The organism is Pseudolactococcus piscium (assembly GCF_002441695.1).
GTDB classification, from domain to species: domain Bacteria; phylum Bacillota; class Bacilli; order Lactobacillales; family Streptococcaceae; genus Pseudolactococcus; species Pseudolactococcus piscium.
The window spans coordinates 1-94,429 of sequence record NZ_JXJW01000009.1; the positions used below are offsets into that span (position 1 = coordinate 1).

Annotated in this window: 102 protein-coding genes and 2 pseudogenes; 17 read left to right on the forward strand and 87 right to left on the reverse strand. The window is 36.0% G+C overall.

The annotated features are described in order from the left end of the window. Positions 1-446 precede the first annotated feature (446 nt). The 18 genes from alaS to RU86_RS05325 form a co-directional block, all read right to left on the reverse strand. Positions 447-3,062 carry an alanine--tRNA ligase gene (gene alaS / locus RU86_RS05240; protein ID WP_096814381.1) on the reverse strand — a complete coding sequence of 872 codons (2,616 nt, stop codon included), beginning with the start codon at positions 3,060-3,062 and terminating at the stop codon, positions 447-449. A gap of 29 nt (positions 3,063-3,091) precedes the next feature. Further along, positions 3,092-3,589 (reverse strand): LURP-one-related/scramblase family protein, encoded by a 498-nt coding sequence (locus RU86_RS05245; protein WP_096814382.1) that lies wholly within the window; start codon positions 3,587-3,589, stop codon positions 3,092-3,094. Positions 3,590-3,800: 211 nt separating this feature from the next. Next, on the reverse strand, positions 3,801-4,709 hold the full coding sequence (locus tag RU86_RS05250) for a peptidylprolyl isomerase PrsA (RefSeq protein ID WP_096814383.1): 909 nt from the start codon (positions 4,707-4,709) through the stop codon (positions 3,801-3,803). 101 nt (positions 4,710-4,810) lie between these two features. Beyond that, the gene (locus RU86_RS05255; protein WP_096814384.1) at positions 4,811-5,551 is read right to left on the reverse strand and encodes an O-methyltransferase; all 741 of its coding nucleotides are present in this window, start codon (positions 5,549-5,551) and stop codon (positions 4,811-4,813) included. Next, on the reverse strand, positions 5,552-7,354 hold the full coding sequence (gene pepF, locus RU86_RS05260) for an oligoendopeptidase F (protein WP_096814385.1): 1,803 nt from the start codon (positions 7,352-7,354) through the stop codon (positions 5,552-5,554). A gap of 102 nt (positions 7,355-7,456) precedes the next feature. Then, a complete protein-coding gene (locus RU86_RS05265; protein ID WP_096814386.1) occupies positions 7,457-8,440 on the reverse strand; it encodes a competence protein CoiA in 984 nt (327 codons plus the stop codon). Between the two features lie 90 nt (positions 8,441-8,530). Beyond that, a complete protein-coding gene (locus RU86_RS05270; protein WP_096814387.1) occupies positions 8,531-9,511 on the reverse strand; it encodes a Gfo/Idh/MocA family protein in 981 nt (326 codons plus the stop codon). A 108-nt stretch (positions 9,512-9,619) separates the two neighbouring features. Then, positions 9,620-11,290 (reverse strand): formate--tetrahydrofolate ligase, encoded by a 1,671-nt coding sequence (locus RU86_RS05275; protein ID WP_096814388.1) that lies wholly within the window; start codon positions 11,288-11,290, stop codon positions 9,620-9,622. A gap of 257 nt (positions 11,291-11,547) precedes the next feature. Next, positions 11,548-11,808: a SemiSWEET family transporter gene (locus RU86_RS05280; protein ID WP_096814389.1), complete on the reverse strand. Its 261-nt coding sequence runs from the start codon at positions 11,806-11,808 to the stop codon at positions 11,548-11,550. Positions 11,809-11,956: 148 nt separating this feature from the next. Then, positions 11,957-12,283 carry a glutaredoxin domain-containing protein gene (locus RU86_RS05285; RefSeq protein WP_047915200.1) on the reverse strand — a complete coding sequence of 109 codons (327 nt, stop codon included), beginning with the start codon at positions 12,281-12,283 and terminating at the stop codon, positions 11,957-11,959. Continuing rightward, complete coding sequence (locus RU86_RS05290; protein WP_096814390.1) at positions 12,280-12,399, reverse strand: LPXTG cell wall anchor domain-containing protein; 120 nt, start codon at positions 12,397-12,399, stop codon at positions 12,280-12,282. Before RU86_RS05290 ends, RU86_RS05285 begins: the two co-directional genes overlap by 4 nt. A gap of 133 nt (positions 12,400-12,532) precedes the next feature. Further along, entirely contained in the window at positions 12,533-13,021 is a 489-nt protein-coding gene (locus RU86_RS05295) for a MepB family protein (RefSeq protein WP_096814391.1), read from the reverse strand. A gap of 156 nt (positions 13,022-13,177) precedes the next feature. Continuing rightward, entirely contained in the window at positions 13,178-13,822 is a 645-nt protein-coding gene (locus tag RU86_RS05300) for a hypothetical protein (protein ID WP_096814392.1), read from the reverse strand. Between the two features lie 557 nt (positions 13,823-14,379). Further along, the gene (locus RU86_RS05305; RefSeq protein WP_096814393.1) at positions 14,380-15,111 is read right to left on the reverse strand and encodes a lysozyme; all 732 of its coding nucleotides are present in this window, start codon (positions 15,109-15,111) and stop codon (positions 14,380-14,382) included. A gap of 332 nt (positions 15,112-15,443) precedes the next feature. Next, on the reverse strand, positions 15,444-15,719 hold the full coding sequence (locus RU86_RS05310; RefSeq protein WP_047915197.1) for an HU family DNA-binding protein: 276 nt from the start codon (positions 15,717-15,719) through the stop codon (positions 15,444-15,446). A 132-nt stretch (positions 15,720-15,851) separates the two neighbouring features. Beyond that, positions 15,852-16,424, reverse strand: coding sequence for a YpmS family protein (locus tag RU86_RS05315; RefSeq protein ID WP_096814394.1), 573 nt, complete (start codon positions 16,422-16,424; stop codon positions 15,852-15,854). Next, positions 16,414-17,286, reverse strand: coding sequence for an SGNH/GDSL hydrolase family protein (locus tag RU86_RS05320; RefSeq protein WP_096814395.1), 873 nt, complete (start codon positions 17,284-17,286; stop codon positions 16,414-16,416). The genes RU86_RS05315 and RU86_RS05320 overlap by 11 nt, the downstream gene beginning before the upstream one ends. A gap of 123 nt (positions 17,287-17,409) precedes the next feature. After that, entirely contained in the window at positions 17,410-18,240 is an 831-nt protein-coding gene (locus RU86_RS05325; RefSeq protein ID WP_096814396.1) for a DegV family protein, read from the reverse strand. A 232-nt stretch (positions 18,241-18,472) separates the two neighbouring features. Here RU86_RS05325 and trhA point away from each other — a divergent pair, with 232 nt between their 5' ends. The 7 genes from trhA to celB all read left to right on the forward strand — a co-directional run bounded on the left by trhA (position 18,473) and on the right by celB (position 25,686). Next, entirely contained in the window at positions 18,473-19,114 is a 642-nt protein-coding gene (gene trhA, locus RU86_RS05330) for a PAQR family membrane homeostasis protein TrhA (RefSeq protein ID WP_096814397.1), read from the forward strand. Positions 19,115-19,500: 386 nt separating this feature from the next. Next, positions 19,501-20,946: a 6-phospho-beta-glucosidase gene (locus RU86_RS05335; RefSeq protein ID WP_096814398.1), complete on the forward strand. Its 1,446-nt coding sequence runs from the start codon at positions 19,501-19,503 to the stop codon at positions 20,944-20,946. A gap of 42 nt (positions 20,947-20,988) precedes the next feature. Then, positions 20,989-21,309 (forward strand): PTS cellobiose transporter subunit IIB, encoded by a 321-nt coding sequence (locus RU86_RS05340; RefSeq protein WP_096814399.1) that lies wholly within the window; start codon positions 20,989-20,991, stop codon positions 21,307-21,309. A 39-nt stretch (positions 21,310-21,348) separates the two neighbouring features. After that, on the forward strand, positions 21,349-23,337 hold the full coding sequence (locus RU86_RS05345; protein ID WP_096814400.1) for a BglG family transcription antiterminator: 1,989 nt from the start codon (positions 21,349-21,351) through the stop codon (positions 23,335-23,337). Between the two features lie 22 nt (positions 23,338-23,359). Beyond that, positions 23,360-23,680, forward strand: coding sequence for a PTS cellobiose transporter subunit IIA (locus RU86_RS05350; protein WP_096814401.1), 321 nt, complete (start codon positions 23,360-23,362; stop codon positions 23,678-23,680). A 25-nt stretch (positions 23,681-23,705) separates the two neighbouring features. Beyond that, a complete protein-coding gene (locus RU86_RS05355; RefSeq protein ID WP_096814402.1) occupies positions 23,706-24,209 on the forward strand; it encodes a hypothetical protein in 504 nt (167 codons plus the stop codon). A gap of 121 nt (positions 24,210-24,330) precedes the next feature. Continuing rightward, positions 24,331-25,686 (forward strand): PTS cellobiose transporter subunit IIC, encoded by a 1,356-nt coding sequence (celB, locus tag RU86_RS05360; RefSeq protein ID WP_096814403.1) that lies wholly within the window; start codon positions 24,331-24,333, stop codon positions 25,684-25,686. A gap of 188 nt (positions 25,687-25,874) precedes the next feature. Here the strand turns inward: celB and RU86_RS05365 are convergent, their stop codons facing one another. Further along, the gene (locus RU86_RS05365) at positions 25,875-28,997 is read right to left on the reverse strand and encodes a DNA polymerase III subunit alpha (protein WP_096814404.1); all 3,123 of its coding nucleotides are present in this window, start codon (positions 28,995-28,997) and stop codon (positions 25,875-25,877) included. 225 nt (positions 28,998-29,222) lie between these two features. Here RU86_RS05365 and RU86_RS05370 point away from each other — a divergent pair, with 225 nt between their 5' ends. Further along, positions 29,223-29,414: a DUF2929 family protein gene (locus RU86_RS05370; RefSeq protein WP_096814405.1), complete on the forward strand. Its 192-nt coding sequence runs from the start codon at positions 29,223-29,225 to the stop codon at positions 29,412-29,414. 155 nt (positions 29,415-29,569) lie between these two features. On the opposite strand, the gene pyrG is transcribed toward RU86_RS05370, so the two are convergent. After that, complete coding sequence (gene pyrG / locus RU86_RS05375; protein ID WP_281252128.1) at positions 29,570-31,180, reverse strand: CTP synthase; 1,611 nt, start codon at positions 31,178-31,180, stop codon at positions 29,570-29,572. Between the two features lie 569 nt (positions 31,181-31,749). Here pyrG and RU86_RS05380 point away from each other — a divergent pair. Continuing rightward, positions 31,750-32,190, forward strand: coding sequence for a hypothetical protein (locus RU86_RS05380; protein WP_245810479.1), 441 nt, complete (start codon positions 31,750-31,752; stop codon positions 32,188-32,190). A 111-nt stretch (positions 32,191-32,301) separates the two neighbouring features. On the opposite strand, the gene RU86_RS05385 is transcribed toward RU86_RS05380, so the two are convergent. The 16 genes from RU86_RS05385 to RU86_RS05460 all read right to left on the reverse strand — a co-directional run bounded on the left by RU86_RS05385 (position 32,302) and on the right by RU86_RS05460 (position 45,871). Next, the gene (locus RU86_RS05385) at positions 32,302-33,288 is read right to left on the reverse strand and encodes a GNAT family N-acetyltransferase (protein WP_096814407.1); all 987 of its coding nucleotides are present in this window, start codon (positions 33,286-33,288) and stop codon (positions 32,302-32,304) included. Then, entirely contained in the window at positions 33,285-33,857 is a 573-nt protein-coding gene (locus tag RU86_RS05390) for a TIGR01440 family protein (RefSeq protein WP_096814408.1), read from the reverse strand. The genes RU86_RS05385 and RU86_RS05390 overlap by 4 nt, the downstream gene beginning before the upstream one ends. Before the next feature lie 53 nt (positions 33,858-33,910). Continuing rightward, positions 33,911-34,372 carry an ECF transporter S component gene (locus RU86_RS05395; RefSeq protein ID WP_047915181.1) on the reverse strand — a complete coding sequence of 154 codons (462 nt, stop codon included), beginning with the start codon at positions 34,370-34,372 and terminating at the stop codon, positions 33,911-33,913. Then, positions 34,356-35,135 (reverse strand): bifunctional hydroxymethylpyrimidine kinase/phosphomethylpyrimidine kinase, encoded by a 780-nt coding sequence (locus RU86_RS05400; protein ID WP_096814409.1) that lies wholly within the window; start codon positions 35,133-35,135, stop codon positions 34,356-34,358. Before RU86_RS05400 ends, RU86_RS05395 begins: the two co-directional genes overlap by 17 nt. Continuing rightward, the gene (truA, locus tag RU86_RS05405) at positions 35,116-35,877 is read right to left on the reverse strand and encodes a tRNA pseudouridine(38-40) synthase TruA (protein ID WP_096814410.1); all 762 of its coding nucleotides are present in this window, start codon (positions 35,875-35,877) and stop codon (positions 35,116-35,118) included. Before truA ends, RU86_RS05400 begins: the two co-directional genes overlap by 20 nt. A 110-nt stretch (positions 35,878-35,987) precedes the next feature. Beyond that, positions 35,988-37,982 carry an ABC transporter ATP-binding protein/permease gene (locus RU86_RS05410; RefSeq protein ID WP_096814411.1) on the reverse strand — a complete coding sequence of 665 codons (1,995 nt, stop codon included), beginning with the start codon at positions 37,980-37,982 and terminating at the stop codon, positions 35,988-35,990. A 124-nt stretch (positions 37,983-38,106) separates the two neighbouring features. Beyond that, the gene (locus tag RU86_RS05415) at positions 38,107-38,424 is read right to left on the reverse strand and encodes an AzlD domain-containing protein (protein WP_096814412.1); all 318 of its coding nucleotides are present in this window, start codon (positions 38,422-38,424) and stop codon (positions 38,107-38,109) included. Next, the gene (locus RU86_RS05420; RefSeq protein ID WP_096814413.1) at positions 38,421-39,149 is read right to left on the reverse strand and encodes an AzlC family ABC transporter permease; all 729 of its coding nucleotides are present in this window, start codon (positions 39,147-39,149) and stop codon (positions 38,421-38,423) included. The genes RU86_RS05415 and RU86_RS05420 overlap by 4 nt, the downstream gene beginning before the upstream one ends. 429 nt (positions 39,150-39,578) lie before the next feature. Next, complete coding sequence (locus tag RU86_RS05425) at positions 39,579-39,842, reverse strand: hypothetical protein (RefSeq protein WP_096814414.1); 264 nt, start codon at positions 39,840-39,842, stop codon at positions 39,579-39,581. A gap of 18 nt (positions 39,843-39,860) precedes the next feature. Beyond that, entirely contained in the window at positions 39,861-40,166 is a 306-nt protein-coding gene (locus RU86_RS05430; RefSeq protein WP_096814415.1) for a hypothetical protein, read from the reverse strand. Beyond that, positions 40,163-41,503: a hypothetical protein gene (locus tag RU86_RS05435; RefSeq protein ID WP_245810480.1), complete on the reverse strand. Its 1,341-nt coding sequence runs from the start codon at positions 41,501-41,503 to the stop codon at positions 40,163-40,165. The genes RU86_RS05430 and RU86_RS05435 overlap by 4 nt, the downstream gene beginning before the upstream one ends. Before the next feature lie 13 nt (positions 41,504-41,516). Next, positions 41,517-42,059: a hypothetical protein gene (locus RU86_RS05440; RefSeq protein WP_096814416.1), complete on the reverse strand. Its 543-nt coding sequence runs from the start codon at positions 42,057-42,059 to the stop codon at positions 41,517-41,519. A 480-nt stretch (positions 42,060-42,539) separates the two neighbouring features. After that, positions 42,540-43,151, reverse strand: a complete 612-nt coding sequence (rpsD, locus tag RU86_RS05445) for a 30S ribosomal protein S4 (protein WP_047915155.1) — start codon at positions 43,149-43,151, stop codon at positions 42,540-42,542. 169 nt (positions 43,152-43,320) lie between these two features. Beyond that, complete coding sequence (locus tag RU86_RS05450) at positions 43,321-44,049, reverse strand: TrmH family RNA methyltransferase (protein ID WP_096814471.1); 729 nt, start codon at positions 44,047-44,049, stop codon at positions 43,321-43,323. A 145-nt stretch (positions 44,050-44,194) separates the two neighbouring features. Beyond that, positions 44,195-44,971, reverse strand: a complete 777-nt coding sequence (pnuC, locus tag RU86_RS05455) for a nicotinamide riboside transporter PnuC (protein WP_096814417.1) — start codon at positions 44,969-44,971, stop codon at positions 44,195-44,197. Between the two features lie 114 nt (positions 44,972-45,085). Further along, a complete protein-coding gene (locus RU86_RS05460) occupies positions 45,086-45,871 on the reverse strand; it encodes an NUDIX domain-containing protein (protein WP_096814418.1) in 786 nt (261 codons plus the stop codon). A 168-nt stretch (positions 45,872-46,039) separates the two neighbouring features. Between RU86_RS05460 and RU86_RS05465 the strand changes: the two genes are divergently transcribed. Next, a complete protein-coding gene (locus tag RU86_RS05465; RefSeq protein WP_096814419.1) occupies positions 46,040-46,315 on the forward strand; it encodes an acylphosphatase in 276 nt (91 codons plus the stop codon). Between the two features lie 85 nt (positions 46,316-46,400). Here the strand turns inward: RU86_RS05465 and RU86_RS05470 are convergent, their stop codons facing one another. From RU86_RS05470 to RU86_RS05625, 34 genes and pseudogenes are all read right to left on the reverse strand, one after another. Then, entirely contained in the window at positions 46,401-47,270 is an 870-nt protein-coding gene (locus RU86_RS05470) for a methylenetetrahydrofolate reductase (protein WP_096814420.1), read from the reverse strand. 69 nt (positions 47,271-47,339) lie between these two features. Beyond that, a complete protein-coding gene (locus tag RU86_RS05475) occupies positions 47,340-48,950 on the reverse strand; it encodes a chorismate-binding protein (protein ID WP_096814421.1) in 1,611 nt (536 codons plus the stop codon). A 96-nt stretch (positions 48,951-49,046) separates the two neighbouring features. Next, positions 49,047-49,640 (reverse strand): lysozyme family protein, encoded by a 594-nt coding sequence (locus tag RU86_RS05480; protein ID WP_179296212.1) that lies wholly within the window; start codon positions 49,638-49,640, stop codon positions 49,047-49,049. Positions 49,641-49,690: 50 nt separating this feature from the next. Next, positions 49,691-50,674, reverse strand: a complete 984-nt coding sequence (locus tag RU86_RS05485; protein WP_096814422.1) for a nucleoid-associated protein — start codon at positions 50,672-50,674, stop codon at positions 49,691-49,693. A gap of 2 nt (positions 50,675-50,676) precedes the next feature. Beyond that, a complete protein-coding gene (gene glyA, locus RU86_RS05490) occupies positions 50,677-51,930 on the reverse strand; it encodes a serine hydroxymethyltransferase (protein ID WP_096814423.1) in 1,254 nt (417 codons plus the stop codon). Beyond that, complete coding sequence (locus RU86_RS05495; RefSeq protein ID WP_096814424.1) at positions 51,920-52,537, reverse strand: L-threonylcarbamoyladenylate synthase; 618 nt, start codon at positions 52,535-52,537, stop codon at positions 51,920-51,922. Before RU86_RS05495 ends, glyA begins: the two co-directional genes overlap by 11 nt. After that, complete coding sequence (gene prmC, locus RU86_RS05500) at positions 52,530-53,348, reverse strand: peptide chain release factor N(5)-glutamine methyltransferase (RefSeq protein WP_096814425.1); 819 nt, start codon at positions 53,346-53,348, stop codon at positions 52,530-52,532. Before prmC ends, RU86_RS05495 begins: the two co-directional genes overlap by 8 nt. After that, positions 53,345-54,412, reverse strand: a complete 1,068-nt coding sequence (gene mutY / locus RU86_RS05505; RefSeq protein ID WP_143468092.1) for an A/G-specific adenine glycosylase — start codon at positions 54,410-54,412, stop codon at positions 53,345-53,347. The genes prmC and mutY overlap by 4 nt, the downstream gene beginning before the upstream one ends. Next, a complete protein-coding gene (prfA, locus tag RU86_RS05510; protein ID WP_096814426.1) occupies positions 54,409-55,482 on the reverse strand; it encodes a peptide chain release factor 1 in 1,074 nt (357 codons plus the stop codon). The genes mutY and prfA overlap by 4 nt, the downstream gene beginning before the upstream one ends. Before the next feature lies 1 nt (position 55,483). Beyond that, positions 55,484-56,074, reverse strand: a complete 591-nt coding sequence (locus RU86_RS05515) for a thymidine kinase (protein ID WP_096814427.1) — start codon at positions 56,072-56,074, stop codon at positions 55,484-55,486. Between the two features lie 141 nt (positions 56,075-56,215). Next, positions 56,216-57,397 carry a tyrosine-type recombinase/integrase gene (locus RU86_RS05520; RefSeq protein WP_047915143.1) on the reverse strand — a complete coding sequence of 394 codons (1,182 nt, stop codon included), beginning with the start codon at positions 57,395-57,397 and terminating at the stop codon, positions 56,216-56,218. 99 nt (positions 57,398-57,496) lie between these two features. Next, on the reverse strand, positions 57,497-57,718 hold the full coding sequence (locus tag RU86_RS05525) for a hypothetical protein (RefSeq protein ID WP_047915142.1): 222 nt from the start codon (positions 57,716-57,718) through the stop codon (positions 57,497-57,499). 27 nt (positions 57,719-57,745) lie between these two features. After that, a pseudogene (locus RU86_RS12035) lies at positions 57,746-57,815 on the reverse strand. 12 nt (positions 57,816-57,827) lie between these two features. Then, positions 57,828-58,058, reverse strand: a complete 231-nt coding sequence (locus RU86_RS05530) for a hypothetical protein (RefSeq protein ID WP_047915141.1) — start codon at positions 58,056-58,058, stop codon at positions 57,828-57,830. An 11-nt stretch (positions 58,059-58,069) separates the two neighbouring features. Then, a complete protein-coding gene (locus RU86_RS05535; protein WP_047915140.1) occupies positions 58,070-58,417 on the reverse strand; it encodes a hypothetical protein in 348 nt (115 codons plus the stop codon). 2 nt (positions 58,418-58,419) lie between these two features. After that, positions 58,420-58,947, reverse strand: a complete 528-nt coding sequence (locus RU86_RS05540; RefSeq protein ID WP_096814428.1) for a hypothetical protein — start codon at positions 58,945-58,947, stop codon at positions 58,420-58,422. Positions 58,948-58,967: 20 nt separating this feature from the next. Further along, positions 58,968-59,696, reverse strand: coding sequence for a hypothetical protein (locus RU86_RS05545; protein WP_096814429.1), 729 nt, complete (start codon positions 59,694-59,696; stop codon positions 58,968-58,970). Positions 59,697-59,699: 3 nt separating this feature from the next. Continuing rightward, positions 59,700-60,764, reverse strand: a complete 1,065-nt coding sequence (locus tag RU86_RS05550) for a phage tail tip lysozyme (protein ID WP_096814430.1) — start codon at positions 60,762-60,764, stop codon at positions 59,700-59,702. 112 nt (positions 60,765-60,876) lie between these two features. Further along, complete coding sequence (locus RU86_RS05555; protein ID WP_096814431.1) at positions 60,877-63,312, reverse strand: hypothetical protein; 2,436 nt, start codon at positions 63,310-63,312, stop codon at positions 60,877-60,879. Then, a complete protein-coding gene (locus tag RU86_RS12040) occupies positions 63,309-63,482 on the reverse strand; it encodes a hypothetical protein (protein ID WP_162542394.1) in 174 nt (57 codons plus the stop codon). Before RU86_RS12040 ends, RU86_RS05555 begins: the two co-directional genes overlap by 4 nt. A 22-nt stretch (positions 63,483-63,504) precedes the next feature. Continuing rightward, positions 63,505-65,988, reverse strand: coding sequence for an ATP-binding protein (locus RU86_RS05560; RefSeq protein ID WP_096814432.1), 2,484 nt, complete (start codon positions 65,986-65,988; stop codon positions 63,505-63,507). 4 nt (positions 65,989-65,992) lie between these two features. Next, positions 65,993-66,367: a hypothetical protein gene (locus tag RU86_RS05565; RefSeq protein WP_096814433.1), complete on the reverse strand. Its 375-nt coding sequence runs from the start codon at positions 66,365-66,367 to the stop codon at positions 65,993-65,995. A gap of 1 nt (position 66,368) precedes the next feature. Beyond that, the gene (locus RU86_RS05570) at positions 66,369-66,599 is read right to left on the reverse strand and encodes a hypothetical protein (RefSeq protein ID WP_096814434.1); all 231 of its coding nucleotides are present in this window, start codon (positions 66,597-66,599) and stop codon (positions 66,369-66,371) included. A 1-nt stretch (position 66,600) separates the two neighbouring features. Further along, positions 66,601-67,818, reverse strand: coding sequence for a conjugal transfer protein (locus RU86_RS05575; protein WP_179296213.1), 1,218 nt, complete (start codon positions 67,816-67,818; stop codon positions 66,601-66,603). 194 nt (positions 67,819-68,012) lie between these two features. Continuing rightward, positions 68,013-68,363: a hypothetical protein gene (locus tag RU86_RS05580; protein WP_096814436.1), complete on the reverse strand. Its 351-nt coding sequence runs from the start codon at positions 68,361-68,363 to the stop codon at positions 68,013-68,015. 5 nt (positions 68,364-68,368) lie between these two features. Next, a complete protein-coding gene (locus RU86_RS05585; protein WP_096814437.1) occupies positions 68,369-68,707 on the reverse strand; it encodes a helix-turn-helix domain-containing protein in 339 nt (112 codons plus the stop codon). 70 nt (positions 68,708-68,777) lie between these two features. Beyond that, on the reverse strand, positions 68,778-71,852 hold the full coding sequence (locus tag RU86_RS05590) for a SpaA isopeptide-forming pilin-related protein (protein ID WP_096814438.1): 3,075 nt from the start codon (positions 71,850-71,852) through the stop codon (positions 68,778-68,780). Between the two features lie 92 nt (positions 71,853-71,944). Next, positions 71,945-72,547 carry a hypothetical protein gene (locus RU86_RS05595; RefSeq protein ID WP_096814439.1) on the reverse strand — a complete coding sequence of 201 codons (603 nt, stop codon included), beginning with the start codon at positions 72,545-72,547 and terminating at the stop codon, positions 71,945-71,947. 157 nt (positions 72,548-72,704) lie between these two features. Beyond that, complete coding sequence (locus RU86_RS05600; RefSeq protein WP_096814440.1) at positions 72,705-72,974, reverse strand: hypothetical protein; 270 nt, start codon at positions 72,972-72,974, stop codon at positions 72,705-72,707. Between the two features lie 83 nt (positions 72,975-73,057). Further along, a complete protein-coding gene (locus RU86_RS05605) occupies positions 73,058-73,282 on the reverse strand; it encodes a hypothetical protein (protein ID WP_096814441.1) in 225 nt (74 codons plus the stop codon). Positions 73,283-73,330: 48 nt separating this feature from the next. Then, positions 73,331-73,615 (reverse strand): hypothetical protein, encoded by a 285-nt coding sequence (locus RU86_RS05610; protein WP_096814442.1) that lies wholly within the window; start codon positions 73,613-73,615, stop codon positions 73,331-73,333. Positions 73,616-73,692: 77 nt separating this feature from the next. Further along, positions 73,693-74,013: a hypothetical protein gene (locus tag RU86_RS05615; protein WP_245810481.1), complete on the reverse strand. Its 321-nt coding sequence runs from the start codon at positions 74,011-74,013 to the stop codon at positions 73,693-73,695. Beyond that, positions 74,006-75,268 carry a replication initiation factor domain-containing protein gene (locus RU86_RS05620; RefSeq protein WP_096814444.1) on the reverse strand — a complete coding sequence of 421 codons (1,263 nt, stop codon included), beginning with the start codon at positions 75,266-75,268 and terminating at the stop codon, positions 74,006-74,008. The genes RU86_RS05615 and RU86_RS05620 overlap by 8 nt, the downstream gene beginning before the upstream one ends. Beyond that, positions 75,246-75,446, reverse strand: coding sequence for a hypothetical protein (locus RU86_RS05625; protein ID WP_096814445.1), 201 nt, complete (start codon positions 75,444-75,446; stop codon positions 75,246-75,248). Before RU86_RS05625 ends, RU86_RS05620 begins: the two co-directional genes overlap by 23 nt. 272 nt (positions 75,447-75,718) lie before the next feature. Here RU86_RS05625 and RU86_RS05630 point away from each other — a divergent pair, with 272 nt between their 5' ends. Next, positions 75,719-77,608 carry an AbiA family abortive infection protein gene (locus RU86_RS05630; RefSeq protein WP_096814446.1) on the forward strand — a complete coding sequence of 630 codons (1,890 nt, stop codon included), beginning with the start codon at positions 75,719-75,721 and terminating at the stop codon, positions 77,606-77,608. Here RU86_RS05630 and RU86_RS05635 read toward each other — a convergent pair. The 7 genes from RU86_RS05635 to RU86_RS05665 all read right to left on the reverse strand — a co-directional run bounded on the left by RU86_RS05635 (position 77,605) and on the right by RU86_RS05665 (position 82,031). Beyond that, a complete protein-coding gene (locus tag RU86_RS05635) occupies positions 77,605-78,768 on the reverse strand; it encodes a site-specific integrase (RefSeq protein WP_096814447.1) in 1,164 nt (387 codons plus the stop codon). The two genes, RU86_RS05630 and RU86_RS05635, sit on opposite strands and share 4 nt — an antisense overlap. Continuing rightward, positions 78,755-78,964, reverse strand: coding sequence for a DUF3173 domain-containing protein (locus tag RU86_RS05640; protein ID WP_096814448.1), 210 nt, complete (start codon positions 78,962-78,964; stop codon positions 78,755-78,757). Before RU86_RS05640 ends, RU86_RS05635 begins: the two co-directional genes overlap by 14 nt. Positions 78,965-78,977: 13 nt before the next feature. Continuing rightward, positions 78,978-79,181: a hypothetical protein gene (locus RU86_RS05645; RefSeq protein WP_096814449.1), complete on the reverse strand. Its 204-nt coding sequence runs from the start codon at positions 79,179-79,181 to the stop codon at positions 78,978-78,980. Positions 79,182-79,221: 40 nt separating this feature from the next. Further along, positions 79,222-80,565 (reverse strand): Rep family protein, encoded by a 1,344-nt coding sequence (locus tag RU86_RS05650; RefSeq protein ID WP_096814450.1) that lies wholly within the window; start codon positions 80,563-80,565, stop codon positions 79,222-79,224. A gap of 345 nt (positions 80,566-80,910) precedes the next feature. Then, positions 80,911-81,333: a hypothetical protein gene (locus RU86_RS05655; RefSeq protein WP_096814451.1), complete on the reverse strand. Its 423-nt coding sequence runs from the start codon at positions 81,331-81,333 to the stop codon at positions 80,911-80,913. After that, positions 81,320-81,793 (reverse strand): hypothetical protein, encoded by a 474-nt coding sequence (locus tag RU86_RS05660; RefSeq protein WP_096814452.1) that lies wholly within the window; start codon positions 81,791-81,793, stop codon positions 81,320-81,322. Before RU86_RS05660 ends, RU86_RS05655 begins: the two co-directional genes overlap by 14 nt. Further along, positions 81,783-82,031, reverse strand: coding sequence for a hypothetical protein (locus RU86_RS05665; RefSeq protein ID WP_096814453.1), 249 nt, complete (start codon positions 82,029-82,031; stop codon positions 81,783-81,785). The genes RU86_RS05660 and RU86_RS05665 overlap by 11 nt, the downstream gene beginning before the upstream one ends. A gap of 151 nt (positions 82,032-82,182) precedes the next feature. Here RU86_RS05665 and RU86_RS05670 point away from each other — a divergent pair, with 151 nt between their 5' ends. Further along, positions 82,183-82,482 (forward strand): helix-turn-helix domain-containing protein, encoded by a 300-nt coding sequence (locus RU86_RS05670; RefSeq protein WP_245810482.1) that lies wholly within the window; start codon positions 82,183-82,185, stop codon positions 82,480-82,482. A gap of 49 nt (positions 82,483-82,531) precedes the next feature. Here the strand turns inward: RU86_RS05670 and RU86_RS05675 are convergent, their stop codons facing one another. From RU86_RS05675 to RU86_RS05710, 8 genes are all read right to left on the reverse strand, one after another. Next, entirely contained in the window at positions 82,532-84,253 is a 1,722-nt protein-coding gene (locus RU86_RS05675; RefSeq protein WP_096814454.1) for a hypothetical protein, read from the reverse strand. Positions 84,254-84,632: 379 nt separating this feature from the next. Next, on the reverse strand, positions 84,633-86,222 hold the full coding sequence (locus RU86_RS05680; protein WP_096814455.1) for an FtsK/SpoIIIE domain-containing protein: 1,590 nt from the start codon (positions 86,220-86,222) through the stop codon (positions 84,633-84,635). A gap of 28 nt (positions 86,223-86,250) precedes the next feature. Next, the gene (locus RU86_RS05685) at positions 86,251-86,784 is read right to left on the reverse strand and encodes a hypothetical protein (RefSeq protein WP_096814456.1); all 534 of its coding nucleotides are present in this window, start codon (positions 86,782-86,784) and stop codon (positions 86,251-86,253) included. After that, entirely contained in the window at positions 86,784-87,095 is a 312-nt protein-coding gene (locus RU86_RS05690; RefSeq protein WP_096814457.1) for a hypothetical protein, read from the reverse strand. Before RU86_RS05690 ends, RU86_RS05685 begins: the two co-directional genes overlap by 1 nt. Before the next feature lie 127 nt (positions 87,096-87,222). Further along, positions 87,223-87,447: a hypothetical protein gene (locus RU86_RS05695; RefSeq protein WP_179296214.1), complete on the reverse strand. Its 225-nt coding sequence runs from the start codon at positions 87,445-87,447 to the stop codon at positions 87,223-87,225. Positions 87,448-87,573: 126 nt separating this feature from the next. Continuing rightward, the gene (locus RU86_RS05700) at positions 87,574-87,897 is read right to left on the reverse strand and encodes a hypothetical protein (protein ID WP_096814459.1); all 324 of its coding nucleotides are present in this window, start codon (positions 87,895-87,897) and stop codon (positions 87,574-87,576) included. A 55-nt stretch (positions 87,898-87,952) separates the two neighbouring features. After that, positions 87,953-88,291: a hypothetical protein gene (locus RU86_RS05705; protein WP_096814460.1), complete on the reverse strand. Its 339-nt coding sequence runs from the start codon at positions 88,289-88,291 to the stop codon at positions 87,953-87,955. Further along, on the reverse strand, positions 88,292-88,582 hold the full coding sequence (locus RU86_RS05710; protein WP_143468094.1) for a type II toxin-antitoxin system RelB/DinJ family antitoxin: 291 nt from the start codon (positions 88,580-88,582) through the stop codon (positions 88,292-88,294). Positions 88,583-89,631: 1,049 nt separating this feature from the next. On the opposite strand from RU86_RS05710, the gene RU86_RS05715 reads away from it, so the two are divergent. From RU86_RS05715 to RU86_RS05735, 5 genes are all read left to right on the forward strand, one after another. After that, positions 89,632-89,970: a helix-turn-helix domain-containing protein gene (locus RU86_RS05715; protein ID WP_096814462.1), complete on the forward strand. Its 339-nt coding sequence runs from the start codon at positions 89,632-89,634 to the stop codon at positions 89,968-89,970. Positions 89,971-89,973: 3 nt separating this feature from the next. After that, entirely contained in the window at positions 89,974-90,414 is a 441-nt protein-coding gene (locus tag RU86_RS05720) for an ImmA/IrrE family metallo-endopeptidase (RefSeq protein WP_096814463.1), read from the forward strand. A 16-nt stretch (positions 90,415-90,430) separates the two neighbouring features. Beyond that, positions 90,431-90,775, forward strand: a complete 345-nt coding sequence (locus RU86_RS05725; protein WP_096814464.1) for a hypothetical protein — start codon at positions 90,431-90,433, stop codon at positions 90,773-90,775. 53 nt (positions 90,776-90,828) lie between these two features. Next, a complete protein-coding gene (locus RU86_RS05730) occupies positions 90,829-91,104 on the forward strand; it encodes a hypothetical protein (protein ID WP_179296216.1) in 276 nt (91 codons plus the stop codon). 61 nt (positions 91,105-91,165) lie between these two features. Then, positions 91,166-91,846 (forward strand): DUF262 domain-containing protein, encoded by a 681-nt coding sequence (locus RU86_RS05735; protein ID WP_096814466.1) that lies wholly within the window; start codon positions 91,166-91,168, stop codon positions 91,844-91,846. Between the two features lie 120 nt (positions 91,847-91,966). Here the strand turns inward: RU86_RS05735 and RU86_RS05740 are convergent. Both RU86_RS05740 and RU86_RS05750 read right to left on the reverse strand, forming a co-directional pair. Continuing rightward, positions 91,967-92,170, reverse strand: a pseudogene (locus tag RU86_RS05740) (transposase); the annotation flags it as partial. A gap of 1,258 nt (positions 92,171-93,428) precedes the next feature. Beyond that, a complete protein-coding gene (locus RU86_RS05750; protein ID WP_096814468.1) occupies positions 93,429-94,031 on the reverse strand; it encodes a phosphatase PAP2 family protein in 603 nt (200 codons plus the stop codon). Positions 94,032-94,429 lie beyond the last annotated feature (398 nt).

A 94,429-nucleotide genomic window follows, 5' to 3' on the forward strand; every position in this document is an offset into this window, starting at 1 on the left:
AAATTTTAAAATATGTCGACATCAATGCTGCCTAAAAACTAATCAGTTGATCATTATGGTATGGACACAATGACTATTCTGAAATTAGAAAAGACCTTCCTATTTGGAAAGTCTTTTTGATGCGGTCTACTTCAAAGTGCACACTACCCCTTTATTTTAGGTCTTGATGATTTGTGCAGACTGTGACAAACGAATGGAAGATATCCTAGCACATGCCCATTTCTCAAATCAAGAAAATGATTGCCGTTTCCTTATCAGAGTATGACCATAGATTATACGGCATCATAAAAAGGAAAGTGGCCAATACCAGCTTTCCTTTCATCATTTCTTATCGTTCTTTATAAATCCCTAGGCTAGTCGTCAGTTGTTTTTTTGCGTGAACCTTCTATATCTGTCATCTTGAGACACCGATAGGATTCATTCTATACCACATCACTAATCCCTACTTAAAGATTAGCACCGACTTGTTCCAGAAGTTCAGAAATACCTGCAGGGTTTGTTCCGCCAGCCATGGCCATATCAGGTTTACCGCCACCACGACCATCAATAAATGGTGCCAGCGCTTTGACCAGATTTCCTGCCTTAATATCGCTATTTTGACTAGCTACTAACAGATTCGCTTTTTCATCAATCTGTGCAACAAGTACTAAGACATCTGAACTATTCTTTTGTTTCCAAATATCCGCTAAACTGCGAAGTGCTCCAGCATCTTTGGCTGTTACTTTTTCAGCAATATAAGACACACCATTTGCTGTTTTCACGTTTTGGAAGACTTCATCTGATTGGGCTGAAGCCATTTTAGCAGACAGGCTCTCAAGATTTTTTTGTGCCTCTTTAAGGTCTGCTTGCAAGTTTTCTACTTTGGCAACCGTTTGTGACGCTTGCGGAGATTTGACTAAACCTTGAATATCTTTTAAAATCGCTTCCTGATCTTTAAAGGCTTCAAATGCTTTTTGACCTGTTAAGGCGATAATACGACGTGTACCAGATCCGATGCCTTCTTCTTTAATAATCTTGAATAGGCCAATTTCACTGGTATTGCCGACGTGTGTCCCTCCACATAGCTCGACTGAGTAGTCGCCAATCGTTACCACACGAACAGTCTTACCATATTTCTCACCAAAGAGAGCTAGCGCACCCATTTCTTTCGCAGTCGCAACATCTGTTTCAACTGTTAAGACGTCAATAGCGTTCCAGATTTCTTCATTCACTTGACGCTCTATTTCAGTCAGTTCATCAGCAGTAACAGCTGAGAAATGCGTAAAGTCAAATCGTAAGAAGTCAACTTCATTTAGAGAGCCAGCTTGGGTCGCATGATTACCTAAAATAGTGTGCAGCGCTGCGTGAAGTAAATGCGTTGCTGTATGGTTTTTAATCACGCTATTACGACGCTTGAGATCAATCGCAAGTGTATACGTTTCATTTTCAAACAGTTCAGTCACTATCTCAACGGTATGTAAAGCTTGACCATTTGGTGCTTTTTGAACATCCGTTACAGTCGCCACAACAACACCTGCTTGGTCCATGATCACACCATGGTCAGCTACTTGTCCACCCATTTCAGCATAAAATGGTGTTTCAGAAAAGACAACTTGTGCTAGGCCCTTAGCCGTTTTAACACGCTTATCATCTTGCACGATAGCCACTAAAGGTGATGACAATTTTTGCACTGTATATGAAAATTCAGATGTGACAGTCAAGGCTGTCAATACTTCCGACTGCTTGTTCATAGAGCCACCTTTTACAACTGCAGCTCTTGCACGTTCTTGTTGGGCTTTCATCGCCGCTTCGAAACCAGCGTGGTCAATTTTGAACCCAGCATCTTCTGCTAGTTCCTCAGTCAATTCAACTGGGAAACCATAGGTATCATAAAGCTTAAAGATATCTGCACCATCAAGTGTTGCTTGATTTTCAGACTTAAGTTTGGTAATGACTTCATCAAATAATTTACTACCAGCATCGATAGTTCGAGCAAACGTTTCCTCTTCACGGGTTACGATTTTCTCGATAAACTCACGTTTTTCCAAAACCTCTGGATAATAAGATTGCATGATATCACCAACAACCTTAACTAATTTATACAAGAAAGTATCGTTAATTCCCAGTTTACGACCATGCATCACGGCACGACGTAAAAGACGGCGTAAGACATATCCGCGTCCTTCATTACCTGGTAAAGCACCATCACCAATAGCAAATGAGAGCGAGCGAATATGGTCCGCAATCACTTTGAAGCTCATGCTATCACCATAGGGATCATACGTTTTACCAGAGAGTTGCTCGATTTGGCGGATAATTGGCATAAATAAGTCTGTTTCAAAGTTAGTATGTGCGCCTTGAATGACCGCAACCATACGCTCTAGCCCCATGCCCGTATCAATATTTTTATGCGGTAGTTCTTCATACTCACTACGTGGCACACTTGGATTGGCATTAAATTGGCTTAACACGATATTCCAAATTTCGATATAGCGGTCATTTTCAATATCCTCAGCCAGTAACTTAAGACCGATATTTTCTGGATCAAATGCCTCACCCCGGTCAAAGAAAATCTCTGTGTCGGGACCACTTGGGCCTGCACCGATTTCCCAGAAGTTATCTTCGATCGGAATCAAGTGATCCGGAGATACCCCAACTTCAATCCAACGATTATAAGAATCCATGTCAGCTGGATAATACGTCATGTAGAGTTTTTCTACTGGAAACTCAAACCACTCAGAACTTGTTAATAATTCAAAGCCCCATTCGATCGCTTCCTTACGGAAATAATCACCAATAGAGAAATTGCCTAGCATTTCAAACATAGTATGGTGACGTGCAGTTTTCCCAACATTTTCGATATCATTTGTTCTAATCGCTTTTTGCGCATTAGTAATGCGTGGATTTTCAGGGATAACAGAGCCATCAAAATATTTTTTAAGCGTTGCCACACCTGAGTTAATCCAAAGCAAAGTTGGATCATTCACTGGCACTAAACTAACAGACGGTTCAATTACATGTCCTTTTGACTTGAAAAAATCAAGGAACATTTGGCGTACTTCTTGTGAGGTCATTTTTTTCATACTAATTTCTTTCTAACTGCTTTTTATTTTTAAGTTGCTGAGGAACCAGACGCATGCGACTCTTGTTCCTTGACATAATCGATGGCAATGACTAAAGAGATGACAATATCGGCATATCTGTCATCATATATATCGATGTTATAAGTTGAAGTAAGCTTAAACCATTCTTGGGAGATTTGGGCCACAACGACATCATTTTTTATCAGGTCAAAATTCATATCCCAAAAATTACCTTGAACATCAAGTCCTAAATCTTCGATATGGTATCTAGGTTTAAACAAAGTGAATGCTTTAGCAATTCTAAATCCACTACCATCCGAAAGCGCGACATCAAATTTTGGTAAAAACTGAAACATGACTTTTGTAATTTTCGACACTTGTGTGCCATCTGGTTTATTGACTGTAAAGTACTTAGGAATCTTAAAAAAGCTGCCTGCTACAGAATAGGCTGGATTCCCAAAACCATCTTTAATCTCAAATTCACCACCAAGTGACCATAATTTTTGTTTGATGTGATAACTCGTCATAGCATCTCCCTGATTTTTAATATGTGAATGTTTTTACAATGTAAAAAGAAAAACTCTATCGCAAGCAAGGGGCGCAAAAACGCGGTACCACCCTCATTCACGATAAAGTATCGTCTCTCTTTGTTTGATAACGCAGGTATCATCTGCTTATAAGCACTAATCAAGTCTGACAGCTTTCACCACCGCTATCTCTCTGTTTAACCTGACTATTTTATTTTTTTGCTTTTGAACTATCTGTTGTTGACTCAAAAGCTGCAAATGTATTAGCAAATTCTTTAGGTTTCACTTTTACATTGTAATCTTTTAAGTATTTTGTAATGATACTATTTACAAACTGCGTATCATTTTGTTTAGTCGTTGTAATCACTGCTTTAAGTTCTTTTTTATATTTCTTCCAGTCAGTCCCTTTATCAGCATTTTTCACCATCTTCACAACATAGAAAGAAGAGGCACCTGTTTGGGGATCCATAACCGTGATTGGTTCAGCAGAAACTTCACCGTCTTTTAGTTTAAATGCAGCAGCCATCACTTCTTTTGGTACTGATGTGCTAGCTGAATCAAATTTCAAATCACCTTTTTGTGCTTTAGCTGCTTTATCAAAATCATCTGGTGATTTTTGTGCATCAGCAATTTTTGCTTTTGCGTCATCTGCTGATTTCTCAGGTAAGATTAAGGCTGAAACTTCTGGATGATACGTTTCAAATGCTGATTTATAGGCAGCATCAGTAAACTCGATCTTATCGACAACTGCTGCTTTTAACAAGAGTTGTGAGCGAATTGAATCTTTATAAGAGCTTTCTGTATAGCCAGCTTGTTGTAAAGCAGATGCAAAGTTTGTACCAAGTGATGCTTTTTGCGTATCGAACTCTTTAGCAACCTCTTTATCTGACACTTTTTTACCAAATTCTTTTTCAAAAATTTTGTTAAATGTCATATTTTGCAACAATGTTGATGCCCCAGTTGTCGGATATTCTTTTGTCTGTGCATAAAGATCGGTAACACGAATCGTATCACCTTTCATCGTTACAATATCGCTATTCGCATCATTTTTCCCACAAGAAGCAAGTGTGATGACTGTAAGTCCTGTTGCAACAACAACACCAATTTTTTTAAAATTCAATTTTTATCTTACCTTTCAAGTTTGTTCTTGTTACCTATCACTCATGGACACATAACAACAACCAACTCTATTATATCATAATTTCTTGCACAAACCTTAACTCAACCTAAGTCAACGTCATCAGCATCTTTACGGATCATCAGCATACCATCTCCAAGTGGGACTAGTGTTGCTGTCAAGTTTGGATTGTTCAGTGTAGCAGCAAATAACTTATGTAAGCCACGATAGATACCACGTTGGTTACGCTTGACATCTGCTATCGGTTTTGCCACATCTCCACCCTGGAAAACGTCATCAATCACAACACTCCCACCTACTGATAAGCGATTCAGTATCTCAGGTAGAAAGACGATATATTTAGATTTAGCAGAATCCATAAATGCGAAATCATAGGTGTCTGGCAAGCCTGATAGGACATCGATCGCATCACCTTCGATTAAGGTAATCTGTTCAGCCAAATCATACTGTTTGAAGTTCTCCCTGGCTAGCTCGGCCATCTCAGGATTCCGCTCGATCGTGGTCACCGTTGCCTTCGGCGCTGATTGTGCCATCAAAAGGGCAGAAAAACCGATTGCAGTCCCAACTTCCAAGATATTTTTAGGCTGTAAAGCGCTTAGTAAAAACTGAAAATAGACGACTGTTTCGTGTGGAATGATGGGCACATTTTCATCGTGAGCAAACTGTTCCATTTCCCCTAAGAAGCCTGTCAGTTGCTTTTGTTCATGTCTCATAAAGTCAACAATTTCTTGTTTTACGACTGGGCGACGCATATTATGATTAGAATACTGATTATAGGATTTGACACTTGTTGCGTCATGTTCTGAGTTACTTATTGTTTCCATCTAAATTTGTTCACCTTTTTTGACAATCGTCTCTAGTTCAATCAAGCGTTTTTCAAACACCTTAAAGGCATCAGTCAAATAGTCTGATGATGTCATATCAACGCCTGCTTTAGCCATAACTGCTAAGGGATAGTCTGAAGCACCGGCACGCAGGTAAGCCAAATAATCGGCCTTGTCCTGCTCACTACCAGTTACTATTTTATCCGCTAGTGCAGATGCTGCCGCAAATCCTGTGGCATATTGGAAGACATAGTAATTATAGTAAAAATGAGGTATTCGCGCCCATTCATACTGGATTTCCGGATTTTCTTGCGCCGAAAGACCATAATACTTTTCATTTAGCTCAGCATATAAGCTATTTAAATAAGCACTTGTGAGTACTGTACCTGCTGCATCGGCCTCATGGATTGCATGTTCAAACTCTGCAAACTGCGTTTGTCTAAAGACGGTTCCTCTGAAACCATCCAAAAAATGGTTGAGAATTGCAAATCTGGTTTGCACATCCGTCACCTCATTTAATAGGGTTTCAGTCAAGATATTTTCGTTTGTCGTCGACGCAATTTCTGCAAGAAAAATACTGTAGTCGCCATACACATAAGGCTGGCTTTCACGTGTGAAACTACTGTGCATACTATGGCCCATCTCATGGACGAGTGTAAATAGATTATCTAATGTATCCTGCCAGTTAAGCAACATAAAGGCATTTGTATCATAAGATCCACCTGAGTAAGCACCCGATCGTTTGCCCTTGTTTTCTTGTACATCAATCCAGTTTTCTTTGAAACTACGTTTGACCTTATCCAGATAGTCTTGTCCCAAAATAGCTAGTGTGTCCTGTGTCTTAATCACCGCTGCTTCATAGGTAAACTTATAATCCGTTTTTGATAATGGGGCATACACATCATACATTTTAAGCTCTTCAATGCCCAGCAACTCCTGACGCAATTTGATATAGCGATGTAATAAAGGCAGGTGGGCATTAACGGTATCCACCAAGGTATCGTAGACAGCTTCTGGAATATGATGACTAGACATGGCGGCTTGACGAGCAGAAGCATAGTGACGCGTCTTAGCAGTGAAATTCTGTGCTTTTACATTCGTTTGTAGCGTCTTTGCATAAGTATGCTGATATTGGGCGTAAACACTGTATAGTGCTTCATAAGCCGCCTGTCTAACCTCACGATTAGGGGATTCCATTAGCGATATATAGTTACCATGTGACAGCTGTATTTCCTGTCCTGTGTCATCTTTGACCATCGGAAATACAATATCTGTGTTATCCAAGACTTCAAAAGTCTCAGCACCTGCACCAAATACTTCTGAAATCCCTGCTAAAATCACTTCTTCTGCACTGGATAAGACATGCTGTTTTTTTTCAAATAACTGGGCAAAAAAATGACCATAGGCTTGCAGTTTTGGTTTATCAATATTAAACTGGGCAAACTGTTCTTGAGATAGACTCATAAATTCTGGTTCGTAAAATGCAAATGCTTCACTGAATTTTGCGTATAATCCTGTTACCTTGGCTTGGTATTCCTGATAAAGACTAACGGTCGTATCTTGATCATTTTTCATAGATGCATACACATAAAGTTTTTCAACACGTTGCATCAAAGCTAACTCTAACTCAGTAATCGTAAGCAAAGTCTCAGCAGAATCGATCAATGTCCCAGATAATTTAGGGATGTCATCTATTGCACTTAACACAGTCGTAAGTTCTGCTTCAAATAAGCTATCTGTCTCAAAAATTGTCGTTAAATCCCATTTATATGTATCTGATATCTCATCACGTTTTTTTACCATTTGTTACTCCTTTTGCTAATCTTTTCCTACTATTTTAACACAAAAGTAGACCAGATACACCGTTTCTTGATGACACCGATCCCTTTTATGTTGTGTAATCGATTAAGACAGTTGATACCTCGCACTATAGACGCGTGGCGGGTAGACGATGCCACATGGCCTGGTCTGATGATAGCTTATAAAATGACGGTAATAAGGCCTAACATCTTGGGTAAGTTGGCAATAGTCTGGTAAGACTACACCTTCAAACTGATAAGTTAACCTATTTAGCCCTACAGGAAATATGACGTTAGGTAAATTACCCACGGTTAATAGATTTTGCTTATTTTTATAGTATATCTCTTGCACTTTCAGCCACTTGGAATGCTTATAATAGAGTTGTCGGGCAATATAGCGACTGATATCTTGTGATAACTGAACTTTTAAACTTTTTGCGCCACCTTTAAAAGGGGTTCTTAGTATATCAAGCAGCTTATCAGACCCAAAAGCAAACGTCTTGACCAGATAATGGAGTTGTCCTGTCAAATCTTGGTGAATCAAGTAATTCAGACGGATTTGTTTAGCTTTTATATCCAGTTCCCAATAATAAAAACCAGCTGATTCTGAAAAGTATAGAAAATGCTGTTTCAGCTCTGATAAATAATCTCCCAGCCATAGTGCTTCTCCCATCAGCCATAAAACAGTATAGCCATTCCGATGGTAACTGTTGGTCCTTTCTCGTAAGCGTTTAACAGATAGGGGACTACACTGAATTTCAACTGCTATGCTAGCGTTGATTAACAAATCAGGTCTTTGCTGTATCTTTTTTAAAAACTGTTCGACTTGCACTGTTTCTGTCTCTGAAAACCAGTGATATAAGACGCTTTTTAAGGATAGATGCTGGTAGCTCTCATGTTCTGAGGCATACTGACATGAGGCGGTGCTAACATGTGCAAAGTGGGGTGCTCTAACTGACCCATATTTCAAATAAACTTGCCCCTTACATGCTGGACACCTGAACTTTTTCGATTTCAAATCCTTCATTTTCAATCGATCAATGTCTAATAAATTCAGTATCTGTCTATCTTCATTTATAGCTACTAGCATATTACCTCCACATATCTATACGAAAAAGAACGACGAGTTGCGCGTCGTTCTTTTCAATATAGATGCATCATTTGACTAACTGTTAATTTATTAAACAGACTGGATCTTATCTATCATCCATGATTGATACAAAGCATCCATAACGCCAACACCAGATAGCGTCATCTCATCAGTCATGATCGGACTTGCCAGCTCTCCAGCTAAAATCAGCTGATTCACATGTTGCACTTCATAAACAAAATCACTTTCAAAAGGGGCATCGAGATGGCGGATAACTTGCCCTTCCAAATCGTAAATTGTCGCTGATTTGGCACGCCAAAACTCAGGGATAACCACTTTTCCTTTCGTCCCTTGAATCGTCATGACTTTATCAAGACCTACTTTTGTCGTTAAGAAAATATCAGCAAGGACGCCATTATCCAATTTCAGTAGCACTTTAGCCTGACTATCAGACTCACCTGAGACCATATCTGAAATCCCCGAGTATTCCCTTACCTTAGCACCAAAAATATACTGTAAATAACTCAAGGCATAGGGCAGCATAAAATGAACCGTGCCACCACCTGCATCAAGGTCTTTAAACCAGCTAATATGATCAATACTTGCATAGGCTGTGACACTATTTACAGATAATATGTCTCCAATTTCATCTGACTGCACAACTGATTTAATCATGTCCGTAAGCGGTAAAAAGACTGATTTTTGGGCTTCCATCAAGAAAAGCTGCTGGCGTTTTGCAATAGCAAATAAGGTTTTAGCCTCTGCTAATGTCAGCGTAAACGGTTTTTCGAGCAAAACATGTTTACCCGCTAACAAGGCTTTCTTTGCCTCAGGAAAATGCCCTTTATTGTAAGTTGCGATATAAATCACATCCACTTGCGCATCCCCATAGAGTGCATCATGACTGCCATAAGCTTTGGCAATCCCATAGTCAGCCGCAAATTTTTGCGCAGCTTCAAGTGTCCGACTTGATATCGCAACCACTTCGCCAGTACCGCTCAAGCGAACGCCTTCAATAAATCTTGGGACGACTTGAGCAGTTGAGACGATGCCATATTTTATTTTTTTCATAGTTCATTATACCAAATTAAGCTAGTTAACCTGATAAAATAGGATTCATTGGCACTAGTCATCTAAAGAGATAAGCCAATTATTTTAAAATTGACACCAGCTAATTGCTTAGAATAGTCCTGAAATATTTCCTAAATTATCAACATCCATATTCAAGGCAGCAGGTTTTTTAGGCAAACCAGGCATGGTCATGATATCCCCTGTCAAGGCGACGATAAAGCCTGCACCGAGCTTAGGAACAAGCTCACGAATCGTGATGTCAAATCCTTCTGGTGCACCTAACAGCGTTTGATCATCTGAAAAACTATATTGTGTTTTTGCCATACAGATGGGTAAGTTCGACCACCCCTGTTTTTCAAATACTGTCATTTGCGTTTGTGCCTTTTTACTGAATGAAATAGACGCGCCCCCATAGATTTTGGTCACAATGGCTTTTATCTTTTCTGGAATTGAATCAGTTAGCGCATATAGATAGTTAAAGTCGCTTGCTTGACGAGTTGCAGCAACAACCTTCTCAGCTAAATCAAGGCCACCAGCACCCCCCTTAGCCCAGACTTGGGTTAAAGAAAAGGTAACTTGTTTGGTCACTAAAAGATCAGTCAAAGCTTGAATTTCAGCTGCTGTATCTGTCACAAACTCATTGATGGCCACAACAACTGGTAAGCCATACTGCTTTATATTATCAATATGGCGATTGAGATTGGCAAAGCCAGCTTGTAAGGCTGTGATATTTTCTGCTTCAAGATCTGTTTTGGCAAGGCCACCATGCATTTTCAAGGCACGAACTGTAGCCACAATCACGACTGCATCAGGGTGCTTAGCCAATTCACGTGTCTTAATATCTAAAAATTTTTCACCACCTAAATCCGCACCAAAACCAGCCTCAGTCACTGTAAAATCAGCTGCTTTTAAAGCTGCCTTTGTCGCTAAGACACTATTACAACCATGGGCAATATTAGCAAATGGGCCACCATGAATAAAGGCAGGTGTCCCTTCTATTGTTTGTACAAGATTTGGCTTCAAGGCATCTTTTAACAAGGCAGTAATCGCCCCTGCTATCTCCAGGTCCCCAACTGTTACCGGCTCACGGATATACGTGTAGGCAACGACAATCTTCGCCAAGCGTGCTTTCAGGTTATCAAGTGACGTTGCTAAACAGAAAACCGCCATGATCTCACTAGCGACTGTGATATCAAATCCATCTTCCCGTGGGACACCATTAACTGGCGACCCTAATCCACCAATAATTTGACGAAGTTGGCGATCATTTAAATCAACGACACGTTTCCAAATAATACGTCGCGGATCAATATTTAAGTCATTTCCTTGGTGAATGTGATTGTCTAATAGCGCGGCAATCGCATTATTAGCAGTCGTAATCGCATGCAAGTCACCAGTAAAATGGAGATTGATGTCTTCCATCGGTAAAACCTGCGCATAACCACCACCAGCAGCACCACCCTTGACACCCATGACTGGTCCTAGAGACGGTTCACGTAAGGCAATCATCGCTTGATGACCAAGCTGGTTCAAGGCATCTCCCAAGCCAATCGTTACAGTCGATTTGCCTTCTCCAGCAGGTGTTGGAGTAATGGCTGTCACTAAGATTAATTTACCGTCATCACGCTTTTCCAACTCATTAAGACCAGCAAAGGTAATTTTTGCCTTATAGTTACCATACTGCTCTATCGCATCACTAGCTATGCCAGCTTTAGCTGCAATCTCAGTGATAACCCGCATAGGTGATGCTTGTGCGATTTCAATATCAGATTTTACCACAATAACTCCCCAATTCTTTATAATTACTTCATATTATATCAAAAATATACACTGTTTTTTTGCTATTGTTTATATTTAAGCCTTATTAAGCGTTAAAAGTTCGGTTTATATCGCTTATTGCCTAAATACTTCTCTCTTTTAAGGCTAACTAAAACCAGTAACCCTAAGACTAGCGTTACTGGTTTTAACTGATAGAGTTGACTGTGATAACACCCTTGATATATTGCTAATCAATCGTATCTTATACTAACTCTCTTTTATAAAGCTGTCACAAATGCAACCAGACCAAAAATAATTCCTGGAAAATTAGCCGTTGCTAAGGCTAAATCTCTTGGTTTTTTACCCAGACCGTAGATAACCCATAGCAGGCAGTTAACAGCAGCGACAAAGGGTTGTATCGGATTGCCTTTCGCCCCAGCTAAGTTATCGGCAATCTGTGGAATATATGAGACATACATCATGATTGACATCCCTGTCGCGACCCAACTCAAATACTTAATCATTTTTTCTTGTTTCATACTTCTCCCCTTTTTAATCTATCCCTACTTAGTTTAACAAATATATGACGATTATTCAGATATAAAATCCATCATCCTATACAGTGGTTAATAAAAAAAAGTTGGCAATCTTGCCAACTATCAATGCTATCCCTACTTTCTTGAGAGCTTAGCTATTCATTTTTTCATTCCAGAATTTTATTTTATCCGGTCTAAATCCTGACCAAAATTCAATTTCTGCTTCAGTCTCATCATCAATAATCTTGATCAAGGGTAGCGACGTAATTTTATATTTTTCCTTAAGTTTTTCAACTTTTTTCTCACTCCAAGTTCGCTTGACCTCATTATGGCTATCAAGTTCAATCGAGTTTGTTTCCTCTGAATTACCATAATAGGTATTTTCATAAGGCATACCAAGACTATCCATCAATTTAGTCGTCATTTTACATGGTGCACAATGAGGTTTTGTGTATAAGACTGCGTGTACTGCGCTCATTTATTTTTACTTCCTTTTCTTTTAATGTATACAAATAAAATAATTGCGATGATAATGATGACAGCGCCAATGATTGGCAAAAATTTCAAAGCTTGCTCTCCCGTATTTGGTAGCATAATTCCCCTTTTATCTGCTCATTTTTCGTTCAGCTAAACCACATTTAGGTGGCGACAGAATAAAGATATTCTTACATACTAGTATATCATATCTCCTATTATTATTGTGCTTGGCTATTAAGATGGGTGACGATCAAGCAAAATATAGCTGGGCAACCCTGTTATGGTCAACTTCTGATGATAAATCAACAAAGTAAGCACCTTGCCATTTTTGTGTTTGACTAGCTGTCGCATTTAAGTGATCAAGCCAAGTTGGATAGACCCGCATGGCCATCTTGCCTTTAGCATGCTCACTTCGTAGGATACCTTGCTTTATCAGGATTGATTTAGGGAAAATAAACTGTCCCTTCAGATCACCATCTATAATAGAAATAATTAATTTATCCGGCGTATTTGCCATGTCAAAAGCCTGATTTTGATGATTAGTATCTTTTTCCCAAAAGGCAACAAAATAGCCCACTTTCTTTGGTGTCAATTTAGCTAACCTACTCCGATAAGATTGACCATTTATTGTAAGGATGAGCCCCTCATACTCGCTATTTTGAGTTTCTTCATGTCCTTTTTTGATGCTTACCTTATCAACGCCTGATAAAGTATCCGCTATTAAAGTCAATGTTTTCATCTTTCACCTCCTTATCATTGTAGCAAAATTAAGGCAAGACGCTGTCAACTTACAAGTAAATAAAGGCTAACACTTGGTCATCGTTAATTAACTACCTAAATTAAAATATCCCTGAACATAGAAAAAAACACCCATTAGGTATTTTTTATCTATTTGTTATTGATTTTCGCTAACAACTTTATCAGCTTTTTGTTTCAAATTATTTACTTCATTTTTTGCTTTTTCTAATTTAGCTGCATAGTCAGCAATTGTTGAGTTAGCTTTTTCTAAATCAGAAGCTTTTTGACTGTAGCTATTTTGTAAGTCACCTAGTTTTCTGTTTGACTCTGATAACTGTTGGCTGATCGTATTAACTTCATTTTGTTTAGCATTTAGCTCAGCTTGTTTTGCCGCAACTTTTTGGTTACCTTCAGTAATCTTTTGTTGAATTTCAGTAATTTTTTGTTGAATTTCGTTTTGCTTGCCTGCAATTTCGTTATCTTTTGATACTAACTGACCCTTAAGACTTGAAATTTGGCTCTCATAACCAGACACAGAATTTTTGTAAGCCTCAATGCTACCTTTTGATGTCTCTAGATCTCTTTTGACAGTTTCCAATGATGAATTCAATGATGAAATTGAATCTTTCTTCTGCTTAATATTTAAAGATAGCTTATCTAGAGAATCTGAAATTGATTGCGTATTGCTTTCTCCACCCCAGATGACATCTCCATTAGCGAAAACAGCCCTAGCACCAACTGTTCCAGCAGACAACAACATCACAACTAAAGCGACAAGATACTTCTTTTTATGTTTCTTCATTTTTAATTAACGTCCATTCTTTTCATGTTTTTATTATATTTTTATTAACAAAGATTAATAACCTCTTTGTTACTTTAACTATAATATCAGATTCGTTATTGAATGTCAATCAGTTTAGCTTTATGAATATTAATTCATTTTCCAGTATAAATCAACTCATAAATATTTGTACAGAAGTAGTTACAACGAGAGGTTAGGTCTATATTTATCAAGCATTTTTTATTTTTTAAATTCCAATCTATCTCACTAATATTTTGTATAATATAAGAGGAATTCGTATATCCAGACTTAAAAAATGTTATTTTAATCAATATTATCACCGAAAAAACATTTATTATTTTAATAAAAAATACATTTTATGTCGAAAACAGTGATTTTCTTATTAAAAAGTCATATAAAAAGCATACAAGAATTAAAGTAAAACAAAAAGTCAGAGATCATACCCTGACTTAATCAATTAAACTATTGACCACATGGGAATCGAAACCGCTCAGCACATAACTCTCTAGGCTCACTACTGACCAGTAGTGTCAACTTTGTATTGCTTACTAAAAAATTTAACCGCGATAGTCTAATTTAGACCCGTTAATTAAGTTGGTAATTACGACGTTATTCATAGCACCTTTACTTAGTGATTTACCTGTTGATAGCTGGTGTCCTTCTGTTACCGCATCAACTTGACCCTGGCCATTAAGTACACTATAGATACCACGGCTCAAATTAAACAAAACAAATGTTCCGTTTTTAATATATTGATTGACATCCCCACCACTACATTGTGCAATAAACATTTTTAACTCTCCCTTTTCCTTTTTGTCTTCATTTGAAGCATCATTTGAATTATTATCAACTGAATCTGAATTATACAGAGCCACCTCTGCTTTACGACGTCTAGTTATGCCTGCTTCATATGGCGTACCTTTATTACAATAAAGCATGATATCATATGTAATCGATGCATCATTAGCATTTCTACCCCAACCATCTCTAGAAAACACACCGCCTCCTAAATTATAAGCAAATGATACAAGCGCATCATATTGATTTTGATTGAACGATCGAGTGAAAAAACTATCTACTGCGTTTTCATACTCCACTAGATCAGCAACCAACTGTGAATCAGCTTGTGATTGACTCCATGTTGTAACCCCAGCGATTAGATTAGTTCTCCCTACAGGTTCCGCATGTCCCCAGCCTATGGTTATCATGCCATCACCTATATCGTATGCCGTCAGTCGACATCCTTCAAACTCTTTAATCAAGTTTAAGCCGTTAACTCCAGTCTTCATACATATCCTCCTAGTTTTTATTTAGTTTATTTTAAAACTTGTGTTCGATACTTTTTAATTTATATTCCCTATCTATCCACAAGCCTTATACTCTAATTCTATCAGCTATTTTGGTTTATTTAGGCGATGTTTATACGACGTTTATACGATCATGTAACTCCCATAAGTAGGTAATTGAGCACTAGTTACATCATCTTGATACCTTCTGATAGATCATCCATAAATTTCAGCTAGTTTCCATTGCCGATAAGGCAATTTTTATGCCCCTTTTAAAATTTAAAAACAAAAAAACAACCACACAATCGCATGGTTGTCATCTTTTGACAGTTAAATTATTTAACCGCGTCTTTCAAAGCTTTACCAGCTTTGAATGCAGGTACAGTTGTTGCTGCAATCTTGATAGCAGCACCAGTTTGTGGGTTGCGACCTTCACGAGCTGCACGTTCACGAGTTTCGAAAGTACCAAAACCGATTAATTGAACTTTTTCACCTTTTGCAAGGAATCCAGAAACTGATTCAAAAACAGCGTTTACTGCTTTTTCAGCGTCTTTCTTTGTTAAATCTGCAGATTCTGCAACTTTTGCGATTAATTCTTGTTTGTTAGCCATTTTAAAAATGTCCTCCAATAATATTTTTACCCTTAGGCAAACTTTATTATAGCAACTAACTGCTATTAAAGCAAGTAAAAATGCTATTTCTAGCACTTTTGTGAGTCATTTTACATAAAAATTGGTTTTAAGCTACTTTTGCATCAAATGAAAGACGAATTGACCATTTTTAAGATCTATCTTTCCTGCTTGTAAAAAGGTATCTTTAGCAATCGCAACCTGTGGTAGGTCAATTAATACGTCTTGCTTTTGTGAATTAATCGTGACAAAACTAGGTAATTTATAAGCACCTTTAATATAGCTCAAAGCTGTTTTAGTAGGTATGTTTAAAGTACCGATAGAAATGCTTGTCACTTTTAAGTCAACTGCGCCACTGTTTAAGGCATAAGGTTCAAAATAGATGTATAAGGGGATACTTGTCCCAAATAGCTTGTAAGAACCTTCGAGAACAGCCTTATCTGACAGATAAAACTTATAAGTCATCTTATCATCTTGGAAATCAGCTAAGTATTTATTAATAACTGTGTTAAGTTGCTCCGTATTTGTTGAAATATCAGCAACTTTATTCACGCCCTTAATCACACTAACATTATCTAGTATCTTTTGGTCCCTATGCTTGGTTACTTGTACGCCAATAACAGCGATAATCGCAATATTAAAGGCTAATACAAGTAAACAAATGTATTTCCAGTACTTATTTTTCATTTGCATGCTCCTTATACGCTTTTGCAACTGCATCACTCATCACTTGATAACCAATATTATTGGGATGAAAGTGGTCTTCTTCAAATAAAGCATTATTGGTGATTGTATGAGAGGTCTCCGTTTTTTCTGTCACACCTTCATTACCATCAAGTCCTTGGTACAATAAATCATTAATCGGTACAAAGTACATCTTTTTTTGCTTATCAACAATCGCTTTCGTCGCGATATTCCAATTATCAATTACATCTTGCATTTGCTTAATATCCGGAAAATTTAGGTAAAAAGGATTATAGATACCTACGACATAAACCTGTACATCAGGATTAATCTGTCGGATATAAGCAAAAAGGTCTGAAATCTGTTTTTGGTAAGCTTTAGCAGGCGCTTTAAATGATGTTTCAGATAAATTGGCTAACTGTGTTCTGATAACCTTCATCACATCATTTCCACCAACGGTAATCGTGATCAAATCAGCTTTCTTGATTGCCTTTTGAATTTTATTATCGGTTGTTACCCGTTTATAAATCTGGGTTGAGGTATTACCTGAAACCCCAAAGTTTTGGGACTTGACTTGTACATCATAGGTATCATCTATATTATGGGCTAATAAAGGGACAAAACCGCCTTGGGCTGTCCGATCTCCCACACCTTCTGTTAAAGAATCTCCAATCGCCACATAATTAAACTTTTTTTGCGTCAAAGTGCCTCTAAACTTGCCATTAGACAAATCAGAATTGACTGGCCTCATCCAAAAATTGTTAAGACCCCAAAAAAAGATAACGATTGCCACTAAAAAGAGGGCAACTTCAATTACCCAGCGAATGGACTGACTCAATTTTTTGTGTTTTATCTTATTTCCCATAGTGGATACCTTCATTTATAATCATTAACTTTTTTGAGTAGCCATATGCTTGATGCATTTCTCTATTACCAATTATATATCGTTATCCTATTTAATGACGATGCTACTCTTACTTAGTTAATCTTACTCAAATTCAATCAGAAGTGCCCAAGCCCCTGGTCCTGTATGTGTTGCTACAGTTGAGTTTGTATCTAGAACTGAAATCTTTTCAGACACAAATGGTTGTAGTTGATCTCTCATATGTTGTGCAAATGTGAGATTTTCAGCATGTGAAATACCAATGTGCTTCACTTTACGACCAGAAATTTTCGACATAAAGTCGTCCAACCATTTTTGAAAGGTTTTATTTCCCCGGCCTTTCAACATAGGTTGCAGGTTATTATCAACAAATTCCATAACGATTTTGATATTTAAGAGGCCACTTAATACACCCGTTACACGATTAACTCGACCACCTTTGACCAAGTTATCAAGATTTGCTATGCCAATATAAAGTTCCGTATTATTTTTAGTCTTGATCGTTGCGGCAATAATGTCTTCTTTGGACGCACCTTTCGCAGCTAACTTAGCGGCTTCAACCACTTGAAATCTTAAGCCTTGGTCGATAAAATCACTATCAATGACTGTCACATCAGCATTTGATAACATGGCACCTTGACGGGCTGCTTCTACCGTACCTGATAAGGCTTTAGTCAAATGAATACTGATGATTTGACTGCCATCTTCAGCTAATCTGTCGTAAACTTCTGTAAATACACCAACCGGTGGCTGTGATGTTTTAGGTAGATGTTTACTTGCTTTCATTTTTGCCATGAACGTTTCTGCTGATAAATCGGTATCCTGGTATAGGACACCATCAATCAATATGGCAAGCGGCACAATCGTAATGTTATATTTCTCAATCAGCTCTGGATCAACTGTAATTGTCGAATCCGTCACAATTTTTATCGTCATTCTTAAACTCTTTTCTGTTCAAAATCATATTTTTTTTAAAAAATAGTAGCATTTCCCAAAAATATGGTATACTATAGATGAAGTGGTTTCCAAAACTAGATGTTGCTTTGCAAACCCTCTGTTAATTATTATATCAAATTCTGAGTATAATGCCATCAAATGCACTCTTTCTTAAACGTGACTTTAGACTAGAATGACCCAATAACGACCACAAATAGAAACTAGGTATCTTTTGAAAAATTCTAAAGCTTATATCATTACAAATGAAGTCTTCAATGCTGTTACGCATGGTATTGGCTTTGCCTTTGCTGTTGCAGGACTTATCTTGCTTATTCTAAAGGGATCTGCTAATCATTCGGCCATCCAAATCGTTAGCTATAGTATCTATGGGACAACCTTAGTCTTACTTTTTCTTTTTTCAACCCTCTTTCACAGTCTCATTTTTACCAAGGCAAATCAAGTCTTCCAAGTCTTTGATCACTCATCCATCTACCTGCTTATAGCAGGTACTTATACACCCTACTGCTTAATCACGCTAAATGGTTGGCTAGGTTGGACGCTTTTTGCCATCGTTTGGGCTTGTGCCATAGCTGGTGTCGTACTGAAATCTATTTTTCTCCCCAAATGGGATGATGTGCCCAAAATCTCAACTGTTCTGTATGTCATCATGGGCTGGCTCATCGTATTTGCCTTAAAACCACTTTGGGATGCACTGCCCCATCCTGGTGTGTGGCTCTTATTTGTTGGTGGTGTTCTTTATACGTGTGGTGCTTATTTTTATTCTCTAAAGTTTCCTTATGCACACGTCGTATGGCACTTGTTTGTTATGGCAGCCGCTGTACTCATGTGGGTTTCAGTTTATAAGTTCATCTAATTTAAATACTGTAACAGTCTCTAGTTTGATGCTTTCAAACTAGAGACTGTTTTTTAAATCAACTAAATTTTGTGGATTACCTGTTTACTTAGCGTTAAGAGATGACCATTTATTTGGTTTTTTTATTGTATCCACCTCTAACTATTTGATATTGATGAAAAAAGTATCTGAATTTATATATTTTTCATCAATACCTCACTAATTACTGATAAATAACTCATTTCAGTTATAATTAAATGAGTATTTTGTATATTTGTATAAAAGAGGTTTATGTTTAAAAAACTAAATTTTATCCTATTTTACCGTTATGAAACGGTAAAATAGCCAATGGTAATGAAAGGGCTTTCCTAGTATGATGACACTATAGAGAGAGGAGATCTAAAAACATGTCAAATTCATTACCAGATAATTTTCTATGGGGAGGTGCAGTTGCTGCTCATCAATTAGAGGGTGCTTGGGATATCGATGGTAAGGGTATTAGCGTTGCTGATGTCATGACCGTTGGTGGACCTGATCATTACCGTTCAATTACCAAAGGTATCATAGCTGGTGAATACTACCCCAATCATGAGGGAATTGATTTCTATCATCGTTACAAAACAGATATCGCGCTTTTTGCAGAAATGGGCTTCACTTGTTTTAGAACGTCAATTGCCTGGACACGTATTTTCCCGAAAGGAGATGAGACAGAGCCTAATGAAGCTGGCCTACAGTTTTATGATGATTTATTTGATGAATGTTTGAAATATGGGATTGAACCCATTGTTACCTTATCGCACTTTGAGATGCCCTATGCTTTAGTGGAAAATTATGGTGGCTTTAGAAATCGGCAGACTATCGCCTTTTTTGAAAGGTTTGCAACAGCTTGTTTAACTCGTTTCCATACTAAGGTAAAACACTGGATGACTTTTAATGAGATTAATAATCAAGCTAATTTCAATGAAGACTTTGCTCCATTTACAAACTCAGGGATTTACTATGAACCCGGTGAAAACCGTGAAGAGATCATGTATCAAGCAGCACATTATGAATTAGTTGCTAGTGCTAAAGTTGTCAAAATTGGGCATGAGATCAACCCTGATTTAGAGATTGGCTGTATGATCGCCATGGGCCCTATTTATCCACAGACCTGTCATCCGAAAGATATCATCATGGCACAAAAAGCCATGGAACACCGCTACTATTTTGCTGATGTCCATGTTCATGGTACCTATCCTGAGTGGCTAAAAAAAGAGTGGACAAGAAAAGGGTATCAGCTTGATATCACAGAGGATGACTTAGCCATACTAAAAACCGGTACCGTCGACTACATCGGGCTCAGCTACTATATGTCATTTGCAATCAGGCATACACCTGGTAGTGAAAATTTTGACTATGATGAAAGTACACAACTGGTACGAAATGAGTATGTTAAAGCTTCTGACTGGGGTTGGCAGATTGATCCTGAAGGCTTACGCTATACACTCAATTGGTTAACAGACATGTACCACCTGCCCTTATTTATTGTGGAAAATGGGTTTGGCGCTTATGATCAAGTCGATGCAGATGGACAAGTGCATGATACCTATCGAATTGATTACCTTAAGGCACACATTGTCGAAATGAAAAAGGCTGTCATTGAGGACGGGGTTGACCTGATTGGCTATACCCCATGGGGCTGTATCGATCTAGTTTCTGCTGGAACTGGCGAAATGGAAAAACGCTATGGCTTTATCTATGTCGACAAAGATAACGCTGGTAACGGTTCGCTAGAACGTAGTAAAAAAGACTCTTTCTATTGGTATCAAAACGTCATCTCAAGCAACGGGGCCTCACTAGACTTCAAACAATAAGTTACAACCACACTATCTATCATCCACAGAAAGGCAATACTTATGAAAAAAACACTGATTATCTGTGCAGCAGGGATGTCATCTTCTGTTATGGCACAAAAAACGACTGATTACTTCAAAGCAAAGGACATTGACATCATAGTCGATGCAACAACTGCAACAGAAGGCAACAAAGCAATCGAAACCAGTGACTTCGACTTATTTATCATCAGCCCTCAAACCAAAATGTATTTTAAACAATTTGCAGAAGCTGGCAAGCGTGTTGGAAAACCTGTAGTTGAAATCCCATTTCCAGCATACATCCCCATCCCAATGGGGATTGAAAAAATGGCCAAGCTAATTTTGGACAATATGCCTGACTGATTGATGTAACACTAGAAAATTTTTAGGAGATGCTGGTACATGCTTAAAAAAGAAGACCAACTACTTCAAACGCTTCATCAGAACAAACATAAATTTCTGACTGCAATTGAAATTGGTGAATATATAGGGATGTCCGAGCGTACGGTACGTACTTATATTAGACAGCTAAATCCCTTACTAATCTCAAATGGTGCAGAGATTATTGTCAAACATGGTGCTGGTTTTAAACTAGAAATTTACATACCACAAGCTTTTGACATATTATACAAAAAGCAACAGCATTTGGACACCTTACCTACGACGACAGACAACTCAGATAGATTAGATAACCGAGAAAATTATCTATTAACACGGCTCCTCTTGAATGATACTGCCGTTTTATTTGAAACACTCATGTCCGAGCTGTTCGTAAGCCGCTCAACGCTGTCAAAAGAATTTCGCAATTTAAAACAACTACTTTCTCCATACAGATTGACTGTTACCTCACGCGCAGGTAAGGGCGTTTATATTACTGGCATGGAGCGAGATAAACGGCGTTTCATCATGGATTACTTCTTTGGACAAAACTATGTTCAGTTTGTACAAGAGCACATCGGTGATACACATTTTTTTGCAGGTATTCGCCTGGACGCAATCACATTAATCATTATAGAGGAATGTCGAAAAGCACACCTTAAAGTCCATGATTTTGTCATTCAAAATCTAGTCTTACACTTAGCACTAAGCATTAACCGCTTAAAGCAATCGATTAGTATCTCAACGACAGAAATTGTAGAAGTTTCTGCTACAACTATCGCCTATCAAGTGGCACAAGAGATTATAGCGCGTGTTGAAATACTGCAACAGATTAACTTCCCTAGTCAAGAAATCTCTTTTCTAGCCTTACATTTGGTATCTAAAGCAACTGCAACAAAGCAAACCAAACCGGCTGAACTGTCACTTGAAGTTGCGCTAAAAAGTTGTTTATCATGCTCTGATAAAGAAACAGGTTATACCTTCTCTGAGGATATCGAACTCGTAAGTGCATTAATGGCACATATCACAGCAATGCAATTACGTATCACAAACGGTATGGTACTCGTCAATCCATTACTAGACAAGGTTAAATCAGATTTCACCTTTGAATTTCAATTGACACAAGCTATTTTAGGACAGCTACCGCAACTTTCGGCTAGTCAAATTTCTGATGATGAGTGGGCTTATCTGACACTTCATTTCATGGTGGCACTCGAAAAAGCAAAGGACAAACAAACAATCCGAGTCCTTGTCGTCTGTGCGACAGGCATTGGTAGTGCACAACTCCTTAGGACGCGGATTGAGAAGACGTTTGGTAAAAAAATTACCATAGTTGGCGTTTATGGCTACTTTGATTTGAGTCAAGCAATGCTACATGAAGTAGACGTTATCATCTCTTCGATTGATTTGAGCAAGCTGGTCTTTACTGTCCCGACTGTTCACGTCAGTGTTTTCTTAGACAAAGATGATGTGAGCCAAGTATCAGCAACATTTGATAAGGTCAGACCACGAGGTTCACATAGTGAAATCGACCAGCTATCATCACTGACCTCAACTGAAAAACGAGATCTCTGTCAAAGTTTATTTTCAGCAGACAGTTTCTTAATCACCACGGAATCCAAAAAAACAAGTGTGATTGATACACTGTTAAATCGACTAAAAATAGATGAGAATGATGACTATGCGATTAAAATGCATGAACAAATCCTATCACGTGAACAGCTCAGTTCCGTTGTCTTCAGCGATAGTATCGCAGTGCCACATCCAATCGTGCCACAAGGCATCACAGCAAAAATCGGCGTTGCTATCTCTAAAACAGGCATCAACTGGCAACCTGACTTTCCAATGATTCATATCGTTTTCTTACTATCACCTTCTAAAACCGAGAATCCACACTTAACACTTGCAACAAAAGCAATTGTCGCATTATTGGACTTACCAGATGTCCAAGAAAAATTACTGGTAGCTGAAACGTTTGATGACTTTATCGACCTATTCATACCACTTATATAACCTAAAAAAGAAAGAGGTAAGCATGACACAAACAGCTGAAACCTTACAAGTCATCGCATTTGAACTCATTTTACATAGTGGTAACGCAAGGACACTCATTCACGAGGCTTATGACTTGATGGAAGCCAATGATTTTAAGGGAGCTGACAAGAAATTAGCTGAGGCAAATGATGAACTTGTTCTCTCCCATCATGCGCAAACGTCCTTATTGCAAGATTATGCTAAAGGCGAAGAAATCATCATAGAAATCATCATGGTGCACGCACAAGATCATCTGATGACGACCATGACCTTAAAGGAAGTCGCTGAACGGATGAGAGTGCTTTATGAACGCACCGTATAACGTAGTAATTTAAAAGGAGGCACTAATGACACCAAAAGAAAAGAAACAATTTGAAGCAAATCGTCAAAGTACAGGTATTAAAGTGATGACCTATAATCGGTTTCTACTCATTCGGTATGTCGGTGATTGCCTATTCTTTATTAATTTATACACTGTCCTACTCTACTTATTAAGTCATTCCAACTTGATCATCATCCCTATACTCCTTATTTTGTCACAACTTCCGGCTATCTGGGAACAGATCAAACTATACAGTACACCTATTAGTCTCGTTAAATTTACCAAAGGCTACTTTATCTTACAAACTTTAGTATTTATTGGCTCACTCATTATCGCGACAACACCGCTATTTAATCGTATATTCCCATTTTTAAATGCATCGGTTGAAGTCAGAATTGGTGTTGCCATTTCTTCCGGTCTGTTTGCGCTTATTTGTCTTGCTATGTTAGGTAAAATAAGACGCATCAGCATTAATAAAGACAAACAATATCAACGTATTCAACAATATAAGCAATCACTGCCAAACTAATTATTGATCAGGTAACTTTATTAATCAAAGTTTGTCATCACCTTTAATATCAGGTTAGACCTTACATTTTAATGTAGAACAAACTTAGTCTATCAAGTTACCTTTTAGAAAAGAGGAAAATATGAAAAAAGGATTTGCTTTATTAGAAAAATATCTCATGGGGCCAATGAGTAAATTGGCAACCTATCGTCCGGTTCGTGCAATCATGGCAGCTGGACTGGCCAGTATTCCATTTACCATCGTCGGATCCATGTTCTTGGTATTTAATATCATACCATTAGCATTTTCGGGACTTACTGGGCTTTTCAACGATACCTTCTTTAAATATACTGACTTGTATATGCTCGCAAACAAATGTACAATGGGTATTTTGTCACTCTACTTCGCCATCGTTATTGGGTATGAATATACAAAAATTTACGAAGAAGAGGGTGTTGCCGTTAACCCATTAAATGGTGCACTTCTATCAGTTGCTGCCTTCTTCATGTGTATTCCTGAATTAGTCTACAAAAATGGTGCTTTCACTGTTTTACAAACCGTCACAGATTCAGCAAAAGTTATCAATGGCTGGCGCGTTGGGGGTTCAAGTCTTGATCGTCTTGGTACTGCTGGTATCTTTACTGCCATCATCATGGGGGCACTTGCTGTCAACCTTTATGTCTTCTGTGTTAAAAAGAACCTTGTTATCAAAATGCCTGATGCAGTACCACCTGGTGTCGCTCGCTCATTTACTGCCCTAATCCCTGCCTTCGTAATCACTGTTGTTACCTTAGCCATTAATGGTGTTCTCGTTGCCCTTGGTACAGACATCTTCAATATGATCTCAATTCCATTTGGATTCGTTACAAACTTGACTAATTCATGGCTTGGTATGTGTGTGATCTTATTCTTTATCCATGCGCTTTGGATCGTTGGTATACATGGTGCTAACATCATCGGTGCGTTTATCACACCAATCACACTAGCTAATCTTGAAACTAATATCGCTGGTGGCAGAATTCCATTTGCTGGAGAATTCACCAACTCATTTGTCATCATGGGTGGTTCTGGTGCAACTTTAGGTCTCTGTCTCTACCTTGTATTCTTAGCAAAATCTGAACAACTCAAAATATTAGGTAAAGCCTCTATCGTGCCAAGTATTTTCAATATTAATGAACCCCTTATCTTCGGGATTCCCATTGTTTATAATCCTTATCTTGCCATTCCATTCTTCCTTGCGCCTATCGGAGCCGGTTCTATTGCTTACTGGGCAATTAAACTCCAATTTGTTAAACCAATCATTGCACAAGTGCCATGGCCTAGCCCGATTGGTTTAGGTGCCTTCATAGGCACAGCAGGAGATGTTAGAGCAATCTTTTTAGCCCTAATTACCTTCTTTGTAGCCTTTGCTATCTACTTACCATTTATCAAATTCTACGACATAAAACTTGTCAAAGAAGAACAAGAAACGCTAAAGGCTGCTAAGGAAGCTGCTTAATCGTTAATTAAAATCCTATATTGCTTATAAACATAGACTCGGACAGCTCAGTTAGCGATTACATCACGGCTGTCTAACACGTTGATTAGTAAACACAAATACTTCGGTACTTGTGTTTTTTTGCTAACTGAATTTGAATCAAACATCAAAAAACAAGCACCAAGGCTTGTTCAATTCAACTATTCAATTTATCTAATCACTGCTTTAGTGACATAACCTGTTAGGCGCTTCAACAATAGCTCAGTATCATTGACATAGCTGGTTGTCAGCTGTGTCGTCTTTGTTGTCTCATTATAGAGAACGACCGGTAGATTACCTGGAAACTCACTTAATATTTGGGCAATTCTCTTATTTTTAGACGTATCAGCAATCGCCAACCATACTTTTTTATCTGTTGCTTCGACTTTAACCAGACCATCTGCTACAAGTTGCAACCGCTCATTTCGCTCAGACACTTTTCCCATAATCAGATAAAACGTCCCTTCACTGATATCAGCTAAGTAATGATGGTACACTTCTGGAAACAGGGTCACATCTAAGACATCTTGTGTATCTGTTACGTTCAAAAATGCCATGGTTGCACCCGCTTTGGTTCTGTGCGTTTTAAGATGCGTTAGCTCCACCAAAACGGTCACCTTTTGATTGGCAACCAAGTTTGAGATGGCCGTAAAGTTACCCTGTCTCTGCTTAGCAATCGCCATCAAGGGATGCTCTGTTACGGCGATGCCCATCAGATCAAACTCCATCTGATATTTTTCTGCAGGGCTATAATCTTCATATTCTGTATAAGCAAAGGTTAAATTTGAAGCCGATGTGGCAAATAAATCCGTTTGAAAGACTGCACTAAAGTCAACTAGTTTCGCTAAATTTTCAACTAATTTACGCCGATTAGGCTCAAATTCATCGAAAGCACCGATTGAGATCAAGGGTTGGATGATGGCAACTTTTTGAAAATTATCTGGTAATTTTTGGATAAAGGCTTGTAAGCTAGAAAATGGGCGATGTTCAAGTATCCAAAGTGCTAACTCACGTGATAGGCCTTTTATGGCACGCATGCCGACAACGATTTGACCATCTGATAACTTATCATAATAGGGCATGCGATTAATGTAGGCGGGGGCTAATGTAAATCCAACTGCCCTAGCATCATTTAACAAGGCTAAACGCTTACTATCACGCAACATAATTTCATAGAAGACATCAGGATAATGGGCTTTAAAGAAGGCCATCTGAACTGCTAGCGCCCCATAACCAAAGGCATGTGATCGGTTAAAGCCATAATTAGCGAACCGCTCGATCAACTCATAAATTTCACTTGCCTTATCTTGACTATGCCCATTTTTTAAACTACCCGAAATGAATTCGGCTCTGAGCAGTTCAAACTCGTCCCCTTTTTTCTTAGATATGGCACGTCTAAGCAGGTCAGCACGCCCAAGAGAAAAACCAGCGAAAATCTGTGCCACTTGCATGATCTGTTCTTGAAAAATCATGATCCCATAGGTAGGTTTTAAAATATGTGAGATCGTGCTATCCGGATAAATGACTACTTCATCACCATGCCGTCTTTTTATGAACTCAGGAATGAAGGCTGATGGTCCTGGTCTAAAGATAGATGTTGCTGCAACAACATCTGAAAATTCGGTTGGCTTAAGTTGTCGTAGGAAAGACATCATTTGCGGATTTTCAAATTGGAAAATCCCTAGTGTCTGTCCCTCTCTAAATAGGCTTAATGTTTGCTGATCGTTTAAATCAATCTGATTGATATTAATCAGTTTATCATAACGTGCCTTGACCAAATCACGCATGTCATTAATATAGGTTAAATTTTTGATACTTAAAAAGTCAAATTTAATTAAGCCAATCGCCTCAACATCATGTGCTTCAAACTGCGTGATGGGTAACATCTCACCAGGCGCTATGGGCAAATAGTTAGTTAAGTCCTGTGCTGCTAAAACGACACCTGAGGCATGCACTGACTTTTGACGGGGCATGCCCTCTATTTTTTGCGCATAATTAAAGACCGTTTGTAGCCGCGTGTCATTAATAATCTCTGCTCTCAGTCGATTATTTTTCGCATATTCCTGTGCCAGTGTATCTGATCGACCAATCATACTCGATACATGTGAGATTTCGATTTCTGTCATGCCAAATACTTTGGCAACATCACGAAAACTCTGCTTCATACCAAAAGTTGAAAAAGTCATAATCTGAGCCACATGACTACTGCCATAGCGATTCTTCACATAAGCCAAAATATCTGCGCGTTTATTATCTGGCATATCGATATCGATATCGGGTAGACTAGCGCGTTCAGGATTCAAAAAGCGTTCAAATAGCAGGCTATTAGCCACAGGGTCTACCCCTGTAATCTGAAGCGCATATGCTACCAAAGAACCTAGCGCAGAACCTCGCCCCATGCCTGTATAGATATTTTCAGACCTCGCATAACGTAATACATCTGCTACGATTAGAAAATAATCATCAAATCCCATCTCATGAATGGTCGTTAATTCATGCTCAAGTCTTTCTAGATAGGTTGGGGTTACCTTCTGCTCAGCCTCAAGAAAAGCAGTCGCAATCTGTCGTAGCTCAGTTGCTGCTGCCATATCCTGATTAAAAGTTGGTAGGGCTAAACTGCCATCCATGGCTTGATAGTGAATGCTTGAAACAAGCTCATCCAAGTTTTGTAGACTTTTTTGATCAAACAGCTCTGAGACCGTCGACGCAGCATGTAAGCTCTCAGAATGGGCGACCGTCAGACTTTCATCAACTTTTATCCCATTTTTGATATGCTCTAAAATCGTCAGTGTATTGGCATCTGCAGGATCTAGGTACTTAACAGATAAAAACGGTATTTTAGGACGTGAAAATTCTTGCACCGTCGGTTTTAATAAGCCAACATAGACATCCTCTTTGGGTAATTGTTTCAAGATATTATCAACTGCATAGTCTGACCCAACAACGATTGCGACATCAGAAAAATGGCTTGCAATATCAGATAGCGTATGAAATCCAAAATTTTTCTTGCTTGAAATCCGATAAAGATTACTGAGCCCTTCGGACGTTTTAGCAATAAAGGAGAGTTGAATTGGTAGACTATCGATGACACAAGTCGTTTCAAATGAAACAACAGGTTTGATCCCCATACCTAGTGCCAATGTCATGAACTGATGGGCTGCATGGAGATTATCGATATCCGAAATACCTAGTGTTTGATAGCCAAGTGCTTTGGCAGCTGTCAGATAATCTGCTAATTTCACGGTTGAGCCCATAAAACTGTAAACAGTCTTTGTATTCAATTGTGCGTACATAGCCCACCCTCTCAATTTGTTAATTTTTTTTATTCACTAGATGATCATTATCAAGCTAACAAGTAACTCAAATAAACATGACAAGCTAAACAATCCATTTACATTATTCTTGCAAAATTACTTTATTTCTATTATACTTTATTTTGAGAGAAGAAACATACTAGGAGATACCAAAACTGATAGTCTTTGCAGTTTGTTATCTCATATTAGAAAGAAGATGCATTTATGAAATTCTTAGTTCTCCTATTTTGGTCACTCATTCTAAGTGAAGTTGCTGGTTTTATCATCGCTAAGCTTAACGCTTCAGCACTTAACCCAAGCCTATCTGCTATTATTGCAGTTGCATTTGTCATTTTTATTTTCGTTTTTGACAAGGTTGCTATTTTACCAGATACCAAAGCTTACAGCGCTAAATAAACCGATTGGTTTATTTTTTTTGCTTAAATTAAGGCTAACTCTAACTTATTTCGAACCTGACTGCCTTAGATAATGAGCTGTACTTGCTTGCAAAAGGTATCCTAAAAACGCTTAATAAAAAAACATCAGATCTAGTCTGACATTTTTTTCTTATATTAGGCTTCTGAATTCTCAACAGATGCTTTGATAAATGCTGTATAAAGTCCTTCTGAACGGTTTGGACGGCTTGATAATTCTGGATGATATTGACAAGCGACAAAGAATTTGTGATCTGGAATTTCAACAATTTCAACCAAACGATTATCTGGAGAAACACCTGAGAAAACAAATCCTGCTTTTTCAAATTGTTCACGATAGGTATTATTAAACTCATAGCGATGACGATGACGACGTTGAATCACTTCTTGGTTATCATAGGCTGCTGCTGTCACTGAATGTGCTTTTAGCTTAGCAGGATAAAGACCTAAACGCAGCGTACCACCCATGTCTTCTACGTCGATTTGATCACGCATTAAATCGATGATTGGGAACTTCGTTTCAGGGTCTAGCTCACTAGAATTTGCACCATCAAGACCAAGGACATTACGGCCAAACTCAACACATGTCAACTGCATGCCTAGACAAATACCCAACATAGGTACGTTATTTTCACGCGCGTATTGGATTGCTGCGATCTTACCTTCTGTACCACGTGGTCCAAAACCACCAGGTACAATAATGCCATCAGCATCGCTTAACAAGTCTGCAACATTTTCAGCTGTTACATCATTTGATTGAATCCAGTTAAGGTCAATGTCAGTATCAGCAGGATAGCCCGCATGTTTTAAGGCTTCAACAACAGAAATATAGGCATCTGGTAATTCAACATATTTACCTACCAAAGTAATTTTTGTCTTCTTCTTGAGATTCATAACATGATGCACCATCTCAGTCCACTCTGTCATGTCTGCTTGTGGTAAGTCAAGTTTCAAATGTTCCAAGACGATATCGTCCATACTTTGCGCTTGTAAGTTCAGTGGAATTTGATATAAATGCTCGACATCTAATGACTCGATAACCGCTTCAGGTGCTACATCTGTAAACTGGGCAATTTTATTTTTAATCCCTTGTTCAGCAGGTGTTTCCGTCCGGATGACGATCATATTCGGTTGGATACCTAACCCACGCAACTCTTTAACTGAATGTTGTGTTGGCTTTGTTTTCATTTCAGCTGAAGCCTTTAAGTAAGGTAAGAGTGTCGTGTGGATATAGAACACATTATCTGAGCCAACATCAGATTTCATCTGACGAAGTGCTTCAAGAAATGGTAGTGACTCAATATCACCAACCGTACCACCAACTTCTGTGATGATCACATCAGAATCAGTTGTTGCTGCTGCACGTTTGATTTTCTCTTTAAGGGCATCAGTAATATGTGGAATAACCTGAACTGTCGCACCAAGATATTCGCCACGACGTTCTTTACGCAATACTTCAGAATAGATTTTACCAGTTGTGACATTAGAATATTTATTGAGATTAACATCCATGAAACGTTCATAGTGACCTAGGTCAAGGTCAGTTTCAGCACCATCGTCAGTGACATACACTTCCCCATGTTGATACGGACTCATTGTACCTGGGTCAATATTAATATAAGGATCAAATTTTTGAATCGTCACCTTGAGACCACGATTTTTCAATAGACGACCAAGGCTTGATGCCACGATCCCCTTACCAATACCTGAAACCACACCACCTGTTACGAAAATGTATTTTGTCATTATCTCTCCTTGATAAAATTTTGAAGTAGCTACTTTAAGGATATAATAGTCGCAGCAAACACAAAAGTGACTGTCCACTAGCACTTACACATACCTTAAAAAACTAAACTGCAACTCTATTGTTAACAAACGGGAGTTATCAGTAACCCTATTTAAAACGCAATAACAAATAATCGTTTGCACCTAGACATGGATTGATAGGCGTTACAGCAGTTATCCACTGTTGCCTATCACTTAGTCTGCGTACAAACTGACGATTGGGTTTAAATAAGGTTAAAGATAAATATAAAAAGCTCCCACAAATGGGAGCTCCTGTCTGACCGCCTAAAGCGGTGCCCGATAATTATAATATCGTATTTTCGAAGATTTGTCAACTCAGTTTTTTTAAGAAAGCTCTATCGATTAACTATTTCACTTCATCATGTTATTTTTATGTTATAATAGAATCATTAAAAACCTGACTAAAAATAACGCTTTGTACAGCTATTTTAAAAAATGACAACGCACATAACTTGTTGTTCGTGAATTAAGCAAAATGACTTAAACGCTTCATTTGATAAAGGGAGGCAAAGATGAAACAAAAAAAAGCGATTGCGATGATACTCATTTCACTCATGTGTTTATTCTTTTTAAGTGCCTGTCACCAAAAGGGGACGCCTATTATTTCGGCTGATAAACTTGATAAAGCTGTGATTCTGATTAAAGATGATCAAGGTAAAGAGCGAACTTGGGAGGCATCCGATCCAAGTTTTTTAAAGGCACTATTAGGTAATTTAAACCTTGTATTTGGTAAGGATGATAAAAGCGCGCAACGTTTTGATACGCCGTTGACAGCAAAGGAAAAAGCATTCACCTATCAAATTATCTTTTATCAATCAGATAAGGTCGTACAAACCATCCATATGTCACAAACCAAGGACATCACTGTAGATAAAAAACAGTTTACTGTTAAGGGAACTGATAGACAAGCACTGGATAGTTTAAAACAACATGTATTAGTCGTCGCTAAATAGCTGCGTTACTGACTAAAAATAAGCAGTTTTAACTGGGAAGTGTTAAGCGATAAAAAAGAGAGCATGTGTTAAAACACGCTCTCTTTTTTACTAATATGAGTTAGGTCCAGTTTAAAAATAGTCACGTAGTATGACATCACGCATGACATAGATAGTAAACTCACTGATCGTCATCTCGACTGCTTCCCCTTCACCAAAAACGAGATTATTTTCTGGTAATAGTGCGTCCGTAATCGTAAACTGCTTAGCTTCAGTCATCGGGAAGCGTTCTAAAAACGCGGACAAGTTAACGATACGCGCCATCATATCCGGTAATAGGCTGATTTTGGCACGACTCGGCTCTTGCATATCTTGCTCTAACAAGGTATTATCTGGTGCTGTATACTTAACTTTTTCAAAAGCACCAGCATGACTTGAGACAAAGCGATATACCGTATCTTTGGCTTGCTCATTCAAGTAGATCATCTCATGAATAATAAAATCCATCCCACTAAAGTCATAAATCAGATAGCCTTTTGGAAGCTCTTCTTCATAGAAAACAGCAAAATGGGGTTGTTTTTTAAAAGAAAAATAATAATCCCACTCAAATTCACCACGATAGAGGCTGCCGTTATTATCAGCTAGCTGATGAATGATTGCCAAGTCTGCTTTCGCCTGTGTAAATGATAAGCGTTTAGCAAGCAAGTCTGTCTGTTTACCTTTAGGAAAATCAGTCGCAGCAATCTCATATTGTTTTTGATTGAAGAGATACTGGTAGCCAAATTGACCATAAAAACCATAGGAAAATGGGGCTAAGTAGGAGAAAATCGTCTTATTTTTATAGTTCTCTTGTAAACTCTCAGTTATGAGCTTACTTGCGCCACCATTTCCTCTATATTCAGGGTAACTGGCCACATAGCCGATACCTGACATGGGGACAACTTGTCCCTGAAAATAGACATTGAAATGCGTGTCAACAACCATACTGGTTAGTTGCCCATCTTGTTCATAGGTATGCAATGTTGACTGACTCAGCAACTTATAAAAAGCTTCATCACCACCAGTCGGCTGTTTATGAAAGGCATATTTAGCTAAATCTAGACAGGCTTTTTCTATCATTTTTGCTCCTCACGAAAGACATCCGTTGCTTGATAACTAGCACGAGGCCCACCGATAAGTTTAGGTCGGCTTTTTAGCGCGGTCACGTGGGCACCACCTAGTTCACGCAGGGTTGGTCTAAAGGGAATTTGGACATGCTTAATATGCATGCCGATAGCTGTATCACCTATATCAAGACCAGCCTGTGCTGTGATATGCTCAACTTCAACAGGGTCCTGAAATAAATCATAAGCAGCGACTTGCCCGCTACCACCAGCATGGAGTTGCGGGATAACAGATACAATCTCTAGCCCCCTAACCTCAGCCAGTTCTCGCTCAACGAGTAATGCCCGATTCAGATGTTCACAGCCCTGTACGGCCAAGTATGCGCCGATTTCACTCACTTTATCATAAATGACTTTAACGATGACCTGACCAATTTCAGCCGATGACTTATGGCCAATCACCCCGCCATTGACCTCGCTTGAAGACAAGCCAAGGACAAAAATCTGGCCTTTTTTTACTGCGGCCTGTTGCAAGACATCATCAATCAATTGTGCTGTCTGATACTTAAGTTCTGCTAACTCCATTTTTTATCCTCACTTATCCTAAAATTATCTCATAATATGGGATAATCAGCAACTTATTTTACCCTTGATAGGCTGCGTTCAAGCGTTATGCCAACAACGACACCGAAGATAGCTTGAATGATATTACCTGGCATGTCCGCAAGCGCTGCACCTAAGCCATAAAATAGCCAAGAGATTAAGAAATAGCCTCCTACCATCACGACACAAGATAGTACTAGAAAAAGTGTTTTAGCACCCTTGAGTCCCGCAACATAGCCTTGTCCAGCATGAATCAGTAGACTAAAAAATGCCCACTGCGGATAACCTGACAAGATATCAAATAAAAGGCCTGTAATACCACCAACCACTGCTCCCTCAGCTTTACCAAACCGTAAAGCAGTTAAAATAATCCCTGCATCAAGTACCGTCACAACCCCTTTTGTTAGCGGCATTGGTATTTTAAGAAACAAAGAAATTGCAAGTGTTAAGGCTGAAATAATGGCAAGTGGGGCTATTTTTTTAGTCGTTAATGTCATGTTGAAATACTCCATATTCGTTTGAGCTAAGAATGGCTTGGTAGGTAAAGGCTTTGCTTTGTTCAATCGCCGCTACCATCGGTGTGCTAATAGCAAGGTTACTGGCGATAGCAGAGGCAAAAGTACACCCTGCACCATTATTATTATTTGAGACAAGTGGCTTCACAAATGTCTTAACTACCTGACCATCATAATATAAATCACGTGCAAGACTTTGGTCCATCCGATTACCACCCTTAATAATCGTATGTTTACTGCCTAACTGATATAAATACTTTGCTGCTGTCACCATATCAGCGGGGGTAGTAATAGACATTCCCGTCAATATAGCAGCTTCTTTCAAATTAGGCGTGATCACTGTGACATAGGGTAGAAAGGCAAGTAATGTCGCCTTCATTTTAGTTATTTCATGATCAGCGTTCTCTTTAAAAACTAGAACAGGATCCAAAATAATCGGTATCTCTTGATGCTGTTTGATAAAAGCTAGCGTCAGCTCCGCAATCTCGACAGACGGTAGCAAGCCGATTTTAATGGCATCAAATGTGATATCTACTAAACTGTCAAGCTGTTGTTGAAAGAGCGATAAGGCTGTTGCTGTAATCACAAACCCATCTCCATCTTGTGTCGTTGTGACAATCGACGTAATGGCGACAAACCCATAGATACCATACTGAGAATAAGTCGCTAAGTCTGCTTGAAAGCCACCTCCAGATAGGATATCCGATCCCGAAATGGCTAATACTTTAGGTAGTTTCTCTGTCATCTCTATAGTTGACCTCCATTAAACATAGGCCGTGTGCTGGCGCTGTTGGCCCAGCCAAATCACGATTTTGAGCCGCTATAATCTCAGAAATCCTACTTGCGGGCCACTTGCCCAAACCAACCTTAATCAGCGTGCCAACCATGTTTCTAATCTGCTTATACAGAAAACCGTTTCCAGAAAAAGAGAGACTTAGTTCATCCTCACTAGTCTTTATGATCGTGACAGCCGTAATCGTTCTCACCTTATCTTCGACTGTCGCGCCAGATGCTGTAAACCCTGTAAAATCGTGTGTCCCGACCAGTAAATCAGCAGCTGCTATCATCTCATCTAGAGCAACCAGTTTTGGCACATGAAAACTAGTCCGTCTTGTGAGTGGGTTTGGTGCACGAGAGGTCGTCAACTGATACTGATACCTCTTATTATGTGGATTAAAACGCGAATGAAAGGTATCGTCGACTGCTTCAACTGCTAACACATTGATATCATCTGGTGACTGTGTATCCAAGGCAAACCGTAATTTTTCAGGATCACGCGCTGTTGCTAAGTCAAAATGCACGACTTGACCTAAAGCGTGTACGCCACTATCCGTCCGGCCAGATCCATGTATCTTAATGGCCTGTCCAGATGACAAGCGCGTTAAAACACGTTCAAGCTCTTCTTGAACCGTTCTCCCATTATCCTGTATTTGAAAGCCAGAAAAATCCGTCCCATCATATGCAATAATTGCTTTATATCGTCTCATGTCAATATTATATCATTTTCACCACACAATGAAACAGCCAATTGGATTGCATTGACCTCATCCAATTTGACCATATAAAAAAAGACCTTCTCAAGTCTTTTTTCATACAATTAATCATTTGATAAAGCTTCAATCGGATTGAGGTTGGCTGCTTTTCCAGCAGGCATCAAGCTAGCAAACAAGGCGATAACAATCGCAATGATCACACTACCGATGATGGCACCAGCAGATACTTGAATAATATGGAATTTATCAAGTAAATTGCTGACTGCTGAATTGACAACTGTTTGACCGATTAGTGCGACAATAATACCCAGCACTGCTGATGCAAGACCTAAGATAATCGTCTCAATCACAAACAACCAACGGATGTCACCTTTACGGGCACCTAAAGCACGAAGGATACCGATTTCTTTGGTTCTTTCAGCTACTGACATATAAGTTGTTGCAATGATCATCATCAAACTAACGAGAAGTGAGATACCCGCAATCATAGCAAGGACAATCGTCACAATAGACGTGATGTCATTAATTGGTTTTAGTACTGCACCAAGTGAGAAGGTAACAAAATCTTTCTTACCATCTGTTTTAAGTGCTTGTATTTTCTTCACAACAGCGTCAACATTATGGCTATCATCAACTGTTGGTACGATAAAGTTTGGTTGGCTAACGAGTCCATTTGCTTTAAATAAATCTTGGGTTGTTTTAAAATTCATGTTAAGCGAAACTGTACCAGGATTGCCTTTAACAACACCAGATACTTTGACAGTTTGAGTTAGTACTACCAATTTGCCATCTGAGCTGGTCATCTTATAAGTCAAATCCATGGATTGACCGACAATTTTTTTCCAGTTTGTTTTATCCCACTTCTTAGCGATGGTATCTGGTATGACTACTTCATTGTTACCAGGTTTTTTACCAACTAGAAGTGAGTTATCCGTATTAACATCTGTCCAAGTTTGGAGTTGCGTGAATGGTGTTTTAGTTGTCCCTACACTGGCCATTGCTTCAGTTGGGACAATCGTAAAGCCTTTTTCAACCTTCTTAACATGATCTAACTCTGAAACTTTTTTGGTCAAGCTATCAGAAATAGCTGTTTTTTCAGTATTAGCGACCAAGGATTGTTGACTTTCTGACATAGCTGCTTCATTCGTCTTTTTATTATCATCAGTAATCCGCTTCATGACAATCGGTACATTAGGATTCGCTAAATCTGTCACCATCTTATTCATGTAGCCCTTGGCCCCATTTCCTAAGCCAAGGAAGAACATCACTGAGAATAGGCCGATTGCAACACCAATCATGATCATCAAGTTTTGTTTCCAATTGTTTAGAAAATGTTGTGAGGCAATTCTTGCCTTAGCGCCAAATGACAATGATTTTGTTTTAAACTCACGCGGTTTTTCAGTTGTGGCATATGAAGGCTTAATTCTTTCGTCTGAGGTAACTTGACCATCAGCTAGGTGCACAATCCGTGTCCCATAGTCAGCAACCTCTTGAGAGTGCGTCACCACAATGACTGTCTTACCGCTTTTAGCAATATCTGATAGGATACCAAGTACATCTTGCGTATTTTGTGAGTCAAGCGCACCTGTTGGCTCATCTGCAATAATGATATCTGGATCATTTGCGAGTGCCCGTGCAATCGCAACACGTTGTTTTTGACCACCAGATAATTGATTTGGATTTTTCTTTTTATGCTCGAGTAGACCGACTTGTTTAAGCAGTTCTTCTGCTTTCTTCACTTGGGCCTTATGAGATAAATTCGTCATCTTCAAAGAAATCAGGACGTTATCTAAGACACTGAGGTAACTAACTAGATTAAAGGATTGAAAGATAAACCCAACAGTATCTCGTCGATATTCATCCATTGATTTTTCTTTTTTATCAGCTTGTTTGATGCCATTAACAATGACTTCACCTTCATACTTGCGATCTAGACCACCAATGATATTCATCAAGGTTGATTTCCCGCCACCAGATTCGCCGAGTATAGAGACAAAGTCCCCCTTATCAAAACTGAGTGCTAATCCTTTTAAAACTGGGAATTCTTCTTTTCCTAAAAAGTAAGACTTCTTGATGTTTTTTAATTCTAAAATTGACATGCGTAATCCCTTCTGTTTTCCCTAAAATTTATGTCTTAATTCATTGTAAGTTTTTTTCAGAAAATTTTCATGGGTCTAAAGTCTTATCTTTAACCATTCTTGTAACTAATCACTAACTGCCTCCCTAAACGAGTAAGCGTAGACCTGCCATGATGATGACACCAGTTACGACTGATAGCATTAACGATTTTCGAAAATAGCCAATTAAAAATGACGGAACCATGGCTATAAACCTCATGACATCAAGTGTTGGCAAGCTATTCTGGTGTAAAACGAGCAACTCGGAAATCAGTAAACTTGTCATCATGGACAAAGATAAATAGGTTAAAAATCGGTTGAAAAAAGGGGGGAATTTGATGACCTTAGCTAGAGGAAAGGGCATGATTCTGGTTAACCAAGTGACGATCACGCCTAAACATAATGTGATATAAAAATAGATCATACTCCCTCACCTACTCTCTTATTTTCTGGATTTGTCATGATTGCCCCAATCAGAGCACCTACAATCGTAGCGATTAGCACCGCGACATAACTCGACACGACAATACCTGCAAAAAAGTAAAGTAAGACCGCACTGATCACAACTGTTAGGACAACTGGCAATTTTTCATGCTTGACCATAGAATCTAAGGTCAAGGCAAGTAACCCGATAAACATGGCAACGAGTGCATAGTCTATGCCATATTTTTCTGGATTTGGGATTAAGTTACCTAGTGCAGCAACAATGACTGTCGAGGCAATCCAGGTTAAATAACTCATCACATTAACCCCATGCATCCAAATAGGGGTTATAGTAGCTCTTTTGGCATGCTCAAGTGTTAACAAGCCAAATGACTCATCTGTGATTAAGGTACCCATCATCACACCCGACTTCAAGGATTGGTGAGGGAAAATTTGCGTTGCTGTTAAACTCTGTAAAAACATTCTGAAATTGACCAAAAAAATAGTTAAAACCATAACCGAAATTGGCGTATGGACTGCCATCATGGCAACGATAATAAACTGGGCTGCACCTGCATATAAAAAAGTGGACATAAAAAAAACTTGCCAAATGCTATAGCCTTGTGCACTCGCAACGATACCGAATGCTGCCCCAATGCTAATATACCCTAAACTAACTGGAATGGCTGATTTAATACCATCCATAAATGTGACTGTTTTGTTCACCAAGCTAACTCCCAATCTAATCTATAGTAGTCTTATTATATCAGAAAAAAATGCCTTCAGAAATTAATAGTTTTTTCTGAAAACACCTCACAATTGTCTGCCAAAGCACGACTTATCTTGCTAGTTATGAAAACAAAAAAGCGCCAACGCTTTGATAATAAAAGGGTTATCGCTTTTATGGCATGACATCTTACTTTTATCGACGATTACCTTAAAATTAGCTCGTCTTCTTTCTGGCGTTTGGTAGCTAGATTTATCCCAATAAGCAACCATGGTTTTTGTGTCTGTCAAAATGGTCGTCATCTTTTGGCATGCATCATGATTCACTTCTTCAATAGCTATTCTCTTTTCTAAGGATTTTTGAATAGCTGCTATGCCTAGGACTTCAATTGCCTTTTTTTGTCGTTCTTTTTCAGCTTTATGCGTGATTTAAAGATGATCTATTAGCTTGACCTGTTTCTCTAATACCGCATCTATTTTTTTACCAAATTTTCCTTGAATCGCGTTTCCTAAATTTCTCTTAGCACTGCTTAATGCTGTTTTTGTCGTCTCTTTTTCAGCTGCTACTTGTTGCTTAACAATCTTTTTACTTTCTGTTTTAGCATTATTTGTATCAACTGCAAGCTGCATGACACTTATCTTTTCTAGTTTTTTTTGTAACTCTTTAAGCGCCTTTTCCAGAACGTCTAGCATGGGGGTCCTCCTATCACCTTATCTCATTTGTGTTAATTTCCGTCGGTAATCTTGTTCATTGTCTTCTAACTTTTGTAGGAGCTTTTTTTGTTCATACCCAAGGGTTTCATTGTATGCGTCTTGTGTCTTATAAATCTCTTGTCTCATCCAGGTTGTAATTGCTGGATCAACATCGTTGTTTTGTTCAAAGATATTGAGTTCTCTAAAGGCTTGCTCAATCTCTCTTTCGCCAGTTCTTTTAAATGATTTTACAAGGTCTTCATCATTTTCGAGTTGTTGGCATATCATTTTATAATCCTGAATGATTTGGTCTGCTAATATCATGATGATAGTACTCCTTTGATTTGTCCAGCTAAGTCCCTATCTCTTTGCACGACTTCCGCAATCTTTGTTTTTATCTCAGAAATAAGCAAGCTGAAATCAGTTTCTATCCTCGTTACTTTGCTTATCTTTTTTTCATAATATTGACACGTTTCATCAAGAATTGTTTGTTGATTGCAGTTCACCATTTGTTGGGTGTCTCGTATTTCCCAGTCTGTCAGCATGCTACCTCGTTGTCTTGCTTGATAAACATTGCGCTGCCAGATTTCCTGGATTTCTTGTAAGCCCTGTCGATAAACATTCAGAATATTTTCAGTAGCCTGCTTAAATTCATTTTTTGCCTCCTCAGCGATAATCAAGGCTGCTTCGCTATCCAAGTAAATTTTTTCATTGGTTGATAGGCCGCCCCCACTTGAAAACAGAACACGTTTTAACTGATTCAATTTTATCAGTTGTTTACTAAATTTTTCAGTCGTATAGATCCCGTAAGTCTCTAAGTATATCTCGACTCTGTTTTTTGCTCTCTGCGAAACACTCACAAAAGGATACCAATCTTCATGGGTTTTAGACCAGTTTTTAGCCGCCTTTTCTACTTGTGCTTTGGTCATGTTTGGGGCAAAAATGCCATCATCAGCTAAACGGTTTAGATTCAATAAATCACCATCAAAATATTTTGATAGGGTATTATGGTCGCCGATTCCTGAAATAGCACCAACATGACGATAGCTATGGTCACGACCTGAATTGTCCGCAAAAGAATCATTCTGATATCTAGCGAGCATAGATGGATTTGCCAGCAACCATGCTTGTTGGTTTGGTGTCAATGTGTTAAATTGGTTTCTTCCCCAATCATCAAAGCTGGTCGTTTTAAAGCCGTTTACTTGACCATGTTCTGCAGCCATCTTCATCATATAGCCACCAGCTTGGCTGAAACCCGCGACATCAGTAATCATCCCATTATTTTGCGCTACTCTCGCTTGTGTCTGGGCTAAGAACTTTTCTGCGGCCGCATACTCACCCGATAGACCACCAACATAAGCTTGTCCAGCAGTTAGAAAGCCATCTTTTCCGACTTCACCTTTTAGACTCCCCATATTTGTACCATCGTAGACGACCGCAACATTATCATAATCAGGCTTACCATCGGCTTTAACAGGCGCGATTGCCATGGCGTTAAGCTGGTTGTTATCGTTGCTGGCGGATTTGTGGATGAGTTTATACTCGGATTTACCGTTTTGAAGTTCCAAAAAAACAGGAGAACCAACCGCTATATTTTGTACAGACTTTTTAATTTTATTAATCGCTTTGGCCAGTACTTCTGTGGTGATTTCATTACTCATAGATTTCTTCTTTCTAGTACTTTAATTCGTGAAGTTCTAAATTATACACTACTTTAGCTGTAGGGCTACCATTCTTAGATTTTTTCATTTTCTCAAATTTTAGTTTATCTGTTTTTAATTCTGCTCGTCTAATAGCATCAGTTAATTCCCCATTAATAACAACATCCGTATTCTGCGAATTCAATGAGTCTAATTTCACATATTTTTTCAGGTCACTGTCATAGTCAGTTTCCTCTGTTAAAAGAAAGTTAATAATAAAGTATTTATCCTCTGTGACAAATACTTTAACATCAGTATCAACATAATTGCCAAAAAGAGACCCCCCATGAGTTGGTGAATTTCGGTATTCAACGCCAATGCCTTGCCATTCAATTTTTTCAATTCCTTCGTAATTTTTGACTAAATAGTCAGAGACATAATTTTGAATGATGGCAATGCCATCTTGATAGTCTTTTTCTTGCGTCTTCATATCCATATATCTTTTCCCTCCAATGGCCCCTAGTATAACAAGTATGCCTAGGGTCAGCCAAATCCAAATTTTGTTTTTGTTTTTCATTTTGAAACCTCTTCTAAGCACTCTTGAATAGGTAACCCTTGAACTTGATGCTTATCAATTTCACCTTGGGCGGTCTACTATTTGTACCATCATAGACGACAGAAATCACCACATTAACGGCACCGAAAATTAAAAAAACTTTTAACTTAACTCATCAACTAATTATAACATATGTATTACTTAATTTATCAAAATTGCTAATCAGCAATATTTAATCGAAAAATTGCTGATTAGCAATTAGTTAATAGAAAAAATTTGTGAATTAGCACGATAAAATGACATCTTAGCTCCCCATTCATGTTATTTGCAAGTTATCGTCAACATTTTCTGGACTTTAACAGGTAACCAACTTCGTTAATTCGTAGCTGGGTAAAGTTAAACGACAAATACAATCGTCATTTTCTCGCCACCTGAGCCATGAGTTAAGGGGACAAAAAAAGCGCTAACGCCTTTATATAAAGGGTTAGCGCTTTTATGAGATTACATTTGTTTGTTGTAGTATTCAACGATAAGTGATTCGTTGATTTCTGGGTTGATTTCGTCACGTTCTGGTAAACGTGCAAATGTTCCTTCAAGTTTATCAGCATCAAATGTGATAAAGCTTGGGCGTCCAAGAGTTGCTTCAACAGCTTCAAGGATTGCAGGTACTTTGATTGATTTTTCGCGAACTGAAATCACATCTCCAGCGTCAACGCGGTATGATGGGATATCAACACGTGAACCGTTAACTAAGATATGACCATGGTTAACGAATTGACGTGCTTGACGACGAGTTGTTGCTAAACCAAGACGGTAAACAACGTTATCAAGACGACGTTCAAGCAATACCATAAAGTTGAAACCAAGTGTTCCTTCTTTAGCTTTTGTTGCTTGTACAAACAAGTTACGGAATTGACGTTCAGAAACACCGTAAGTAAAACGAAGTTTTTGTTTTTCAGCCAATTGTAAACCATACTCAGAAAGTTTTGAGCGGTTGTTTGGACCGTGTTGACCTGGTACGTAGTTACGACGTGAAATTTCTTTACCAGTGCCTGTAAGTGATACGCCGAGACGACGTGATTGTTTCCATGATGGACCTGTATAACGTGACATGTAAATGTCTCCTTCAAAAAGTTTATTTGAAGAGCATGTTTTTGCGGGCTTCCGGTTCGTGCATTTTCAGTTCGCCTCACAGCTTTGGTTACTTGGTAACACTGAAAATGTTGACGATGCCTTATCTCGCGGCTGCATAACTCAACCTTAACAGTTTATCATGAAATGCTTAGTCTGTCAAGGAAAACATCAATATCCCCGCGGCAATGGCAACATTTAAGGATTCAGCTTGGCCTGGCATATTGATATGGGCTAAAATATCAGCTGCTTGTGCTGTCTCAGGTAGGATACCAGCACCCTCATTCCCCATGATGAGGGCAAATTTGTCATATTTCGACAGCGTCCTGTAGTCAATTGACTGATCAGATAAGGTGGTCGCAATGACTGTAATGCCAGATGCTTTCAAACGGTTATAAAAAGCTAGTGCATCTGATTCTTGAAAGACAGGTAAATGGAAGTGTGCCCCTTGCATTGTTCTGAGCACTTTCGGTGAGTAGCTATCTGCACTACCATCAGTCAGAACAACAGCTGAAAAGCCAGCTGCATCTGCTGTTCTGATCATCGTCCCAACATTACCAGGATCCTGGACATTTTCTAAAATCAATAATTTAGAGAAATCTTGTGTCGCAACAGTAGGCATGACCACCTCTGCGATGATGCCTTGAGGTGTTTCAGCATCAGACAAAAATTTCATGACATCATCAGAAACAAGTATCGCATCTGCTAAATCAGAAAATTTTTCCGTTACAAAAACTTGCTTAAATGACACACCTGCTTTAAGTGCTTCTTCATATAAGTGTCGGCCCTCAATTAAATAAGAGCTTGTTCGATATTTCTTTTTATACAATTTTTTTGCATTTTTTATACGTGCATTATCTTTAGATTTGATCATTTCCATAGCTCTATTATAAGTTGGATAGTCGATAAATGTCAATAGACCTTCTACAACAGGCAAGAAAAAAACAGGTTTTACTATAATCATATAGTAAAAACTGCTGCTATTCATTCCGTATACGATTGCTTTTTTACCTACTATAGATAGACTATTTAGTGGCAGGTATCGTCTCAGTATCTGATGAGACGTCTTTGGTAAACCAAAGATAAGCCCCATAGAAGGCATTCACTAACATAGCAACCTGCAAGATCAGCATACCAAATACTGAATTACCTGTCGTTTGCCATGCATTAAACCAAATAATGACATTAATGATGTCAATTAGGATCCAGCCTACCCATTGACTCCGGTAGCCGTAAGTCATCAGTAATTGACTCACGATGGCAAGCGGAAGTAGTGTTGCATCTAAGACAATTTGTTGGCCACCTAAGTGATGGCTAGTCAATAAGACAAGGCCGTAAATGATGACAAATCCTAAAATAGCTAAAATAACTTTACTTCGTGTCATATTTTTAGGCGTTACTTCTGTTCCATGTGTTTTTAGCATATCCTTTTGCCAAGCATAAATCCCGATAAACTGCATGACCAAATAATAACTTTGAGAAAACACGTCACCAACCAGATGAGACTTAGCGGCAACAATCAACCAAAATATCGTTGCCACAATTCCAAATGTAAAATTTGTCAATCGGCCTCGATTAACCAAAATCAAGTTAACAATCGTCACGATACCAACAATCAGTGATAAGCTACTCATGCTATCAAAGGTTCCTGACAAAAAGAAGGCAACGACCTGAGAAGCTAATAAAATCGATAATAAAAGATAATCCTTAATGGATAGTGAGCCTAACTCACCTGTTATTGCCTTAGGATTAAAGCACTTCTTTAATCCCATACCTAAAATATTTAGTTGTGTTTGCATCATTTTTCCCTCTATCTTATCTGCTGATTAATCCTAGTATGACAGTCAGAATTGATCTATCGCCAAATCCCTATTTTATTTGTATTAATCCTAGCTAGTTTAACTAGCCGCCAACTGTTATTTTCTAAGCCGTAGCATTTTTTTTGGCCTACCAGGTCTTTGAGGATTTTCTTCAAACCGCCCGGTGTCCATTAGGATTGGATTATTTTTAACATAAGTCTTAAAAAAGTTTCCAGTAGCATAATGTTCAAATTTACTATCGAAACATTTTAAAACTGCCAATGCATCTGTAGACGTAAATTCATCTCCAAGTACATGTAAAATATCTGGCGTAACATCTAAACTTTCCTTGATCCGTTTAAAAGTCGCAAGTATAATGTCTTTATGATCGAAAGCTAGATCATAAAGACCAATCGTCAGGTCTGGACTGATAAAGATGATAGCGCCTGTTTCATCTTTACTAACTGTAAACCACCTTGCATCTTTAGCATCATCTCCTGCATGAGCAGCTACAAATGGCGATAAAAATGTTGCATGTGCAACAGAAATGATCCACTGTCTGGGATCTCGATTTGGATCAGTGAAGGCACCAATTTGCCACATCTGATTGTCTTCAGTGATCTTGACGCCAGTCTCTTCTGCTGTTTCCCGCAAGGCTGCTTGCTTTGCTGACTCGCTAGGGTCAACAAAGCCACCAATAAGGGCAAATTTATCTTTAAAGGGATGGGCCATTCTTTCTACTAATAACAGTTTGAGTTGTCGATCAGACGGATCAAAGGCAAATATGATGTTATCTACCGTCATAGCTGGTTTGTCATAAGTCTGCCAATCTTGTGTTTTGTACCATGCTAGGTAGTCTGCTTCACTTGCTTGCGTTTCGTAATATGTTTTGTCGTTATCCATAATAAGAATATAACATACTTTTATTATTTTTACTACTAATTTAGCGTATTTTTTTCAAATTAATTATTTTATAATATGAACGCTATCTATAACAGGTCTTTTCCCACATTAAAATAATCCTTTTGGTATACTTTAATCAAGAGAACATGATTATAGGAGGAACTTGCCATGAATAAAGTAAGGCTATCAGTAACTGGACGCGTACAAGGCGTCGGTTTTCGGTATGCGACATATCAACTGGCTAAGAGATTAGATATTAGGGGCACTGTCAAAAATGAAGACGATGGTTCCGTTACGATCGAGGCCCAATCAGAGGACAAGCTAAAGCTTCAAACCTTTATCAGTGACGTTCGAAAATCTCCTGCACCATTTGGTCGCGTAGACTATCTGGATGTTAAGCTGGCGAATTTCTCAGATTTTGACGATTTTAATATGCTAAATTGATGACAAAAAGCACCCAATAAAGTAAACCTAAATCACTTTATCAGGTGCTTTTTTGCATTTTCTATTTATGCTTTATATAGATATATTACAGGTATTTAGTCATCATCGTGTTCGCCACAAAGGGTTTATTCATGGTATAGATATGCACACCATCAACACCACGTGCTAATAAATCATCTATTTGCTTACAAGCATATTCCATCCCAGCTTTTTGTAGATCCTCTGGTGAATCCTTGTATTTGTTGATGATTTTAATCAGTCGTGTGGGCAGACTAGCACCAAAGAAGATCATGCGCTCTACTTGTGATTTTTGAAGGACAGGCATGATTCCCGCTGCAATCGGTGCCTCAATCCCTGAATTTTTAATATAGTCATTTAGTCTCAAAAATTTCTCGTTATCAAAGAAGAGCTGGCTGACAAATAAATTAGCGCCTGCATCATACTTACGCTTAACATGCTCGATATTCTCGACTTCTAAAGCACTGTTCACATGGCCTTCTGGATAAATGGCCGCCGCAATATCAAAGTCTCCATTTTTTTTGATATCATTAATCAGCTCGTAAGCAAAATGATAGGCATCAGGAAAATCCGAACAGGCAGCACCAACAGGCATATCACCGCTTAATGCCAAAATATTATTGACATTCTTCGCTTTTATGTCGGAAAGAATGGCCGCAATCTGTTCTGGATTGTTATTAATCGAGGTCAAATGATGCATGGTCTCAATATTGTAATCCTTCTTGATTTTTTCTGCAATACGTAAGGTTTTATTGCCCTGATTAAAACTCCCCATCGCCCCGTAGGTCACACTGATGAAGTCTGGTTTATTGGTCAATTCAGCTACCGTATGATAGATTGTTTCCACGCCAGCATCTGTTTTTGGCGGAAAGATTTCGAGTGAGATGACAGATTTATTTTTTTTATTTTTAGTTTTATAGATATCAGTTATTTTCATAAGACTATTCTAACAGGTTTTGCTATAGTTTAAAACTTGTTAAAAGTAGGTGTTTGTCATAGTTTTAAGTTATATCAAAAAAACTTCTTTGATGCCTTGAACTGAATTACAGCAGAAAATTTTGTCTGCTTTCAATAAATCTGATTTGTACAGGAGGTGTTCTTGACACTGCTTCGTCTCTAGTAAGTGCTGTCGGTAAATACCTGCGAGTAGACCACTTGATACAGGTGGTGTGAACAAGCGACCAGCTATTTCTAAGATGACATTAGCACGAGACATCTCAGTTAGCTCACCCCGCTCATTAAAAAAAAGTTCATCTTTAGTCGTATAGTAGGGACGCTGGGTGGTTTTATGATAAAGAAAATTTTGACGACTGTCTACAATCATCGGAGAAATAGCCACTTTATCAAAGGGAACTTGCTCTCTATAGCTGATATCGTAGTGACCATCACGGCTCAAGGCAATACGCATCATACCATCTTGTACTGGTTGAATTTTAGCCATATCCTCATGAAACTTAAAGCCATAGATACTAGCTGAATGACTTAATCTTGCCAGATGCTCAGTCTTAAAAGCTAGCTTGCCATTTTCAACCTTTAGTGTCTCAATCAGCTTAACCTCATCCTGTAAAAATGAGGTCTTTGCTTGCGTCTCCAACCATTCGTCAGTTGTATCTGAATCCCAGATAATAGCACCACCCACACGATAAGTAAAACTTGATGCATCTGCTTGACGCTGTAGGATACGAATAGGGACACTAAAAATGTGTTGCTCAGGGCTTAGAAACCCGATCGCACCACAATAGATATCACGACTCCCTTGCTCGATCTCATCAATCAGCCGCATCGTTGATTCTTTTGGTGCACCAGTTACTGATCCATTCGGGAAAAGGGCTTTTAAAATCGTATATAGAGAGGTATCGTCTTCTAGGTCTGCTTCGATTTGCGAGGTCATTTGATGGACCGTTGCATGTGTCTCGACATCAAATAACTTGCTTACAGCGACTGTCCCATTTTTGGCAATCCGACCAAGATCATTTCGCATTAAATCGACGATCATCACATTCTCAGCCCTATTTTTCTTATCTGTCTTTAAAAAGTCAATCAGCACAGCATCTTCTGCTGCTGTTTTCCCACGCTTAACCGTCCCCTTCATCGGTCGTGTGATGATATGCTGCTGTTTGATCTCGAAAAAAAGTTCTGGCGAGAAACTTAGTAAGGTATCATAGTCATTTTTTATGAATGTATTATAGGGCGTCCTTTGCTTAGTCAAAAGATGCTCGTAAAGCGCAAAGTCATCGCCATCATAGGGCACCTTGTAATCATAAGTATAGTTCACTTCATAGGTGTCACCTTGCCGCTGGGCTTGCTTAATTTTTGTAACTGCTTCTGCATAGCGATCAAAGGTAAGTTGGGCTTGGGGCACAAGTGTCATGTTAGGTACAGCACTCGGTGTATAGGGTGTATAGTGATCAAATATCTCAAAGTATAGGAGTGGTAACTTAGAGGTGATGTCCTCACCTAAAAATATTGCCTTTGCTTGGTAGCGGATATAGCCTACAGCATAATGCGTTTTTTGCCACTTATCAAGTTCATCTAGTGCTGCTATAAAACTCGTTTTATCAAAAGCAATTAATGTCGTAAGTGCCTTGTCAAATTTTTTGTCATCATAAATTATCATATTAGCTTTATTATATCAAATTACTAGATCATGTCTTTCCCTTAATGCCTGACTTGCACTTGCTTGCCAACATCAGAAAACAAAAAAAACTGGCTTTCACCAGTTAAATAATTGAACGAGTTTCATATTCCAGCGTACTTCTTTTGCATAAAATATGTTACCGCCATTTTTATAAAGTTTTCCCTTGTTAAATCTAAGTGAATCCAAGGTAATATGATAGTATTCCTCTCCTGTCGTATTCCCTAGACTAGGCGCAACAACATCTTTGGAATAAGCTTCTGCTAAGGGCAAGGTATTCTTACCGCCATTTTTAGCAATATAACCAACGTAAGCCTTACCAAAGTTATAGGCTTGTACACCGGTCCAGACATCAACACCCTGTTCATTAGCATAGGCTAATACTTCAGTCAGGTTAGTTATCCCTTGGTGAATACTGTCTTCCTCAGTTTCAATCGTTTTTTCAGTAGACTCCGTTGACTGCATGACATCAGTATGCTTGCCTTTAGTTTCTGTATAGATAATCGATAAAACAAGCTCACGATTACCTGATACCCCATATTTTTTTAAGGTTTGGGTCACAAAGTCATCGTACTGCATGACACTTTTAACATTCTCATGCGTCCGATACACCCAAAAGCCTGTACCTAAAACAATAACGAAGAGCAGTACTCTTTTAATAAATTTTAACAATACGCCTCCTCTTGTTTTTAAGGTTATGGTTAGACATCAGAAACTATTGACTACCATTTATTCTTGATTTCCTCAATATTTTTGATGATAATCGAATAAGTGCCATCATTATTTTGAATAAATTCGACAGTTTCCGCATCTTCATATAAGGTCTGTGGCACAATCATCTCAATCCCATTTGATAGGGATAATTTTTGATTTGCCAATTTCTTTTCGATTTTGTCCATAGGCATCTGATCAAATTTAATGCTGTCAGGAATCCCTTCCTTGACTTGATCCTTGAAAGCCAGTCTAGCGGTCAGATTATCTGAAAACAATTGGTCAGCCAATGCTTCTGGACTGATATTTTCTTGCTTTTCAACCGCATGAAAAACCGTATTTTGTACCTTTTGAGAAAAAGCAAAATCGTCGTCATCAAAAGACTTGGCAACTGACTCAGCTGTCTTCTTTATCAATTTAATCGCCTTATTCACGGAAATTTCAGGTTTTTCAGCAAGCAAATTTTCTGATATATAATGATAGTTTTTACCATTATATTTGATCCGCTTTTCTATCAGATGATAGCCAAACGTTGCGCAGTTGATAGCAAGACCTTCATCTGCTGCACTACCTGCACCAGGTAATGATGACTCTGTCTTAGCGATTTTAATTTGACCACTAGTCCCATCAAAGGTATGTGAAAAAGCGTCTCTTAGTGCTAATCTGATAAAGGCAAAATGAGGCTGTGTCTCTATTTCATAAGACACAAAAAGCAAATCATTTTGCTTTTGATTTTCAGATAAGACAAATGCTTCTCGCCAAAAGTTAGCAACTGCTATCGTCGAATCAATAAAATCATCTGTTAGCAGTTTTAAAAACTGATTATCTTCTGATAGATGACCACGTTTGGCCTCATCAGAATAGATTTTTTCAACTTTTTTGGTCACATAATCTAGCATGACAGGGGTTAATTCCATCAATTCCTTAGAAAAGGTAATCTCTGGATGGCCTGGATCAAAAGCATGTAAAATCGCTTTTTTTATATAGATATCCATTTTTACTTAGCGTAAAGTTGGAAGTCATCTGTTAATGCTATTACTTCTGCTTTAATTTGATCAAGCGCTGCTTGGTCATCTTTATTTTGGAAGGCACGAATAATAAATCCGGCTACTTTCACCGCTTCAGCTTCTTTGAATCCACGTGATGTGATCGCAGCTGAGCCAACACGAACACCAGACGTTTTAAATGGGCTGAGTGTTTCATAAGGTACGGCATTTTTGTTTAGGGTAATTGAGACAGTATCTAACAGATTTTGTGCTTCTTTACCATTGATACCAAAACCAGTCACATTCAACATGAACATATGGTTATCAGTCCCACCAGAAATAACACGCAAGCCAGCTTCTTCAAATGTTTTAGCCATAGCTTGGCTATTTTTAATCACTTGTGCTTGGTAATCTTTATAGGCAGGATCTAGCGCCTCTTTAAAGGCAACCGCTTTAGCTGCGATGACATGCATCAAAGGACCACCTTGGATACCAGGGAAGATGGCAGAATTGATTTTCTTAGCCAAGGCTTCATCATTTGTCAATACCAAGCCACCACGAGGTCCACGAAGTGTTTTATGTGTCGTAGAGGTTGTAATATCCGCAAATGGTACTGGATTTGGATGTAGACCTGCTGCAACCAATCCAGCAATATGTGCCATATCAACCATTAATTTGGCACCAACTACATCAGCGATTTCACGGAATTTTGCGAAATCAATCGTCCGAGAGTAACTTGAAGCTCCAGCAACAATCAACTTAGGCTGTGTTGCTTTTGCTTGTTCTAAAATTTGGTCATAGTCTAATAATTCAGTTTCTTTATCAACGTTATAGCCGACAAAATGATACGTTTTTCCAGAGAAATTGACTGCTGCACCGTGTGTCAAATGACCACCAGCTGCTAAATCAAGTCCCATAACTGTATCCCCTGGTTCAATCAAAGCCAAGTATGCTGCTGCATTGGCTTGAGAACCTGAGTGAGGTTGCACATTTGCAAATTTTGCACCAAAAAGTGTTTTGGCACGTTCAATCGCGAGATTTTCCGCAATATCAACACATTCAGTTCCACCGTAGTAACGATTACCAGGGTACCCTTCAGCGTATTTGTTGGTTAAAAGTGTGCCTTGGGCTGCCATAACAGCCTTAGAGACAACATTTTCTGAGGCAATTAACTCAATGTTTTGTTGTTGACGATTCTCTTCTGCGTGAATAGCATCCCACAGTTCTTGATCGTAAGCTTCGTAGTTAGACTGGTCAAAAATCATCCTTTATCACCTCGTAAATTTCGGATAGCGTCAGCGCACCTTGGCGCAGAATTGTCGGCAGCTCGCCTGTCAGGTCAACGATTGTCGAATCAATACCAGAGATACTCTCGTCAGCTTTTAAAACTGCTGCAATCTGACCACTTAAATCTGACAGGACATCCTGAGCCGTTTTAGGGCTAGGATTTCCTGTCAGGTTGGCAGATGGGCCAACCATTGGTCCAGTTTGTCGCAAAATTTCAAGCGTTGTTTGGTTGTCTGGCATTCGGAAGCCAACTGTTGGCATACCATAATTGACAAGAGAAGGAACTCTTTTATTGGCTTCTAAAATCACTGTTAGACTGCCAGGCATAAATTTATTATACAACTTTTCCAAATATTTTGGTTGATTTTGGGAGAAATATTTCATTTGCTCAAAACTTGAAATGTTCAAATTAAGGGCATGGTCATGTTGTCGATTTTTAACACGGTAAATTTTTTCGACCACAGTATCATCAAGCGCCAAGCCAAATAAGCCATAAACGGTCTCAGTTGGCAAGGCAACGAGTTGTCCTGCCTGCAATAATGCAACAGCTTTTGTGACGTCTTTTGGTGTGAGTAATTCAGTCAATTGCGATCATCCTATCCTTTCCGCTTAGATCCTTTAAAACACGAATCCGTTTCCGAGGAAATTGTTCCTGAAAGAGTTGACTGACAGCCTTCCCTTGCAAGTGTCCAATTTCCAAATATAATTTGCCTGTTGCTGTCAAAAATTGACCCGCTTGTGCTGCAATTGCTTCATAGATGGAAAGACCATCATTTTCTGCAAAGAGTGCTAGATGCGGTTCATACTTTAAGACATTATCAGCCATATCAACTTTTTCAACTTCAGCGATATAAGGTGGATTAGAGACAATAATATCATAGCAACCTGAAAGATTCCTAAACACGTCAGATTGAACAAATGAAACCGTCGAGATAGCGTTTTCACTGGCGTTATGACTTGCTAAAGCTAAGGCGTCTGATGAAATATCAGCTGCTGTAATGTCCCAAGTCGGGTTTTGTTTAGCAAGTGATAAGGCGATAGCGCCTGTCCCTGTGCCAATATCTAAGATACTTGCTTGGCTTAACGCCCTATTTTCAGATAGAATCAAGCTGACCAATTCTTCAGTTTCAGGTCTCGGAATCAAGGCACGCGCATCAACAGTAAGCGTGAGACCATAAAATTCTGTATCCCCGACGATATATTGGGCGGGTTCATCTTGCATCAGTCGTTTTGAAATAGCCACTATAAATGCCAGATCATCTTCTGATACAGCCGTATTTAATAGCATAATGAAGTCAGTATAGCTGAGTTTTTTTGCATATCTAAAGACATAGCGCAACTCTTCAGGTCGCGCCAATTCTTTTTCGTATGTTTGAAATAATTGTAAATAAGTCATAAATTTTCTTTCAGAGCAGCCTGTAATTTCAGTTGCAAAGTGGTTCGGGGTAACCCTTCATAGGTTTCTGGTGTCAGATAGGTCCACTGCTCATCATCTGCAGCCACTTGGACTAACATCACTTGCCATTTTTGATGGGTAAAAAGATGCGTTACAGGTGAGATATTCAACTGCTTTGCATCAGCATAGGTTGCACTAACCCCCTCATAAATCGCATCCCAAGAGTCAAACTCATGCAAGGGGAAAGTCCAAAAATTAGCCAGTAAACCAGTTTTAGGGCGTTGCATGTAGGCAAGTCCCCCCTCTTTTTCACAGATAATCGCTGCATAAAACTTAGGCACTTGTTTAACTTTTTTAGACTTGATAGGAAAAGTTAGTTCTGTCCCATCTTGGTAGCTGAGATTGAACTTAGCAAATGGTGAATCAGCTTGGGTTTCTGCCTTAGCACGCATGAGTGAGGTGCCTAAATCCATGATTGCCTGATTAAAATCACCTGGTCGTTTGGGATCAACGATTGGCAAAATCAGGTCATAAAAAACCTGACGTGATTTTGGCTGGGCAATATCAGCATCTATTTTGAGTAAGCGTGAAAAAACGCGAAACATATTGCCATCAAGGGCAGGCACAGCCTCGCCAAAACTGATACTTGCAATCGCTGCAGCCGTATAAGGACCGATGCCAGCTAATGTTTGCAAGGATTTGGCAGTGGTTGGAAATTCGCCGTCAAAATCTGTCATGACTTGCTGGGCAGCTTTTTGCATATTTCGTACACGGGAATAATACCCGAGACCTGACCAGAGTTTGAGTAAGAGCTCTTCATCGGCACAAGCAAGTGCCTTGACAGTCGGTAATTCAGCTAAAAAGCGTTCATAATAGGGTATCACCGTCTCTACTTGTGTTTGTTGGAGCATAATTTCGCTAATCCAAACATGGTAGGGTAGGGTGCTCATTCGCCAAGGCAAGTGTGTCCGCCCTTTTTGATCATACCAGGCGAGTAAGGTTGACCTAAACTCAGTCACAACTTTATCAGATAAGTTGCCTGCTTTATCATACCAGTTGATCACTGTTTCAAGTCCTCAAGTTTTTGCGCTTGATCAGACAAAATCAAGGCATCAATCACATCCCCAAGCTTACCTGAAATGATGGCATCTAGCTTTTGTAGCGTCAAGCCAATCCGATGGTCTGTCACGCGGTTTTGCGGGAAATTATAGGTCCGAATACGTTCTGAACGATCTCCTGTCCCAATCGTTGACTTACGCATCTCATCATTCTTATCTTGTTCGATCTGTGCGAAGTGGTCATAGACACGGGCGTTGATAATTTTCATCGCCTTATCTCTATTTTTCTGCTGGTTACGTTCTTCTTGCATCTCAACTTTGATACCCGTTGGCACATGGACCATACGTACAGCAGTCGCAACTTTATTGACATTCTGTCCACCAGCACCAGATGCATGGTAAATATCTATTCTAAGATCTTTCGGATCGATGTTAATATCGAAATCTTCTATCTCAGGCATGACAAGTACGGTAGCTGTTGAGGTATGTACCCGACCTTGTGTTTCTGTTTTTGGGACACGTTGAACACGGTGTGCGCCACTTTCATACTTTAATTTTGAATAAACTGAGTTCCCTGAAATCATGACGGATACTTCTTTAATCCCACCTATTTCTGTCACATTTGACTCTAATATCTCAAATTTCCAACCCTGATTTTCAGAGTATTTTTGATACATCGATAAGAGATCTCCTGCAAAAAGGGCAGCCTCATCCCCACCTGCGGCACCACGAATTTCCAAGATGATATTTTTTTCATCATTTGGATCCTTTGGTAAAAGTAAGATTTTAATAGCTTCTTCTAGTTCTTTTTTCTCGTTTTTAAGGTCTTTCAGCTCTTCCTTGAACATATCAGATTCTTCTGCTTCCAAGCTTGAATCTGATAGCATTTCCTCAGCATCAGAAATCCCTGTCGTTACGGCAACATAGCGCTCATAAGCAGCAACTGTTTCACGTAGTGACGCTTCTTCTTTAGATAAGGCCATAAAGCGTTTGGTATCGGTAACGACCTCTGGATCACTAAGTAACTCACCTAACTCTTCATAGCGATCTGCCATTATTTGTAACTGGTCAAACATATTATTTCATTTCCTTCATTTTTTCTAAATCTGGCTTAAACCAGTGCTTGCGGCAAACCGGAAGATAACTATCATTGCCACCTATCTGAATTTGACTGCCTTCGTAGACTGGCTCACCATTTTTTGTGCGTAAGACCATGGTTGCTTTTTTACTACAGAACCAACAGATTGTCTTAATCTCTTCGATTTTGTCAGCTAGTAAAAGCAGATGTTGACTACCTTCAAATAGCTGATTTTGAAAATCATTTTTAAGACCAAATGCCATCACTGGAATGCCCAGTTCATCGACAACCTTAGCAAAATCATAAATATTTTTTTTACTGAGAAACTGTGCTTCATCTATCATGATACAAAACGGTTTTGGTGACAGGTCAGCGACATAGTCAAATACGTCAAGATGGTCATCTATCGGTACTGCTTCTTCTCGCATCCCGATCCGGCTACTCACGACACCGATTTCATCTCGATTATCGATTGCACTTGTCATGATGACAACAGGTTTCCCCTGCTCTTCATAGTTGTGTGCCACTTTCAAGATTTCAATCGACTTGCCACTATTCATCGTGCCGTATTTAAAATATAATTTTGCCACCGGTTATCTCCTTTTGTAAATACCTACTTGAAACCCTTTATATATAGGTTTCCTCGTTTATAAAATAATTTATTAAATTAGTTTCCAGCCCTATATTACCCTATTTTACACTCATTTTTGCCCAGATTATGCCCAGAATTTTCAATCTGGATTATCTATCATTCCAACAAGTTTTTCTCGCATTTTATCTGTAGTATGTGTGTAAATTCTTGTCGTGATTGTGGGGTCTGAATGTCCGACACGTTCCATAATTGCAACTTGATTTGCGCCAGATTCAACGAGATAGGTAATATGTGAGTGTCGTAATGAGTGCGGAGTAAATTTTTTATCAAATCCAGCTCGCTCACCAAACATTTTGAAACTTCTACCTAAATCTCTCCAAGAGACAGGGTTTCCTGTTCTGCTAGGGAAAATATACCCATAATTAACAAAATGATTTGCATTTAACAATAGCCTATTGTTATCAAACTCAAAAAAATCAATGATCTCAATTGCTCGTTTTGATAAGTAAACTTTCCTATTCGAAGCTAGCGTTTTTGGCGTTGTATGCCTTTTTACAGTAACACCACCACCTGAATAATCTAAAGTACTGTTCACATGAATATATTTTTCTTTCAAAAAATAGTCTTGCCAAGTAAGTGATGCTAATTCACCATAACGTAAGCCTGTCAAAAATAAAAATTCTAAAATCATAGCATTTCTATGGCAATCAGGTCTAATCATTAAGCTAAATATCTGCTTTAGCTCATCATAACTAAACAACTTTTTACTCTCTTTATTAATATCTTCTAGCGTAATAGGTGGAACACTTAGTTTAACTTTTTTCATCATGTCAACTTTGATAAAGTCTAATCTAAAAGCAAAATCCATGATTTGTTTAAAGATACCAAAATAGGTCATTAAAGTTCTACGAGTATAAGGCATTTTATTAAAATATCGCTGAATCATTAAGGGAGAAAATTCTCCAATTTGCTTGTCTTTAAAATCCCTCTTTAAGATATTACAATATCTTGTACGTGTCATAAGCGTAGAATGTTTTATCTTGCGAACTTGGTCTTCCAACCAAATATCAATCACATCAGAAAAAAGTATAAACTCGCTTGGCGTATCAACTATCGTACTTTGCTTTTCAAGTTTATGCTTAATTTTATCAAGCATTAAACTTTTTGCCTGATTCCCAGCCTGCTTACTTTTTGAAGTAAGTGTAACTGAAATTTTTTCTTCTTTGAACGTTATCGGATTTTCATACCGCATTCTCCATACATATTTTCCAATAGTTTTTGACTTTTCAACCCAAATACTACCTATTTTTATATCTCGCATAAGTCCTCTCCATAAAATAAAAAGGCAAATATTGAGATAGTCATTAACACTAATTATATCACTATATTGCTTTTTTTTCTAAATTATTATTTTATCACATCATTTAAAACGCTTCTTTTTTTCTTCCAGCAAAAATTTATCAAAAGCTGGTAACCAAACTCTTCCTGATAGTCTGAAACAATTAGCGCTAAGATACTCTTGATTTTTACGCATTACACCAATTTGATTTGCAACTGTTTTTTCTGATAAGCTATAAAAATCAGCAATATATTTTTTATCTCCAAATTTTTTGGGAATTTCTACATCTATCTCTTTGGCCATAATATATCTCCTTTCGTTTAATATTTATATACCCTGCAGGGATCGAACCTGTACCACTCACAGTGCTGTGAGTGTTCTACCATTAAACTAAAGGTATGCCTATTAAAAATTAGTAAAGCCACATGCCGTCAACTTGCCATTCTTCTGCATTATAATTATGTTCAACAATTCTGCCATAATTATCTTCAAGAAAAATAGTATCATTGTCAAAGTCTACAATCTCAAATTCTTCTCTGACACGTGCTTCATAATCTTCTTTTTTTAGATCAATGCTTAAATATCCTATCAAGAAAGTTTTTGCCTCACGCAACACGACTTTCCAAGCTAAATCATGAGTCATCTTTTATCTCCTTAAATTTCTCGTTTTTCTTTTTCGGCTTCAAATAAGCAAATAAAAACTTCCTTTGGCAAATATACTTTAAAGGTAGGCTCATTAATATGTGGCATCAATACTACAGTCACATAATCAATCATATCTCCAATTTGATAGACACTTGCAATCCCTAAGTCCATCACTTCGTCTGATACATTTCCGAAGTTGTACCAAACATAAAGGTAATCAATAAAATTATCTGGAGAATTGAATCTATTAATTTCATCATCTGACCATGAAGAAATTAACCAACTAATACGATGTTGCCAATTTATCTTAATAGCTTGAGTTATCTCTTGAATCAATTCTTTATTGTTATTACTCATTTTCATTCACTCTTTTCTATACAGTCTAATAATTGAGCTTTTGATTGTTTGTTTAACCAATGAAATGTTCCTAACTCTCTGACTTTAAGCATGATATGTGGTAAGTTAAACCCATGTTCTGCCAAGTCATTGGAATAAGATACCAGGTATCTGACACAATTATCAATTGACACACAAAACTGATAGACAACACCTTGATACCGTCTATCTAATTCCAGTAACTCTAAAACGTAATCAGACCATACACTAGTTGTTTTGCTGTCAATATCCGCATGACTTTCAATCACAGTTGGCTTGATTTTATTTAACTTAGTTTGGATTGCCTGCTTAGCTTCCTGACATAAAAAATCAATTTGTGACTCACACTTGACTAATCGTTCACACCAGACCAAAATTTCATTAATTTTCGCATAGGGCGATAAATACAAATCATGTTTGAAAGCGATGACTTTTTGTTCAAAAAAATTGAAGTCCTCTATCATCTGAACTTCATCATTTAATGCACGTATACTAAATTCTGTTATATCCATATCAATCCATCATCTTTCTATTAAGTTAAAGTAATGTTTGCTATAATTGGATAAATATAAGACCCTGAACCTGCATATCCACCTGTTGTCGTTATAAAATTAACAGTTTGACCGATGTAATTCTGACCTGCTACCAAATTAAGACTAGTACTCACATAACCTGAACTTGTTACTGATCCTGATACATAATTTCCAGTTGAATCAAAATTTAAAACATAATTTAGTAAAATACTACCTTTTTCAAGTCCAATCCCACCACGAGATACTGTACCTGAAATTGTCGTACCCATCATTGTTGTTGCAATCATAGATTTCGAAGATGGAATAGCATAATAAGCACCTTCTACATGTCCATTCTCTGTATGACTGTATTGGGTTTGAGCAAATACAGTCGCAGAAGAAAATTGAGAGTGATCAAGTTTAGGTGCATCATAAGTCAAAGCTGTTTGAATTTCTGCTATATTATCTGATTGCTCAATATCAGGTACTGAACTAGCACTAGGTACTATATCAATATCAATATCAGATACTGGCTTATCCTGATTTACAATGTTTTTCTTAGTTTCATTTGTTACTTTAGTTTTAACTTCCTTAGAAACTTTATTTTGATTACTTGCATGAATCACTTTATTTTGATGTCCTGCAATCATAGCTCCACTTGACAAAATAAAAAGAACTGACCCTATCGCAATTCTTTGATTCAAAGGTGTTGCTTTTATTTTTTTCAATATACTATCCATTTTTTTCATTGATTATTTTCCCTCTACATACCAAAATTGTTTAGCTTCATCAGCCGAAAAAGTTCTATAAGACACTGTAAGTGGTGCTAGTCCTGTCACATTCATTTCTGAAATCAAGACACTACCGTCATCTTTGACTTGTTCCACAAAGGCTACATGACCGTATACTGGGTCTGATCCCGCTTGCCCCTGAACAAAGCTCAATGCTGTATGAAGTTTAGGCTCATGAGACACCGAATACCCCGCCTTAGTTGCCCAATCACCACCATTGCCCATGAAACTATCAAACTTGATGCCTAGCTGATACCCCCTGTTATACACGTACCACGTACATTGTCCTTGTGGGTAAGAAGCAGAGCCATTATAAGCTTGACCGCTATAGGGTGTGTCTACTTCCCAACCGTTTGGAATGCTTGCGGACATGACACCATTTACTGCTTCGCCACTCGCATTATTAGTGAAGCCTACATGGTCTTTAAGCAGGTCATACCATTTTTGAGCGTCATCTTGTAGCTTATCAGCCTTTGTCTGACCATCACTTAAAGCGACACCCTCGTAATACTGTGACCAAGCTAAACTAGCTTGTCTAGGGTCTGTAGAAACGCTTACTAAGTCTTTTGTTTTCTTGTATGCACCGTTTAATTCAGTAGACACAAGTTTCAACTCAACGTCCATTGAAAGTGTTCTACTTTCAGCTTTAGACCAACGATTACCATTAACAGTATTAGACCAACCTGACCACTGGAAGATACCCGCTACACCACCACCGATATTTTCAGCTTCTGGATCGAATCCGGATTCACGTTCCGCAACTGCTAAAGCACCACTTGCACCTTGAATAGAAAACCTTTCTTTACTCATAAGATAGTTAGCTATATCAATAACGTTTTTAGCTTTTTCTTCTGAAATATTAGCTTTAGTTGCCAATTCTTTTGGTGTGATATTTAGACTGCCTGCAGAGCTTGAAAAACTATCCGCATTACCAGTCACACCACCCGCAATGACACTCATTAAGATAATAAAAAAGATAGGTATAATAAACATACCTATCAGGAATAAATGTTTTTTCTTTTTCATTTGATTTTCTTTCTAGGTAGTTTAATACCTCATTTTTTCTTGAATAACGTTACGACAAACCATACAGGAATAGCAACTATCCCAATGACAATATACTTGATAATTTTCATAACTATTTTCCTTTCCTCTCGATAATACTGCTATCAAAAATACCAAGTTTTGCATTGGCAGACTTGATCTTAATATCACGTTTTTGGTGCTTATCAGAAGTTGGTAAAGTTGGTTTCTCGGTAAACAATTCTTTACTCAACCGTTCAACTTGACCTTTTTGTCTCGCTTTTCTTGCGGACATATCCAATTTCATACCATCTGAAAATTTGCCTTTGAGTTCATCTTTTCTTTTTTGGTAGTTAATGGATTGAGCCGTTTTATCACGAAACACTTTATTTTCAGCACGTTGGAGTTTATTGCTATCAAATTTTGCAAGTTGTTTTTGAGCTTGTTCTTTTGGTAATGTACCAATTGCACTGGATAGATTTGTTTTCAATCTATCTTTAGAATCAATGACAGCCTGCTTAGTGTCCTTAACAGAGCCTGTCACATTTTGCCACTTACCTTTAAGCCCACGCATTGTTTCTTTTCGTTTGGCTAACGCAATTTGTTTTACTTTATCATCTTGACCGAAACGCAACCCATCACTTGCATTAATTGCACCTTTAAAGCTATGTTTTGCTAGTTTTTTACCAATTGCACCAACAGTACCCGCTTTTTTTGTAGCAGATAACTTAGTTTGTGACACTTTTGGACTACCAGTAGGCAAGCTACCAGAGCCAACGCTTGATAGAGCAGGTGTCCTAGAAAGTTTGAGCGGGTTTTTAATATTTGAAATACTAGGTAATGACTTGACAGAATCAAGACTACCCTTAGCCAATTCAGACACGCTTTTCTTAGCTGTATCAAACAATGATAATATCTTATCTCGTTGCCACCACAAGAGTGCATACATGATAAACTGTATGAAGATTGAGATATAGTAAGAGTGTGAAATATTTCTAAAGGCAATCTCCATAAAACTATTAAAGATAAGCCCCATTTGTACACCTAAAAGACCTGATACTGATAAAGCGGTAAATACGACAATTCTTTTTGTCATATTGCCTAACATATGTTCAAATTCAGTCAGTATTGATAACAATAAGACAACAGGAGCTACAAAAATCGCAAAGACAACAATCAATTGTAATACCCATGTGTAAATTAATGTACCAACTGTAATACATGTTAAGACTAGCCCTTTAAACAACGAAGCTAGAGCCACCATGAACTTATCAGCTATATTTGAGAAACCTAATTTTGTAAATTCTTTTTCCTTATTAGCTTTTGCATACTTACTAACTGCGTCAGGATCACCCTTAGTCGCTAAAAGTGCTGTCTGTTCACTTTGGATTGAGTTTTCAGGTAACTTATTTGTATCAAAATTCATTTCTTTAAATGGTTCTTTGACAATGACATTAAATAATTGTGTTTTTAAAGCATTGATTGTGCTATCAGACACTTTGTCATTTGTCGCTGATACATTAGCTGTGAAGTTAGTTGTGCTTGTTTTTTCAGTTGTATCGTCCACGATCGTCACTCTTGATAAATTATTGATCATAGAGCCAGTGAATGTATCCGTTGCACTTTTCGTGATATAGATAATACGTGTGATCACGTGTGACCCTTTAATACCACTTGAAGAAGTTGAAAGGGGTAAGAAAAAGACACCTGCAATGACAACTCGAAGTAAGACACCTAGTATCTTTTTACCAAAGGGCTTACCTTGAGACAAATCTTTCATCGCAGACAAACCAACTAAAGCCATTGTAATTGGGAAAATCACAGGTAATAATATCGCTTGTAAAATGACTTGCATTTTAGAGACAAAATCATCTAAAAACTTAAAAATATCAATATTTGAAACTGCTGATAAAATTAATGAATCTAAAAGGAATAGTAGTTTTGACATGGCAAAGACAAGTTGTACAAACCAGTTAATGATTTTAGGGAAAGCTTCTTTTGCCCCAAAAAAGCCTTTATCTTCAATATACATATAACTTGTATAAGCAGATAAGGCTGACATATCTTTTGCATTGATAGCGCCTGCTTCTTTAGCTAGGGCTTCTTGATAATCATTTGAACTATCAATTGTACCTTCTTTAGTTAGAATCGCACTATTATAGGCATTATTTAGTGTAGTGACAGCCGAATCAGTTTTCGTTTTGTCATAACCCGCATTTGCTAGTTTTGAGATAGCTGTTTCATACTTTACCTTGTACCCTTGATAAGTCGCATCAGTAATCGATATGGCATTATTGCCTTGCGTTTGATTACTCAGATTTTTAATCTCATTAATAACAGCTTGTACTGCCTTGTATTCAGAAGTATTGACGATATCGCCTTGACCATTTGTAATGATCTCTGGTGTTTTTATACCGTTTGAGTTCTTTGGATCTAAAAAAGCAGGCTTATCAAACTCAATATTAGTCGCATTACCTGTGTCTAAAGCGTAAACTTGACTACCACCAAAAAGTAACGTTAGAAAGGTTAGCACTAGTAAAATCTTTTTCATTTAACCCCCGCTTTCCATGAGTTACCAATATCTCTAAAAAAGTCAGGTAGATACTTGATGATATTAATAAATGGCTCATAAAGTCCTGTATATTTTAGAAACATCAAAAGGAAGATCATGGATACAATTAACCCAACTAATGTATTGATAATTGAATTTTTCTTTTTCATTGTTTTCTATCCTTTCAATTGCTTAGATAGCAACTAATTCTGTTTCTATTGTGTCACACAATGGATTGAGTTCAGCCACGATACCGTCAATTGTAATCCGTTCAGTTCGTCCAAACGGATCAGTAAAGAGACATTGACCCATAGACATACTAGACACCCATTTACGTGTTTCTTCTGATTTGACAATACCATGTGTATCTAAGATTAAATCGACCTCAGTTGGCGAGTTAAAGCTAAACAATGTACCAAAACCAGTGTCATCTATGCTCGAATTTGAGTCTCTATGAGATTGAGAGGCAAAGACCAAGAAATTATTAAATGACCGACCTGTCCGTCTCATTTTCATAATAATTTCTTTACCAACATCAGTGATATTAAAGAACCACGCTTCATCAATAAAGGTTATTGTTTCTTTCTTATCCTCAGAGCCAAATTTGTAACAGAATTGTCCTAAAGCGTATAGCGCAACCAGAGACTGTCTTTGGTTTTCAGTGATATTCGTTTCACTCGTCGGTAATTCAAGACCAGTAACCTCAATAATTGTGATCCGTTTTGACATACTGATTGCTTCATTTTGACCGTCCGAGAAACAAAGAGATAAAGTAGAGTTACTCATTTTTTCAAGTAGTAACTCAGCAGTAATTCTCACTCTATCCGTTTCACTCTTAGTGAGGGCTTTCATGATATTTTTAGTACCTACTTTTTCGCCATTTTCACGTAAGATAAGATATTTCTCAATCATCTGTAAGAGTTCTTTTTCAAACTGTTCATTTTGTTTCAAGTCGTAAAATTCGCCTATCATAGAGACAATCAAGTTTTTAGCTTCCTGTCCTGTCAAAAATACAAGTGGATCAAGCACACCATGATTTTCTGATTTTTTAGCGTCAACTGTTACGAAATGAATTTGTTTAATATAATCACAAATTTCAGGGTAAAGACCTTTACTTTCATAGTCATGTAAAATCTTAAGAAATTGTCTTCGAACTTCTGCTTTAGGGTCAAAGTAGAGGACTTTCGTTTTTAAGATACTATTCATGATGAATGTTTGCTTAACAAAGAAAGATTTACCCATACCCATTTGACCTGTTACTTTAACAAGCCCATCAAAACTGATTTTTCCCTCTACATCTAATTTATTAGCTTGTAACAGATTGTAGTAGACACAGTTTTTTGAATTTCCAAGTGCTTCTTTCAATCCACCAGACCATCGCTCAGCCCTCGAATCAACACGACCCATATAAAAACCAACATCAGACCCTACTTTTTGACCAGTAAAAAACAGACTTTCCGCAAAGCCTGCCATTGTCGTTGTCTGTAAGTATCTACGTTCATTTTCAAATAACGGCTCAGTCAATCTATGTTTGTAAAAGAGATAAACTTGGTCATCTTTTGCACGTGCCAATTTAATTTGCCATTTTTTGAAATTACGCATGGCAATTTTTATTTTTTCTTGTAAGCGGTCATAATCATCATCATAGATAAACAGTGAATGAAGATAAGAAATAACTTTCTCGCCACGATTTGATTTTTTGACTAAATCTTCTGAAAGGGCTTCTGCTTGACCAATTTCATCACGAACAATCCCATTTCTCATGGCAATATCATAGTTTGTCTTACTATGCTTTTGTTTAGCACGGTTAGCCCGTTGTAGCATAGAGTTGAAGCCATTCTTTTTCGCAAAGATAGCTTTTGTTTCTACTTCTGTTTCAAACCCTAATAAACGTCTCTTTTCCATAAAATGATTATAAGACAAATTAGCAGGCGGTACAGTAATCGGTAGAATAGCTAAGTAGGTTTTTTGCGCACCGTCAGATAAAGTGATCAAACCGTGATGTTCAAAACCAACTTTTGAACTACCAAAATTACTGATATCATTTTGAACTTGAATCACTTCAAGTTCTTTGTCAACCCACATACCACGTGAATATTGACGGTTATTAATAAATATTGTTTGGTCTTCTTTTGGTATGTAAGCATTAAGCGGTAACAAGCCTTGATAAATTTCATGATTGAGTGCTTCAAAACGTTCATACCAATCGTCATCAAAGGTTACACTTGACCCGATACTTGCCATCACTTTATTTGAGAAATCAGTGATCGCTGTTTTTAGGCCATCTCTAAAATCAAACGTGACATGATTATTTCTAAGCGGTATCGTCAGAAAATACTTGTCTTGTTCTACTTTACCGATTTGTTTTTCCAACTCCTCAGCTTGTCTTCTCATCGTGTATAAAGCAAATGGTTTGGTATCTTCTGCTAAGTCTTGTTCTAAAAATTGATAATTATGTGTGGCTTTAGTAGAAAATGGAATCGTTGAGAGTTCAAAGCCACCGAAAACTTCTAAATCAGATAAGGTATCAGCTACCAAGTCCTTATATTCATTTTTCAATGTAATATCTACTGTATTAATAATTGTTTCGGGAACTTCATACATTGCATAGACATCAAGATTTGACCGTAACATCAAATTGCCGTGAAAAGCAACAATCCCATTTCTTTTATTCAAATTTTTACTCCTTATAATTTTTAATCATGATACCTTGTGAGAGGTAATGTGTGTCGCTTCTTCTGCCATAGATGAGCCAATAAACAATCTTATCCCATAAAAATCTATGAAAGAATTTACCGTCAATTTTCAAGTCAGCTACTGGATCGGCGAAGTTCCAAGCAATTAAAGCTGAGAAGATGAATGCCCAAGAAATTGAAAAGAAAAACAAGACTTTCCAAAAAATAAGCATTGATAAAACAAACTCTAGTATGAGATAAACTGCCCAAGCTAATTTTTTTTCGCCAATCAGTGGCAAGGGTGGTAGATAAGACGGTGCTTCTAAAGAAAGCTGATAAGAGAAGGTATCTCTATCAGGGTATCTATCTTTATCTTCCATATCACAACTCCCCTGAAAAACTATTGATAATCTTACCTAAAGCACTAATGACAGTAGTAATAATACCTTCCCAAGCACTACGAGAGGATGAACTTACAATACTGGCTACAAATAAGCCAATTAAGGCAGTCCAAAGTGCGTCTACTTTATTGCCTTTAGTGAATGCTTTCAAAGCACCAATACCACAAGCTAATATGATGAGAACTGCGACTACATTTGATACATTATTCATATTATTTTTCCTTTTCTACTTTAAAATAATTTTGTGAGACACCATGCGTTAAGGTTTTGACAAACCACGTGTCGCCATTTTTCTTGACAACTAGCTCAAAGTTTTCTTTATGAATTGACCCGAGACCGTCTTTAAAAGAGACTGTCACAACTGCGTTTGTTGTACCAGATGACCCTTTCGCATAATAAGTGTAGATCAACTTATCTAATTTATAGCCCTTAATACCAACAATATCAGCACTCATTGTCGCAAGTGTTTTATCATCAGTGGTATAGGCAGTGAAAAAAGCTTCCAAGAACGTATCAAACTTTTTAGATTCTTTTTCAGTATAATCTTCTGTTTGTTTAGTCAAAGCCTGTTTTTTCGTATCTTTTCCTTGTAGTTCACTCAAAGTCGTCACAAATGGTGTGTCTGACACGTAAAATGTATCATTTTTACTAGCAAACGGTACGTTAAATTCTACTGATTTATCAAGCCATTTACTATCTTTGTCATCAGGTTTTTCTTTGACTTGATAAGTCACAACATAGACAGCCACATTGTTTTCAATCTTTAGCAAGGTACTAGAGACTAGTTTCATATCACTTTTATTTTCAGGTAGATAAGTCATGCTTACATTGTTTCCAAAGTATTGTGTCAGATTTTTTGAATAGTCTCCTGCATTTTGCATACCATAATTGAAATATGTTTTGATAAAGCTAGTCATATAGACATTGACTTTATTATCTGTTTCACTCAATAAGCGCTTATCTACCACTGATGATACATTAGGCCTTGATAAGGCTTTTGACTTAACCATGATAGATAGCGTCAGTGCCCCCGCAGATAAAGCTAATAGCGTTGCGATCGTGCCATAGACTATGACCTTACTTTTAAAAGTGCCAGACCCTTTAAGTGTGAACTTTTTCTTAGGTTTACTGGCAAACTCAACTGTTTGTTTCTTTGAGTTATCGGCTTTCTGCGGTAGCAACTTGTCTTTCTTAGTCTTTATTGCTTTTAACAGCCCCTTTTTTTCCTTTTCAGGTACTATTTCAGGCTCTTTCTTTTTCTCATCAAAACGTGCAATCAATCGTTTAGCTTCTGATAAAGTAAATAAGTCGTCAGGTTTGACATCTCCAAACGCTAATTCTTTAGCAACTATGATTAAGTCGCTTACCCTGATTTTTGTTTCAGTGGCTATATCGCTTAATTCATAGTAAACTTCTTCTTGTTCACTCAAATTCTTTACTCCTTTCATTTTCTAAGATACTAGGACTACCCCAATATCTTCTATCTAATATTGCATTAGAGACACGGTTTCTTTCACTATCATATAAGTGGTATGTAATTGGATCGAATATGTCACTTATTTCAGCAAATTTATTCCAGATAAAACCGTAATCATGTACTCTAACTAACCGATAGAGTACATGATTACGGTTTACCATTTTCATCTAAATAACCTAAACCGACTATTTCCGAGCGGTATCTTGAAACTGTATTTATTCCGAGTACATGTTTCATAAACGGTAGAAAAAGTAGAAAAAACATTAACATACAAAATAGAGAAACTATTAAATCAAAAGGCATTCTATCATTAAAAAGACGCTCCATAATTATCACAGATAACATCATTGAAATGAATATTTTAAAACTTTGAAAAACTAAATTACAAAGCGATTCGACTATTTTTACAAACACCTGTGGTAAAATAATCTTCCAAGACAACCGATTGTGATATAGTGTTTTTTCGAAATTTAGTGCACTTTTTATTTTTTCAAACATTTTTTTTACTCCCCTTTCATATTATTTATTTTTTCTTGAAATAATAAAATTTCAGGTATTGCATTTCTAGCTTCTAGAATAATAGTTGCTTTTTTTTCATACTCATCAATATTCTTTCTGCTTATTTCCAGCTGAATTTCTAATTCCGTACCGAATAATTGAGTTGGTGTGGCATTAAAATATCGAGCAATTCTCTCTAAATTAGCAAATGTTGGAAAACTTGTTCCTAATTCGATTTTAGATATCGCAGCTTTACCAACACCAACATATTCAGCTAGTTCCTCTTGACTCACATTTTTTTCTCTACGTAAATTTGAAATATTTTTCCCAAAGTTTTCTATCATATACTCTCAATTTCTAAAGGGCTTCGCACCCCTTTTACACACTCAACTAGTCGTGGTTTAGTCGTAATTTTTATCTTTTGAGTTTGGACTTGATAGACACAAAAGTTTTTGCGATCGCATTATGTTTCAAGAACCCAATGACCGAAATAATCACAGCACCTAAAAGACCTAAAATAGTAGCCTTGGCTTCACCTGTCATAGGAAGACTAGGTTTAGCAGGTGTCGGTGTTTCGGGCGTTTTAGGTTTTTCACCATACCATTTGTCTTTGTCGCCAACATCTTTACCAGAGATAGCACCTTTAGCAGATACTGTCGCTTCATCACCATGTGTTTCGCCATCAGCCAACTTATCAAGCGTACCAGTTGCTTCGACATAAGCGTCTACTGGTAATTCAAGAAGTTTACCATCAAGTTCAAACTCACCGTCTTTATTGATAGTAAGCGCCTTACCTTGATAAGACCACTTAATGTCTTTGACATCTTGTTTGCCCTCAATTGTTTTGTCTATCACCTTAACATGATTCAGAGTTTCAGTGCCATTGTTAGTGACACGGAAATTGATTGTTTGGGCTTTATCAGTTAGCTTAACAGCAGTCGCTTTCGTATCTGCATCACCTTTCCCCAAATTATCATCTTTATCGGTATTGTTACCTTGACCTGCTTGTGGGATCTTTTCAGACGATTTTTCAATATCAACAGATGGTTTTTCTGGTTTTGTTGGTACTTCTTTATCAGTCAGGTTTATCTTTGATAAACTAACAAACGGTACATCACTAGAGACACTACCTGCCACAGTACCCTTAATATTCTCGTTCTTACCGCCCACATTATCACTTTGTGAGAATGTACGTGTTGAGAATGGTTTTGAGAAGTCTTCATGGTAGCTTGCGGAAATTGTGATAATATCTGTTTCTGGATCAGTTGTCATGTGGATATAGATAGGTTTGATTAGATCATAGCCTTTAGGCGCAGTTGCCTTATCTTCAGATAGTTTCCAGTCGCCATAGACAAGTTCAACATTTGCATAACCATCTTCATCACCTTTAATACCAGTTGTGATCATTTGTGGTTCAGATTTAGTACCATTAATAGGTGTCAAATGGAACTTAATATCATTAAAACCACTTTCAGCACTTGCGCCTGAAATTTCAACTTTTTTCTGAATTGAAATTTTAGCTTTAATCACTTGTTCAAGTGATTTAGATTGAGGAGTGATAATAGTTTGTGTTTTATCATCTTTCTTCTTAATCTCGAATTCATGAACTTCCTTATCAGAAGCATAACCTATAGGCGCATTGATTTCCTTAAAGCCATAATGTCCAATGCCAAGATTACCAACATAAGCATTGAATTTCTTACCATCGATACGGACAACAATGTTATCACCATGTGATACCTTTTTACCATTGATAACTGACTTAGTTACTTTTTCACCAGAAATCAATTTAGCATTTGGTTTATCAGACCATTTAACAGGATCTCCTTTTTTATGAGTACTTGACCCAGTACTATCATCCAGATAAATAAGGGCATACTCAGCACCTTTAAGTTCTGCTTTACCCTGACTTTCAGCTTTACCAGTATCTTTGTCAAGTTTTAAAAGTTCGCTCTCACCTTTTATTTCTTGATTTGTACCAAATGTTTGACCAAAAATAATTTCTGTTTTTTGATCTTTATAAGATAAAGAAACTGTTTTTTTAGCAAAAGTATTCACGAAACCATTTGAAGCTTTAGTTTCAGTAATATCGTAAGTTCCTAATGGTAAATTATTAATCGTAGCCTTACCCTCTTTGTTTGTATCAACAAAGTATGTTTTACCATCAACCTGATTGGTCAGCTTAAACGTATTCCCCTCAAGACTATAGTTCCCATTCCAAAGACTAGTTCCTGACTCTACACCAGATTTTGAAATAGTAACTTGACCTGTAACTGCCACATTTTCAGTAGCAGTGGCATTTGTAACAATTGCTGTATTTTGATCTTTGTAAGTCAATTCAGCTTTGTAAATTTTGTCATTATATGTCATACCAGATTTAGCAGTAACTGATGTAGCAATTTCTTGAACATTATACTTTCCTAGAGGTAACATTTTTGTTGATGCATTACCATCTTTATCAAGTGTCACAACATCAGAAAATTTACCATCTTCTGATGTCACCTTATACTGTATGCCTGAAAAACTATAATTCCCATTAGGAAATGTTTTTCCATAATTTTTAGCCTGTTTTGAGATAGTAATTTTACCAGTTACAGCATCATTTTTAAGTTTATCTTCTCCGATGGTAGTTGTTTTACCTGCTTCAATCGTGAAGTCTAGATCAGTACGCTGTGTTTGACCAGTTGATGACCAAGCACTTGATTTTTCACGTAAGAAGTAATCCCCTGCAGGCAACTCCAAGTCGTTCATTTTACCGTTACTGTCAACTGTAAAAGATTTAAAAACTGTAGAAGTTCCTTTTTTATAAACATCAAATGCAAGTCCTGTAAAATTATAGTTGCTATTAGGTAAATTGTCTCCAAATTGATTAGTCGTTTTATCAACGTTTAACTTACCAGTTAGATCAATGAATTTAAAAGTCATTCCTGCTTTAGTTGGGTAGATATACGAACCTGATCCACTATATCCACCACTTGTTTCTAAAAATTTGAAACTTCCTTCATATTTTTGACCAACAACTAAATTTAGTTTCGACGTCTCATAACCACCATAACAATTAATGGTCCCCGATTTATAGACACCACTATTATCAAAGATAAGTTTGTAAACTGTTCTAATCGTACCGTTTTCTGTGCCAACATGGTCTCTTACAATCTCTCCCTCGATAATAGTATTATCAGCATTTTTTGATACAGTTGGCTGATTAATAGCAAGTTGAGCAACATCTCCTTGATTATGTCCATTTTCTGTATGGGAATACTGAGAAAATGCTTCAACAGTAACATCAGATATTGCTTTCTCACTACTCGTATCAGCATGGGCAATCATCACATGTGACAGTGAACCACCATTAGCTACTAATACAACACCACCTGTTGCTAGTGCTGTAACCATTAAACCGGCACAAAGCCATCGCTTGCCTGATTTCCATTGACGAAATCGTGTTTTTGTAGTTTCAGGCATCATTTTTTCTTTGTATTTTTTCAAAGAATCCCCTTTCTGAGATAAAAAAAAAGAGAAATCAATAACGATTTCTCCTAGTTTAGTTTTTCGACTTTTCGGTCAATATTTACTTACATTTACTTATATTTATCAAAATAAGAAGGATCTGTTACTTTTTTAGCTCCAGTCGGTACTTCATATTCATGACCATCGGGCGCAATATAATTACCTGTCCCACCTTGTGGTTGTGGTTGTGGAGTAACTGTTGCTTGTGCCTGTTGAGCTTGAACTTGTTGAGTAGCCGTTTCTTGTGCCTGTTGAGCCTGTGCTTGTTGAATAGCTATTGCTTGCGCTTGTTGAGTAACCACTGCTTGAGCCTGTGCTTGTTCGGCTTGAGCTTTATCAGCTTCTGCCTTAGCTTTGGCATCGTTATCAGCCTTTTGTTTAGCTTCCGTATCAGCCTTAAGTTTGTCTTGTTTTTCAGCTTCTACCTTAGCTTTGGCTTCACTTTCAGCCTTTAACGCTTTTGCCTTAGCTTCCTTATCAGCTTTTAAGCGTTTATCAAGGTTAGCTTTTTTATCAGCTTTGACTACTTTATTTTTTGAGTCAGCTAATACATCTTTATTATGATTTTTCACAACAAGAGCAGTACCGCCACCTAGCAATAACAAAATAATTGCCCCAGTCGCAACTCTCTGTTTTAAAGTTGTTTGTTTGATTTTTTCTACTAAATTCTTCATAATTTTTATCCGTTCTAAGCAATAATTGCTATTAACCTATACCCCTATTATACCATATACAACAAGGGTTTACAGCGTTTTCAACACTTTGTTATTGTTGTTTTCCCCCTTTAACCATACTTAATACCCACTAATTTCATAACGATTGCTTTCTACATTATGGAATAAAGCGACTAACAATAATCAAAGAACCCAATACCATTAATTCTTCTTTTGATAAATCATATAATTCATAATTATCATAAATACTTTTTGTAGATTGAAACCATACATCATCTCCATATAAATCAACAACTTTATCAATCAATCTTAAAGTATCATTGTTTTTTATAGATTGAACGATCTCAGTTTTTACCGTTTCAATATCGAAAACTTCGACCACCAAATGTTTTTCCTCGCCAGTTTTAGTTTTACCTGTTACTTGCATAAATTTTCTCCTTTCTATTTTGCTAGTATAAGAGCGCAAACTTCGACATTTGCGCCCCTTGTCTTAAAAAAGACCTAAGTCTCTTAATCGTATAATTCACGCAAGCGATCAATCAAAATATCCAATTCTTCATTTGATAATTCACTAGCTTCATGTACTATTTTAGATATCAAATTGGTATTTAACAGATTTTCATGAATTTCAATTTCATAATCATCTCGAACAATTCGCCCAGTTCCGTATACACCTTCACGTGCATTTGCCAAAATATGCTCAGGGACATCTCCCCATTTTACAATTACAATCATAGTTTCCTACTTTCTATTGATTAAAATAATCCCCCCTGTCAGTCAACCTTAACTTGCTACATCATTTGCCCTACGTGCAAAAGCATAGGTACGTTGACTGAATTTTTTGTACTGTTCGTTGAGAGAATAAAAGGACTTGATAACACCCTCTAAAGCGCTATACTCAGCACCATTTAAATTCTCAGCTTGTTCTTTTAAAATACTATTTAGCTGTCCTGCAATCGTCCACGCTTCATCAAAATTGTGTTTTTCTACCAGCTCCCCTAGTGTACTAATCAGTTGATTCGTTTTTTTAGGGTCAATTTTTGGATATTCTTGTGTTGCATTTGCCATAGGTTATACCTCTTTTCTGTTATTAAAAGTTAGTTTTTAAAATTCAATACCCACCCAATCATTATTTTAATCACTTACTACCGATAGAGTAAGTTGTCATATTCAACATTAAGTCTTTTTAATTCTTGTAGTTTCTCCTCTCTAGTCCAACCATAATAAAGATGACCATATTCAAACTTCCTTTTATCGTGTCTCAAATAGTTATGATCACATAGAATATCAATTTTGATACGCATAATTTGACACGCTTCACTATTAATATTTTTTAACATAACTTTTCTTGTAGCTTCATAACTGCCACGCATTTTTTGAGTACTCAATTTTAAAGACACTTCAATCAATCGCCTTTCACGTGCTTCATTGATTTTTTCAATTTCAGATAAACTTAACTCAGTCATAATCAGCTTCTATCACATCATGGAAATTTTCAAAAAATGCCCTCTTCTTTTTCTCCTCAACGATAGCATCAATCATTCTTTGACGCTTTTCATCAATTACCTTGTCATTTAATAAATCTAAAGTTTTCGTTGAACCAGTCCTTGCATCTACTTCTAAACTTGCCTTATAAGATGCAAGAACTTGAAAATCAAGCCATTGTAGTGTTCTCTCATAGCTAACTTCTCTAGGTCTACTAACAAAGCCATAGCTTTTATCAGACCCAAAAACGTTTAGCCACTCAATATCCCAATTACCTTGATCATCTTTGATATCTAAATAATGAGAAATAATTTGACCCGCTAAATTTTGTAACGGAATATCGTTATACCAAAAATCAAAAATGACATCCATAGCTTTATCACCAAACATTCTGATTTCATAACGATTTTTATAACCGTACAATACATGAATTTCATCAAGCCATAAGTCACGTGCCATTGATTGTTCTTTGTCTTTCTCGTAAAAGTTTAAGTAAATTGACTTACTTTTTCTTGAACCAAAATACAAAGACAAACCTGTAGACTCAAAATTGCCATTACGCAGTAAGAAACTTTCGTTTGATGAAAATTGTCTGAATGGTGTCTGAATTTGACCAGACATCATTTTGTCATACAATTTACGTAGATCATAGTTACCATTCTTTGAGTACATTTCATCAGTTGCTAAGTCAAAGCGAGTGAACTTTAGGTAGTCATCTAATAACTCAATAGTAGTCACACCTTTTTGCTTCATAGAAAAATGGAAACAATCTTCAAAAAATTGTTTCCATGTTCTATTTTGGTCTTTAAGTTCCTGTTCAAACTCACGACAACCCCCACCGTTTAACTCTATGAGTGTACCCATATCAATATTTTCACTATGCCTCAATACACGAATACTGCCATACGACATACTCATATTGTAGTTGTGCATACTTGTTACATCGACATTAAACAAGTTTGAGTCAATCAAAAGTAAATTTTCAATTATGTCAAACCACTTTAATGTTTTAAGTCTAATTCTCAGATAGTCAACACTAGACTCTAGCTCATATTTTGAATCATAACTTAGATAATCAAGTAATATTTTTTTCTTTTCAGAGCTTAATTCCTTTTCGCCAGATAAGACCTTAGAAACAAAAGGTTGTGAAACACCTACTATTTTGGCAACATCTTTTTGACTCAAAACATAATTACTCATGATACCTTTTAAATCAAAATTTCCGTTTATCGTCATTTGCTAGGTATTCCTTTTCTGTAATTTTAGTAATCGTATATTTAGCAAGTGAAAAATCATTGCCACAATAATGAGTGCTGATATCACTTTCAACTTCCATCTCGCTGTTAGCACTAATTACGTAATCATCATCAAAAACGCTGTTCTCGCCAATTACCTTAACCTTGTAATATGTCATACTTCATGTCTCTTTTCTATACTTTTGATTTTTTCGTATAACCAATCATGAATGAGTTGAAACCTTGAAATGACTAGGTTTAGTAAGTTGGTTATATATTAACACCCCGTATTACAATTCTTAGGAAAAAAATAATTCACCCCTTATCTTGGAAGGGTTAAACATCTGATTACAACTATTGGTAGCCTATATGGTAGCTATCTGTGTTTAAAATACAATAATTTGATAAAATAGCCTTAATATAGTATTTATAAAATTAAAAAGGTGAATATATGATTAGTCTAGAATATAAAGATTGGGAACGTGCATGTAAAATGCTACGAAATATTCCAATGAATTCAAAAAATAAATATTTTCAAACATATTCCTTTTACAAACTCTCTGTTGCTAGTTGGAAAAAACTATTTTCTCAAAATTTTTTCAATACTTATATAAAGTCTGGAGAATTTCTGACTTACAATTATAATTTAAGTTTCGCAGACAGACTTTTACAAAAAAACAATGGTTCTTATCGACATGTTCGAATAGTTTCTCCAATTATTTACCTTTTTTTAATTGCAATAGCTTCTCAAATTGAAAGACTATATGAAGAGAAACGTACAGAAAATATAGCAGTATTCTTTTCCGGTAATTTTAATAAAGAAAATGAAAGCGCTCATTATAAAAACAGTTATGAAGCATATTTAATAGAAATTAACACATGTCAAGATAGCTACAAATACTATTTTAAAATTGATTTTTCAACTTTCTTTCCCTTAATTGATACAGATATATTATTCAATAAAATTGATAATCTCGATCCTAAAAGTGCACTTATTTATTCTTCTATTATTAAGATGATAGGACAAGGTAAAATGCCAATTATTGATGGAAATTCTGGTTTGTCTTACCTCAATACTGTTATATATTTAGATGATTTTGATACAGCGGTTATCGACTATCTAAATAAATTAACAGAGATTGGTAGTTTCAGACTTGTTCGATATGTAGATGACCTATACATATTTATCAATTGTGATGAAAGCAAATTAGAACTCTTAAATTATAAAATATATAATCACTTGTGTGAAAATTCAGTAAAAAATCATGTTGAATTAAATTCTTCTAAAACAGAATATCTGACTTCTACTTCCGGATTAGGAGAGAGAATGAATTCAGATTTATATGATTTTTTTGTAAACAGTACTGAAATAAATTTTAATGACTATTTTTCAAAAGAAGATTTAAAATTATTTTTAGAGAGGTTGCTAGAACTTCCTGAACACGCTAGCTATGAGGAGTATGCTTCTTCAGTTTTAAGTACGTTCAAAAATGATGAGTTTGTATTTGAAAACGAATATGCTTTAAATGCAATAGTGTACAACAAAAAAAGTTGGGTAAAGGATGATGAAATACAAGAAATAATTGAAAAAATAATCAATCTTAATTACCATAAACTAAGGTATGCTGCCAAAGCACTTATTACATTAATCTTAAATACAAGAAATGGAGAAATTATAAAAGCACTATTAAATAAATTATTCACAGCTTATAGTGATGGAAATGGGAATATAGTTGATGAAATACTTTCGATAGAATATCTCGTACAACGAAATTTTAAGCATACCAATTTAATGAATGTAATTAAAAATGTTAATCCTGATATAGTTAATTATATAAGTAACTATCAATTGCATGATTTTTTTAATTACATAGAAAATAATCGAACAACTTATTACACCAAAGAAAACGAAAGTTATTTAAAATTAGCAAATGACCCTAATATAAATTTTTTATACTTTAGATATAAATATTTTGAAGCTCTTGGTCAAACACTTGAATCATTTGCATACTTTAAAAACTATTTTGATAGATTTATAGCTCATGCTCAATTTTGCTTAGGTAAAGATGGTGATAAAAAGCCTAATTATAAAGGATATTATAAAGAAGGCGATTTGAAGAAAGCAATAAAGCTATTACAAATTGAAATTTCAGACGATGATGTTGATAATATATTAACTGATGCCCATAAAATGAGAAACAATAATCCTGTTAGCCATTCGAGCGCCAATATCCTCAAAAATTCTGACTTTAAAAAAACAGATATTTTGAATAGTATAAAAAATTTGAATAAAATTTTAATGCAAATTTCATCTCTAATTACACAAAAAAAGGATAACTAGCAATCCTTTTCTGAATTTTTTTTAGCTAAACTATTTGGTAATAAATCTTTCAATTGGCTTGTTATTTCTTCATCCGCATTAGGATAAAGATGGCTATAAATTCCTAAGGTTGTTCTTATATCCGTGTGACCCAAACGCTTTTGAATTAGTAGAGGAGTAACATTATACTCATTGATTAAAAGCGAAGCATGAGAATGTCTCAAGGCTTTAGCCTGTATTCTACGAACACCTGCACGTTTACTATATCTAGTTAACATATCTCTAACAAAATGAGCATCATTAGGTGTTAGATCATAGGAGAGCACAAATTCGAATTCGTTAGAAAATTCTTGTTGTCGTTTTTTCCAATCTTTTAAGACATCTACTGTCGTGTCATCAATTGAGATAACACGTTTTGATTTTTCTGTTTTTAGCTTATTTTTCCTCTCCCAATCATGTTTATTGGCATAATCTAAATTATGGCTAATACTAATTTTTCGTTTTTTAAAATCAATGTCAGACCAATATAATGCCAAACCTTCACTTACTCTCATGCCCGTAAAAAAATAGAGCCAAATCATAGTAAATATAAACTGTTCAAAATAGACAGAGGAATCTAGATTATAAATAAATTGTTTAAATTCGTCTACAGTCCAGTAATCCACTGTAATTTTTTCTAAAGGGATATTACCCACTCTTTTTACTAAATTTTCATTAATCAAACCATAATTTAGTAATGAGTTAAAAACAGTTATCAAATAACCTAACTTTTTTCTTGCACCATTTTTAGAATATTTTTCAAGTAATAAGTTTTTATATCTTGTAATCTCAAATATAGTAATATTTCTAGGTTTTTTCTTACCAAAGAAATCTTTCATTTGAATATAGTCAAAATTCTGTGAATATCTTTTATTTACAGTGACACGAGACAAATAATCTGGTAAATATATATCATCTATAAACTGCTCAAAAGACATATTCGCATGTGTCATACCACCCATATCATGAACCTTTTTTATTGCTTTGATACGTGCCTCATGTGCTTCTTTAGCTGTCTTAAATCCTCGTTTTCTTTCTTGATAAGGTTTACCTGTAGCCCTGTCAACTCCAGATTTAAAATAATACAAATATTTTCCTGTTACATCATCTTTGGTTACCCCAGTATAACTAGTTTTTGACAATTTTAATCCCCAATTCCATTCCTAAAATTTCTTCTACTGCAGAACGTGGAACAGCACCTAGACGACGATTTTCATAAAATGTAAAACCTTTATTTATCATCAAATATTTGGCTTGCTTAATAATATTATAAGCAGTACCAGTCTTAAAACCCAATGCCACTAAATCATCTTTGGTTACAACTGTTGAATTATCCATAATATACCTCTTTCTAATTTTCTACTCTAGTAAATTCTTTACTTGCTAATGCAATTTTTAATTCAAAATCAACCATGCAACTATATAGTACTTTACCTTGAATATTACGTGCCTTAGAACCATCCTCATTCATCTTTATATACCATGTACCAGATACAAAAGGATAGTTACTATTAAATTGCTGTTGCTCTTTATTGTTTAATTTTTTAAGATACATATTTCTATACTTTCTATAATTTGATATAATTTAAGTAGTTTTATTTATTTTGTAGACCGTTTACAGACGGACTATTTATCCCGGGTGGAAATGCTCGAGGTAGGATATATTCATCAAGTGCTTGCTTGATGAATTTTTCTTTATCATCATTTTTCTCAATGATTGTCTTGAAATCAAAATTTAAGGTTAAGAATTCATCTTGCGAAATGCGTAAATTTCTTGGTGTACTTAGCTTAACAACCTCGGATAGATTATAGATATTATCAAAATCAAAATGTGGAAATTGCTTACTTTCAATTGAAATCATACTATTTACTCGTCTAACAAATTGATTGACATCTTCTCCTTTAATCTCTGAAAAGAATTTCAAAGGAGACTGATAGTTAGCTACAATAATCACACGTGGTACAACTAATTTATTTTTATACCTAGCTGACATATTAGCCGAATTTAAAGGGTCAAAAACTTTTAACCAATCAGAAGCTGATAAACTATCTGGCCTTAAATCGTCTAATATCACAATATCTTGACCATAATAATCATCAAATGGATTACGTGAACTAGCTGAGTAGATATCACTCTTATTATTTCTTAGTTCTCCTTGTGTCTTGATTTTTAAAGCAACTTCATTGGCTAAAGTTGTTTTACCAACACCTGGAGTTCCTTGTATATAAAGTACAGTCATTTTATATCTAAGCTGTCTTAAGTCTTCCAAGCGTAACCAAGCGATACGCTCACCATAGAAGTCCAAAGCCTCTTTAAAGCGATTCATATTATTAGCATAGAGAAATGCTAAGTCATCATCAATCATGATGTCACGCTTAAATAGATCACCTCTTTGCACCTTCTGAATGATATAGTCAAGACTTTCATCAGATAGTTCACGTTTAGTCGTAGCTGCTCTTTTTTGAAGTTCCTCTCGGTGTTCCTCAATATATGCCAAGAAATCAAATGTTTCAAAGGTTTCCACTTCCTCAGATAGATATTGAAACTTGTCTAAGTTTTTAGCATGTACTAGATAAGACTTGTTGTTAATTTCTGCATATCGGTTACCTTTTGCAATTTCAACATATTGTTGCTCAATTCCCAACCGCCTCGCTATACGTTCAAGGTCAAACCTATCCCTAAAGGAAATATATCCATGAATGTGTGGTAATTTTAAAGTGCTATTTCCCTTTTTATCTTTATCATGAACAATTAAAGCAATTTCCTCGAACCCTTGCATATCTCTAACTGAGTTATATATTTGCTCAAAAATATCTTGTTTATTTGTTTGCCAATCATCAAATAATGTTTTTTTTTCATTTTCCCAATTCCAGTATGTTGAATTAAGATATTGCATAAAAACAAACTTTTTTGCTCTCAATCTACTGTCATTTCTCATTAATTCTCCTTATATCAACTGAATTTGTGGGCTAATAGAAACTTTTTATTCTATTAGCCCACTATTTGCCCACCTATTTGCCCACATTTTTAAGCAGTAATCAGGTCGCATACGCTAAAGGGGTGTTACCCTCTCTTACCTTGCAAACACTAGGTTTGCACTGTTTATCGTCAAGTCCTAAACAGTGCGCCCGTTATCAATTTGTGCTAATGGGCTAATAGAATCTCAAAAAACTCTTGCAAACTGTCCCCTTTGCTTTTTCCGTCTGTCCTATCTGCCTAACGCTTTCGCTCGGCAAACGGACAAACGGAGCAAGTAGACCGATCGCAAAAGTTTCATCAATTGTTATTTTTTATCAACTACTGTAAAGCCATTGGCGATTAATTTTAATGCCTTATAGCCGGCATTACGTGAACCGTCTACCCATTGTAACTTAACCTCTACCCTGCGAAGTTCAACACTAATTAGTAACTTCTTATCGATAGCGTCCTCGATTTTATCAAAGTCTCCAGTAAATTCAATTTGAATTGTTTTAACATCAGCTATATTGATACCTGCAGTCTGTAAAGCTAAATAAACTTTTTCATCTACTCCTTGGATAGTATACTTCTCAATATGGTCTGTACGCTCACGATTTGCGTTATAAGCGTATCCTGCACGTGCTGTAGTAAAATCTACCTTTACAACCTTAGGCACATCAAAACCGTTAATATCAAGCGGTAAATCTTTGGGTGTTTGGAATGTTTCAGTTAGTTTAATTTTTGTCATTGAGTAAATCTCCTATATTTCTCTTTCTCAGCCCAATTTCAATTTTTTCGAGCCTACTGTTAAATTGTTCAAGTGATGATATTTTGTTACTAAGTAGATTATTGTTAGTTTCAAGACTTTTGATTTTATTTTCCAAACTTTCAAATTTATCTAAGCAATAATCATCTAAATCATCAATATCATTTTTAAAATCTCGTTCCCGCTTGGCTTTTAAGTTGCCATAAACTTCATAGACAGAATAGTTAAAGTCATTTGTTTCAGTTAATAGCTTAGCCAATTCTCTAAACTTAATCAAATCATCATCTGAAAATACGTATTTTTTCAAAGGAGCTTTTTTTCTGCCCCGATAAATACTTTTAGAAGTAAAAACACGACCTGATAATTCTGTTATCCTAGGACACCATTTGCGGACTGTGGTAGGACTTCTACCTACTTCCTTTGCAATATCCTTATAGTCCACTGACAGCCTTTAAAATAGCACCTTTACGTTCTTCATGCTCAAGTTCAAATTGTCCACCTTTGTCTACTAAAGCACTGGCATATTGTTCAGTAATTTCTACAAGTGATGCATAAAGGTCAACTGTATTAGGATTACCAGATATTTCAGTCATATCTGCAGACTTACCAATAAGTAAGACATTTGCGATAACATTGATACCATTTAGTAAATCATTAATATCTTCAATTTTCTGTGTCATTTTTTAATTCCTTTCAATGTGATATAATTTAAACAACAATATTTTTAAACTTATTAACTCCTTTCAAAACAAATTAAATATAACCAAAATGAATATATTTATATATTATACTCTTTTTGGTTATAAGTCAATAGAAAATGGATATTTTTTTATGATGCTTAAAGACAGACTTAAAATTTCAAGAATAAATGCTAATTTAACCCAAAAACAAATGGCTACATTACTAAATATTAGCCAACCATACTATGCTAAGTGGGAGTCAGGAGAACGTAATCCCAAAGGCGATAATATACAAAAACTATCAGAAATACTTAACGTTAGTCCTGACTATCTACAAGGTCGTGATGACGGTTTAGAAGATATTATAGAGGTACTAAAAGAAAAAACTTTAAGTGAAGAAGATAAGCAAGAAATAATTGCTCTATTAAATACCTACTTAACGAATAAATAATAAAAGTCTGAACTTATTATAGGTTCAGACTCTTATTATGTATGTATATTTATTTATCAAACTGTAATTCTTTCAAATATATTTTAAATAGATTGAAACTATATTCATATGACTTAAAACTTAAGTAAAATTTCTTACTAATCGCCATTATCATTTCTTTTGTATGAAGATTATTTGTTAAGTAATCTATATAGTGATGACTGATATCTTCCTGAATCAAAGAAGGTAGTAATTCAAAAATATTATATTCTATTACACTACAGATATCTTTCATATATTTATTAATGGAAGTATTACTTTCTTGTAAATACCGAAAATAGTTCATCAATGAGTTTGGCAATATTATCGATTGTAGTAAATAAAAACTATTCTCAATTAGCTCAGTATACTCTTCTTTACTAATAACATCATGATCCACTACTTGAATTGTTTTCTTATCTAAAATATATTCATTTTTGAAAAAAGTTTTTATTATAAAATCTGTATCATTTTGATTATTAAATACAGTACCTGCTCGCATTAAATGAAAATAAATATTATATATTATAATATCATCATAAGGAAAATGCTCTAATAAATTTAAATCAAGTTCTTTAGTAACTGGTGAAATTAGAATATTTTTATTATAAGGAATTATTTTTTCAATATCTTCCTTTTTTTTGATATCAAAGTCTTTCATAACGTCAATATCAAGTATTTCATCAAATTGTACTAGATATGATTTGATTATATTTACAATATCAACAATTTCCCTTATAAAAGACGAAACATAATCTTCATTCAGAATAAAATAATTTGTAGAATTACTCACTTGCATAGTTGTTTGGATATTTCCATAATCAATTACTTCAGATTTATTTATATCTTTTATTTTCATCAAAATAAATCCATCTTTATTACTTGAACTTAATTGAGAACTATGGATAACCTTGTATGACTCTTCTTTCTCGTCTGTATTGATAAATAATGTTGGTGATTGTCTAATAGAACAAAAATGAACAAATGATTTAATTGAAAATATTAAATTAGTGATTAAAAGTTTTACACTTCGCTCGGAAAAAAAAACTTGTGTAGAAGAACTAAATCTTTCTAATTCGGATAATATATTATCATAATTTTTAAATATATAAAATCCTAGTAGTTTTCTTCTTGCTAATTTGTTTTCCAAAACATCCTCATCGTTTTCAAAAATTGATGAGAACTCATATTTTTCATATCCCAGTATTAAGTTTAAAGAATTTAGAATGTAAGTTAAATTTCTATCCAACTTTTGTTTATTTAAGATATTTGAGCTAATCTGTGCATCAACTAATAAGCTACTATTGTTAATAGTGTCTGCTATTATTTGTGTAATTTTTTCTTTATCAGAAACATTGTCTGAATTGTATGTTAATACTCTATGAGACCTCAAATCAAAGGGTAATTGTTCAAGTTTTCCATATTTTAGATTGAAAATGCAAATGACTCTTTCCCAGCTAAGTTTTGCAATAGCATAGCCTAACTCTAATAAAACATTTGGATTGGGAGAATAATTATTGATAAGGGATATATCAGCTATAAAAAAGGTAGAACTATCTATTTTTGTAAAAATTGTATTAGCAATGTCTGGACTTCCAAATTCATTATTAGTATCTTTATCTAGGGAGTAGTTAATTGAAAATGTGTCAGTGGAAGTTCTTTTTATTCCCTTTTTTATACAAGTTTCAATAAAATTTCTATTATCTCTATTAGGCAAATTTGATTGCCAAGAGTAAAATATATACCTATTCATTTTGTATTCCCTTTTCTTTCAATATAAGTTATTATAACATTGTTAAGTAAACTATTATCTAAATTATTGTAATCTGGTAGCTATTTTGGTAGCTAGACATAAAAAACATCTTTTTTTCTCCAAAATTTCAATATCTAAACCCTATCAAATCAATAACTATTGTCCAAATTTATGCCTTCCTCTTCTTACAATTCGGGGTGTAAGCTGTTTTGCCTGCGCCCTTGCGGACGCAGGCAAAGGACTTGTAACTGCGCAACAAGCCCATAAAAACCGCACTCACGACGCTTCCGCCTTACGGCTCTGCTGTTCGCCACGTTCTTTATGGACTCGTTCCGTAGACAAGTCCACCGCTCAATGATTCTTGAAATAGATTTTTTCATCATAATATCGCTTCACTGATAGATTCCTGATAAGTTTTACCAGATTTTCTACACTCGATCGCCCTTTCAAACATAATTAAGTCACTAGTACTATAGGTTTTGTCAAATTCTTGACCTGCTGTCTCAAACTCAGACTTATATTTTTTAAACACACGATAATCAATCGCTAACTCCTCAGATAATTCTTTACCTGTATAAGTTTTAGATACTGTTTCTTGTTTATCAAATTCAAGCTCAAGTCTTTCTAACGTTTCAAACACATCATAATATTCCCACTCTTCGGGTTTAGGCATTTCTGGAGAAAAGAACTCTCTAGCAGGACTGCCAAATACACCATAATAACCACGACCATAAACACGTTCGCCATTGATTTGCTCAATATACTTAAAGTATTTATTTTTGTTTTCTTCTCCAAAAATAACCTCATACGAAAATTGAGATAAACGACCAACTGAAATACGTGTCATGATATTATCTTTAAGGGTAGAGGGTAAATCATCAGCTTTTACATTCTGAGTTGCGATAATCGCAAAGAAGCCCGCTTGACGACCTTTTAAAATAATTTGCTTTAATGAAGCCATAACTATTTCAGCCTCTTGCATTAACTCTCTTTGTTCAAGCATACTAGCACGAAATGAGGGAAACTCATCAATAATCAAGAAAGCAGGTCTCAAATCATACGACTGGAAACTGCCCAATTCTTTTTCGTTTCTATCTTTTTTGAATTGACGCATTGTCGCATATCTGATTTCCATATTTTCTTTGAATTGTTTGATTTTATTCATCATTTGAACTAAATCAATTTCAACTCTATCTTTTAAAACATTTAATTGACTATAAGATTCAAAGTCAGATTGCTTAGGATCTAGTATTTCAACAACACCAACTCTAAGCAGTCCATTTAAGATAGAACGTAACAAAACTGTCTTACCACCACCTGTACCACCTGCAACTAATAAATGTGGATCATGCACATAGTCCCAATAGACATCTTCCATTAATATGAGACCTTTATCAACGACACGAACATCTTTAGCTGAGATACGACCTAATATAGTATCCGCAGAATAAACATAAGAAACGTAGCCCTTTTCATCTATTCTACCCATTAAGTCTGCTGAATAAGTAACCTCTAAAGCACCACCAATATTCAAGAATTTATCTTGAAATTGACCACCACGTAATTCTAAAGTAACAATTATAGTGTACTTATTTTGTTTGAGATAAACAGGAGGGTACTTAATCTTATCTTTCTTATCCTTTCTCTTAATCGGATAAAATATCCGATTTTCTGTTAAGTGTCTCAGTAACAATCTTCTATTTTCTAACTTCTTAAAAAACCAAAATTTGATATGAAGTAGACGATAAAAAAAGAAAGTGGCTAAAGCACTTACTACGATAAATAAGATAGCATAGACTATCAGGAAAATATAATTTGACAGCAACTGTGGTAATAAAAGGTAAGTCAAACAACAAAACAGTAACAAAAAAGGTAAGAGTAAGACAATCACAATTATTTTTTGTATTGTCTTGTCTCTCTTACCAATTTTTATACCCTTATAATGGAAAATTTGTTTCATTAACTTCATTTAGCACCAACTTTCTAAAAATCAAAAATTATTTCTTTTGATTTTCTTCTTTTGGTTTTTGTTGTGGATCAGATTGCATTGGTTTAGCATCAGCTACAACTTTTTCTAAGCCCTCAGCTGAAACTGTGAAATAATAGTCAGCTACTATTTCTTGACGTGTTCGACCATTTGCCGTAGAAATTTCAATGCGTTTTGTTTGAGGGTGTACACGAGCAACTACTTTACCTGTCAAGCGTACACTATCATTCATCTTGAATTTTGTATCATCAAAATCTAATGGCACAGCAATATCCATCGTATCTTTTTGGACTTCTGAATAGGCTTGAACATATAGATTACTGATTTCATGCGTATTTTCAACCTTTTGTAAATTTTTATCAAGTTGCACTTTATCAAGTTCATCTTGATTATCATAGATAGCACCAGTTTCTGTATCAATGTAATTAAAACGTTCAGAAGCGATTGTTTCCAAATAAGTCAACTGACCATAGGTTGCGTCAACATCAACTGAATAAGCCTTATTAAAGGTATTGATACCGTATTTTTTCTTAACTTCTACCATTATTTAATCTCCTCTACACGATCCGCAAAAATAACTGTTGAATCTTTTCTACCTGCTGTACCTTCATCAAACATAAAACCTTTGAAAGTAGGGTTAGTAATTTTGACACGTACCCGACCTGTTGGCTTAAAACCATTTTTACCTGGTACGACAATACGAAAATTTGGTTCGCCAAGACCACTTGCACTATAGACAAGTAAATCAGGCTCAGATGTTGTTTTTTTGACATTAATAGGATTCGGATTAACCCAAACCTTCATATCTTCAATTACTTCTTCCAATTTAACTGGAAGTTCTCTCAATACTGACATATTTTTTATCTCCTAAAAAACAATTGTAATCAAAAATAAAAACTGGAAGCACAGCCTTTTGATTATCGTAACTTCACAACATTTACACAGTTTAAAGACTTGTTTGGGTCAAGTTTAGCCAACCTTATTAAAAAGGTCCGAATAAATCAGTACAGATAAAATGACTGATCCAATCAATTTGTTCTTCCTCTAAAGTAGCTTGTGACTTTAATTCATAATTATTATCCACCTCTCTAAGAAAAAAAGGACGCAACGTATCCGCTAACTCTTCAACGTTCATTTTTTTAATTTGTTTTTGATAAGCACTATCACTATTTTTCATCATATTACAACAACCATTTTTCTTTACCACTATTTCTTTATATTTTTATTTTATGCGACCGACAGGAATTGAACCTATTTGTTTTAGTGAAGCTAAAACGTACCTTAGTTAAAAGTTCTCGTCAACCAGACGACAATCGCAAAAAAACACGATAATTTAAATACCTTGCTCTACATCTTTATTCTCTAAAACACCTTTGAAATAAGTCAAACTACTTATTTCATCATTTAATTTATTAGGTGTGACTTCACACAAATCATAGATCTGTTTCTGTGTCTTTAAAATTTCATCTGATATACCTCTTGCCAAAAGCGTTAATTTTTCATTTAGTTTGATACGCTCAATCTCAATGTTAGTAAGTTTCTTTTGTCTAATAGCAATCATTTTATCAATCAAATAATCTTTATGCTTTAACTCACTTTTAGCATACGATAACGTATGTCCACCACCTTTGGATTTTGGCATTATTTTTAGTTTCATATTATCTCCTATATTTTAACAAAGAAAAAAGACTAGATTTCTCTAGCCTTTTCTTCTAATTTAGCAAAAAATCAGTATCAGATAAAAAAGTAATAAATCTTTCAAAATCTCTTTCTGTTAACTTACCCAAAACATGAATTTTGAAATTTTCATCATCTAAAGGATATGCTCTAAAAGTATCTATCCACGATTGACGATTAAGCCCTGCTTCAATATAATCAATTATTTCAAAATACTTACTTTGCATATATTCTGATTTTGTAGCAAATTTTGTAGTTATTCTTAAAAATTTAACAGCTCGACCATTAACACTTAAAATAAATACAGGTCGCCATTTATAATCTTCGGAGTTTTCAAAGGGAACTTTCGCAACAATAATATCAAATTCTTCCACTTATAAATCCCAACCATCTAGCAATTCTTTTCTCTCTGTTTCACTAATATCAGAAATGCTCTTTACTGGAATCTTACTCAATAACTCAGACAATCTTTCTTTACTTTCCATAGAATAATCAACCCTTTCTGAAATAACCTCTGGTACAAACGGCATTCTCTTTTCATCAACTACACGCTTAAAAAACATTGTGATTGCAACAGTAGGATTTAATCCCATTTCTGAAAAGTATTGTTCGGCTTTTTGTTGTAACTCTTCATCAATTCTATAAGTTTTTTGTATTGTTGTCATGATAGTCAATCCTCCACAACTCCATTATACTTCAAAACAAAATCAATTACAATTAATAGAGTTCATTTGAGTGCAATTAAACAAATCCCCTCTGCTCTAAACTACTTATAAGGAAAGTTGGGAAAATACTTATAAGCAGTTTACAACAGACATCTTGTCTATTGTTATTCTCACAGAAAACAAACATATCTAAGTTGATATTCATTGACAATTATTTTCTTTATTACTAAAGAAACAAACATACCGAAGTTAGCACTCATTGATAATTGTTTTCCTGATTTAATAGAAACAAGCACATTCATATAGTATGATGTTCAGTTTTCACTTTCTATCTGAAAATTAAAAAGAATCAGCATAACTGATACTCTATTTATTAGTGATCTATCTGTAAACAGATAAAGTTGATTTTTTTTCATTTACTTTGTAATTTACGACACAAAAGAAAAGTAAGAATTGTGGCTCATATCATCGCCTACTACATTTTGTGAAGTTTCGAGAGGAGTTTTTAACATAAAGTCTATGATATAACCTGTAATTGAATACACATGCCTTTTAGTCAGCAATGGGTCGCCTCACATCTTATGCCTTACTCCACCTCTTCGCCCAATGATGAAACATTGAACTTAACTATTGTGCTGTCACTGTGCAGACCACCGTAGCTACTTGATTATACTGGGTTTTCCCAGTCTCTTTTTTTTACACCCTGTTGCACTAAATAGCAACATTTGATATAATCAAGTTACCACACTGTGATTATATCAGGTACGAAATAGATATTTTGTATTTGATTGTCAAAGAACTATATTCAAAGGTTGCTTTTTGTATGACTTGATTTTTTTGTTTGATTTCTAAAATAGAATAATTAATCAAGATTTACAAGCTTGTTTGAACAGTGTTCTTGAACCAATCGGCTATTTATATTATAATAAGTAGCCTTTTGTTTCAAAAACATATATCGGTTATCCGATATATTTATAATATCGCAAAACCGATATTAAGTCAAGCGCTTTTTTAAAGTTTTTTTATATATTCTTAAAGGAGAAAATAAAATGTTTCCAGAACGCTTAAAAACACTACGTTTAGAAGCAAAAATGACTCAAAAAGATGTTTCAAACCAACTCAAAATTTCTCAATCAACATACTCAGATTGGGAAAAAGGAAAAATGAGACCTAAGAATGTTCAACAGATAGCTGATTTTTTCAGCGTCTCAACGGACTATCTTTTAGGAAACACCAACATTAAAAACCAAAAGAAATTTGATGAAGACTTAGAAAAGTCACTAGACACATTTAAGTCATTTGACGGTAAACCTATGTATGATGAAGACCGTGAGAAAATACGTGAATTTATAAAAAAGAGAATGGAAGATAGATTGAAAAATAGCTAATATATGCTCCTAAAGATTAAACGATTAGTAAAAGAACTTGGTATAGAAATTCAATTCATGGACTTTGGTGGCAGGGGATATTTTGGTATCGAAAATAACAATCCTATAATTTTTATAAATGAAAATTTAGATGCCCTAAATACATCACTTACACTCTTACATGAAACAGCACATTTTCTTAATGGAGATTGTAAAAGGTACGTAACTAACCATTTTCAAAATGATAACTTAGAATATGAAGCAAATAAATACATGATCCATGAAGTTATGAAAATATTAGATGAAAAATATGAATTTACTCCAGATACAAACTACCAGCAAATTATTGAAAAATTAAACTTACCTTATCATCTTGATGGTGTTATCATCGATGAATTTAACAGTATCATATCAAATAAATTTGGTATGGTACCCTACTGTGAATCAGATTATTTTTATGAATAAAGGAGAAAATATAAAAATGAAAAATGAAAAATTTCGTAGCCTATATGATGATGTAGCTATGAAATTCGATCATATCAATACTAAAACAAATAGTAAAGGGTTATTTGTTTTAATAACTAACAATTTTGCTTATCCATTTGAAAAAATTACATATAATAAAGATATAAAAATTCTATCTAATTATCTGAATAGCTGGATATGTGAATTAGATAGACAATATGTTGGGAGAAGAGAATTTGAAAGTATAATTTCAAGCGAAAAAATTGTAACAGCATTTCGTGGTTATTGGGATGATGAGGAAAATTCATATTTTTATGAAGGTGTAATAATCGAAGCACACAAACATAATACGCACAATTGAAATATAAAAATTTAAATTTTTATATTAATGAATGGATAGAAGATAGGAAAAAAATGGATACTATAATATACGAGAGACTTGAAAAAAAACTTAACGATCCGGATGTTAAAATGCAATTAATTGATATTTTGAAATGTAATCCAGACAGTGAAACTTTATTTAGTATAGCAGTCATTCAACAAACCCAAGATTTTAATGTAATTTCTGCAGACATTCAAGCAACTGTAGACAACAATTCATATTTAATTTCTCTAGAATTTAATATCAAGGAAGATAACTTCAAAATAATATCAACCAATGATTTAACAGAAGATGATATAAAAAAATAATAAATTAAGTTATGATATTTCTTATTGGTCATATAACATCACTTATAAACAACTTGCAGAGATGTTTGAAGATGAGGTGATAAAAATTCCAGAAATGCAAAGGGGTTTTGTTTGGAATCAAGTGCAGGCTTCAAAATTAATTGAATCGATAATCATGGGCTTACCTTTACCTAGTATTTTTTTAGTTGCTGTTGAAGAAGACAAAAGGAAAAAATTTTTAGTAATTGATGGACTTCAAAGAATAACCACTATCCATTCATTTATGTTTAATAAAAGGTTACCTAATTCTATAAAAACATCAGGTTTTTCATTAAAAGGGGTTAATTCAAGATTCAATAATAAAGTCTATTCTGATTTAGAAGATATGGGATTAATAGACAATTTTAAATACAATACAATAAATGTAATAGAATTTAAACAAAGTGCACCATACAATGAATCTGCAATGTTCTCTATTTTTGAAAGATTAAATAGTGGAGGGACTTCATTATTAAGCCAACAAATACGAAACTCAATTTTTTACGGAAACTTCAATACAAAGCTCAATAGTTTTTCTAAAACATATATATCAAAATATTTTTCTCAAGCTGCAAATCTAAGTTTAAATAATTCCGAGTTAGTTTTAAGAGCAATTGCAATCTATGATTTACTTAAAGAAGAAGACATACTGGAAAAACAATTTTTGGGTTCCATTGTATATAAAAATCTTTTAAATGAAACTGATTTGCACCCTAAAATATAAACTTTTGAAATCAAGTATTGACTGCTTGATTTTTTTTGTTAGTTTGATAACGCCATCCGATATTGGGTTGGCGACATCTTTGATTGTCTGGCGCATGCTTTTAGTACCACACAAATACTATAAAAGCGGGAGTTTTATAAGCATGACAGGATCAAGAGATGGCCGACCATTATCAAGCGTATACTTGTCCACAACCAACTTATAAATGAAGGTGAAATCAGCTGTTTCGTCAATTTGACGAAGCATATGATCTTTTGGAATTAATTCATCAAGCGTTAAAAATTGCATCTGATTTCTAGCATTTTGCGTCAGTTTACCAATCATAAAAACCTCCAAATCACTCGTTATTATATTATACCGCTTTTTAATAAGAAAAGACAAAGTCACGAGGACTTTGTCTTCAGTCTGAGCTACTTATTATAATATAAGTAGTTTTTTTTGCAAGATTACTATTCAAAATGCTTATATTTCTTAATAAATTATCCTGACGGGAATCAAAAAAACAAGAAAATACAAAAAGCAAAAATGAATATTTAAACTTTGAAAGATAAATTATAATCATTAAGATTATTTACAATCTAGTCATAGTAATTGCTCACACTTCTATTATTACTGATTGTAAATCTATTGTCAAAATTATTATGATGGCTAATACATATAATCATATAGGTGGGAGAGACTTCAGAACACTTCATGGATTTTGTAAGATAATCGCTTTTAAGTAGGTGAGCCACATTCAAATACAGGATACATATAGGAAATTTCATATAGAAAATGATTATTTTATAGATTCTATATTGTAGATCTTATCTTGATTCATTTCAGTGCATATCTTACTGTACTATAATTAGGAATATTATAATAAGAATTTGATAAAAATTGTTAGAACAAGGTTTTTAACCATAAAATTTGATTAAAAAGTAAAAACTTATCAAGTAAGTGAAATGATTAGTTGAATAATCAAAATAGTAAAAATAATATATAACTAAACAACTACATCACTACTGTTTGTTACTTCTTTCTATTCCTCACAAATACACTTTCCAAGTTCCATCTAATAGTTTAAGTGGAGTTTTATCACAACTTATTGCAATCATTAAACAATAGTAACTATCATATATTTCTATATTAGTTGTTGAGTCTTCAATTTCCATGTTTTTTCTGCCTTCTTCAATAACTTTAATAATTAATTGCTTGTATTGACTATTTGAAGAAGCTAATTGAGTTTCTATTAGCTTTTTTAGAGCTATCAGGCGAAAAAAAAATCGATAATAAAATGTTGTGCACTCCAAAAGTTAGACTTTTATGGAAAGATTATAATAAACTAGACACAAAGTTAAGAGAAGTCGTGGAAAGGTTTATTATGACAAGAAGAAAATTCGATAAACAATTTAAAAACGCCGCAGTACAACCCAGTCCTTGATTCGACCTGACTTCTTAACATGGTATTTATCAGCTATAAATTGATAGCTACCTAATCCTTGTTCATAGTCTATAACTGCTTTTAGTTTCAAATCAAATGAATATTTANATATTCTGGGGTGCACATCAGAAATAACGAATTAAATTTACGACAAGTAATTCAAATTTTCACATAGGTAAACACCTTTTTTATTATCGAAACACTTGTAAGTGCAAGCAATACCCCTGCTACTACATCAGTTGGGTAATGGACTCCTAAATATATACGCGAAAAGCTAACTAATATAATTAAACTGATTCCAATTACTAGTGTAAGTACATAGAATTTAGGTAAATAATTTGATACTAACCAAATAAGGACCAATACCAAAGTAGTAATATAAACCGCATGGCCACTTGGAAATGAAAATCCCGACTCTGAAATTAAGCGATACCCTGTAGGACGATTCCTACTTATCAAATATTTCGTAATAGGAACTAATAGCCCTAAATTTAGTATGATAGTGACCGCCAAAACAGTTAATTCAGTCCACATCTTTTTATATAGCAACAATGTACCTAAACAACCAACTGTCATAATGACCACGATTGGATTTCCTATCTCTGTTAAATAATTCATGATACTTGTGATGAATGGTGTGCGATTTGAGTAAATAAACTCAATTAAGGTATTATCAAATTTATCTGTTTCATTTTTTATAATCATGATAGAAAGTAGTACAAAACTTATCATGCTAACTGCGCTAATCCATACTTGCTTCATATTTTTTCCTTTTTAAATTTTTAATCCAATATAGCTAAATTAATCATGGAACAAAAATACAGCTAATACCCATATAAAAATAATCTACGAAACTTTTTATATATGATTACTTACATAATCATATATATTTTTTTCAAATAGTTGAGTAACGATGCATGCTAACCACAAATTATAGGTTCATCTAGATTATTACGTTAATTGAATTCATTTAATATTAAATCCGATTGTGCTTCATATTATCGATAATTTCTAAAATTAATACCAAATAAAGTCTACTAGAATTTACGTTGTAATTCTATCAAGCTCTCGGCATGACTTAGAGGAATTTAGACTAGTATACCAAAATTAGCGATAGATGCCAAGCTATTATTCAAAGATGAGACTGTAAGTCATGGCGC

Excerpts from the sequence above, each read along its gene's own strand:
- alaS (WP_096814381.1), bottom strand. The coding sequence starts at position 3,062 with ATGAAAAAAATGACCTCACAAGAAGTACGCCAAATGTTCCTTGATTTT.
- RU86_RS05245 (WP_096814382.1), bottom strand. The coding sequence starts at position 3,589 with ATGACGAGTTATCACATCAAACAAAAATTATGGTCACTTGGTGGTGAA.
- RU86_RS05255 (WP_096814384.1), bottom strand. The coding sequence starts at position 5,551 with ATGGAAACAATAAGTAACTCAGAACATGACGCAACAAGTGTCAAATCC.
- pepF (WP_096814385.1), bottom strand. The coding sequence starts at position 7,354 with ATGGTAAAAAAACGTGATGAGATATCAGATACATATAAATGGGATTTA.
- RU86_RS05265 (WP_096814386.1), bottom strand. The coding sequence starts at position 8,440 with ATGCTAGTAGCTATAAATGAAGATAGACAGATACTGAATTTATTAGAC.
- RU86_RS05270 (WP_096814387.1), bottom strand. The coding sequence starts at position 9,511 with ATGAAAAAAATAAAATATGGCATCGTCTCAACTGCTCAAGTCGTCCCA.
- RU86_RS05280 (WP_096814389.1), bottom strand. The coding sequence starts at position 11,808 with ATGAAACAAGAAAAAATGATTAAGTATTTGAGTTGGGTCGCGACAGGG.
- RU86_RS05285 (WP_047915200.1), bottom strand. The coding sequence starts at position 12,283 with ATGAGCGCAGTACACGCAGTCTTATACACAAAACCTCATTGTGCACCA.
- RU86_RS05290 (WP_096814390.1), bottom strand. The coding sequence starts at position 12,399 with ATGCTACCAAATACGGGAGAGCAAGCTTTGAAATTTTTGCCAATCATT.
- RU86_RS05295 (WP_096814391.1), bottom strand. The coding sequence starts at position 13,021 with ATGAAAACATTGACTTTAATAGCGGATACTTTATCAGGCGTTGATAAG.
- RU86_RS05300 (WP_096814392.1), bottom strand. The coding sequence starts at position 13,822 with ATGAAGAAACATAAAAAGAAGTATCTTGTCGCTTTAGTTGTGATGTTG.
- RU86_RS05305 (WP_096814393.1), bottom strand. The coding sequence starts at position 15,111 with ATGAAGACTGGAGTTAACGGCTTAAACTTGATTAAAGAGTTTGAAGGA.
- RU86_RS05310 (WP_047915197.1), bottom strand. The coding sequence starts at position 15,719 with ATGGCTAACAAACAAGAATTAATCGCAAAAGTTGCAGAATCTGCAGAT.
- RU86_RS05315 (WP_096814394.1), bottom strand. The coding sequence starts at position 16,424 with ATGAAAAATAAGTACTGGAAATACATTTGTTTACTTGTATTAGCCTTT.
- RU86_RS05320 (WP_096814395.1), bottom strand. The coding sequence starts at position 17,286 with ATGGGAAATAAGATAAAACACAAAAAATTGAGTCAGTCCATTCGCTGG.
- RU86_RS05325 (WP_096814396.1), bottom strand. The coding sequence starts at position 18,240 with ATGACGATAAAAATTGTGACGGATTCGACAATTACAGTTGATCCAGAG.
- RU86_RS05335 (WP_096814398.1), top strand. The coding sequence starts at position 19,501 with ATGTCAAATTCATTACCAGATAATTTTCTATGGGGAGGTGCAGTTGCT.
- RU86_RS05340 (WP_096814399.1), top strand. The coding sequence starts at position 20,989 with ATGAAAAAAACACTGATTATCTGTGCAGCAGGGATGTCATCTTCTGTT.
- RU86_RS05345 (WP_096814400.1), top strand. The coding sequence starts at position 21,349 with ATGCTTAAAAAAGAAGACCAACTACTTCAAACGCTTCATCAGAACAAA.
- RU86_RS05350 (WP_096814401.1), top strand. The coding sequence starts at position 23,360 with ATGACACAAACAGCTGAAACCTTACAAGTCATCGCATTTGAACTCATT.
- RU86_RS05355 (WP_096814402.1), top strand. The coding sequence starts at position 23,706 with ATGACACCAAAAGAAAAGAAACAATTTGAAGCAAATCGTCAAAGTACA.
- celB (WP_096814403.1), top strand. The coding sequence starts at position 24,331 with ATGAAAAAAGGATTTGCTTTATTAGAAAAATATCTCATGGGGCCAATG.
- RU86_RS05365 (WP_096814404.1), bottom strand. The coding sequence starts at position 28,997 with ATGTACGCACAATTGAATACAAAGACTGTTTACAGTTTTATGGGCTCA.
- RU86_RS05370 (WP_096814405.1), top strand. The coding sequence starts at position 29,223 with ATGAAATTCTTAGTTCTCCTATTTTGGTCACTCATTCTAAGTGAAGTT.
- RU86_RS05380 (WP_245810479.1), top strand. The coding sequence starts at position 31,750 with ATGAAACAAAAAAAAGCGATTGCGATGATACTCATTTCACTCATGTGT.
- RU86_RS05385 (WP_096814407.1), bottom strand. The coding sequence starts at position 33,288 with ATGATAGAAAAAGCCTGTCTAGATTTAGCTAAATATGCCTTTCATAAA.
- RU86_RS05390 (WP_096814408.1), bottom strand. The coding sequence starts at position 33,857 with ATGGAGTTAGCAGAACTTAAGTATCAGACAGCACAATTGATTGATGAT.
- RU86_RS05395 (WP_047915181.1), bottom strand. The coding sequence starts at position 34,372 with ATGACATTAACGACTAAAAAAATAGCCCCACTTGCCATTATTTCAGCC.
- RU86_RS05400 (WP_096814409.1), bottom strand. The coding sequence starts at position 35,135 with ATGACAGAGAAACTACCTAAAGTATTAGCCATTTCGGGATCGGATATC.
- truA (WP_096814410.1), bottom strand. The coding sequence starts at position 35,877 with ATGAGACGATATAAAGCAATTATTGCATATGATGGGACGGATTTTTCT.
- RU86_RS05410 (WP_096814411.1), bottom strand. The coding sequence starts at position 37,982 with ATGTCAATTTTAGAATTAAAAAACATCAAGAAGTCTTACTTTTTAGGA.
- RU86_RS05415 (WP_096814412.1), bottom strand. The coding sequence starts at position 38,424 with ATGATCTATTTTTATATCACATTATGTTTAGGCGTGATCGTCACTTGG.
- RU86_RS05425 (WP_096814414.1), bottom strand. The coding sequence starts at position 39,842 with ATGCTAGACGTTCTGGAAAAGGCGCTTAAAGAGTTACAAAAAAAACTA.
- RU86_RS05430 (WP_096814415.1), bottom strand. The coding sequence starts at position 40,166 with ATGATATTAGCAGACCAAATCATTCAGGATTATAAAATGATATGCCAA.
- RU86_RS05435 (WP_245810480.1), bottom strand. The coding sequence starts at position 41,503 with ATGAGTAATGAAATCACCACAGAAGTACTGGCCAAAGCGATTAATAAA.
- RU86_RS05440 (WP_096814416.1), bottom strand. The coding sequence starts at position 42,059 with ATGAAAAACAAAAACAAAATTTGGATTTGGCTGACCCTAGGCATACTT.
- rpsD (WP_047915155.1), bottom strand. The coding sequence starts at position 43,151 with ATGTCACGTTATACAGGTCCATCATGGAAACAATCACGTCGTCTCGGC.
- RU86_RS05450 (WP_096814471.1), bottom strand. The coding sequence starts at position 44,049 with ATGGAAATGATCAAATCTAAAGATAATGCACGTATAAAAAATGCAAAA.
- pnuC (WP_096814417.1), bottom strand. The coding sequence starts at position 44,971 with ATGATGCAAACACAACTAAATATTTTAGGTATGGGATTAAAGAAGTGC.
- RU86_RS05460 (WP_096814418.1), bottom strand. The coding sequence starts at position 45,871 with ATGGATAACGACAAAACATATTACGAAACGCAAGCAAGTGAAGCAGAC.
- RU86_RS05465 (WP_096814419.1), top strand. The coding sequence starts at position 46,040 with ATGAATAAAGTAAGGCTATCAGTAACTGGACGCGTACAAGGCGTCGGT.
- RU86_RS05470 (WP_096814420.1), bottom strand. The coding sequence starts at position 47,270 with ATGAAAATAACTGATATCTATAAAACTAAAAATAAAAAAAATAAATCT.
- RU86_RS05475 (WP_096814421.1), bottom strand. The coding sequence starts at position 48,950 with ATGATAATTTATGATGACAAAAAATTTGACAAGGCACTTACGACATTA.
- RU86_RS05485 (WP_096814422.1), bottom strand. The coding sequence starts at position 50,674 with ATGGATATCTATATAAAAAAAGCGATTTTACATGCTTTTGATCCAGGC.
- glyA (WP_096814423.1), bottom strand. The coding sequence starts at position 51,930 with ATGATTTTTGACCAGTCTAACTACGAAGCTTACGATCAAGAACTGTGG.
- prmC (WP_096814425.1), bottom strand. The coding sequence starts at position 53,348 with ATGACTTATTTACAATTATTTCAAACATACGAAAAAGAATTGGCGCGA.
- prfA (WP_096814426.1), bottom strand. The coding sequence starts at position 55,482 with ATGTTTGACCAGTTACAAATAATGGCAGATCGCTATGAAGAGTTAGGT.
- RU86_RS05520 (WP_047915143.1), bottom strand. The coding sequence starts at position 57,397 with ATGCGAGATATAAAAATAGGTAGTATTTGGGTTGAAAAGTCAAAAACT.
- RU86_RS05525 (WP_047915142.1), bottom strand. The coding sequence starts at position 57,718 with ATGGCCAAAGAGATAGATGTAGAAATTCCCAAAAAATTTGGAGATAAA.
- RU86_RS05530 (WP_047915141.1), bottom strand. The coding sequence starts at position 58,058 with ATGACTCATGATTTAGCTTGGAAAGTCGTGTTGCGTGAGGCAAAAACT.
- RU86_RS05535 (WP_047915140.1), bottom strand. The coding sequence starts at position 58,417 with ATGAGTAATAACAATAAAGAATTGATTCAAGAGATAACTCAAGCTATT.
- RU86_RS05540 (WP_096814428.1), bottom strand. The coding sequence starts at position 58,947 with ATGGATATAACAGAATTTAGTATACGTGCATTAAATGATGAAGTTCAG.
- RU86_RS05545 (WP_096814429.1), bottom strand. The coding sequence starts at position 59,696 with ATGAAAAAAATGGATAGTATATTGAAAAAAATAAAAGCAACACCTTTG.
- RU86_RS05550 (WP_096814430.1), bottom strand. The coding sequence starts at position 60,764 with ATGAAAAAGAAAAAACATTTATTCCTGATAGGTATGTTTATTATACCT.
- RU86_RS05555 (WP_096814431.1), bottom strand. The coding sequence starts at position 63,312 with ATGAAAAAGATTTTACTAGTGCTAACCTTTCTAACGTTACTTTTTGGT.
- RU86_RS12040 (WP_162542394.1), bottom strand. The coding sequence starts at position 63,482 with ATGAAAAAGAAAAATTCAATTATCAATACATTAGTTGGGTTAATTGTA.
- RU86_RS05565 (WP_096814433.1), bottom strand. The coding sequence starts at position 66,367 with ATGGAAGATAAAGATAGATACCCTGATAGAGATACCTTCTCTTATCAG.
- RU86_RS05570 (WP_096814434.1), bottom strand. The coding sequence starts at position 66,599 with ATGAATAATGTATCAAATGTAGTCGCAGTTCTCATCATATTAGCTTGT.
- RU86_RS05580 (WP_096814436.1), bottom strand. The coding sequence starts at position 68,363 with ATGTTTGAAAAAATAAAAAGTGCACTAAATTTCGAAAAAACACTATAT.
- RU86_RS05585 (WP_096814437.1), bottom strand. The coding sequence starts at position 68,707 with ATGATAGAAAACTTTGGGAAAAATATTTCAAATTTACGTAGAGAAAAA.
- RU86_RS05595 (WP_096814439.1), bottom strand. The coding sequence starts at position 72,547 with ATGAAGAATTTAGTAGAAAAAATCAAACAAACAACTTTAAAACAGAGA.
- RU86_RS05600 (WP_096814440.1), bottom strand. The coding sequence starts at position 72,974 with ATGCAAGTAACAGGTAAAACTAAAACTGGCGAGGAAAAACATTTGGTG.
- RU86_RS05605 (WP_096814441.1), bottom strand. The coding sequence starts at position 73,282 with ATGATTGTAATTGTAAAATGGGGAGATGTCCCTGAGCATATTTTGGCA.
- RU86_RS05610 (WP_096814442.1), bottom strand. The coding sequence starts at position 73,615 with ATGGCAAATGCAACACAAGAATATCCAAAAATTGACCCTAAAAAAACG.
- RU86_RS05615 (WP_245810481.1), bottom strand. The coding sequence starts at position 74,013 with ATGACTGAGTTAAGTTTATCTGAAATTGAAAAAATCAATGAAGCACGT.
- RU86_RS05620 (WP_096814444.1), bottom strand. The coding sequence starts at position 75,268 with ATGACGATAAACGGAAATTTTGATTTAAAAGGTATCATGAGTAATTAT.
- RU86_RS05625 (WP_096814445.1), bottom strand. The coding sequence starts at position 75,446 with ATGACATATTACAAGGTTAAGGTAATTGGCGAGAACAGCGTTTTTGAT.
- RU86_RS05630 (WP_096814446.1), top strand. The coding sequence starts at position 75,719 with ATGATTAGTCTAGAATATAAAGATTGGGAACGTGCATGTAAAATGCTA.
- RU86_RS05640 (WP_096814448.1), bottom strand. The coding sequence starts at position 78,964 with ATGGATAATTCAACAGTTGTAACCAAAGATGATTTAGTGGCATTGGGT.
- RU86_RS05645 (WP_096814449.1), bottom strand. The coding sequence starts at position 79,181 with ATGTATCTTAAAAAATTAAACAATAAAGAGCAACAGCAATTTAATAGT.
- RU86_RS05650 (WP_096814450.1), bottom strand. The coding sequence starts at position 80,565 with ATGAGAAATGACAGTAGATTGAGAGCAAAAAAGTTTGTTTTTATGCAA.
- RU86_RS05655 (WP_096814451.1), bottom strand. The coding sequence starts at position 81,333 with ATGACAAAAATTAAACTAACTGAAACATTCCAAACACCCAAAGATTTA.
- RU86_RS05665 (WP_096814453.1), bottom strand. The coding sequence starts at position 82,031 with ATGACACAGAAAATTGAAGATATTAATGATTTACTAAATGGTATCAAT.
- RU86_RS05670 (WP_245810482.1), top strand. The coding sequence starts at position 82,183 with ATGATGCTTAAAGACAGACTTAAAATTTCAAGAATAAATGCTAATTTA.
- RU86_RS05675 (WP_096814454.1), bottom strand. The coding sequence starts at position 84,253 with ATGAATAGGTATATATTTTACTCTTGGCAATCAAATTTGCCTAATAGA.
- RU86_RS05680 (WP_096814455.1), bottom strand. The coding sequence starts at position 86,222 with ATGAAGTTAATGAAACAAATTTTCCATTATAAGGGTATAAAAATTGGT.
- RU86_RS05685 (WP_096814456.1), bottom strand. The coding sequence starts at position 86,784 with ATGGTAGAAGTTAAGAAAAAATACGGTATCAATACCTTTAATAAGGCT.
- RU86_RS05690 (WP_096814457.1), bottom strand. The coding sequence starts at position 87,095 with ATGTCAGTATTGAGAGAACTTCCAGTTAAATTGGAAGAAGTAATTGAA.
- RU86_RS05700 (WP_096814459.1), bottom strand. The coding sequence starts at position 87,897 with ATGAAACTAAAAATAATGCCAAAATCCAAAGGTGGTGGACATACGTTA.
- RU86_RS05710 (WP_143468094.1), bottom strand. The coding sequence starts at position 88,582 with ATGACAACAATACAAAAAACTTATAGAATTGATGAAGAGTTACAACAA.
- RU86_RS05715 (WP_096814462.1), top strand. The coding sequence starts at position 89,632 with ATGTTTCCAGAACGCTTAAAAACACTACGTTTAGAAGCAAAAATGACT.
- RU86_RS05720 (WP_096814463.1), top strand. The coding sequence starts at position 89,974 with ATGCTCCTAAAGATTAAACGATTAGTAAAAGAACTTGGTATAGAAATT.
- RU86_RS05725 (WP_096814464.1), top strand. The coding sequence starts at position 90,431 with ATGAAAAATGAAAAATTTCGTAGCCTATATGATGATGTAGCTATGAAA.
- RU86_RS05730 (WP_179296216.1), top strand. The coding sequence starts at position 90,829 with ATGGATACTATAATATACGAGAGACTTGAAAAAAAACTTAACGATCCG.
- RU86_RS05735 (WP_096814466.1), top strand. The coding sequence starts at position 91,166 with ATGTTTGAAGATGAGGTGATAAAAATTCCAGAAATGCAAAGGGGTTTT.
- RU86_RS05750 (WP_096814468.1), bottom strand. The coding sequence starts at position 94,031 with ATGAAGCAAGTATGGATTAGCGCAGTTAGCATGATAAGTTTTGTACTA.